A 95,975-nucleotide genomic window follows, 5' to 3' on the forward strand; every position below is an offset into this window, starting at 1 on the left:
CTCGTACTGGACGTACTCGCACTTTCGCCCGGTGCGGCGAGAGTGCGTGCCAGGCGTCGCGGGGCAGACGGGAATGTGACGACAGACCCTAGGACGGTGGGTCCGTCTTTCTCCCGTCGTCGTCACGTGCGCGGGCGCCGCGGAGGGGCCGTAGGAGCGCGGTGAGGAGCACGGCCGTCAGCGTGCCGGCGACGACGCCACTGCCCAGGATCGTGCGGGCCCAGGCGGGGAACCCGGCGTACAGGTCCGGGCTGAGCAGCGGCAGCAGTCCCGCGGTGAGGGCGAGCGCGGCCGTCAGGCTGCCCGTGCCCGTGCCGGACAGGTCGGCCCGGCGGAGCATCTCGACACCCATCACGGCGATGACGGCGTAGACGACGAGGGACGAGCCGCCGACGACGGCCTCCGGTATGCCGGCCAGGGCGCGCGACACCGGCGTGGCCAGACCGAGACCGACCAGGAGGACTCCCGCCCCGGCCGTCACGAACCGGCTGCGGACTCCGGTGAGCCGGCCGATCCCGATGTTCTCCGCGCTGGTGACCATGAGCGACGTGCCGAACAGTCCGCCCACCATCGAGACGAGGGCGTCGGCGCGGGCGACCCGTGGAACGTCCCGCTCGGGGGCGGGAGTCCGGCCCACGGTCTCGCTGTTGAGCACCGTCTGCCCGGTGATCTCGGCCAGGGTCGTGAGGCTGAACACCAACAGGGGCAGCGCGGCCAGTAGATCGAACCGCGGCGACCCGAACGGCAGGAGGTCCGGCAGGGCGAAGCCGCTGCCGCCCGCCGGGGCGAAGGCCCCGAGGCCGGTCGTCACCGCCACGACCGTGCCGGTCGCCATCCCGATGAGGACGGAGGTCTGGCGCCAGACGCCGCGCAGGAACACGTACGCGGCGACGGTCGCCACCACCGTGAGCGCGGCGAGGAGCACCGCGCGCGGTTCACCGGTGCCGTCCGGACCGGTGATGAGCCGGGCGGCGACCCGGATCATCGCGATCCCGATGAGCAGCACGGTCACGCCCATGACCAGCGGCGGAAAGAGTCGTACGACCCGGGCGTACAGGGGCAGTACGGAAAGCAGCAGGGCGGCTGCCAGGAGGACGGCGCCGGTGGCGGTCGGCGCGCCGTGCTCCTGGGCGATCTGGAGGAACAGCGCGGTCGCGGCGCCGCCGGGCAGCATGACGAACGGCAGGCGGCCGCCGATCCGCCAGACGCCGAGGGACTGGAGCAGGGCGCCCGCGCCGCACAGCAGCAGGACGGCGCTGAGCAGCGAGGCCGTGGCCCCCGGCGGCATCTTCAGGGTTCCCGCGACGAGGAAGACGGTGGAGACCGGCGCGGCGATCATCGCCAGGACGTGCTGGGCCGCCAGCGGCGCGAGTCGCCGGAACGGAACCCGCGCCTCGACCGGCTCGGTGGCCTTGACCGGCTCAGTGGCCGCGGCGGAGGCGTCGGAGCCGGGGACGGTGCCGGAAGCCGGTCCGGTGCCGGAGTCGGTGCCTCGGGTCGGCGTCATGCCGTCGCCTCCAGCCACGGGATCTCGGCCGCGGAGTAACGGTAGGCGCGGAAGACGGCGTTGGGTTCGGACGGGAACAGGCCCCGGACCTCGCTCTCGCCGTATCCGCCGAAGTGGGGGACGACGTACTCCCAGCACAGATAGCCGTCCCTCGTCACCTCGAAGAGCCGCCCGGACGGGGAGTCGGTGACGAGGGTGTTGCCGTTGGGCAGGCGCTGCGCGGAGCCCATGAAGGGCGCGAAGAAGAACTCGCGGGACGGGTCGTGGTACTCCCACGCGATGTCGCCGCCGGCCCGGTCGATCTCGATGACGCGGGAGTAGGGCACGTCGTGTCCGGGCCGGAAGACGCCGTTGTCGAAGACGAGCAGCCGCCCGTCGTCGAGTTCGGTGGGCGCGTGCTGCTGACTGACCGTGCCGGGTCGGCTGCGCCAGAGGATCTCGCCGGTGTCGCGGCTGATGACGACCACGGCCGACACGCTGCGCAGACTGGCGAGGACATTGCCGTCACGGAGGGGCGTGACGCTGTTGATCAGGGGCCAGTGCTCGCGGGCGTACGCCTCGTGGAGCGGGAAGGACTCACGGTCGAGGTGCTCCACGGCGCGCCAGGACCACAGGAGTTCGCCGTCCGGGCCGACCTCCCTGATCGTGCCGGCCCAGACGACACCGTCCGCGGCCTCGGAACCGGGCACCCCGCCTCGTACCGTCGCGGCCTCGGAACCGGTCAGGGGCTCCAGGGCGGTGTAGAGGACGCGGCCGTCGTCGAGATGGTGGGCGTCGTGGTGCTGGAGGGGATCCCGGTGTTCCCGGAGGACGGATCCGTCGGGTGCCGCCCAGAGCATGACGCCACCCCGGTACTTGTGCCACATGGGGAAGAGGGCCTTCTCGCCCGGGAGTACGCCGTTGTAGGCGAGGGTTCCGTCGGCGAGCAGCCGGGCGTGGCGGCCCGGCCGGTAGGGAAGGTCCCAGCGGTGGACGGTACGGCCGTGGATGTCGACGAGGTAGACCTCGCCCGTGCCGGTGAGCGGCGCGTAGAGGGTGTAGCCGTCGTACACGGCCGTGTCGTCGCAGGCGATGAGGCCGGTGGGGCGCCGGCGGCGTGAGTTCTGGTCGATCAGGGGCATGGCGAACTCCAGTGGTCAGGGGCAGGTCGTCGGTGATCAGCCGTCGGTCGTCAGCCGTCGGTCGTCACGTGCCGCTCATCAATCGTCAAAGTTTCTTTGATGAGAGCAATCGACTTTGACGTTAGGGTCGTTGTGTGACGGGCGTGTGTCGGCAGTACGAAACCGTCTCCGAGTTCCCGGCACGGGCCGCGTAAGGTGCCGTCAGGCGCGGTCGACCTGGGAGAACGGCGCCGCCGGGTGGAGAAGGACGGAACATCCATGGAGGCCGTGAACACACCGCGGGTGGGTGCCGCCGTCCGCCGACGGCGACGGGCGCTCGATCTGACGCTCGCCGACATGGCCGAACGCAGCGGGCTCTCCTCCCCGTTCCTCAGCCAGATCGAGAACGACCGGGCGCGCCCCAGCATGCGGTCCCTGCAACGCATCGCGGACGCGCTCGGCACGACCGCGGTTTCGCTGCTCGCGGCCTCGGACGAGACCCGCACGGTCGACGTGGTGCGCGCCGGTGACGACAGCGGCCTCGACCAGGAGGGGGCACGCGTCCGGCCGGTGGTGCGCGGCCGCCATCAGCTGCACGCCCTGGAGTTCGTCGGCGAGCACGAGGCGGACCGCGAGTTCCGGCACCGCAACGACGAGTTGATGTACGTGGCGGACGGCGCGGCCGAGGTGGAGGCCGACGGCCGGATCCACCGGCTGGCGCGCGGGGACACCCTGCTGCTCTCCGGAGGCGTCCGGCACCGCTGGCGCACCACCGAGCCGGGCTCGCGGGTCCTGGTGGTCGCGATCGGCGACCACGTGGAGGTGCTGGGGTCCTGACGGGGAGGGGCGGGGCCCTGGGGTGGAACGGGGACGGCCGGGCTCTCGTGCGTCCTCGCACGGGAGCCCGGCCGACAGTGACCGTACCGGCGGTCAGGACACGCGGTCGGCGGCGAGCCGGGCCGCCAGGGCGGGAATGCCGAGGGCCTGCTCCTGGGCGGGAGTGGCCTGGTACAGCTTGTTGGTCAGCTGGTGCGGGTCGTTCGCCAGGTCGTAGTACTCGCGGAACTTCACCTGGCCGGTGCCGGAGACCGTTCCGTTCCCGTCGGTCGTCAGGTCGTAGTACTCCGTGTACTGCTTGTCCTTGGCGACGTACGAGGACCAGGTCGGCGCCCCGCCGGCGCCGGTGCCCTGCTTCCACCACTCCACCAGCAGGTGGTCACGGCTGTGGGAGGAGAGCAGGGACGTACCGTCCTGCGGAGCGCTCGGTGTGATGCCCGCCGCGTCGAGGATGGTCGGCGCGATGTCGATGTTCGCGACGATGCGGTCGTCGACGGTCCCCGCACCCAGCCCGGCCGCCGGCCAGGACAGGAGGAACGGCACCTCGTGCGCCTGCCGGTAGGGCACCGACTTGGCGGTCCAGCCGTGGTCGCCCCAGCCGAAGCCGTTGTCGCCGATGTAGATGACCAGGGTGTTGTCGAGCTGGCCCAGGTCCTGGAGCCTGTCCTTGAAGGCCTGGACCGCGTCGTCGACGGAGAGCAGCGTGCGCAGCTGCTCGGCGCGGATCCGCCGGCCGTCGGCGAGGGTGCCGGTGGCGTTCTTGATGTAGGCCGGCTTGTCGCTGCGGTCGTCCTCGGGGACGGAGGGCCGGCCGTTCCACACGGGCACGGCGGTGTCGGCGTACTTCGGCTCGGGGGTGCGGGGGCCGTGGGAGGCGTACGGGGTGACGTACGCGAACCAGGGGCGGGGGTCGTCGGCGGCCTTGTCGATGAACTTCAGGGTGCGGTTCTTGATGATGGTGGTGGTGGTGTAGCCGTTGATCGTCTGGACCGTGCCGTCGACGTTCCGCTGCCGGTCGACGAATCCCGGCTGGAGGAGGGCGAACTCCTCGAAGTGCGGCGGGTCGTCCGCCAGCGTCCAGGAGTTGAGGTACTTGCCGAACAGACCGGTGCGATAGCCCGCCCGCTTGAGGTACCGCTGGACGGTGGTGCTCTGATCGAGCTCGTACGAGGCCTTGTTGTTGCGCACGCCGTGGTTGTGGGCGTGCCGGCCGGAGAACACGCTGGAGCGCGAGGGCGAGCACAGCGGGGTGGTGACGTGGCCGTTGGTGAACCGTACGCCCTGCTCGGCGAGCCAGTCGACGGTCTTGGGCAGGGCCCACTCGGTCTGCTTGGGCTGGTCGTCGGTGACGATCAGCAGGATGTTCGGGCGGGCGGCGGCAGCGGCGGGGCCGGCCCCGGCGATCTGGGCGAGGCCGGGTACCGCGGTGGCGGCGGCGACGGCGGCGGCTCCGCCGAGGAATCCGCGGCGGCTCACCGGTGGGCGTCGGTTCTCACTCATGGTGTGCGTTCCTCCTGGGTGCGTCGGCGTACGGAGGCATGCCGGGCGGGCGGCTTCGAGCCGCCGGCCGGGCTGCGGGAGAAAGAAGGCGTGCGGCGGGACCCGGGCGATGCCACCGGGCCGACTCCGGGTCGGCCGTGGGCTCGTGATGTGTCCGCGCGAGCAGCACCTCGCCCAGGGGCTTCACCCAGTGCGGTGCGTAGTGGCAGCGGCGGGTTGTCCGTGGGTCAGGCGGGACCCTTGCCGTTCAGCGCTTCGTCGCGGATCCATCGAAGCAGGGTGGGGTTCTCGGCGGTGGTGACCACGCTGACGGTGGAACGGACGTGGCGGGAGTCGTCCAGCAATCCGAGCAGGGCGGCGGCCAAGTCCACGCGGGCGGTGAACCTGCCGTCGGCATGGCCCTCGACGACGGTGTGGTCGGTGACCGACGGCAGGTGGTAGAGACCGCTCGGGCGCACGATCGTCCAGGCCAGGCCACTGGCCCTCACCAGCGCCTCCATCCGCCGCATGTCGTCGTACAGCGTTCTGCCGAGCACCCGCGTCACGTAGGGCAGGAGGACTCGGTTGAACAGGAAGCCGCCATCGGAGTAGGTGTGCGGCTCGACCCCGCTCGAACTGACCACTGCGAGTCGGTGGACGCCATGCCTGTTCATCGCCTCGACGATGGCGGAGGTTCCGCGGGAGGACGTGCTGATCGCCTCCTTCCCTGCGGGCACCCCGAGCGTCGACAGCACCGCATCCCTCCCCGCCACGGCGGCGTCGACAGCCGCGGCGTCGAGGACGTCGGCACCGACCACCTCGAGCCGCTCATGGCGCAGCGGGAAGGTGGCGGGCCGCCGGGTGACCGCCGAGACGTGATGCCCGGCGGAGAGTGCCTGGCCGGTGAGGAGACGGCCGGTCTGACCGTTGGCCCCGAAGACGGTGATGTGCATGAGGGTTGATGTTTCCTTCCGTTACGGCGTTGAGTGAACGGCGGGAAAGCGACGCGGAGCGGGCGGAGCGCGCTCGGCGCGCTTTCGATCAGCCGGTGTTCGGCATGGCCTGCTCCACTGCGCGCAGGACCGCCCAGGCATCCGCCACGGGGCCCAGGTGTCCGAGCTTGTCGGGGTTGCTCACCGTGCGGATCGTCTGGATCCGTCCGTCGCGGAAGTCGAGCGTCCAGGTGTTGACGACCTTCCCGTCCCGGTCGCGGAAGATCGCGCCGGGCTGGCCGTTCACCTGGCGGGGTTCCACGACGCCACCGATCCGGACGAACGGCGGGACGGAGGTGGCGAGCACCTGGACCACGCGCTCGGCGCCGTAGAACCCGCCGGCCCACTGCGGGGCTCTGCCACCGCTGTCCGCGACCAACTGCACATCACTGGCGAGCAGTTCCCGCAGCGCGTCGACGTCACCTTGGGCGAAGGCGTCGAAGAACCGCGTCGCGAGTCTCCGGCGTTCGCGGCGGTCGGCCTCGAACCGCGGTCGGCCCTCGGTCATGTGGCGACGCGCTCTGACCGCCAGCTGGCGGCATGCCGCCTCCGAGCGTCCGACCGCGATGGCGATCTCCGGAAAGCCGAAGTCGAAGACCTCGCGGAGCACGAACACCGCGCGTTCGAGCGGGGTGAGCCGTTCCAGCAGCAACAGCGCTGCCGTCGACGCCGAGTCGGCCAGCTCGGCCGCGCGCTCGGGGTCCTGGTAGGGGTCCGTCAGCAGCGGCTCGGGAAACCACGGTCCGACGTACTCCTCGCGCCGGACGCGGGCGGAATTCAGCACGTTGACCGAGATCCGGGTGACCACGGTCGCCAGATAGGCCTTGACGGAGTCGGGTGAGGTCGCCGAGGCCTCGTATCAGTGCCTGTCTTCACCTTCTGGACAAGACAGCTCGGCGTTCTGTGACATGCGCCCGAGATCTGCGTGCGGGCATGTCCCCGAGGCCGGCTCGCGGGCATGTCCCGAGGTCTGCTCGTGGGGCCTGTGGATCAGACAGATCTCGGCCGTCCGGCTGACGTCGATTCCGGGGGCCGCTTCGGCAGACCACGCATGGCCACCGTTGCCGCACGGGGAGGCACACGCCGCAACGAGGCCGAGCGAACGCCCCACCCGCTCTTGCCGTTGACTAGAGGCGTGTCGCGGTGCGGACGAGGTCGGCGACGGCTTTGGACCGGCTGTGTGGTGGCCAGGCGATGACGGTCGTGACAGCCGGTGCGTCCGGCACCGGCACCGTCGCATGATCGTCGCGCAGGTGGGCTCGGAGGGACTCGGGCACGACCGCGCAGGCCCGCCCGAGCGCGATCAGCTGGAACAGCTGGGTGTGGTCGCGTACCTGCGGGCCGGGTCCGTCCTGACAGCCCCCGCCCCGCCGGGGCCAGCGCGGCAGGGGCAGGTCCGTCAGGGTGGTGACCTCGGCCATCGACATATGGGGGCGATGGGCCGAAGGGTGCCCCGCGGGCAGGACCAGGACCTGCTGTTCGGTGTGCAGGTCCTCGGTGTCGAGTCCGGCCGTCGTGTCGAAGGGCCGCTGGAGCAGAGCGACGTCGGCACGCCCGTCGCGCAGCAGCCATTCCTGCTCGCCGGGCCCGCACAGCATCACCTCGACGGCGACCGCGCCGGGCTCGGCGGCATAGGCGTCCAGCAGCTTCGACAACAGTTCGCTGGAGGCACCGGCTTTCGTGGCCAGCACCACACCGGGCGATTCTGCAGCCGCACGGCGGGTGCGGCGCTCGGCGGCCTCGACCGCGTCGAGTGCGGCCCGGGCCTCCCGCAGAAGCACCGACCCGGCCTCGGTCAGGGCGACCGCGCGAGCGGTGCGGTGCAACAACACGACTCCGAGCCGCCGCTCGAGCTGCTGGATCGCCCGCGACAGCGGTGGTTGCGCCATGACGAGCCGCTGGGCCGCCCGCCCGAAGTGCAACTCCTCCGCGACGGCGACGAAGTACCGTAGCTCCCGCGTCTCCACCGCGTCATCGTATCCGGCGCTCACCACGACCGATATCCGTGCGGTATCGCCACCCACCCAGTCGGTCTTGGACGTACCACCCGAGTCCGCACCACGCTTGCCGACATGAGTGAACAGACGATCGCGCTGGTGACCGGTGCGAACAAAGGAATCGGATACGAGATCGCGGCGGGCCTGGGCGCCCTCGGCTGGCGAATCGGCGTGGGCGCGCGGGACCGACAGCGCCGCGACGCGGCGGTGGAGAAACTGCGCGCAGCGGGGACCGACGCGTTCGGCGTTCCGCTCGACGTGGCGGACGACGCGAGTGTGGCCGCCGCGGCCGAGCGGATCGCCGAACGCGCCGGAGGGCTCGACGTCCTGGTCAACAACGCCGCGATCACCGGCGGTATGCCGCAGACGCCCACCACGGTCGATCCCGCGACCGTACGACTCGTCGTGGAAACCAACGTGATCGGGGTCATCCGCGTCACCAACGCGATGCTGCCCATGCTGCGCGGCTCGGCATCGCCGCGGATCGTGAACATGTCCAGCAGCGTCGGCTCGCTCACCCTGCAGACCACTCCCGGCATCGACATGGGCCCGGTTCCCGCCGCGTACTTGGCGTCCAAGACCTTCCTCAACGCCGTCACCGTCCAGTACGCCAAGGAACTGAGCGACACCGACATCCTGATCAACTCGGGCTGTCCCGGCTTCACCGCCACCGACCTCAACGGCTTCCAGGGCGTCCGGACTCCCCACCAGGGCGCGGCGATCGCGATTCACCTCGCGACCCTGCCCGCCGACGGACCGACCGGCGGATTCTTCGACGACAGTGGAGCAGTGTCCTGGTGACGGGCTCACCCGTCCCTGGGGCGACGCGTTTCAGAAGTTGATCAGGAAGCTCGGCGATCGTCCTTGCTCACAAAGCGGATGAAGTCCAGCTCAATCCGAAGGTGAGATCGAACCGGCGGCGCAGCGTTACGACCCGCCAAGGAGCACCTGTTCACGTTCGCCACCCGCCGACTTCTCGAACGTCAGGTCGTTCAAGCTGTCCACCGAAGTCCGGGACCGGTCCCAGCCGGTGCTGCCGGTGCTGCCGGGCGTCCCGGAACGGACGAGCCACGACTACGCGCGTGCGGGCACCAGCACGCTGTTCGCTGCCCTGGACGCGGCCACCGGCAGGGTCATCGGGTCGCTCCACCGGCGCCACCGCACGGCAGAGCGCCCCTGCATCTGGACCAAGACCGCCGACCAGATCCTTGATCCCTCGCCGCATACTGCCGACGGATCAAGGACTCAGGACATCAGCCCCAGTTCTGCAGCCGCTGGAGCAGCCCGGCGTCGCCCTCCATCCGCACCGCGTCGGCCGGGACGCGCATGTACATCAGCAGGGCCAGCTCGCTCGCCGTGCCGTGGAGAGCTGCGGTGGGCTTGCTGTCGGCGGCCTCCGCCGGGGTGAGGCGGGTGAAGCGGGAGCCGGCGGCGTCCACCGTCTGGCGCCAGGAGCGGCCCTCGGCCGTGTGGTAGTCCATGGTGGCGGGCTCCCCCGGCCACGGAGTCGTGACGGTGCAGACGGTGGCGAGGAACTCCTCGGCGGCGTCGAGCGCCTCGGTCGTCGGCAACTCCTGCGGGGCGCCGGAGGCCAGCTGGGCGTCGTAGGTGTGAATCATCGACTCCGGGACGCGGCGGCGGGCCCCGGCGGCCACCGTGTGCGGCGAGGCCAGCGGCTCCCACCAGGCCCAGCAGGCCCGGTCCGGGCCGGCCTCGCGCAGGGCGGCCAGCAGCTGCTCCGTCGAGTCGGCCAGCCAGGCCACCAGGGCCTCGCGCTCCCTGGGCGCCGCCAGCCCGTCCTTGGTGGGCCGCTCGTCGCCCGGCGCGGTGTTCAGCGCGATCTGGGCCCAGAAGCGGTCCCCCTCGCTGAGGTGGTTCGCCAGGTCGTACAGCTTCCACCCCGGGCAGGACGGGACGTCGGCGTCGAGGCTCGGGGCGGCGGTGATCGCGGCGCGGAACGCGGCGGACCGCTCGTCGATCATCTGCAGCAGGGTGCGGAAGTCGAGATTCTCAGTCACTCGGGATCTTGTATCACCCGGCCGGATGCTCACGCACCCGATTAAGTCACGCCCCTGGTGTCCCGAGTCCTTGATCCGACAGCACCAGCTCGGCCGGCTTCGACCAGACGTCCCGTGCATTGATCGACGACGGATCAAGGGCTCAGGACACTAGGGGGTGAGCCAGGCTCGCAGGAGTCGGCTCACCGCCGGCATCGCCACGTATGTCATCAGCACGTTGAAGACACCGGCCACGACCGCGCTGCTGAGCGGGAGGGGGAGCGTGGTCAGGTGCGGGACGAGGAAGAGGCTGCCGAGCACGGAGATCGGATAGATCGCCAGGGTCGCGCTGATCGCCATCTTCCATCGGGGCGGCGCGGGCCGCGTCGAGCCCGGCTTGGCGAACCACGTCTCCATGCCCGTGAGTTCACGCCGGGCGACCTCGGTGTGGTGGTGGCCCCGGCAGTCGGCGAACCACGCCGCCCGCTCGGGCGACTCCTGCCACGCCCGGCATGCCTCCGCGTCCCGGAAACGGTGGACGAGGAACCACGGAGCGTCTCCGCCCGACGAGCGGAAGAGGCCGTAGCCCAGGTGGCCGGGGAAGGCGGCCGCGCTGTCGAGGATGCCCTTCGCCCACCGTTCGAACGCGGCCTCGTGGCCGGGCTCCACCCGGCGGGCTATCAGCAGGGTCACCTCGCCGGCGTCGGCGGGGACGGTGGCATGTTCAAGGCTGACCGCGGTCACAGGTACTCCTCGTGATCACGCCGCGCCCGCGCACACTCTACGCGCCACTCGGCACTCCGCCCGAAGGGCCGTTCGAAGGCCGGCCGCTCGAAAGGCCGCTCGCCACGTCGCCCAAAAGTCGGCAGGGACCTCCGTCCAACCTCTTGCCGGGGTGTCCTCCTCTCTCTAATGTGAACCTTCAAATCCCACTGACAGCACATAGTTGGCCTCTTTGAGGGACTGAATTTGAACGCTCAAACTACCGGCCCACCCGAGACGGCCGCCCCCTCGGCTCCCGGGCCGGGCTATCTCGACCACGCCAGGATCGGACCGCTCTCCCGGCCCGCCGCCGACGCGCTGGCCGCCGCGACCGCGCTGGCCGGCCGGGCCGATCCCGCCGACATCGACCGGCTCTTCGCCCTCGGCGACGCCGCCCGGAGCTCCGCGGCGCGGCTCCTCGACGCCCGGCCCCACGAGATCGCCCTCGCCCCGTCCACCAGCAACGGCCTGTTCACCGTGGCCGCGGCGCTCCAGGGTCCCGGCACCGTCCTCGTGCCGCGCGGGGAGTTCCCCGCCAACGTCTATCCCTGGCTCCGCTTCGCCGGCCGCGGCGGCCCGGACGTCCGCCTCGTCGCCCCCGACGGGCAGCGCCACATCACCCCCGACCTGCTGCGCCGCCATCTCACTCCCGACGTCACCGCCCTCACCGTCAGCGCCGTCGACTCGATCACCGGCCACCTGGCCCCGCTCGCCGCCCTCAAGGAGGTCCTCGGGTCCGACCGGCTGCTGATCGTCGACGCCATCCAGGGGCTCGGAGCCGTACCGCTCGAAGCCGACGCCGCCGACGTCCTCGTCAGCGGCGGCCAGAAGTGGCTACGGGCAGGCTGGGGCGCCGCCTTGATGCTGATCCGCGACCGGTGCGGCGAGCGGCTGGTTCCCGGGCTCGGCGGCTGGGCAGGCGTCACGGAGCCCTTCGCCGTACGGCATCCGGCGCCGTCGCTGCCCGGGGCGGCCGCCCACCTCGCCACCAACCCGGACTTCCCGGCCGCCGCGGCCCTCGGCGCGGCCGTCGACGACCTGCTCGCCCGGGGCGGCCCGGCCGCCGTCGGGGCCCGGATCCGGGCCACACTCGCCGAACTCCTCGACCGGGCGCGGCAGTCGGGCGCCGAGATCCTCTCGGACGGTCTCGGCCCCCAGGAGCGCGCCGGAATCGGCACCCTCCGCCTGCCGGGTCACGACCCCGGCGTCGTTCACCGCGCCCTTGCAACAGCCGGGGTGATCACCACTCGTCGGGACGAGTGGATCCGGCTCTCCCCTCACGCCTCCACGCCCGCCGCCGCCGCGGACCTCTTCACGGAGGCCCTGCGCACGCTCACCCACCGCACGGCACGCACCCGCAGCGGCACCCCCACCCGTACCACCCTCCAGGAGCCGACATGTCCCACCAGCTGACCCGCCGCCAGATGCTGCACCTCGCCACCGCCTCCGCCGCCGGGCTCGGCCTCGCCGCCTGCGGCGCCGGCGGATCGGGTGGCGACGACGCCGGCGCCGACGGCGACAGCGGCAAGATCACGGTCTGGAGCTGGACCACCGCGGCCGAGGCCCTGCGCGGGGTCGTCCCCTCCTTCGAGCGGGACAACCCCGGGATCGAGGTCGACGTCCAGGACGTGGGGAACCCCGCCATCTGGGACAAGATCACCGTCGGTCTCGCCTCGGGCGGCAAGGGCATCGCCGATGTCCTGCACATCGGCGTCGACTATCTGCCCGGCTACCTGGAGAAGTTCCCCGAGGGCTTCGCCGACCTGTCCGGACTCGGCGCCGACGAACACAAGGACGCCTTCGTCGAGGGCCTGTGGCCGACCGTCATGGGCAAGGACAGAGCCGCCCACGCCCTTCCATGGGAGGTCAACCCGCTCGGGCTGTTCTACCGGCACGACTACTTCGAGAAGGCCGGTGTCGACCCCGCCTCCGTCACCAGCTGGGACGACCTCATCGCCGCGGGGCCGAAGATCCGTGCCGCCACCGGCGCCCAGCTGCTCGGGCTGGACAAGCCGGGCACCACACAGGACATGGACTTCTTCCAGAACCTGATGCAGCTCCAGGGGGCCTTCTACTTCGACGCCGAGGGCAGGGTCACGCTCGCCTCCCCGCAGGCCGTGCGGGCCCTCACCGTCATCAAGCGGCTCAACGACGGCGGTCTGCTCGCCGACACCGCCGGCCAGGGCACCTGGAAGCGTCTCGTCGGCCAGGGCAAGCTCGCCACGGCCCCGTATCCCGCCTGGGCCATCGAGTACCTGGCCACCAAGTTCCCCGCGCAGAGCGGCAAGTGGCGCGTCATGCAGCCGCCCGCCGCCGTCCCCGGCGGAGGACGCAGTGCCGTCGTCAACTCCACCTATCTGACCGTCTCGGCCACCAGCAAGCGCCGCAAGGCCGCCTGGCGCTTCATCGAGTACGCACTGACCAGGCCCGCCGAGATCAACCGGATGTTCGCGTCCGGCGGCGTCTTCCCCGCCCTCAAGAAGGCGTACGCCGACCCGAAGTTCAGCGCGCCCCACCCCTTCTACGGGGGCCAGCAGGTCCTGCGGTCGTTCGTGGCCTCGCTCGACTCCGGATCGGGCGCGACCAATTTCACCGGTGACTACAGCCGCGCCCTGAAGCTCGCCAGTGACGCCCAGAGCCAGGTGCTGCTCAAGGGCACCGACCCGGCCGAGGCCCTGAAGGCCGCGGCCGAGCAGCTCGCCCGGCAGACCGGTCGGCAGCAGGCGGCCTGACCATGTCCCTCGCCCCGTCCGAACGCGTCCCCGCCACGGCGACCGGTGCCCGCACCGGCGCGCCGGCCGGTCGCGGCGGCCGCCGCCGCCCCGGAAGTGCCCGCCCCGGCCGCACCCGCCCGGGCCGACGCCGGCTCCTGACCCGCGGCTCCGTCCCGTACCTGCTGATCATGCCCGCCGTCCTGGGCTTCGCGGTCTTCAAGGCGTACCCCGTCGCCGCCTCGTTCTGGATCAGCCTCACCACCGGAAACGGCGATGCCCGGACGTTCTCCGGACTCGCCAACTACCGCCGCCTCCTGGACGATCCGCTGTTCTGGACCGCGTTGGAGAACACCGCGCTCATCCTGGTCGTCCAGGTGCCGCTGATGCTCGGCCTCGCCCTGCTCGTCGCCCTCGGGCTCAACTCCACCAAGGTCCGGCTGCGCCCGCTGTGGCGGCTCGGCGTCTTCATCCCCTCGCTGACCGGCCTGGTCGCCGCGGGCGTCATGTTCTCCGTCATCCTCAACCACGACGCGGGACTGCTGAACTGGGTCCTCTCCCTGTTCGGCATCGACCGGGTGAACTGGCTCGGCAGCCCCTTCTGGGCCCGCGTCGGCGTCGTCCTCGTCATCACCTGGCACTACACCGGCTACAACGCCGTGATGTACCTCGCCGGCCTCCAGGGCATCCCCAAGGAGCTGTACGAGGCCGCGATGGTCGACGGCGCCGGTCCCGTCCGCCGCTTCCTCTCCATCACCCTCCCCCAGCTCCGGCCGATCCTCCTGCTCACGGTGGTGCTCTCGACCATCGGCACGCTGCAGCTCTTCGACGAGCCGTACGTCCTCACCGGCGGCGGCCCCGACAACTCCACCCTCACGGTCACCATGTACCTCTACGACAACGGCTTCAAGTACTTCGACTTCGGCTACGCCTCGGCCCTCGCCTACGCGCTCGCGCTGATCGTGTCGGTCCTCGGCATCCTGCAGGTCCGCCTGATGGGAGAGCGCCGATGAAGTTCCGCGGCCCCCTGCTGACCCTGCTGCTCGCGGGCGCCTTCGGGCTCTGCGTCGGACCGTTCTGGTGGCTCGCCATGGCCGCCACCCAGGACGACAAGGACGTGTTCTCCTGGCCTCCGAAGCTGCTGCCCGGCGGCCATCTCATGGAGAACCTCCAAGGACTCCAGGAGTCCGTCGGCCTGACCCGCGTCCTCTTCAACACCCTCGTGGTGGCGGGCCTCCAGACCGTCGGCGCGGTCGTCGTCTCGGTCCTCGCCGGCTACGCCTTCGCCAAGTTCGACTTCCGGGGGCGCGATCTCTTCTTCGTCCTGCTCCTCAGCACCCTGGTCGTCCCCGACGCGGTGATGCTGATCCCGATCTTCCAGATGATGATGGACCTGGGTCTGATCGACTCGTACGAGTCCGTCGTCCTGCCCGGCCTGGTCACCCCCTTCGGCATCTTCCTCATGCGGCAGGCGCTGCGGTCGATGCCCGACGAACTCCTCGACGCGGCCCGCGTCGACGGCGCCGGCGAACTGCGCGTGCTGTGGCGGATCGTGATCCCGGTCAACCGGCCGATCATCGCGGCGCTCGCGCTGTTCGTCTTCCTCGGCGGCTGGAACCAGTTCGTCTGGCCACTGATCGCGATGCGCAGCCCGGAGATGTACACGCTGCCCGTGGCCACCGCCACCCTCCAGGGTCTGTCGACCACCAACTACGCGCAGGTCCTGCTCGCCGGCGCGATCGCCGCCATCCCCGTGATGGCCCTCTTCCTCGTCCTGCAACGCCAGTTCATCTCCGGTCTGCTGGCCGGGGCCACCAAGGAGTGACCACCGTGACCACCGCACCGCGGAGCACCGCCCCACAGAGCGCCGCTCAGCAGGATGCCGACCCGCGGCAGCCCGTCCCGGCCTGGCGGCCAAGCGCGCCGGCCGGGGACACCTCCGGCACCGTCGTCCACCGGCGGCTCGCCACGGGCCTGTGCCACTCCACCGGAGAACCGCTCACCGTCCACCTCACCGGGCTCGGCGGCGACCGGTGGGAGACCGGCGTCGCCCGGGTCGAGGACGGCGTGGTCCTGATCGAGACCGCGGCGGCGGAGGCCGTCACCCTCCGCGCCGAATGGCGCGTCCCCTGCGCCGGGGCCACCGCCTACTGGACCCCGGACACCAACGCCTCCCGCTGGCTGCCACCGTCCTGGATCGCCCCCCGTACGGTCTCGCTCGCTCTGGGAGCCCCCGTCGCCAGCCTGGTCGGCGCCCACGACCGTGCCCTGTGCACCGCCGCCGCCGGAGAGACCGCCGCGCCCGTGCGGGTGGGCGCCGGTGTCGTGGAGGAGAGCGGGGAGTTCGCGTTCACCGTCGAGCAGGACCTCACCCCGGACGGGCCGCCGATGCGGCTGCGGATCGACCTGAGCGGGCGTCACTTCGCGACCACGCTGCGGGCCGTCACCGCCTGGTGGTCCGAGGGCGTCGACCACCCCGGTGTCGCCCCGGCCGCGCGGATGCCCGCCTACTCCACCTGGTACAGCCTCCATCAGAACGTCGACGCCGACGCCGTCGAGCGGCAGGCCGCCGCGGCCGCCGCCCTCGGCTGCGGGAGCGTCATCGTCGACGACGGCTGGCAGACCGCCGACCGCACCCGCGGCTACGGCCACTGCGGCGACTGGGAGCCCAACCCGACGGCCTTCCCCGACCTCGGGTCCCATGTCGCCGAGGTCCATCGGCTGGGCCTCTCCTACCTCCTCTGGTACGCGCTGCCGTTCATCGGCCGGTCCAACGACGCCTGGGACCGCTTCAAGGGCATGGTCCTGCGCGAGGAGCCCCATCTGGAGGCGGCCGTCCTCGACCCCCGCCACCCCGAGGTCCGCGCCTATCTGATCGACAAGGTCTCCCGCGCCGTCGAGGAGTGGGGCATGGACGGGGTGAAGCTCGACTTCATCGACCGTTTCGCCGTCGCCGATCCGCCGCCCGCGCCGGCCGGCGCCGACCGCGCCACCGTCCACGAGGGCCTGCTCCAGCTCCTCTCCGAACTCGACGCCCGCCTCCGCCGCAGCCGGCCGGACGTGATCGTCGAACACCGTCAGCCGTACGTCGGCCCGGGCCTCTGGCCGTACGCCACGATGGTCCGCGCCACGGACTGCCCGCTCAGCCCCGCCGAGAACCGCCAGCGCATCGTCGACTGCCGGCTCACCGCGGGACCGCTCGCCGTCCACGCCGACATGATCATGTGGAACTCCGCGGAGACCCCCGAGTCCGTGGCCGTCCACCTCGTCAACGCCCTGTTCTCGGTGCCGCAGATCTCCGTCGACCTCACCACGCAGACCCCCGACCAGCTCGCCACCCTCCGCTTCTGGCTCGATGTCTTCCGCCGTCACGCCGACGTGCTCCAGTGCGGCGACCTGGAGCCCGCCCGCCCCGAACTCGGCTACCCCCTGGTCAGCGCGAGCGACGACCGCACCACCGTGGTGGCGCGCTACGCGCCGCTGCCGGTCGCCCTTCCGGAGCGGGACGGCACGGACGGCACGGACGGGAGGGACGGCACGGACGGCCCCTGGACCCTGCTCGTCGCCAACGCGGACCGCGACCCCGCGGTGCTCCTGATGGCCGCCCGGCGGGAACGGGCCCTCGCCCGCGTCCAGGACTGCCGTGGTGAGATCCTGTCCGAGACCGTGCTCGACCTCGTCCCGGGGGTGAACCCGGTGACGGTGCCGACCGGCGGGCTGCTCACCCTGACCCGAGGCCACTGAACGACGAGGGGGCCGGGGACGGCCGTCCGCCGTCCCCAGCCCCTCCGACCACCGCCCCCAGAGGAACGATGACCGCTCGACAGGTGACCATCGAGGACGTCGCACGAGCGGCGGGCGTCTCCCGCCAGACCGTCTCGAACGCCCTCAACGCCCCCCACCGGCTGCGCGCCACCACCCTCGCCCGGGTCACCGCCGCCATCGACGAACTCGGCTACCAGCCCGACCAGTCCGCCCGCAGTCTGCGCACCGGCACCCGCAAGGTCATCGGCTATCCCGCCCCCGTCGACAACCCCGCCGACCCCAACCCGCTGATGGGCGGTTTCCTCCAGGCACTGGTGAGCGCAGCCGACGCCGTCGGCCACCGCGTCCTGCTGTTCCGCTGCGACCCCCAGCAGGGTGCGGCGGCGGTCGCCAAGTCCTTCCAGGGGCTGATCGCGGCCCGCCAGGTCGACGGGTTCGTCCTCTCCGACGTGGTGCACGACGACCCCCGTGTCGACGTGCTCGCCGAGGCCGGCTTCCCGTTCGCCGCCTTCGGCCGCACCGCCTCCGGCCGGCCGCAGAACTGGGTGGACATCGACTCGGCCGCCGCCACCGCCGCCGTGGTCGGCCTCCTGCTGGAGCAGGGCCATCGCCGGATCTGTTACGTGAACTCCGCGGCCTCGCTGCCCTGGCTCGCCGACCGCCGGGCCGGCCTGCTGCAGTCCGCGTCCGCGGCACCCGACGGCGCCTTCGAGGTCGGCGTCCCCGACGACGACCCGGCCGCGCTCTCCGAGGCCGTACGGCGTCTGCTCGTCGGACCGGACCGGCCGACGGCCCTGGTCTGCGCGAACGACTGGCTCGCGCTGACCGCCTACCAGGCGGTCCGCGCGGCGGGCCTCACCGTCGGTGCCGACGTCGCGATCGCCGGCTTTAACGACATGCCGCTCTGCACCCTGCTCCAGCCGGCTCTCACCAGCGTCCGGCTGCCTCTGTCCGGCATCGCCCACGCCCTCGTCACCCGGCTGATCACCGCCGTCGAGAACCCCGCGGCGACCCCCACGAGCGGGCTGCTGCTCCCGGCGGAGCCGGTCGTACGAGGGAGCACACCGGGTCGGTAGTCGTGCTCCGCACGGACACCGGCTCGGTAGCCGTGCTCAGCACGGGCACCGGCTCGGTAGCCGTACTCAGCGCGGACAGGAACTACCTGCCCTCGGCGGGGCCGTCGCTCCTGGCCCACAGGGAGCGGACGTGGCCCAGGTGCCGGGTCATACAGGCCTCCGCGCCCTCGGCGTCCCCGGCGAGCATCAGGTCGAGGAGCTCCAGGTGCTCCTCGGCCGACGGGATGAGGTCGCCCTTCTCGTCGAGGGCGGTGAGACCGTACAGGCGCGAGCGCTTGCGCAGATCGCCGACGGTCTCGACCAGGCGGTCGTTCCCCGCCAGGCCGAGGAGGGTGAGGTGGAAGAGCCGGTCGGCCTCCAGATAGCCGATGAGGTCGTGCTCGCGGGCGGCGCGAACGATCTCCAGCGCCACCGGCCGCAACGCCTCCAGGTCCTCGTGGGAGGCGGTCCGGGTGACGCGGCCGACCGTCGGGATCTCGATGAGCGCGCGGATCTCGGTGAACTGGTCGAGGTCGCGTTCGTCGACCTCGGTGACCCGGAACCCCTTGTTGCGGACGGGCTCGACCAGCCCCTCACGGGCCAGGTCGAGCATCGCCTCGCGCACGGGGGTGGCGGAGATCCCGAAGTCCTCGGCCAGGGTGGGGGCCGAGTACACCACGCCGGGCCGCAGCTCGCCGGAGATCAGGGCGGCGCGCAGGGCATGGGCGACCTGGTCGCGCAGCCGCTCGCGGGAAGCGTTGAGGTCGCGTCGGGTCAGGTGCCCCATGGCGGTGGTGATCCCTTCGGTTCGTTCTGCGTCACCACCGTACGATGTCACGTCGCGGCGCCCGAGGGCGCCAGTGTGTACGTCCGGGAGGACGTGTAGAACTCCAGGGCCGCCCTGCCCTGCTCGCGCGGGCCGTGGCCGGACTGCTTGGCCCCGCCGAACGGCAGGTGGAAGTCGACGCCGGTGGACGGGGCGTTGATCCGGATCATCCCGGTGTCGACGAGGTCGAGTCCGTACAGGGCAGAGTCGAGGTCGGCCGTGTGGACCGAGGTGACGAGGCCGTACGGCACGGAGTTGGTGATCCGTACCGCGTGGGCGAGGTCGTCGGCGGGGAGCAGGGCGGCGACGGGGCCGAAGACCTCCTCGTTGAGCAGCCGGTGCCCCGGCGGGACCTTCTCCACCAGGGTCGGGGCCGCGTACCAGCCGGGTGCCGCCGGTACGGTGGCGCCGGCGAGGGCGGAGAGCCCCTGCCAGGACTCGGCGACCCGCTCACGCGCGCTCTCGTGGACGAGCGGCCCGCACACCGTGTCCGGATCGGCCGGGTCACCGACCCGGACCGCCCGGAAGGCCTCGGAGAGGGCTTCGCGCAGGGGGTCGAGTGCGGCGCCGACCGCGACGATCCTGCTGGTGGCGGTGCACTTCTGGCCCGCGAACCCGGCCACGGCGGCGGCGATGTCGGCGGCCGCCCGCCCGATGTTCGCGTCGGGCAGGACGACGGCCGCGTTCAGGCCGCCCATCTCGGCCTGTGCGGGGACGCCCCGGGCCGTCGCCGCGCGGACGACGGCCCGGCCCACGGGGGTGGAGCCGGTGAAGGAGACGACATCGGCGGCGGAGACGAGGGCGTTGCCCTCGGTGGGGCCGCCCGGCAGGACGGCGAACACCTTCTCCGGCAGGGCCGCTCGGACGATCTCGGCGAGCCGCAGGGCGCACGCGGTGGCTTCGGGGGCGGGCTTGAGGACGACCGCGTTGCCGGCCGCGAGTGCCGGGGCGGCCTTCCAGCTCGGGATGGCGAAGGGGAAGTTCCAGGGTGTGACGAGCCCGGCCACGCCGTGGGGGCGGCGCCGGGTCAGGAGCAGGCCCGGACCCGCGGCGGTCTCGTGGACGGCGCCGGTGGGTTCGAAGGGCGCCTGGGCGTAGTAGCGCCAGATGGCGACGGTGCGCGCGACCTCGGCCCTGGCCTCGGCGAGGGGCTTGCCGACCTCGCGTACGGCGAGGGCGGCGAGCTCGTCGGCCGCGGTCTCCAGTGCGGTGGCGACGGTGCCGAGTGCGGCTGAGCGGGCGGCGGCCCCGGCGCGCAGCCAGCCGGGCTGGGCGGCCCGGGCCCGTTCGACGGCGTCGGCGGCCGCGAAGGCGCCCGGGGTGCGGAAACGTACGAGCACGTCGGCCGGGTCGGCCGGGTTGCGCGAGACGAGGGTGGAGACGTCGGTGGTCACAGGAGGAGGCCTCCGGGGAAGGGGTGGTCCGGGTCGGGGAAGTACGGGGCGGTGCCGGTGATCCGGGCACGGCCGGTGACGCTCGGGACGGCGGCGGGCACTCCGCCGGCCTCGGTCCCGGCGGTGGCCGGCCGGTGAACCGGGCGCCGATGAGGGGGTCGTGTGTCGCGGGTGCGCGGCATGGGAGCCGGAGCCGGGTGCGGTGGCGGGGTGTGCGGCGTGTGCGGCGTGGGAGCCGTGCAGGGCGGGCAGGTGGCCGGGTCCGCGGCGTCGGAGGAGCCGGGAGCCGGTCGCCGGGCCGCGGCGTCGGAGCCGGGGTGCGGGCCGGTGGCCGGGTGCGACCCGGCGACCGGCGGTGGCCCCGGCGGTGGCCCCGGCGGTGGTCCCGGCGCGCTGGTCCCGTCAGTGGTGGCCGTCGGCGAGGGACTTCTCCGTGGCGGTCCGTACGGCCGTCTCGGTCGCACCGGTGAGCGGGAGGCGCGGGGGCCGGGTGGGGCCGCCGCGGCGGCCGGCGATGTCCATGGACAGCTTGATGCACTGGACGAACTCGACCTTGGAGTCCCAGCGCAGCAGCGAGTGCAGCGAGGAGTAGAGCGGCCGGGCGGCGGCCAGGTCGCCGGCCACGGCGGACCGGTACAGCTCGGCGCAGCTCGTGGGGAGGGCGTTGGGGTAGCCGGCGATCCAGCCGACCGCGCCGGCCGTGGCCAGTTCCAGGAGGACGTCGTCGGCGCCGATCAACAGGTCGAGCTCCGGGGCGAGTTCGGCGATCTCGTAGGCCCTGCGGACGTCGCCGCTGAACTCCTTCACCGCGACGACGGAGCCGTCGGCGTGCAGCTTCGCCAGCAGGCTCGGGACGAGGTCGACCTTGGTGTCGATGGGGTTGTTGTACGCGACGACGGGGATGCCGACCCCGGCCACCTCCGCGTAGTGGGCGAGGACGGAGCGCTCGTCCGCGCGGTAGGCGTTGGGCGGCAGGAGCAGGACGGAGCCGCAGCCGGCCTCGGCGGCCTGCTCGGCCCAGCGGCGGGACTCGGCGCTGCCGTAGGCGGCGACGCCCGGCATGACCCGCGCGCCGTCGCCCGCGGCCGCGACGGCGGTACGGACGACCCGGGCGCGCTCGTCGGCGGTGAGGGTCTGGTATTCGCCGAGGGAGCCGTTCGGGACGACGCCGTCGCAGCCGTTGGCGATCAGCCAGGCGACGTGCTCGGCGTAGGCGTCGTAGTCGACGGAGAGGTCTTCGCGGAAGGGCAGGGTGGTGGCGACCATGATGCCGCGCCAGGGACGGTCGGTGGTCCAGGAGGTGGCGTTCATCGCGACAGCCTTTCTGTAATGTGTGACATTTTATTGGGGTTCGAGGGAGGGCCCGCGAGGCACTCCTCCGGGCTTCTACGCCGGCGGCCCGGCGGACGGGTCCGCGGGACCGTCGAGCGCCGCCAGTGTCGACAGCGGGACGGGGACGGCGAGCGGGCGGCGCTCGGGGGTCGGTTCGGGGGTGCCTCCACCGGCGGCGAGACACGCGACGGCCGTCCCGCACATCCGCCCCTGGCACCACCCCATGCCGGCCCGGGTGAGGAGTTTGACGGTCCGGGCGTCGCGCGCGCCGAACTCGGCGGCCGCCTCGCGGACCCGGCCCGCCGGGACCTCCTCGCAGCGGCACACGTCCGTGTCGTCGGTCAGCCAGGCGGACCAGCCGGGGCCGGGGGCGTGCGCGGCGGACATCACGTCGGCGAAGGCGCGCATACGGTCCCGGCGCCGCCGGAGCGCGGCCGTCACACCGGCTCCCGCGGGGCGGCCGAGGAGCCGTGCGGCGACGGCCCGGCCCGCCAGCTCCCCCTCGGTGCGGGCGAGTTCGGCGCCGCCGACGCCTCCGGTCTCGCCCGCGGCCCACAGGCCGGGCACCGAGCTCTCCTGGAGGTCGTCGAGGGCCAGCCCCAGGGTGCCGTCGGGCAGCGCGCGGGTGGCGCAGCCGACCGCCGTGGCCAGTTCGATCTGGGGGACGAGGCCGTGGCCCACGGCGAGGGCGTCGCACGCGATCCGGCGGCCCGTCCCCGGCACGGATCGCCACGCGCGGTCCAGGCGGGTGACCGTGACGGCCTCAACCCGGTCGGTGCCGTGCACCTCGGTCACCGCGCTGCGGGGCCGAACGGGCACCCGGTGACGAGCCAGCGCGGCCGCGTGGACGAGGGCCTCGACCGCCTTGTGCGGGTTGCTGACGAGCGCCCGGGGGCTGCGGGCGTACCGCAGGTATCCGGCCGCCTCGACCACCGCGGGCACCTGTGCGCCGGCCGAGGCGAGCGACGAGGCGACGGCGAGCAGCAGCGGCCCGCTGCCGGCCACGACGACCCGCCGGCCGGGCAGGACGAGTCCGGACTTGAGCATGGCCTGGGCTCCCCCGGCGCCCACGACGCCCGGCAGGGTCCAGCCGGGAAAGGGCAGTTGGCGCTCGTAGGCACCGGTGGCGAGGAGCAGGGCCCGGGCCCGGATCCGGACGGGCGCGTCGGCGTTGCCGTCGGGGCCGGTGAGGGCGTGCGCCGCCCAGATGTCGTCGGGCTCCTTGACGAGGGACCACACGTGGTGCCCGGCCAGGTGGTCGACGCGGCTCTCCGCCAGACGCCGGCGCAGGTCGGTGAAGGCGGACCAGTCGTGGTGGAGGGCCTCGGGCCGCACGGCGCCCAGGGCGGTGGCGGGATGCCGGTAGAACTGTCCACCGGACTGCGGCGACGAGTCCAGCAGGGCTACGGAGAGGCCGAGTTCGGAGGCGGTGACGGCGCCGGCGAGCCCGGCGGAGCCGGCTCCGACGACCATGAGGTCGTACGGCGGGGCGGAGCGTCCACCGGCGTCCGCCCCGGGGGGCGCGACGGTCCCGTCCGTGTCCTGTGGTTCAGACGCCGAGGCGGTCATGGCCGTGCCCTTCCTGGGTGGTGATCGTGTCGCCGGGGCGGGCCGGGACGAGACAGGCCCTGCGGTTGGGCTCTCCGTTGACGGTGGCGAGGCAGTCGTAGCACTGGCCGATCCCGCAGAACGCGCCGCGCGGCCGGCCTCCGTCCCGGGTGGTGCGCCAGGCCAGGATGCCCGCACCCCACAGGGCGGCGGCGAGGGTCTGGCCGGGCAGGGCGGAGACGCGCCGACCGTCGAAGGTGATGTCGAACGGCGGATCGGGCTCTGCCCCGACCAGGTCGATGGGGGTGCGGGCCACGGGCCCTCCTCTCGTGACGATGGACGCGCGTCTCAGGATGCGGTGGAGTCGAAGCGCTCGGGTCGGAACGGGTGGAGGTCGAGCGGGGGTTCGCCGCCGGTCATACAGGCCGCGAGGATCTGTCCGGTCACCGGCGCGAGCCCGATTCCGGCGCCCTCGTGTCCGCAGGCGTGCAGCAGTCCGGGGACGCGCGGGTCGGGCCCGACGGCCGGCAGATGGTCGGGCAGATAGGGGCGGAAGCCGAGGTAGGTGCGGATCGCCCGCACGGTGCCGAGGACGGGGAACAGGGAGGTGGCCCCGGCCGCGAGGCGGCGCAGGACCTCCGTGGAGAGCGTCCGGTCGAAGCCGACGCGCTCGCGGCTGGCGCCGACGAGGACGGGTCCGGCGGGGGTGCCCTCGACGACGGCGGAGGTCTGGAGCGCGGCGGAGCCGCTGGCCACGTCGGCCACGTAGTCGGCGGCGTACACCTTGTGGCGGACGACGCGCGGCAGGGGTTCGGTGACGAGGACGAAGCCGCGGCGGGGCAGGACGGGGAGGTGGACCCCGGCGAGGCCGGCGACGGCGCCGCCCCAGGTGCCTGCGGCGTTGACCACGTACGGGGCGTGGAATTCGCGGGTGGCTGTCCGCACGCCGCGGACGGCTCCGCCCGCGCCGGTGAGGAGGCCGATGACCTCCTCGCCCGGCGCGAGTCGGACCCGGTCGCCGGCGGCGTGGAGCAGCCGCGCGGCGGCGTGGGCGGGCATCACCTGGGCGTCCTGGGGGTAGTGGAATCCGCCGGTGAGGCCCGGTGCGAGGTGGGGCTCCAGGTCGTGGAGCCGGTCACCGGGCACCTCGTGTGCGACGACGCCCTCCTTCTCCTGTCCGGCGGCGAACTCGCGCAGGGCGTGGAGCCCCGTCTCGCCGGAGGCGACGACGAGGCCACCCTTGGCCTCGTACTCGACGGCGGGCGGGAGCCTGTCGGCGAGTTCGGTCCACAGCGTGGTGGAGAGGAGGGCGAGCCGGAGTTCGGGGCCGGGCTCCTTGTCGGAGACCAGGAGGTTGCCCTCGCCCGCTCCGGTCGTGCCGCCCGCGACGTACCCGCGGTCGACGACGGTGACGGAGAGGCCGGCGAGGGCCGCGTAGTAGGCGCAGGCGGCGCCGACGACGCCGGCGCCGATGACGATGACGTCCGAGGTTTCTCTCGTGGGCACGGCAGTAATATTTCACATTGCACCACCTCTGCCAAGGTCCCCACCGAAGCCGTCCGGACACGGATGGATAACGGCGGCCTCGACACCTTGTCAGTGCAATTTCACATTACTATGTTACCGGTCACATTCCAGCTGCCCACGGCTGTCCGACTGCTCCCCCGGAGTGACCCGCATGAACAAGCGCACGCGCACCCTGGCCACGGCCCTGGTGACGACCCTGACCCTCGCCGCGACCGGCTGCTCCGGCGGAGGCACGTCCGGGGGCGCCCGGAACGGCGCGAACCCCGCGACCTCCCACACCGGGGCGGTCCTCGGCGGCACCCCGCAGAAGGGCGGCACCCTCACCGTCCTCTCCAACCAGGACTTCACCCATCTCGACCCGGCCCGCAACTGGGTGATGGGCGACATGGACTTCGGCACCCGCCTGCTCTACCGCACCCTCGTCACCTACAGGGCGGCACCCGGCACCAAGGGCGGCGAACTCGTCCCCGACCTCGCGGAGAACCTGGGTGTCCCCTCCGACGGCGCCAGGACCTGGACCTTCACGCTCAAGCCGGGGCTGAAGTACGAGGACGGCACACCGATCACCTCACACCACATCAAGCACAACGTGGAACGGTCCTTCTCCCCCGACCTGCCCGGCGGCCCCGACTACGCGGCCCGCTACCTCGCCGGCGCCGAGGGCTACCGGGGCCCGGCGGGCGGCAAGCACCTCGCCTCCGTGAAGACCCCCGACGACCGGACCATCGTGTTCGAACTCCGCACGCCCTTCGCCGAGTTCCCCTTCGCGGCCACGCTGCCCACCTTCGCGCCCGTGCCCCCGTCCCAGGACAAGGGCCCGCAGTACGACAACCGGCCCTTCTCCTCAGGGCCGTACAAGATCGACTCCTACGCCCGCGACAAGCAGCTGGTCCTCGTCCGCAACGCCCACTGGGACCCGAAGACCGACCAGGTGCGCAAGGCGTACCCCGACAAGGTCGTCGTCACCATGGGCCTGAAGGCCAACCAGATCGACGACCGGCTCATCGCCGCCACCGGCCCCGACGCCTCCGCCGTCCCCTGGGACAAGCTCCGCCCGGAGTCCACCCCCAAGGTGCTCACCGAGCCGGACGTCAAGGACCGTCTCCTCGCCGAGTCGACCAGCTGCACCGAGATGGTGCAGATGCACACCGGGCGGGCGCCCTTCGACGACCTCAAGGTCCGGCAGGCCGTGCAGTACGCCCTCGACCGCGAGGCCGTCCTCACCGCCTCCGGCGGCCCCGCCCTCAACGACCCCGCCACCGCGCTCATGCCCGGCTTCCTCTTCGGCGGCAAGCAGCCCGACACCCTCGGGATCCCGCTCACCGGCGACGTGCCCAGGGCGAAGGAGCTGCTCAAGGAGGCGGGCAGGCCGGACGGCTTCACCACCGCCATCACCGTCTCCAACGGCGACAAGGCCGTCGGCGAGGCCGTCCAGCAGTCCCTCGGCCGGGCCGGGATCAAGGTCACCGTCGAGACCGTCGACCCCTCCGCCTTCTACGACACGATCGGCGACACCAGGAACCGCACCGACCTCGTCTACACCGGCTGGTGCCCCGACTACCCCTCCGGCTCGACGTTCCTGCCGTTCGTCTTCGACGGCCGCTTCATCAAGGAGAAGGGCAACTCCGGCAACCACTCGCTCTTCCGCGACGACGCCACGATGAAGCGCATGGACGAGATCGCGGCGATGACCGACGCCGCCGCGGCCACCAAGGCCTGGCGGGAGCTGGACGGACAGATCCTCGCCAAGGCGCCCACGGCGCCCGTCGTCGTGGAGCGCAAGCCCCTCCTCATCGGCACCAACATCGCCGGAGCCTTCGGCCACACCTCCTTCGGCGGCCAGCTCGACTACGCCACGGTCGGCCTCAAGGACCCCTCGAAGAGCGCGAACTGAGGCCGCCCGTGACCACCACCACGCCACCCCCCGCGACCACCGGCGCCCCACCAGCCCCTGTGCACCAGGCCCACGGCCCCTGGCGGCAGGTCCGCACCGCACTGCGCCGCCGCCCCGCCGCCCTCCTCTCCCTCGGCGTGGTCGCCTTCTTCGCGCTCCTCGCCGCGGCCGCCCCGCTGATCGGCGCGCTCGGCGGCTGGGGCCCGGAGGAGTTCGACAAGAGCGCCGTCGACCCGTACCTGGGCGGTCTGCCCATCGGGCCGCTCGGCGGTGCCTCGGCGGAACACTGGCTCGGCGTCGAACCCGTCACCGGCCGCGACCTGTTCGCCCGGGTCGTGCACGGCGCCCAGGTCTCCCTGCTCATCGCCTTCTCCGCGACGGCGATCGTCGTCGTCGCGGGAACGGCGGCCGGCATCGCCGCCGGCTACTTCGGCGGCCGCACCGACACCGTGCTCTCCCGGCTCATGGACCTCACGATGTCCTTCCCCTCCCTCATCTTCATGATCGCGATGATGTCGGTGGCCCGGGACGTCAACCGCATCGTCCTCATGACCGCCGTCATCGGTCTCTTCGGCTGGCCGGGCATCGCCCGGATCGTGCGCGGCCAGACCCTCTCCCTCAGACACCGCGAATACGTCGACGCCGCCCGCGTCGGCGGCTCCGGCCCCCTGCGCATCCTCGTCCGCGACATCCTGCCGGGCGTCGCCGGACCCGTCATCGCGTACACGACGCTGGTCGTCCCCGGGATGATCGCCACCGAGGCCGCCCTCAGCTACCTCGGCGTGGGCGTCCGCCCGCCGACGCCCTCCTGGGGCCAGATGATCGCCGAGAGCGTCGCCTACTACGAGACGGACCCCATGTACTTCGCCGTCCCCAGCGTCTGCCTCTTCCTCACCGTGCTCGCCTTCACCCTGCTCGGCGACACCCTGCGCGACGTCCTCGACCCGCGAGGAGGCGGCGCGTGATCCTCTACCTCGGCCGCCGCCTCCTCGGCGTGCTCGGCGTCCTCGTCGCCGTCGCCGCCGTCACCTTCGCCGTCTTCCACGTCCTGCCCTCCGACCCCGCCGCCGCGGCCTGCGGCAAGTCGTGCAGCGCCGAACGCCTGGAGGTCATCCGCGCCACCATGGGCCTGGACGCCCCGCTGTGGCGGCAGTTCGCCGACTTCGTCACCGGCATCTTCACCGGCCGTACGCTGGGCACCGGTCAGTACGCCCTGCACTGCGACTTCCCCTGCCTCGGCTACTCCTACGAGAACAGCCAGGGCGTGTGGGACCTCCTCGTCGACCGGCTGCCGGTCTCCGCGTCCCTGGCCCTCGGCGCCGCCGCGATCTGGCTGCTCCTCGGCCTCTCCGCGGGCGTCACCGCCGCCCTCCGCAAGGACACACTCACCGACCGCGTCCTGATGGTCGGCGCGGTCGCCGCCGCCTCGCTCCCCGTCTACTTCACCTCGGTGATGCTGATCTACGGGCTGATCCGGGTCACGGGCCTGCTGCCCTACCCGCAGTACGTGCCCTTCGGCGCCGACCCCCTCTCCTGGGCCTCCAACCTGCTGCTCCCCTGGCTGGCGCTCGCCCTCCTCTACGCCGCCATGTACGCGCGGCAGAGCCGGAACTCGATGATCGAGTCCATGGCGGAGCCGTACATCCGCACCGCCCGCGCCAAGGGGCTGCCGCGCCGCACCGTGGTCGTCAAGCACGGTCTGCGCGCCGGGATGACACCGCTCCTGACGATCTTCGGGATGGACCTCGGCGGTCTGCTCGCGGGCGCCGTCATCACCGAGTCCATCTTCGGACTGCCCGGCGTCGGACGGCTCTTCTACGGCGCCCTGTCGACCGGGGACCAGCCGGTCGTCCTCGGGGTGACCCTGCTCGCCGCCACCTTCATCGTCGTCGCCAACCTGGCCGTCGACCTGCTGTACGCCGTCGTCGACCCGCGAGTGAGGTACTGATGGGCGACTCCCCACCCCTCCTGTCGGTACGGGACCTCACCGTCACCTTCCCGACGAGACGCGGCCCCGTCCGGGCCGTGGACTCCCTCGCCTTCGACGTGCCGACCGGCCGGACCCTCGGCATCGTCGGCGAGTCCGGCTCCGGCAAGTCGGTCACCTCGCTCGCCGTCATGGGCCTCCACACGGGCGCCGAGGTCACCGGCTCCGTCACCCTGGCGGGGCGGGAGCTGATCGGGCTGTCCGACCGGGAGCTGAACGGGCTCCGCGGCCGGCGGATGGCCATGATCTTCCAGGACCCGCTGTCCAGCCTGCACCCCTACTACACCGTCGGCGAGCAGGTCGCCGAGCACCACCGGGTCCACTTCGGCTCGCGCCGGGCCGCCGCCCGTGAACGGGCCGTGGCGGCGCTCGCGGAGGTCGGCATCCCCGAACCCCGTCGCCGGGCCGGCGAGTACCCCCACCAGTTCTCCGGCGGCATGCGCCAGCGGGTGATGATCGCGATGGCCCTCGTCTGCGAACCCGATCTCCTCATCGCCGACGAGCCCACCACCGCGCTCGACGTCACCGTCCAGGCCCAGATCCTGGAGCTGATCGCCCGCGTCCAGCAGGAGCGGGGCCTCTCCGTCGTCATGATCACGCACGACCTGGGGGTGGTGGCCCGGGTGGCACACGACGTGCTCGTCATGTACGGCGGGCGGTCCGCCGAACACGCCCCGGTGGACGAGCTCTTCGCCTCCCCCGCCCATCCGTACACCCGTGGCCTGCTCGACTCGCTGCCGCGGCTCGACGACCCCGACGACGCCCCGCTGCGGGCGATCCCGGGCAGCCCGCCGTCCCTGCTCGAACCGGCGGCCGGCTGCGCGTTCGCACCCCGCTGTCCCCGGGCCGCCGCCGGCTCCGCCGGGGAGCGGGCCCGCTGCGCGACCGAACGCCCGCCCCTCGGCGGCCCGGACGGACACCCGGCCGCCTGCCACTTCCCCGCACACGAAGGCGTCGCCCCATGACCACGACCGCACCGCCCCTCCTCCGCGTTCGGGACCTCACGGTGACGTTCCCGGGCCGCCGCAGGGGCTCGGCCCCGATCCGGGCCGTCGACGGCGTCGGATTCGACGTGGCCGCGGGAGAGACCCTGGGTCTCGTCGGGGAGTCCGGCTGCGGCAAGTCGACCACGGGCCGCACGATCGTGCGGCTCCTGGAACCCACCGCCGGCTCCGTCTCGTACGAGGGACGGGAGATCGGCCGGCTGTCGCAGCGGGCCCTCAAGCCCTTGCGCCGCGACCTCCAGATGGTCTTCCAGGACCCGCACTCCTCGCTCAACCCCCGGCAGACCGTGGCCCGGATCATCTCCGACCCGCTGCTCGTGCAGGGCGGATCGGCGGCCGACGCGCGCAAGCGGGCCGTGGAGCTGATGGAGCTGGTCGGCCTCATCCCGGAGCACGTCGACCGCTACCCCCACGAGTTCTCCGGCGGCCAGGCACAGCGCATCGGCATCGCCCGCGCCCTGGCCACCGGACCGCGGCTCGTGGTGGCCGACGAGCCGGTCTCCGCCCTCGACGTCTCCGTCCAGGCGCAGATCGTCAATCTGATGGAGCGTCTCCAGCGCGAACTCGGGCTCGCCTACCTCTTCATCGCCCACGACCTCTCCGTCGTGAAGCGGGTCTGCGACCGGGTGGCGGTGATGTACCTGGGCCGGATCGTGGAGATCGGCACGAAGGAACGGGTGTACGCGGCCCCGGCCCATCCCTATACGAGGGCGCTGCTGTCCGCCGTACCGCTGCCGGACCCCGCAGCCGAGCGGAGCCGGGAGCGGATCATGCTGCTCGGCGACCCTCCGAGTCCCGCCGCTCCCCCGCCCGGCTGCACCTTCCACCCGCGCTGCCCCAAGGCGCGGGAGATCTGCCGGAGCGAGGCTCCCCCGCTGCGGACGGCCGTTCCGGGCGAGGCGCGCGAGGTCGCCTGTCACTTCCCCGAGCTCGCCTGAGCACGCCGGTGCCCCGGTCCCGCGGGTGCGCGGGACCGGGGCACCGGCGTGTTCAGGCCCGGTCGGCCGCCCGGTAGAGGGCGGTGGCGACGGCGAGGTCCTCCCAGGCCATGCCCACGCTCTTGAAGAGGCGCGGACGTCCCGCCGACGGTTCCCGGCATCCGGTCACCAGATCGGCGAGATCGCCCGCGATGTGGTCGGCCCCGATCGCCCCCTCGGACAGGGGGACGAGCAGATCGCCCGCCTCCCGCAGCGCTGCCGAACGCGCCTCGACATAGATCTCGGAGCGGGCCACGAGCGCGGTGTCGGTCTCACGGGCGCCCGGCTCGTGCGAGCCGACGGCGACGACGGTGGCGCCGGGCGCCACCAGGGTTCCGTCGAAGAGCGGTTCCCGGGCGGTGGTGCAGCAGACGACGAGGTCGGCCCCCGCCACCTCGGCGGGAGCGCCGGTGCGGGCGAGGACGCCGAGGGTTCGCGCGTAGCCGGCGAGGGCGCGCCCGCCGGCCGGGTGGCGCGCGACGACGACGGCCTCGGCGACCTCCCGGACGGCGAGGACGGCCTCCAGATGACCGTACGCCTGGGGGCCAGACCCGAAGAGGACGAGGCGCAGGGGCCGGTCGGCCGGTGTGAGACGGCGTACGGCGAGGGCGGAGACGGCCGGCGTGCGCAGCTCGGTGAGCGCGGCTCCGTCGAGCAGGGCGAGCGGCTGGAGGTCGGCTCCGTCGAGCAGGAGGTAGGAGCCGGTGATCCGGGGCAGCCCGCGCGCGGGGTTGGCGGGGGCGACTCCGGCGACCTTGACGCCGGCGAAGGAGCCGAAGGCCGCGGGCATCAGCAGGAGTTCACCGGCGGGGACCGGCACGGCCGTGCGGGCGGGACCGGCGTCGGGGTCGAGTCCGGCCCGCAGGGCGTCGGCGAGGACGTCGGCCACCGCCGCCGGGCCCATCAGGCGGGTCATGGTCGCCGCGTCGAGGAGGAGGGGCCCGCTCACAGGAGGAACCCCGCTCCCAGCTCGTCGTGCGGGTCGAGGACGAAGGCGTGGGTGCCGGTGCGGAAGGTGGTTCCGCCGACCTCGGTGATCCCCTCCGCCAGGAGGCGCCCGGTGAAGACGGTGCCGACGACGGACTCGTGCCGCAGGGTGTCCCCCGGGGCGAGGCGGCCGTCGTCGCCGAGCAGCACGAGGCGGGTGGAGGTGCCCGAGCCGCAGGGGGAACGGTCGATCTGGCCGTCGGCGAAGACGGTGACGTTGCGCTGGTGGAGTCCTTCTGGGGTGTCGGGGAGCTCCTCGTACAGGATGACGCCGTACACGTCGTGCGCGGGGAGTGCGGCGCGGATCTCCCGTCCGGCGCGGACGAGTTCGGGCAGGGACCGCACGGAGACGTCGAGGCCGAGCTCCCGGGCGGCGACGGAGACGTAGAGGGCGCCGGAGTGGGCGAGGTCGACGTCGACGGTGCCGAGTGTGGTGGTCACCTTGACGTCGCGGGCGACGACGCGGGTCGGGACGTTGCGGAAGGTGACGCCGATGGTGCGGCCGTCGGCACGGTGCACGGCGGCGGTGACCCGTCCGGAGGGCACGTCGATCCGTACGGAGACGTCGCCGTCGTCCGGGGCGGGCACGCGTCCTGTGTCGACGGCCCAGGCGCCGAGGGCCATCGTGCCGTGGCCGCAGGCGGTGGAGTAGCCGTCCTTGTGCCAGAAGAGGACACCGAAGTGGGCGCCGTCGTCGTCGGGGGGCACGACGAAGCCCCCGTACATGCCGGCGTGCCCGCGTGGCTCCCTGGACAGGAGGCGGCGCAGGTCGTCGAGGGGTCCCGGGCGGGGGTCCGTGCCCGATCCGCCGGGTCCGAGGGCGGTGGCGCGACGCTCGGCGACGGTGTCGCCGGGGATCGGGGGCAGGTCTTCGTCGACGATCCGGAACGGTTCGCCTGCGGTGTGGTAGTCGGTGGTGCGGACCGTGTGCGGGGTGGTGCTCACGAAGTACGGCCTCCGGGAAGGTGGTTCGGGGTATGCGCCGGGCGCCGCCGCTGGACGGCGGTGGTGCGCCGGGCCGGGTCCCTCCCCGAGGAGGGACCCGGCCCGGACAGGACGGGTCAGCTGCGGAGGGGGCCCTCGCAGGTGAAGCTCGACGTGCCGGCGACCCTGGTGGTCCAGATGTCGATCGGCCCGAAGGAGCAGTTCATGTCGGCCAGGTTGTTGGAGGCGGCGCCCGCACGGTCGAGGATGAAGTAGTCGACCGTCTCGGACATGTCCTTGAAGTTCTGGTCCGCGCTGCCCCAGTTGGACAGGTTGGCGGTGATCCGGCCGGTGCAGACGAACCGGCGCTTGCCCGGTTCGCCGTTCTCGACGCAGTCCGGGGTGTTGTAGGTGGCGGTGGCGAAGGTGGACTTCACCGTGTCCAGGGCCGCGTCGCGCAGCTGGGCGTTGGGCGTGAAGGTGGTGCTGGGGACGTAGAGCGTCTCGACCTGGGCGATCTGGGTGTCGAGGAAGCGGTTGTAGTCGCTCTGGAGGCCCGGGTCGTTGCCGAGGCGGACGCGCCAGGCGTCGTACGCCGCGACGTCGTTGTTCCGCAGGTGGGTGTACATCTCGCGGATCAGGGACGGCCGCTCGTTCCAGAGGAACTCGAAGAACGTTCCCGCGTAGTTGTAGAAGCGGAAGCCGTCCCCGGCGTAGGTGGCGTTGAGGATCTGCCGGAGGTTCATCCGGGGGCCGCCGCCCGCCGTGTCGTTGATGACGCCGCGGACGAGGGACTTGCGGACCTTGAAGCCGTTGTCGCGGGTGGCGCCGTCGAAGAACTCGGCCGTGCCCTCGTCCATGAAGGTGGTGCGGTCGCCCTGGTACCAGGGGCCCTCGCCGAAGAAGCCGGGGACCGCGTAACGGCCGTTGAGGTAGTGGGTGTACTCGTGACGGAAGAGCTCTTCGAGCGTCAGGGACGAGTCCTGCGGGACCCGGCGCTGGTAGGTGTAGAAGGTGGCGCCGCGCTCGATGTAGATGCCGCCGTTGTTGGTGTCCATCCCGGTCAGGATGGGGTGGTAGTTCTCGTAGTCGGCCCGGGAGCCGTACAGGACGATGGTGAGGGTGGTGTTGGGGTCGCCGGCGAGCGGTTGCTCGGTGCCGAGTACGCGGTGGAACTGCGCCTTGACCTGCTTGCTCGCGTAGTAGAGCTGGTCGACGGTGGCCCGGTCGAGCCCGGTGCGGACCTTGATCGCCCCGTTGTCGTAGGTGTACGTGTAGGGGAAGATCTGTGCCTCGATGTCCGCCTTGCACACGCCGTACGGCTGGCACGCCTCGAAGTAGTTGAGCCAGGAGACGACCTTGGCCCACTGCTGGCTGCCGCGGCCGAAGGTGGACACGGTCGTGCCGAGCGCTCCGCCGAGTCCGGCGGTGATCTCGGTCCTGAGGCTGCCGATCTCGCCGAAGCGGCCGTACTCGCTCACGGCGTCGCGGGCGACCCAGTCGTTCGCGGTGCCCTTCAGGTGGCCGTATCCGGCGAAGGCCTTGAACACGGCGCGGTACGCGGGGTCGGCGGCGGCCGCCGCCTGGAAGGCGGCGTCCTGGTTGCCCGGGTAGACGCCCAGGTAGTTGACGGAGAGCGCGGCGAGCGCGGCCCCCGCCCAGGACGGGTCGAGGTGGGTGGCGGTGTGCGACGGGTCCATGGTGGCGAGGACCCGCTTGATCAGGCCGAGCTGATGCTGCCGCAGTCCGGGCGCGCTGGCCGCGTAGAGGGCTTCGCGCAGGGTGACGGCGTTGCTCTTCGTGACGTCGAAGGTGCGGGCCGCGTTGCCGAAGTCGGCGACGGCCTGGCGGATCGCGTTCACGGTGGGCGCGTCGGTGGTGTCGATCTCGCCGCGGGAGTAGTCGTGGTACACGACGGCGTGCAGGTAGGTGAACATCTCCTCCAGGTGCGAGGAGTTGCGGCCGTCGTGGGAGGCGGCCAGGCCGGATATGCGGCGGGAGACGGCCTGGACGTGGGCGTCGGACATGACGGGAACGAGCCGGGCGTCCCAGGTCCAGATGAGGCCGCGCAGACAGTCGTCGGCGAGCACCGCGGGATCGGCGAGGAAGTCGGCGAACTGCTCGGGGCCGAGGCCGGTGATCCCGTCGAGCGTGCAGGGAACGCCGGCTGCGGTCGTCGGGGTGACGGCGACGAGGGCGCGCGCGGCGGGGGTCTTGGCCGGGGCCCGGCCGGGGACGCGCCCGGTGGCGAGGCCCCCGGGAGCGGGCGCGGGCCCGAAGGTCTTGCGGGGAGCGGTGGCGAGGCGCTCCACCTCGTCGAAGGGGTTGGTTCCGTGCCCGGCCTCGGCCCGGGGGGCGGGAGCGCCGGTGAACGCGCCGGTCGACGAGGCGGGGGCGGCGGTGGCGCGGGCGTCCGTGTCGGCCGCGAAGGCCCCGGTCTGGCCGGTGGAGGCCAGGAGGGTCACCGCGACGGCGGAGGTGAGCAGGGACGAACGCACACGTCTGTGGATGGACAACAGAACTCCATGAGTGGTGGGGAACGTCAGTGGGGTGTGACGAGAACTGTTGTGGTGCGCACGGTGTTTGACGAAGGCTCATCGAACCGTGTGCGGTGTAACATAGTAATGTGAAATTGCACTGACAACCCCTGTGCGGCCCCCAGTTACCGGAGGTTCACCCGAGTCCCCCGGCATCACGCCCCGGACGGGCCGGCTGGCAGGATGCGCCGGTGATACTCCTTCTGAAGCTCGTACTCGCTCCGGCGCTGGTCGTCGCCTCGACGCTGGCCGGCCGGCGGTGGGGGCCCTCCGTGACGGGCACCCTGGTGGTGCTGCCGATCGTCGCCGGCCCCATCCTCTTCATCGCCTGTCTCGAGCACGGGCGGGAGTTCGCGGCCGACGCCGCCTCGGCGTCCCTGCTGGGCATGGTGTCACTGGCCCTGTTCCTCGTGGTCTTCCAGGCATCGGCGCGCCGTTTCGCCGGAAGCCGAGTCGCGCCGCCGTGGGCCTGTGCCCTTCTGACCGGCTGGGCCTCGTGCCTCGCGGACGAGGCCCCGTTCCGGCCTCGCCGCCCGCCATCACCCCTCCCTGGTGGGACCTGCCGGCCCGAGGCGTGGTGACCGGTGTGCTGGTGCTCGCCGTGACCAGTGGAGCCGCACGGCTCGGACCCGAACTGACCGGCGTACTGGCCCCGTTCCCGATCGCGACCAGTGTGGTCGCCGTGTTCGCGCCGGCGCAGGGCGGAAGCGCGGCGGCCGAGGCGACCATGGCCGGCGTGCTGCGGGGGCTCTGGGGTTTCATCGCGTTCTGCTTCCTGGTCGCGGTCCTCGTCGCCCCGCTCGGAGCCGCGGCGGCGTTCGGCATCGCGGCGATCGCCTCCCTGGCGACCCCACCCCTCGCCCGCCTGATCTCCGCACCCGGACACCGGTCGGCAGGAGTGACAGGATGGCGGGGCGCTCCCGGAGACAACCGGGGCGAAGACATGGGCAGTTACGAACGGGCGGAGTCGGTATGGCCAAGGAATTCCAAGTGACGTACGACTGCGCCGATCCGCGCGCGCAGGCCGAGTTCTGGGCTCAGGCGCTGGGCTATCACCTCCCGCCGCTGCCCGAGGGCTCGTCCGGGCGGTCCGACACCCGGGCGGCCATCACCGATCCGGACGGCAAGGGGCCTCGTCTCTTCTTCCAGAAGATCCCGGAGGGAAAGACGGTGAAGAACCGCCTGCACCTGGATCTACGCGCCGCACCCGGCCAGACCGGGGACGAGCGGATGGCCACGCTGGAGGTGGAGGCCACCAGGCTGGAGGCCCTGGGCGCGAAGCGGCAGTACCGGCTCGAGTCCGACGGCGTGGACGAGGGGCTCATCATGATGACCGACCCGGAGGGAAACGAGTTCTGCCTGGACTGAGGGCAGCGCGCCGGCCGCGGGACGGAGCCCGCGTCGGGCCGGGGACGACGTGCGACGGTGCGGTGCGCGGCCAGACGGTCCCGTCCCGCGCATACGGTCCCAGGAGTGAGCGACGAGTTCGGGCGGCGGAACGAGTCTGCCCTGGTATGACACGCGTCATGGCTGACATCTCGGGCTCCCTCGACGGCTTCGTCACCGGCCCCGGCCCCGGCCCGGACAACGGTCTGCCTCGCAGCCGTCGCCCTGGCGTCGTGCCTCACCGCGTGCGGCTCCACGGCCGACGAGGGCCGCACGACCGCGGGCCCGTCCGCCGGTGCCCAGGGCGGCGCCGGCGACGCGGGCGACCCGGGCGGCTCCGGCGACGCGGGCTCGAAGGACTGCGGCGGCAAGATCGAGGAAGGAGGAGTCGAGGACGAGGGGTTCGGCGGAACCGTGTCCCTCGACCCCTGCGCGACGCCCAGCACGCAGAAGACGACCCTCACCGCCGCCTGGGTGACCGTCTCCGACGCCCCCCGGGACACCGCCCACCCGCTGAACATCTACCCGATGTCCTGCCCCGGGGACTCCGCCACCGGGTGCGAGCAGGTCAAGGTGAAGGACGACTTCGACCTGTGCAACCAGGCCGAGCCCCACTGCCACCCCGCGCGGGGCGAGGAGCTGTCCGTGGTGTGCGAGGGCGACGACGTCGACAAGGGACAGGGAGACACCACCCGCTGGTACGGAGTCCTGCTCGACAGCAGGACCCTGGCCATGGGAACGGATCACGACGGCAGCTTCGTCCGGCACCTCACGGACAAGGGTGACAAGCCCGTCGGCTACATCCCCGTCAAGAGCGCCGCCAAGGTGACGGGCGACCTGCCGGAGTACGACGGCAAGGTGCTCAACTCCAAGGGGTCGCTGGACATCGCCAAGGCCGGCGGCGGGGCGATCCGCTAGATCCTGTCCGGAACGGGCGCCGTCGCCCCGGAGCGTGAACGAGACCCTCCTCCCGGACGTGCCCCGCCCCTGCGGTCGCCAAGACCGCCGGGCCGGGGCATCCTGCACGACCACTTCCCCTCCCCCGCACCACGGTGTCCCACCCCCCTGCGCCCCTGACCCGCGCGCCCGGGCGGACGGGCAGGACCGCGCATTCACTCGCATGGCCGTCCCATGGTGCGCCGTGTGCGATGTGCCCGAACGCTGGCCACATCGCCGTCGCCCGTCGAGGGAGGGTCCCCGCATGAGCTCCATGGACGTACCAGCAGAGCTTCCGAAACAACAGTCCGCCACATCGCGGACCGGAGTGGCAGCCACTCCCACCCTGACGTGGGTCACGCTGGCACTGATGACGACGGCATCGGTCGCCAGCCTCCGCGCCGCGCCCACCATGGCCGTCTACGGCCTCGCCTGCGTCTTCCTCTACCTCGTTCCGGCGATCGTGTTCCTGCTGCCGACCGCGCTGGTGTCGGCGGAGCTCGCCTCGGGCTGGTCGGGCGGCGTCTACCGCTGGGTGGCCGAAGGGCTCTCCAAGCCGCTGGGATTCCTCGCGGTCTGGTGCCAGTTCGCCATGACGATCTTCTACTACCCGAGCCTGCTGGCGTTCGTGGCCTCCACCATCGCCTACATCATCGACCCGGCCCTCGCCTCGAACGGCGTCTACACCGCCATCGTCATCATGGTCCTGTACTGGACGGGCGTCTGGGTCTCCTCCCGGGGCACGAAGGCGCTCGCCGGGCTCGCCAGTTGGGGCCTGATCATCGGAACCCTCATCCCCGGCACGATTCTCGTCGTGCTCGGCATGGTCTTCCTGGGCCAGGGCAACGCCTCGGCCGCCCCCATGAACAGCAGCCACCTGCTGCCCCAGTGGACGGGCCTCGCCAGCCTCGTCCTGATCGTCAACAACTTCCTCTCGTACTCCGGGATGGAGATGAACGCGGTCCATGTCTCCTCGCTGAAGAATCCGGCGAAGGAGTACCCGAAGTCGATGTTCCTGGCCATGGGCCTGGTGCTGCTGATCTTCATCCTGCCCGCGCTCGCGATCAGCTGGGTGGTCCCGGCGGACCAGCTGAGCCTCACGGCCGGTGTGATGCAGGCCTTCGACGCGTTCTTCGCGTACTTCGACATCGGCTGGATGACCCCCATCGCCGCCGTCATGCTGATCTCCGCCTCCCTCGCCGGCATGCTGACCTGGCTGGCCGGGCCGTCCAAGGGTCTCCTGGAGATCTCCCGCAGCGAGGGCTACCTGCCGCCCTTCCTGCAGAAGCTCAACAAGTTCGGGATCCAGCAGAACATCCTGGTCACGCAGGGTGTCGTCACCTCGATCATCGCCCTGATGTACGCGTTCATCCCCAATGTGTCGAGCGTCTACTGGATCTTCTCGACGATCACCACCCAGGTGTATCTGATCGTCTACCTGCTGATGTTCGCCGCGGCGATGCGGCTGCGGAAGCGCCAGCCGGACCACCCCCGCGGCTACCGGGTGCCCGCCATCGGGCTGGTCTGCACGGTCGGACTGCTGTCCTCGCTCGCGGCCCTGGCGATCGGCTTCATCCCGCCGTCCCAGTTCGGGAGCGGCAGCACCTTGTCGTACGTCATCATGATCGGCAGCGGTCTGCTGGTCCTCGGCCTGCTCATCCCGTGGGCCTTCCTCAAGTTCCGCAAGCCCTCCTGGCGCACCGAGGCCGCCGAGCCGAACGGAGGCCGGTCATGAGCCCCACCCGCTTCGCGTCCGAACACAAATGGGTCTACATCGGCGCGATCGTGATCCTGGTCGCCCTGGTGGTCATCGGTCTCGTCCAGTACAGCGCCGTGCGGCGGACCAGCCAGACGGCCGCCAAGGCCAACCAGCTCAACGAGGAGCTGGCGAAGGCCGGCTATCCGACCCCGGAGACCGACACCACCGAACGTCTGCTCGGCACGGACGGCGGAGCCGTCTGCGAGGACCCCGGCAGCGCCCTGACGACGGCGCTGCAGCGGATCCAGCAGCTTTCGAACGGCGCCACCGGCCCGGGCATGCGCCCCGTCATCGCCGACACCAAGGCGGTCGAGGTCGAGCGGATCGTGCTCCAGGTCTACTGCCCCGACAAGGTCGACGACTTCGACGAGTCGATCGACGACCTGAAGACCGACGACACCGTCAGGCGCTGACCACGGCGCTGCCGCCCCCCGCCGGGGGCGGCAGCCGGCTCATGCCTCTTCGCGCAGCCCCCACGGGGAGCCGTACTCGTTCAGCAGATCGAGGAAGGGGCGCGGCGGCAGGGCCTCCGGGCCGAGGACTCCCTGCCCCGTCCACGCGCCGGTGGCCAGGAGTTCCAGGGCCACGACGGGGTTGAGGGCCGTCTGCCAGACGACGGCCTGGGAGCCGTACTCGCGCATGGACCACTGGTTGTCGACCACGTGGTAGAGGTACGCCTCGCGCGGCGCGCCGTCCTTGGTCCCCTTCACCCAGGTGCCGGCGCACGTCTTGCCGGTCATGCGGTCGCCGAGTGTCGCCGGGTCGGGGAGGCAGGCCGCGACGACGTCGCGCGGGGAGACGCGTACCGGCCCGTCCGGGCCGGGCACGGTCACTTCGGCGGTGGAGTCGAGGCCCAGGTCGTGGAGCGTCTTGAGCTTGGCGATGAAGTCGTCGCCGAGGCCGTACTTGAAGGTGACGCGGCGCGCGTCCACCCAGCGCGGGACCAGCAGCACCTCCTCGTGCTCGACGTTCACGCACTCCACCGGTCCGATGCCCTCGGGAAAGTCGAAGACCTCGGGCTCGCTGAACGGGGCGGTGGTGAACCAGCCCCGGTCCCTCTCGTAGACCACGGGCGGGTTGAGGCATTCCTCGATGGTCGTCCAGATGCTGAAGGACGGGGCGAAGTCGTAGCCCTCGACGGTCAGGTTCGCGCCGTCGCGGATGCCGATCTCCTCGATCTCGTCGAAGAGCTCGTCGGCGGCGTAGCGGGCGAACACATCGGACAGACCGGGTTCGACGCCCATGCCGACCAGGGCCAGCCCGCCGTTCTTCTCCCAGCGCTCCGCCAGCGCGAACTGCTCGTCACCGAGCTTCACGCCGCATTCCTCGTACGGGCGCTCGGGGTGGGGCGCCGACAGGGACATGGCCATGTCCAGGTAGTGGGTGCCCGCGTCCAGGGCGGCCCGGAAGAGGGGCATCACGAACCGGGGATCGGTGGCGTTGAGCAGCACGTCGCAGTTCTGCTCGGTGAGCACCCGCCGCACCGCCTCCTCGTCGGACGCGTCCAGCCGCAGGGCGCTGAAGCGTCCGCCCCGCTCCCCCAGTGCCGCGACGGCGGCCTCGGCCCGGGCGCGGTCGTAGTCGGCGACCACCATGTGGCCGAGGAAGTCCCTGCGGGCCGCGATACGGGTGACAGCGGTTCCGACGCCGCCTGCGCCCACGAGAAGTACTCGCACGTCATTCACCTTCCTTGCGGGAGGCGAACGCCTCCGGGCAGGGCTGATGCAACGGGATGGCGGGCGTTAAGGTCAATGTCGTTGGCATAAGGCGTGTCGCGGCGACGAACCGGCGCACAGCCGGGCTTCTACCGGTCTTTTCCCGCCGATTTCAACCGGATTGCGACCGCAGTACGGCCGTACGAAGAGGGGTGACATGGCGAAGCAGGTGGTCCCGGAGGGGGCGCGCCGTCGGCGTCGTCCCACGCAGGGCGGCACCGTGCTGTCCGAGGAGCATTTCGTGCGGGCCGCGCTGCGGGTGCTGCGGGAGCACGGCAGCACCGGGTTGACCGCCCGCCGTCTGGGCACGGCGCTGGGCGCCGACCCCAGCACCCTCTACCGCTACTTCGGCGGCATGGACGATCTGACGCGTGCCATCGGCGACGAGCTGATGGGGCGGGCGCTCGACGGCTGGGAGGCGACCGGGAACTGGCGGACGGACCTGCGGGCCCTCGGCCTCGCCGTCCACGCCTCGTACCTCGCCCACCCGCAGGCGGCCGTGCTCACCGCCAGTCGGGTGAGCGGCCGGCCGCGCGAGATCGCGGTGGACGAGACGGTCCTCGGCATCCTGCGGGGCACCGGCCTGCCCGATCCGGAGGCGGTCCGCACGTACCACGCGTTCATCGACCAGAGCCTCGCCTTCGCCGCCCTGGACGCGGGCCCGCTCGCCCTGACGGACCGGGCCCGCGCCGAGGACGAGGCGATGTGGCAGTCGACGTACGCGCGCCTGCCCGCCTCGACGCATCCCCATATCGCCGCCACGGCCGGCCATCTGGCGCGACGGATGCCGCACAGCGCCTATCCGGCGGTTCTGGAGATGCTGCTGGACCACACGGCGGCCCGACTGGCACGACTCCGGGAGTAGCCGCCGGGCAGGCCGGGCTCGCTGCCCGTCGGCGAGGGATCCGGCCGGCTACGGCTCAAGGATCGGGGACCAGGGGTTCGGCGAGGGCGGCTCAGCGGGGTCGTCGGCCTTGCGGCAGTCGTTCACCCACCGGCGGTGAGCCGGAGCAGCATCGTGTCCGACCGCCCCTCGCGTCCGACGGTGACGAAGCCCCGGGAGGCGTACAGGCCGGCGGCCCGGTTGCCGTCCTCGACGCTGAGGCTCAGCCGGGCCACGCCCGAGCGCGCCGCCAGGTCCACCACCGCGTCCAGCAGGGCGCTCCCGATGCCCCGCCCCCGGTGGCCGGGCAGAACGCCGAGGGTCAGCTCCGGCACCGTCGGGTCGACGTGGCCGTAGCCCGGGTCGGTCGCCGGGAACCTTCTCGCCCAGACGGCGCCGACGGGCCCGCCGGTGCCGTCCTCGGCCACCACGCCGAAGTCACCGGGAAGGGGCCAGCCGGTGACGTAGTGCGCGATGTCCGGGGTCCGCAGGAGCTCGTCCAGGGTGCTGCGCGGCCCGTCCCAGTTGAACGCCTCGAGCAGCATCGCCGTCAGGAAGTCGGCGTCCTCGGCGGTGGCGGGGCGCAGTCGCGTGCCGGCATCCGGCAGGTCCGTCCCGGTCGCGGCGCTCGTGTGCATGCGGTGTCCCATGTTCTCGCTGTCGTCGGCGGAGCGGTCGAGATGCTCTGCGGAGATCCTGCCGTGGTCACGGCAGGAGGAGGCTGAGATTGAGACAGATGATGGCGGCTCCCGCCGCCGCTCCGCACACCGTGGTGAGGCGCCGGTTCACCAGGGAACCCATCAGTTCCCGGTCCCGGGTGAACAGGAGCAGCGGAACGAGGGCGAAGGGAAGCCCGAACGACAGCACCACCTGGGACCACACCAGGGCGGCCGTGGGGTCGGCGCCGGCCGCCAGGATGAGCAGGGCGGGGAGCACGGTCAGGACCCTGCGCACCATCAGGGGCGGGTGGCGGCGCAGGAACCCGGTCATGATGACCTGTCCCGCGTAGGTGCCGACCGAGGACGAGGCGAGTCCCGAGATCAGCAGCGCCCCGCAGAAGGCCAGGGCGACACCGCCGCCCAACGAGGTGCGCAGCCCGTCCCGTACGTCCTCCAGCGTCTCGACCAGCGGTGCCGCGCCGCCGGCCAGGTGCGCGCCGCCCACGAGCATCGCCGCGTTGACCACCCCGGCGAGCACCATGGCGACGGTCACGTCGAAGCGGACACCGCGGAGCACCACGCGCTCGTCACGGCCGGCACGGAGGATTCCGGCCCGCCGCAGCGTCCCCACCCGCTCGGCGGACCGGGCCGAGTGCAGGAAGATCGCGTGCGGCATGACCGTGGCGCCGATGATGCCGGTGGCCAGCATCAGGCTCTCGCGGCCCTCGAATCCGGGGACGAGGCCGGACGACAGCTCGGAGAAGCCGGGGCGGGCCGCGGTGGCGAGCCAGAGCATCGCGCCCGCGATGCCGAGCAGCGATCCGGCCACGATCCAGTCGAACCGGCGCCGCCCCCGCCGGTCGTGGTGGAGCAGCGCGAACGAGACGAGCGCCGTGATGACACCGCCGAGCAGCATCGGCGTGCCCAGGAGCATGTGCAGGGCGAGCGCGCCGCCGATGATCTCCGCCAGGTCGGTGGCGACGGCGACGGCCTCCGCCTGCGCCCAGAGGCCGAAGGCCACCGGCCGCGGGTACCTGTCGCGGCACAGGCGCATCAGGTCCCGGCCGGTGGCGACGCCCAGTTTGGCGGCCAGGACCTGGAAGAACAGGCCGGCCACGTTGGCCACCAGGACCACCCACAGCAGGCGGTGGCCGTAGTGCGCCCCCGCGGTGAAGTTGGTGGCGAAGTTGCCGGGGTCCACATAGGCGACGGCGGCGACGAAGGCCGGTCCGAGCATGACGGCGCGCGTGACGGCGGAGCGCCCGACGCGCCCTTCGGCGGAACGGCGGGCCTTGCCGTCCAGCACGGTGCCGGCCGGCCGGTGGTCAGACGCCGGCATGACCGTCCTTCTCCTCCCACATCCGGGTGATCAGTCGGAACAGGTCCGTCTGGTCGCCGAGTCCGAGGACAGCGACGGCCGACGGGCCGTGGGCGGCGACCCGTACCTGCGCGCCGGTGTGCACCAGGATCTCGCCGGGGAGATTGGTGGCGTAGTTGATCAGCATGGGTTCGCCGTCGTGGGCGAGGAGCATCGTGGTGGCCCCCGGGCTCTCGACGTCGACGGGGACGATCTGGGCCGAGTGGCCGTGGTCGGCGGTGACCAGGACCAGGGTCTCTCCGTGTTCCTCCGCCCAGTTCAGTCCCACCGCGAGGGCCTCGTCGAAGGCGGCCACCTCGCTGATCATTCCGCACGGGTCGCCGTCGTGGCCGGCCGTGTCGATCAGCCCGGCCTCGACCTGAAGCAGGAATCCGCGGCCCGCCGCACGCTCGTCCAGGAGGTCCAGCGCCTTCGCCGTCATCCGGGCCAGCGTCGGCTGGTCGGCCGGGAGGTCGGGGTTGACCCGGCACACGGCCGCGGGTCCCCGGTCGGTACGCGCCTTCGGCCCCACCCACGCGCGGGCCAGCGCACCGTCGCCGAAGAGTCCGAGCAGTGGCTCGCCGGCATCAGCGGCGGCCAGCCCCGCCGCGGTCGTCACCAGCCGGTAGCCGGCGGCGGCGGCCTCGTCGAGGACCGTACGGCCGTGGAACTCGCCGGCCCGGACGGTCTGGCGGAAGTACTGCTCGCCGCCTCCGAGGAGGACGTCGGGGCGGGTGCGTACCAGTTGCTCGGCGATGGAGCCGGGCCCGCCGTTCTCGGTCGCCTGCCCCTGGCAGCGTTCCATGGTGTCCGGCCCGCGGCCGCTGCGGTCGGCGACGTGCGCCGCCATCGCGGCGGGGGTGGGGTCGCAGAGTTCCTCGGTGGTCACGAGGCCCGTGGCCATGCCCCGTTCCCGGGCCAGTTCCACCAGGGTGGGGACCGGGGCTCCGAAGGCGTCGACGCCGATGGCGCCGTTGTAGGTCTTCACCCCGGTCGCCCAGGCGGTGGCCGCGGCGGCGGAGTCGGTGACGTAGTTGTGCCGGGTGGGGTCGCCGGGAACCACCGAGTAGTTGGTCACGGTGCCGGTGAAGAGGAACCTGTCCAGAACCAGCCGTCCGTCGGCGCCCCTGAGGTAGTTGCGGGCGATGGTGACCTCGTCCTCGCCCAGTCCGTCCCCGACGAAGAGGATCACGTTCCGGGGCCGGCCGGTGGAGGCCAGGGCGAGCACCTCCTCGGCCCGCCTGCTGTCTCCCCAGACGCTCGCGCCCGCCGTCGGCGGCGCGCCGAGGCCGTCCTGTGGCGTCGTACGACCGCTCATTCCGTTCCACCCCGCTGTCCCGGACGTGACCATGCCGTTCCGTTCTGTCGTCCCGGACGTGATGCCGTTCCGTTCTGTCGTCCCGGGCGCGTTTCCGTACCGTCCTGTCGTCCCGGTCGCCGGTCCGTGCCGTGTCTCGTCCGCTCGTACAGGCCGAGCGCGGCGACGGTCACCGCGTCGGTGAGGTCGCCCGCGTCGTGCATCCGCCAGATCTCCTCGGTGTCGAACACCCCGAGCCGGATGTCTCCCTCGCCGGGTTCCGGCCGTTGTCCGACCGTCGTCAGCGAGCGCGCGAGGAAGACGTGGCACGCGCCGGTCGCGTAGCCGTACGCCTCGTGCAGCACGCCGAGCGGCTGCCACGCTTCCGCCGCGCAGCCGGCCTCCTCCCGGAGTTCCTCGGCGGCCGTCCGCTGCGGGGAGACGCCGGGGCTCGCCGCCGAGCCCTGGGGGAACTCCCAGAACCGCCGGCCGACCGGATGCCGGTAGAGGTTGACCATCACCAGCCGCCCTGGCGCCACCTCGGGCACGGCCAGCGCGAAATCGGACCGTTCCAGTACGGTCCAGACGCCGAGGGAGCCGTCGGGGAAGCGCACGTCGTCCTCGCGCAGCCGCATGTACGGCGAGGTGTACGCCTGCCGGCTGGCCAGGACGTCGAAGGCGCCGTCGATGAACTCCCCCATCAGACCGTCACCGTCTCCAGCAGCCCGGCGTGCTTGCCGCCCCGGGAGGCCTCGGCCCACAGCTCCCCGAGCTGATCGAGCAGCGGCGCGGGCGCGGCGTACTCCCGGTGGTCGAGCCTGCTCACCGGCACCACGTCGGCGAGGGTTCCGGCCAGCGCCAGACCGTCCGCGCCGAGCACGGTGGTGCGCAGCAGCGGCTCGCGCGCCCACTCGATGCCCTCGGCGCGGGCGATCTCGGCGAGCAGCGCCACGGTCACCGAGTCCAGGCAGCCCTCCCAGGCGGGCGGTGTGCTCAGTCGTCCGCCGCGTTCCTGTACGACGGCGGCGCCCGCCGACTCGGCGACCCGGCCCGCGGTGTTGAGGATCAGCGCGTCGTCGTACCCGGCCGTCGTCGCCTCCAGCCGTGCGAGGCGGGTGAGTTGGTAGTTGCCGACCACCTTCAGGGCCGGGGGCAGCGTGTCGTCGGCGGGGCGCCGCCACGCGCTGGTCTGCAGGGCGACGGGGGTGGGAGCGGCGGGCTGCCGGCGGAAGGCGGCGACGGTCACCGAGGCGGCGCGGGCTCGCGGGGTGAGGATGGCCCCGACCACCATGGGCCGGACGTACACCTCGCAGTCCGGGTCGTCGCCGGCCTCACGCTCGGCGGCGGCGCGGCAGCCGTCGAGCAGTGCGGGGGGCCCGCCTTCCAGCGGCAGGCCGAGGACCTCGCAGGAGCGTGCCAGCCGGTCGAGGTGGCGTTCCGCGCCGATCAGCGCCAGTGTTCCGTCGGTCTGCCGTCGGGCGACCAGCCCGTCGAAGACGCTCAGCCCGCGCAGCAGCGCGTCGGACATCAGGGGAATCCTCGCCCGGTCCCATGCGGCGATCTCTCCGTCGAGCCAGATGGTGCCGTTCTGTACGTGCATCGTGGGTGTCCTTCCGGGGAGGCTGAGGGGGCGTCGAAAGGGCGGGCCGGGGAGCCGGGGGCGGCCGCCGGCCGGGGAGCGGCTGCGGCCGCCGGCTCTGGTCACCCGAGGGGGCGAACCGGCCGGGTCACCCGACGGGGTCGCTGCCGTCCGGGCTCCACGACGCGCGCACGCCTTCCAGGAGCCGTTCCGTCTGGTCGAGCATGCGGCGCACGTTGAACTCCCTGCGCACGGTGGAGAGGGCGTTCGCGACCAGCCGCGCGCGGAGCTGTTCGTCGGCCGCGAGCCGTGTCAGCGCCTCGGCCCAGACGCCTTCGGCGTGGGGGGACAGCCGCAGTCCGACATGGGGGTCGCCGATGACCTCACGCAGACCGCTCACATCGCTGACGACCGTGGGGCGGCCCGCGGCCATCGCCTCCAGGACGGCCAGCCCGAGCCCCTCGGCGAGACTGGGCTGCACCACGACATCGCACTCCCGGTACACGGCGGGCATGTCGTCGAGGGCCAGGTCCTGGCGGAGCGTGACCCGGTCCTCCAGGTCGAGCTCCTTGACGAGTGCGAGGAGCCGCTCGTAGAAGCCTAGGTCGGAGGAGTGGGCGCGGCCCGCGATGACGAGGTGGGCGTCGAGGCCTCCGGAGATCAGCCGGGCCAGCACGCGGACCATGAAGTCCTGCTGCTTGCGGGGGGCGATCCGGCCGCTGAGGACGATGACGAACCGTCCGTCGGGCCGCCTCGGCCCCTCGGTCGCGAACCGTTCGCACTCGATGCCGTGCGGGATGTGGTGGGTGGTCTCCAGCGGACTGCCGTACGCGAGTGCCTTGTCGTGGTAGAACCGGCTGCCCGCCACCAGCGCGTTGACCGGCAGGGCCGCGTAGACCAGCCGGGCCCGGCCCCGGCCGAGGGGTCCGCGTTCGGGCTCCTGCTCGTGGAAGTTGGCCACGAGGGGGCGGCCGTGGGTCAGGGCGACCATGCTGCCGAGGACGGCCGTCTCGTGGCTGTTGGCGAAGACGACGTCCGGGGTGCCCCAGGTGTCGACGAGGGAGGAGAGTTCCCCCGCCGTGCTGAACTGCATCTGCTCCCAGCGGAGTTTGGTGGGGTCGTCCAGAAGGTCCCGGTAGGCCAGCAGCCGCCGGACGCGGGCCTGGCCGTCGGTGTCGTCGGCGGGAGCGGTGACACGATCGCCGTCGGTGGCGACCATCACGTCGTGGCCGCGGGCCGCCAGCCCGGTGGCGACCGTGCGGATGTAGGACTCCGCGCCGCCGATCAGGGGGTGGTAGGCCGGGGCGAGGACAAGGATGCGCATGCGGTCTCCGAGATTGATCCGGCTTTCGGGGTCAGGCGACGCAGCCGTCGGCCACGATGGTGTGTGCGGGGACGGTCGCTCCGGGGAGGACGACCGTGTCGTGCAGCCAGGCGCCGGCTTCCACGACGGCCCGGTCCGCGACGTGGACACGGCCGGTGAGCCGCGCCGACGGGTGGACGCGGGCGGTGGAGGCGACGTGGCGGGCGTCACCGCCTCCCGGCTGCCGGGACGCGAGGTCGTCGAGGACGGCCCGCCGATAGGAGTCGATGGTCCCCAGGTCGTCCCATCTCCCCAGCCAGGGGGCGAGGGTCACCTCGGCCCGTTCGGCCAGCAGTTCGGGGATGAGGTCGGCGCCGAAGTCGTAGATACGGTCGTTCGGAACGCGTTTCAGCAGTTCGGGGCGGAGACAGTAGGCTCCGCCGCTGATCCAGCTCCGGCGGCCCGCGGCCCAGGACGGCTTCTCCTCCAGCGCCGTGGGGCGCCCGCCGGCGTCGAGCCGGAAGACGCCGAACCGCGATCCGTCGTCCACCTCGACGGCGAGCACGGTCAGCTCGCTCCCGGACTCCTCGTGTCGCCGTACCAGCTCCCCGAGGGCACCGTTGCCCAGGTAGAGGTCTCCGGAGACCACGAGAACGGTGTCGGCGGCGGCGAGTTCGTCCTGGAAGGTGAGCATCGAACCGGCCGGTCCGCGCAGCCGTTCCTCCCGGCGGGTGATCACCGGCAGGGCCGGCTCGGCGGAGGCGAGGTACGCCTCGGCCGCCGCCGCGTGATGGTGCAGGTTGCACAGGACCCGGTCGGGCCCGAGGGAGGCCACCTGGTCGACCAGACGCCCCAGGATGGTGGTCGGACCGAGAGGGAGCAGGGGTTTGGGCAGCCGGCCCGTGAGGGGCATCAGCCTGCTGCCGGCACCGGCACCGAGTATCAGGCACTCCACCGGTCGTTCTCCTTCCGTTGCGAGGGTGCGGGGACGAGACGGGCCGGTCCCGGGCCGTCGAAGAGTGCGGCGCGGCTGAACAGCGGTGTCATCTCCCAGTCCTCGGCGGCCCAGGACGACTCGCCGGGGCCGTACGGCCCGAGCGGGGACCCCGCGGCCGCCGGGGAGGGATCGCGCAGGCGGTCGAGGTCGGTGAGACGGGCGAGCCGGTCCAGACAGCGGTCCGCGTACAGAGGGGCGAGGACGAACTTGCCCGGCAGGACGGCCACCGCGTTGTCCCAGCCGACATCGAGGACACCGCCTTCCGGCAGGCCGCCGTCATCGGGCACGTCCACCTCGATCTTTCCGGCGGGATAGAGCCCCCACCGGGCGTCGGGGTCGTCCCACAGGCCGGGGACGTGGGTGGCCAGTACCCGGGAGACGGCGCCGAGCCAGGAGCGGCGGGCGTCCTCGTCCTCGGCGCTCGGCCAGAAGTTGACGAAGGTCGACATGAGGTACACGCGGTCCCGGCCGGCCGGCCGGGAGGCCACGAACAGCCCCTGTGCGCTGTCCTCGGGCAGGCAGAACGCGCCGGGCAGGTCACGGCCGCTGCGGCAGACCAGCATGTAGGACAGCCGGGTCCGCATGCCGAGGGCGCGCGCCCAGGGTCCCAGCAGGCCGGGTGTACCGAGCCCGGCGGCCAGCACGTAGGCGGGGGCCGACACCGTCAGGGTCCCCTCGTCGGTGAGGATCTCCAGGGCCGACACCGCCCGGCCGGAGAGCCGGGGCAGCACGGCACGGCCGCGCACCCCGGGGGTGGACGCCGCGATACCCGCCACGGCACGCACGGCGGCACGGGGGGACACGGTCGCCTCCGGTACCGCGAACGTCCCGACCGTACCGGCGAGGCCCGGTGCGCCGACCTCCTTCCAGGGCATGCCGAGCGAGGTCCAGGCGGCCAGGGTCTCCTCCCTCTCCCCCGCTCCGGTGAACCCGATGACGCTCTCCTCGCCGACGAAGGCGTCCCCGCCCGCCCCGGCGAGGCGGCGGCTCCACCACTCCGCGCAGCCGTCCAGGACGCTCTGCTGGGGCGCGCCGAGCCGGCGGTAGATGTAGCCGCGGTGCAGATAGCCGTGGCAGTGACCGGTCTGGCCCGCGCCGAGACCACGCTGCTCCACGAGGAGGACCGGTACGCCGCGCTGTCGGAGCCGCTCGGTGACCAGCAGTCCGGTGACGCCGGCGCCCACCACGACGACACCCGGCCAGCGGATCGACCCGCCCGGTCCGCCGGCCGCCGGGGTCACCACGGTCCCGTCCCGGACGTGAAGCCGGTGATGTGCTCGGTGATCAGGCACCGCCCCTCACCTGCCGGTTCCAGCACCAGCGTCCGCACCGGCCAGACGACACCCGGCGCCCCGGGGCGGAGGAGGCGGCGTCCGACGGCCCCCGCGGTGGCGGGTACGGAGAGCTCCGCACGGAACCTCGCGCTCTCGAACCGGATCTGGCGGTGCTCCCGCTCCACCGCGCCGGAGGGCGATGCCAGGTGCGCCAGCTCCCGGAGGCCGGGCGGGAGGACCAGCGGGGCGGGGCAGGTGGGGATGCCGTCACGGACGCGGAACACGACTCCCCCGAAACCGCCGGGCACGGGGTGGGCGACGCCCAGGTCCTCGCCGACCGCGCAGAGGACGGCGTCGGGGGGCACGCTCGGCATCACCACACGGGTCCGCCCTCCGGCGACGGCGGCCACATGTCCGTGACGTACGTCGATGTGGAAGAGGACTCCTTCGCGGACGAGCGGTCCGCGCACCGCGGCGGCCGGGACTCCCAGCCGGTGCACGGTCACGGTGTCGTCCGCGGGTCGGTCCGGGGCAGCCGGGCCCTCCGACCGCGCCACTGTGCAGTCCGGCTCCCCCGCCGGCGGCCCGGCTCCGTGCCGAAGCCGGTTCACTCCGCCCCTGCCCGGCTTTCGGGCGCCCGGGAGCCGGGGGCCACCGGGCCTGGCCCGTCCCCTTCGGACGGTACGGCCCCGCCCGCCGCGCGGAGCTCCGGGAAGCGCACCGCCTGCGGCAGCCCGGACGAGGCTGCCGCGAAGCACAGTCCGCCCACCGCGATGACGAGGGCGAGCAGGATCCAGGTCAGCGCCGCGGAGTACTGGAAGACGACACCGAAGCAGATCGGGAAGAGCGCCATGCCCACCGCGCCCGAGGTCTGGAACACGGCGACGGTCCGGCCGCGCACGGCGTCCGGAGCCGATTCGGTCATCAGGGCGTTGGACGCGGGCATGTACAGCGCGTCGACCACCGCGAGGACCACGCCGACGAACACCACCACCGTCCACGCCAGCGGCGACTGCCGCTCCGGGAGGAGCGCCATCAGGAGCAGCGAGGCGGACAGCAGTCCGGCGGAGAAGCAGATGACCCCGGCGCGGGAACGGAAGCGCACCGCGTGGCTGAGCGGCGTCTGGATCAGCGCCGCGATCCCGGTGTTCAGCGCGAAGAGCAGCGTGGACACGTAGACCGGCATGTCCCACCGCTCCACGAAGAGCACCGGCAGCGCCACGGAGGGCAGCAGCATGACAGGGCTGAACAGCACCTGCCCGAGGCTGAACAGGAGGTTGGTGCGGCCGGAGAGGACGGTGCGCCAGCCCCGTACGGCCTGGAGGAGTTCGGGGTCCTCGTCGTCCCCGTCCGCCGGGTCCGTCCCGCTGTCGGCGGTCCTGGCCATGGGCTGGAGGACGAACAGCAGCGCGGCCGCCAGACACGTGAGGATGTTGATGACGACCAGCCAGCGTGCCCCGCTGACGGCGCTGACGGCCAGCACCGCGGTCGCGAGGAACGCACCGAGGCCCATGGCCCCCGCCTTGACGGACTCCAGGAAGGCGAACCAGCGCTCGAACGGGCGGCCGTTGCTGAGGGCGTGGACGTACGAGGACCAGCAGGCCCAGTACATCCGGTCCGCCACGGCGACCAGCAGCATGGCCAGGAAGATCCCCACCAGACCGTCCGCCAGCAGGTACAGCACGTAACCCGCCGCCGAGATGACGTTGTTGGAGACCATGGCGGCCCTGGGGCCGAGGCGGTCCGTCATCGCCCCGCCCGCCAGGCCGGCGGGCAGCGACAGCAGGGTGGCCGCCGTGAGGGCGGCGCCGAGCTGTGCGACCGGGACGTCCGTGGTGAGGGTGAAGTACAGCAGGGAGATGGGGATCATCAGTCCCACGCCCACGGTGTCCACCAGGACCGCGGCCGTCGTCCGGCGCACCTCGGTCAGCGGCGGTACGCCGAACCGGGCCGCGAACCCCTTGCTCTGCGCGCTCACGTCGTATCCGTCCTTGTGTCGTGCGGCATCTCGCGCGCGTACTTCCCGGGGTCGCCCAGCGGCCCCGGGTCGGCGGGCCGCGGTGTTCTGGCGATGTGCTGGTTGGCCCGGCGGCCGTCGGCGTCGACCATGACCGGCCGGCGGTGCCACAGATGGGCGAGGGGCCTGTCCCAGCGGGGCACGGAGGTGTGCCGCAGCACCTGCCGGTAGAACTCGTTGTCCTCGTCGCCCCAGCCGCGGAACCGCTCGTCGTAGCCGCCCACGGTCTCGAAGAGGTCCCGGGTGACGCTGACGTATCCGCCCCACACGTCGCGGAGCGCGAAGCCCCTCAGCCGGCCCGCGTCGGCGCTCGCCGGGCCGCCGGGCGCCAGCCGCGAGCGGATGGCCCGGCCGCTGCTGACCTGGTCGAGGAAGAGCAGGTCGCCGTAGGGCAGCAGGGCCGGAGGCCCGTCGTCGAGGCAGGCCACCACGCGGCTCAGATGGTCGCGCTCCACCACCATGTCCGCGTCGTGGAAGCACAGATGGCGCGTCCCGGGGAAGGCCGCCGCTCCGGCGTTCAGCGCCCAGCTCTTGTTGAAGGCGCCGGGGTTGGGGAGGAACAGGTACGCGTCGACGAGGTCGGCGAGGTAGCGGTCCATCCGGGGCCGTACGTCCTGCTCCACGACGACGACGCGGTACGCGGACCGGTCGAGGTCCTGCCGTACGGCGGAGGCGACGGCGGCCACGGCGTTGCGGGCCCGGCCGGTGTCGGAGGGGTGTGCCCGGACGGGGATGACGACCGTGACGGCCGGGTCGCCCGCGCCCGGCCGGTCCGGGGCGGGGGCGATCCGGTCGGTGAGGAGCGCGCGGACGTCCTCGGGGGTGTCGGGGACGGCGGGTTCGTCGCCGGCGGGCCGCCGGTACTCCGCGCCGAGGTGGTACCGGACGACGCTGGTACGCGCCACCTCGGCGAGCAACGGCGCGAGCCGGGCGTCGAGCGCGCGGTCACGGGCCAGTTCGGCCGCCACGGCCGCTTCGACATGGCGGTGCGCGGCGGCGTCGGCAGGGTCGACGGCGAGCCGGTGGAGGGCGTGCGAGACCGAGGTCTCGGGCCAGGAGTGCGACAGGAGCGCCGCTCTGACCGCGGAGTGGGCGCTCTCCGTCTCCTTCCAGGTGCTGGCGTTGACGGCGGCTTCCGGATCGCATGCGCTCACGTACGCGCCCGTCGCGTCACGTGCGGTCGACTCACGGGCCGCCGAGTCGCGGGCCGCCGTGTCGCGGGCCGTTGTCTCGCGGGCCGTCGTCCCGGGGGCTGCGGTGTCGTCGGTTCCGGCCGGCAGGCGGTTCAGGGTGGAGTCAGACACGGCCGAGCCCTTCGCCGGAGAGTGCCGTACCTGTCGGGACGGTCGCCGTGGCGGCCGGTACGAGTTCCCGTACCGGCGTCAGCGCACGACGCGGGTTGTGGTGGAAGAGCTGCCCGAAGGCCCGGGCATCGGCGATGTCGGAGACGTTGCGCCGCTGGACGGCGAGACCACCGGAGCCGGCCGCCACGATGCCGTCGGTGCGGTACCAGAGGCCGCTGCCCTCCCGGTGGTGCAGCTCCTCACCGGCGAGGAACGGCACGCTGGTGTCGTCCGTGATCCCGATCAGGCGCTCCGGACCGAGGTACTCCAGGGTGCGGCGGCAGACGGCCAGGTCGACGTGGTCGCCGTCGAAGTTGAGGAACGGCAGCAGGCTTCCCTCCCGGGCGGCCCGCAGCAGGGTCGCGGGCACCGGCCCGAGCAGCCGGTCGAGGTCCGCCGACTCCCAGTCGGCGGCGAGCACCGGCTTCAACTGCTCCGCGCGGCCGGCTCGTTCCTCCGCGGTACGCCAGACGTGCCGGAAGGCGCGCGGCATGTCGTTGTAGAGGTGGTCGGTGAGGAGGACGTCCGGGCCGGGGCCGTAACGATCCTGCACGTGTGCGATGAGCGCGCGGGTGCGTTCGGCGCTCCGTTCGGGTGCGTCGTGCTGGAAGTGACCGAGGGCGATCTTGACCCCGTTGGCGTAGCAGAGGTCGATCACGTCCCGGTAGGTGAGGCCGTCGTCCAGCTCGTCGTCCAGGTCTCCCATGTCCGGGCCCATGACGATGTACCGGAGTCCGTAGCGGCCCAGCGCGGCGATGCGCTCCCACTCCCGGGCGGTGGGCGACCAGATGCCGCGCGGGGGCACCCCGCCCGTCCGTCCCAGGAGGGGGCCCTCCACGGAGAATCCGAGAATGGCCGGGAAGGAGGCCCGGTTCTCGTGCCAGGCGCACATCACGTCCGTCAGTCCGGGAATGTGATCGCGCCCGAGAAAAACGCCGGGGACGACATCGAACCCGTTCTCCGTGGCGAGATCGTCGACCCTGCGCAGTTCACCGGGGAGCATCGAACTGTAGTCGATCGCGCCGATTCCATGTGTGTGAATGAGAATGGGCCGCTCGTTCAATTCATTTTCTCCGAAACCTTGTTGGGTGTCCGTACCCGGAACGGCTTCATACTTCCGAATCACCGCAGATCTCGTCTACGTGTTCAATTCCCAAGTCGGACAGGTTGATCGGGGGCGGGGACGGGTGTTCAACCGCATGACGAAGCGGTTGAACACCGTCCGGATTCCGCGCCGGCGCGGCCGGTCAGTCCTTGATCGCCCTCGCCACCCTCGCCTGTGCCTCTTCGAGGACACGCGCGAGATGGTCGGGGCCGAGGAAGGACTCGGCGTAGACCTTGTGGACGTGCTCCGTGCCGGACGGGCGGGCCGCGAACCAGGCGTTGCGGGTCGACACCTTGATGCCGCCCAGCGGTGTGCCGCTGCCCGGGGCGCGCGTGAGCACCGAGACGACGTCCTCGCCCGCGAGCGCGCCTCCCGGCAGCCGGTCGGCGGTCAGTCCGGCCAGCGCGGTCCGCTGCCGGGGAGTGGCGGGCGCGTCGGTCCGCACGGAGTACGGGCGGCCGAGCCGGGCGGTGAGCCTCTCCCAGTGCTCCGACGGAGAGGCGCCGGTGACGGCGATGATCTCGGCGGCCAGCAGGGCCGGGACGATGCCGTCCTTGTCGGTGGTCCACACCGAGCCGTCCCGGCGCAGGAACGACGCCCCGGCCGATTCCTCGCCGCCCCAGCAGAGCCGGCCGGTCCGCAGCCCCTCGGTGAACCACTTGAAGCCGACCGGCACTTCGACCAGCGGCCGCCCCAGATCGGCGGCGACCCGGTCCATCAACGCCGTGGTCACGACGCTCTTCCCGATCCCGGCGGCCGCGGGCCAGCGGTCGCGGTGCGCGTGCAGATGGGCGGCGGCCGCCGCCATGTAGTGGTTGGCGGGGAGCAGTCCGCCGTCCGGGGTGACGATGCCGTGCCGGTCGGCGTCCGCGTCATTGGCGACGATCACGTCGAAGCGGTGGCGCTGCCCGGTCAGCGGCGCCATGGTGTGCGGCGACGAGCAGTCGGTGCGGAGCCTGCCGTCCCCGTCCGGGGCGAGGAACCACCATGTCGGGTCGGTGCGGTCGTCGAGTACGGCCAGGTCGAGACCGTACTGCTCGGCGATCCGCCCCCAATAGGCGACCGAGGCGCCGCCCAGCGGATCCGCGCCGATCCGTACGCCGCTCGCGCGTACGGCCTGCAGGTCGAGCACGGTCCCCAGGTCGTCGACATAGCCGCCGAGGAAGTCGTGCCGCCCGGTCGTGTCCAGGGCCTCGGCACGGGTGAAGGGCACCCGGCGCACCTCGGTCAGCCCGCCGGCGACGAGCGCGTTGGCACGCTGCTCGATCCACGAGGTGGTCGTCGCGGACGCGGGTCCGCCGTGCGGTTCGTTGTACTTGTAGCCCCCGTCGCCCGGCGGGTTGTGCGACGGGGTGATCACGACGCCGTCCGCCGGGGCCACCGCGCCGTACCGCCGGTTGTGCGCGAGGATCGCGTGGGAGACGGCCGGAGTCGGGGTGTGGCCCCCGGAGGCGTCCCGCAGGACGGTGACGCCGTTGCCGGCGAACACCTCCAGGGCGGTGATCCAGGCCGGTTCCGACAGCGCGTGCGGATCCTTCCCGAGGAACAGCGGGCCCGTGATGCCCCGGGCGGCGCGCTGCTCGGCGATCGCCTGGCTGATGGCGGCGATGTGATCGTCGTTGAACGCCGTGTCGAGGGAGGCGCCGCGATGTCCGTTGGTCCCGAACACGACCCGTTGGCCGGGTTCCCCCGGATCGGGACGAAGGGTGTAGTACGCGTCGACCACCCGGTCGACGTCTATCAGGTCCTTCTCGCTCCGTACATCGGCTTCCGCCCGGTTCTCGGGCACGATTCCCCTCCCTGTCCGTCGGCCGCCGCGGCGGCCCTGACGTCCCATGACGTGGTTCCCTGACGTTCTTCGCCGGTCCGCGCCCCGCCGGCGCGGGTCATGCCACGGGGTCCCGTGTGCGCGCGTGGTGGGCCTGTTCGAACTCGGCGGCGAAGGACTGCCAGATCTCGGAGTAGCCGCGCATCAGCTTGGCCAGGGGGTCGAGACAGTGCGGTGGCACGGCGGACGTACCGTTCCGCCGCCGCTCGCGCACCGCGGCGGTGCAGACCCCGAGCAGGCGCAGGATCTCGCGGCCGCTCTCCGTGAGCCGCAGCGACGGGTCCCGGCGCAGGCTCTCGGCGATCTGGGTGAGTGCTTCGGCCGAGGGCATGCCGGCGGCCCCGCCGGCCCCCGTCGCGGACCGGTGGGTCTCCCGGCGCTCGGCCGACTCCACCGCGCGCCGCAGACGGTCGGGCAGCGGGTCGGCGCCGCGCAGCAGCCTGTCCCGTACGTCGGCCGCCGTGGCGGGCGATATCCCGGCCGTCCGGGCGACCTGCCGAAGCGAGGCGGTCGGGTCGCGCCTCAGCAGCTCACTCGCCCGGGCCCGGCCCTCGGTGGAGTTGACGGGCCTGGCGCGCCCGTCGTGCCCGATCCGGGTGCCGGTGGTGGCGCCGGCGACGTGCTTGCGGAGCCGTGCCACCGTCGCCGCGGAGACCCCGGCGACGGTGGCGACGCTCCGGTCCGACCAGAACGGGTGGGAGGTCAGGATGCGCCGGGCGGCGCTGGTCCGGTCGGTCCTGGAGAGCGGGAGTCCGTGCCCCGCGTTGAGGGAGACGGACAGGACGAACACCTCGTGCTCCTCGCCCTCGAAGAACTGCGCACCGATCTGTGACAGCCCCCGCAGCAACGCGGCGCGCACCCGGTGCGCCCCGTCGACGACCCGCAGGGTGGCCCGGTGCACCACGATCGGCGGGAGCGCGGTCTCCTGTTCGCCGAGCAGCCGCACATGGCCGGGATCCTCGCCGCGTACCCGCGGCGACCCGGCGATCAGGAGCGAGGCCACGGGGACCTGCACCACGGGCGACCTGTGTATCTCCCCGATGCTCCGGGCGACCTGGCGGGCGGCCGTTCCGTGGTCGTCGAGGTACGCTCCGCTGCTGTCGATCATCACATTCCTCTCGTGCGTCCGTTCCGGTCGGATGGCCTCCACCCTCGGAGCGGGCGTCTCGCGGTCGTCACGCGATGAGGCTCTGTGCCTGGTGCGGGGAGCTGGGGTGCGACAGGAGGTGATCTTCGGGGAGCGGGTCAGGCCGTCCGGCCGGGCACCCACGCGCTCAGCGGGACGAAGGTGCCGAGGTCGGCGACCCCGGCGCCCGCGGCGACGCCGTACGGGCCGCCCAGGCAGTCGTCGCCCGGGAAGAGGACCGCGCTGGTGGAGTGGGTGTTGACCGCGGACTTCACTCGCCCTGCCCAGCCGTGGTCGACGAGGCTGACGCAGGTACCGCCGCCGGTGAGCGAGGAGAGGGGAAGACGGTCACCGGCGAAGTCGCCCTCGGAGAACAGGCACAGCGCGCCGGTCGGGCAGTCGGCAGGCTGAGCGGCGTGGACGGTGGCGGGTGTCAGAGCGGCGAGGGCGAGCGCGGCCGCCGACGCGGCGGCCGCGAGCGGCGCCCACGCGCGGGACGGCCGCGCCGGCGTACGGATCGTCGCGCCGGGCCTGTTCATGTGAGGCGCTCCTTCGTGGGTGCGGGCGGGGTTCACTGCTCGTCCTCGCTGACGATGACGACCTTGGCTCCCCGGTAGCCGTCGCCGTTGACACCGATGACCTCGAGCGCACGCTCGTACTCGTCGAGCGGAATGCGGTGGGTGACCACACGCTCCAGCGGCAGGTGCTCGGCCAGGGCGAGGGCACGGGGGAAGGACGGGGCGTTGTAGTCGCCGGCGCCGACGATGCGCAGGCCGCGGCGGAGGATGTCCAGCGGCTGGACGGTCACCCGGGAGCGGTCGTCGAAGCCCATGATCACGACCGTTCCGGCGGTGTCCACCAGGTCGAGCGCCGTGTCGAGCAGGCTTCCGACGGTGTCGACGACCGTGCGGGACCTGGGGGCGAGCGCGGCGCCCTCCGGGTCGGTGACGGTGAGCGGGGCGGACACCGGAAGGTCGTGCAGGATCTTGCCCGCGAGCTCACGCCGGAACGGGTCGGTCTCGACGAGCACGACTCCGCTGCCGAGGTGGAGGGCCGCCATCGCGGTGACCAGTCCGATGGGGCCCGCGCCCAGGACCGTCACGGCCTCGCCGGGGACGACGGACGCCGCGTCGAGGTTGTTGAGCACGCACGCCAGCGGTTCCACGACCACGGCGCGGTTCCAGCTCAGCCCTTCGGGCAGCGGGTGGAGGAACCGGGCGGGGAGGACGATGTAGTCGGCGAAGGATCCGTCTCGGTCGAGACCGACCTCGGTGCCGGCCTTGTTGACGCAGTGCTGGAACCGCGCCGCGGCGCACTGGTGGCAGTCCGAGCAGTAGAGCGTGGGGTTGATCACGACCCGGTCGCCGGGCGCGAACCGGCTGCCCGGCCCCGCGCTTTCGACCCGGCCGACGGCTTCGTGGCCCATGACCACGCCGGTCTCCGCCGGGAACTTGCCTGTCAGTACGCCGCGGTCGGTGCCGCAGATGCCGGTCTGCACCACGCGGACCCGTACGTCGTCGGGCCGGGTCAGCGGCGGATCCGGGCGGGTGCTGCGGACGAGGGTGCCGTCGTGGGCGAGAGTGAGCGCGCGCATGGAACCTCCGTGTGCGGGGTGGGATGTCACCAGCGGATCGTGTCGATCAGACGTGCGTGCAGCTCCCCGTTGGAGGCGGCGACGCATGAACGCTGGTTGTGGGGCGACAGATCGAGCAGTGCCGTGTCCTCGAGGCCGGCTCCGTAGGCGTCCGTGATGATCACGCCGGCCTTGCGGGCCAGGAGCACGGCGGCCGCGATGTCGTACGGGAAGAGGTGCAGGACGTCGCCACCGCCGACCCTGCGGAACTCGGACTCCGTCTCGGGCCGGTCCTTCAGGATGCGGTTGCCGATGTCGACGTAGGCGTCGAGCTGACCGGTCACGATGCGGCTGATCGAGTAGCAGGCGCTGTTGAAGACGAAGACGCCGCCGGTGTTGGCGGAGGCGTCGACCAGGTGGGCGTAGGCCTCCGTCATCAGGTGCATGGGATGTCCGTTGAACTCCAGCGACCAGAACATGTGCCGGGGATCGACGGTGCCGCTCAGCGAGGGCACGGGCGCGTCGTGATGTCCGGCCTCGACACCGTCGGTCTCCGGGCCGGTGTACATCCAGGCGCCCGACTTGAGCTCCATCAGGAGGGCGTGGGTGACGTCCCCGATGGTGGGGTCCGGTGTGTCGAACGGGGCGACGGCGATGGAGATCATCGCCATCTCCAGGCCGGCCGACGCCGGCCGGGTGCCGTCGATGGGATCGATGACGAGGAGGTGGCGCGGGTCGTCGCCGGTGTCCCGGCGGTGGTGGTCCTCCGTCAGCACCGCGAGCGGGACTGGTGCGTTGGCCAGCAGGTACTTCCATACGGCCTCTTCCGCGACCGCGTCGATGTCGAACTGGGCGTCACCGCCCGGGGAGACGCCCAGCACCCGGCGGGAGAGCTGGGCCGGGCCGGCGGCCCGAAGGGCGTCGCGGATCTCCTGCGCCGCGCCGATCAGCAGCTCCTTCACGACAGGACCTCCGTCAGCAGCGCGTCGAGGCGGTCGCACATCAGGCCGGCCTCCTGGAGCGTCATGGTGAGCGGAGGCCTGATCTTGAAGACGTTGCCGAAGCCGTACCGCGAGGTCCGGATGATCAGACCGTGGTCCATTCCCCGCTTCGCCACGGCGTTGGCGAGGTCCACGGCGGGTTCTCCGGTGCTGCCCACCATCTCGACCCCGATCATGAGACCGACTCCGCGTATGTCGCCGAGCTGGGGGAAGCGGTCCTGCAGCGCGTGCAGCCGCTGGGTGACGAACCGGCCGACGGCGGTGACGTTGTCGAGGAAGCCGGGGCGTCCGATGACGTCCAGGGTCACGTTCGCGGCGGCGGCGGCCATGACGTTCGCCCCGTAGGTGAACGAGTGGTGGTGCGCCTCCAGGCCGGCCAGTCGGTCGTTGGTGAGGATCGCCGCCACCTGGGCGCCGGACCCGCCCAGTCCCTTGGCCACGGTGATCGCGTCCGGTTCGACGCCGAAGTGGTCGGCGGCGAACATGTGGCCGGTGCGGCCGATGCCGGTCTGGATCTCGTCGAAGATCAGCACGATTCCGCGTGCGTCGCAGAATTCACGGAGCCGCTGGAAGTAGCCGGGCGGAGGCACGATGTTGCCGCCGTTTCCGGAGATGGGCTCGACCATCACCGCGGCGACCTGACCGGTGCTGGCGAACTCGATGAAGTCGTCGATCCGGTCGACGCACATCATTCCGCAGGTCGCGGGGGTCTGCCCGTAGAAGCAGCGGAAGCAGTACGGGTCGGGAACGTGCAGGCCACCGGGGAGGAGGGAGGGGAAGGGTGCCTTGCGGAAGGCGTTCCCGGAGAGCGACGCCATCATCATCGACTGGCCCAGGTGGCTGCGGAACAGCGTGATGACGTCCCGCTTCCCCGTCGCCGCCTGTGCCATCTTGATCGCGCCCTCGTTGGCGGCCGAGCCGCTGGAGACCTTGAGGTGCACCTTGGTCAGGTTCTTCGGCGAGACGGAGACCAGCCGGTCGACGAGCTCGTTGACCGGTCCGCTCTGGAAGCTCGATGTGACGTGGATCAGCTGCTCGGCCTGCTTCTGGATCGCCGCCACGACCTCGGGATGGCCGTAACCGAGGCTCAGGTTGAAGGTGGCGGCCGCGCAGTCGATGTAGTCGCGGCCCTCGGCGTCGTACAGGTAGACACCCTGCCCACCCGTCATCTTGTGGTCGGAGACCGGGTAGTACATGCCGTCCGGCGGCCGGTTGTCGGTCGTGGTCATTTCTCCCCCGGGGGTTCGGTCGTGTGGTGTCCCGCGGCTGACAGCCCACCGGTGTCCGCCGCCGCGACGGGCGGCGCCTGGAGGGGCCCGGCCGCGGTGGCGCGGCGGATCAGGGGGCCGCTCAGGGCCACCGTGACGGCGAGCAGGAGCGGGATCAGCAGAGCGGTGGAAAGGTCCGTCAGATCGGCCAGCCAGCCGACGAGCGGCGGGCCGGCGAGGAAGCCGAAGTAGCCCAGGGTCGCGGCGCGGGCGAGCGCGGCCCCCGCCTGGTCGGCGTTGAGGTTGCCGGCGGCGGTGAAGATCTGCGGCACGACGGTCGACACTCCCGCGCCGGCCAACAGCCAGCCCAGCAGGATCGGCACCAGGCTCCCGGACCAGACGACGAGGGCGAGGCCCGCGACGGCCGTCGCACCGCCCCAGCGGACGACCGAGACCGAGCCGTACCGGGCGACGACGCGGTCGCCCAGCGCCCGGCCGGTGGTCATGGCCCCGGCGAACGCGGCATAGGCGAGGGCCGACACACCGGTGTCCGCGTCCACCGTCTCCTGGAGGTGTACGCCGCCCCAGTCCGCCGCGGCCCCCTCGACCACCATGCTGCTGAAGGCGACGCAGCCCAGGAGCGTGGCGAGCAACGGCAGTCGGCCGGTACCGCCTGTCTCCGTGACGTCCTCGGCTTCCGCGGACTCCGCCTTCCCCAGGAGCCTGCCGCCCGTCGCCACGGCCGCCGCCGCGAGCAGTACGGCCGCCACCGGCAGGGAGGTCTCGCGGGAGACGTCGAGACTCAGCAGGAGGGCGCCGAGGCCCGCACCGACCACTCCTCCGACGCTGAAGACGGCATGGAAGGCGGACATGATGGGCCGTTCGTAGAGCCGCTCGACCTCCACGGCCTGCGCGTTCATGGAGACGTCCATCAGGCCGTTGGCGGCGCCGAGCAGGGCGAGCGCGACGGCCAGCCACATCAGGGAGGGGGCGAAGGCCGGCCCGACCAGGGTCAGCGGAAGCAGGACGCCGCTGATCCTGGTCACGGCGGCCGAGCCCACCCGGTCGATCAGCCGGCCGGCGACCTGCATGGCGACGAGCGCCCCACCGGCCACGACGAGCAGTGCCGCGCCGAGTTGCAGGGGGCTGAGGCCCAGGTCCCGCTTGATGTCGGGGACATGGGCCACCCACAGGGCCAGGGCCGTGCCGTTGATGCCGAAGTATCCGAAGACCGCGGCGCGGGCCGCCGCGGATCTGGGCTCCATTCAGGTGCCTCCTGTGTCGTGGGTGCCGACTGCACGCGGCGCGCTGTCGGAGGGCGCTCGACGGCCGCCGCGTTTCCGGGAAGGCGCGCGGGGGCGCATTCCATGAACCGGCTCGAAGGACATCGCTGCGGAAAAGCGGCGCACGACTCCACGTCGACGGCGAGGCCCCACCGGGCGTGTGCGCAACCGCTTTCTCGATCGCCGCGCCGAGGCCGGGATGTTTTTCGGCAGGGCGGACGGAAGGCGCCGTAGAACTGTACGAGGGGGGTGACAGCGGATCTCCCGGTCCACTGCGTTCACGGCTGCGTGGTCATTCAACGGAGGCGATCAGGTGCGTGATCTCCCGCCACGACCGCAAACGTATGTGCCCGCGCCGCGGAATTGCACCAACTTTCCCGCCGCCTTGAGCGCGGGGCGATTATCCCGCTTTTTCGGTCAAGTGACGATCACGGGCGCCGCGCGGGTTCCGGCCCCGGTCCGGCCGCCCGGCGCGGGAAGGGCGTGTTGTCGCAGATCGGCGCGGAGCGGACGGCGCGTGGACGGCGGGCCACTTAGGCCACGTCTTAAGGAAAGTCGTGACATGGTTCTCTGGCCGATTCTCGCTCTTGTACGTACCGGGCTTCGGGGCGGTGCCCTCGTCGGTGCGGCGGCGCCGGGGTGCGAGGTGTGTGCGCGCTCCCACGCCCGCCGGCAGGCCCCCGGGCTGCGATCGCGGCCACCTCGCCGAACGGACAGCGGACGACGTTCACGAAGGTCCGGAGGCGTCGAGGGAGAGGATCAGCAGGGTGACATCGTCCTGGATCGTGGAGGTGAAGCCGTTCAGGTCGGCCCAGATCTCGTCGGGCAGCTCGTCCGGGCCCGCACCGGTCATCCCTGCCAGACGCTGGACGAAGGGGTAGAACGCGCCGGTCGCGTCCCGTGCCTCCAGGACCCCGTCCGAGGCCAGGAGCAGCCGGTCCCCGGCCAGCAGCGACACCGTACGGGCGCTGCCGGGCAGGGCGTCGGCGAGGCCGAGCCCCAGGGGCGGTCCGGGGTCGAGCTCCAGGATGTGGACGGCCCCGCCGCGCAGCAGCACCGGGGGCGGATGGCCGCAGGCCAGCACGCGGACCTCCCGCCCGTGGGGTGCGAAATCCAGGACGACGGCCGTCGCGAAGAGCTCCGCGTGCTCCGTGCGCGCCGAGTCGACCACGAGCCTGCGGTCGAGCCGCGCCGCGATCGACTCGGCGTCCGCGTCGTCCAGCACGGCCTCGCGGAACGCCCCCAGCACGGAGGCGACCGTCGCGACGGCCGACAGGCCGTGCCCTTGTACGTCCCCCAGGACCGCCCGCACACCGTGAGGACCGGGCCGGACGTCGAAGAAGTCGCCTCCCACCAGCGTGCCGCGTTCGGCGGCACGGTACAGACTCGCGCAGCGCACGGGCCCGACCTGCGGCTGCACGTCCGGGACGAGGGCGCGCTGCGCCGTCTCGGCGATGGTGCGCTCCAGGTCGAGCTGTGCGTCCCGGCGCCCGCGGACGAAGGAGACGAAGATGCTCAGGGTGGCGACGAAACCGAGAGTGAAGAGGTCCGTGTCGCCGGGCTGATTGAGGTGGAAGGCGGGAACGGTCAGCATCACGATGGTCGCGGCGCCGAGCACGGCCGTGGCCCACGGCCCGTAGGCCAGCACGGCCAGCGGGGGCACCGCGCCGAGCAGGAACCCGATGTCCAGCGGAGAGTCGCTGGTCAGGGTGGCCACTCCCACACCCACGAGCAGCAGCACGGGCAGGATCCGCACCCAGCGGGGCGGCGGGGCACCGTGCAACCAGCTGCGCCGGTACGGGCCCGCTGCCGCCTTCCTTGGCTTCACCACACCACTACGCTCCTACGTCCGCGCGCGATGCGCACGCCTGACGGCCCCGGCCCGTGCCGGATCCGGCGCGGGCGGCGACGCGGGGTCACGCAGCGGGTCAGCGGTACTCGCAGAGGTAGGCGGTCTCGACCGCGACCTTGAGCTGGAACCGGCTCTCGCCCGGGACCTTGAAGTGGCTGCCGGCCGCGAAGGTCTCCCAGTCCGCGGCGTCGGGCAGCCTGACGGCCAGGGCGCCACTGACCACGTGCATGATCTCCGGGGCGGCGGTACCGAACTCGTACTCGCCGGGAGCCATGACACCGATGGTCGCCGGGCCCTGCTCCTGGGTGAAGGCGATCGACGTGACCGTGCCGTCGAAGTACTCGTTGACCTTGAACATGGGCATCCTCCTGGGAGACGAGTGAAGAGGGGGTCGACACGTCGCCGTGCCGGTGACCGACACGGGGAGTGTATGGGGCCATGATCGTCGGCCCGGGCCCGGCCGCTCCGTGACGTCCGCGAGCGCGTTCACACGTCCCGGTCGAGGTGGGGGAACTCTCGCTACGGTCCGCTGTCGGCCCGTGGCAGCAGCGGCCCGAGGGGACCGAGGTCCAGGTTGAGGTCCTGGAGCGTGTAGCCGTGCTCGGCGCAGAGGTCGGCCAGCGCGTCGTGCAGGGCCATCAGGGTGGCTCCCAGCTCCTCCTCCTGGTCGTCGGTGAGGTCGCCGGCGTCGACGCGCCGAAGCGCCTGTCTCTCGATGAGCTGGCGCAGGAGTTCCACGACGGTGAGGACGAGTCTGAGGAGGTCCTCCTCGACCGACTCCCGGTCGGTCCGGATGCTGTGCGCGGGACGGTGGGCCTCGCCGACGGGGGCGGGAGGCGCCTTCACGAGGCGGAACGCGTCGGCCAGGGCCGCACCGACGCCGTCCGGGGGCGAGGACGCGGCCGTGGCGTCGTCCCGCCCGCCGGGTGCCCGGCTCTCCCCGTTCACGCCTGCCCCCGGGCGGACGGTCCGAGCGGATCCGCCTCGGAGCGCTGCCCCTGGGCGGACGGTCCGAGCGGATCCGCCTCGGAGCCGACGGACACGATCAGCGCGCGGAGAGAGACGCGGACGAGGTCGATGTCGGCGATCGAGAGCACGATGTCGCCGGAGAGGACCACGCCGCCGCTCAGCAGCCTGTCGAGCAGGTCGACGAGGGCGACCTGGCGGCCGGGGAGCTGTTCCGTGGACCGGGCGACGCTCATCACGCGGGGCCGTCCCGTGCGGCGTCCTCCTGGGGAGGATCAGGTGGTGGAGGCGGCATGGCGAAGGAGTACGGGGCCCACGGGCCGGTCACCTCGATGCGTACGCCGTCGATGTCCGCCGCCACCGCGACGAGAGCGGCGCGGAAGCTCTCGGCCCGGTCGTCCGGGACGAGATAGGCGTCGTTGAGGACATTCTCCTCGGGCCCCGCCAGGGCACCGCGCTGGGCGGGATGGCGCACGCGGTGCGTGCCGAACCGGGAGACGAGCGCCTCGATGCCCCGGGCCGCCTCCTGGGCGTTGCGGTAGTGGTTCTCCTGGGTACTGTGCTGGGCTCGGCGGCGTCGCAGATAGGCCTTGCCCGGGCTGAGCGTCGTGGTCCCCGCGGGCCCCGCGTCACTCTCACGGCCGTCCGGGGGCCCGGTGGAGCTGATGTACAGCTTGACGCCCCACTCGCTCCGGTCCCGGAGCAGGGCGAGTCGCTCGGCGAAGACGTGCCGCTGGGCGGCGAGTGCCTCGCGGGCGCGGTCGTCGTCCTGGTACAGGGTCGCCAGCCGCAGCGGGAGGACGGTGTCGGTGCCCGCGATCGTCTGCACCACGTCGTGGTGCGCGCGGGCGACGGTCTCCAGCCACTCCAGGTCCTCGAAGCGGGCCTTCAGCGTCCGCTCGTCGAACTCGTCCGGCGCGACCCTGCTGATGACGAACGCGGGGGCCGGGGGCTCCTCGCCCGCGGCCGGAGCGTCTGCCTCACCGAGAAGGGACACGTGAGCTCCCGACACCCCGGGGACGCCCGAAAGAGCCGTCCGCAGTCTCCGGGTGTCGCGGACGACGGCGTAGACGTAGGTGAGGTTCTCCCGGTCGATCATGAGCTGCGCCCTCGTCGTGCTGTTCCTCGACGCGGCGTCGTCCTGCCGTCCGGGCCCTGGTCCGGCTCGTTCGGCTCAGGGCCGTCGCCCGGCCGCGGCTCCTCGTCCGGCTCGGAACCGGCGACCACCGCGTCGCGCCGCAGCGCCTCAAGCTCCGCGCGAAGCCGGCGGTTCTCCTCCGCCAGAGGTTCTCCGCTGTGCCTGGAGGAGAGCGAGGGATCGTGTTCCCACCAGTCGATCCCCATCTCCTTGGCCTTGTCCACGGAGGCGACCAGGATCCGCAACTTGATCGTCAGCAGTTCGATGTCGAGCAGGTTGATGCGGATGTCTCCCGCGATGACGATGCCCTTGTCCAGGACACGTTCGAGGATGTCCGCGAGGTTCGCGGAGGAACTCGGCCCGTACGGGACCGGCGACGCCCTGGAAGGTACCGCCCCGAAGCGGTCGGGCAGGGGATCAGACACGGCTGCGTCCTCGATTCCCGGTCATGGTGCGCGCGTGCGGAAGGCGGTGATCTCCGCGAGCCGGTCGAGCAGCTCGTCCTCGCGCCGGTCGAAGGTCTCCTCGTCGATCTCCCCGCGTACCAGGCGGTCCTCCAGCTCTGCGAGCTCCCGCCAGACGGGAGCCGGGTCGTAGTACTCCTCCTCGGCCTGGTCCAGCACCCTCTGAGCGACCCAGGTCACGCCGCGCACCGGGGCGATGGGAAGTGTGAGCAGGGTGGTCAGCAGTCCCATGGTCGCCCTCCTTCCGGGCAGCCGTCATTCCACGAAGCTGTAGGGCGGTAGCGGGCCGCTCAGCCGGAACTCGATCCCGTCCCCGATCTGGCGGGCGAGGCTCGCTTCCGCCGTGCGGAACTCTTCCTGCCGGTCGTCGGCGACGAGGAGTGAGAAGTTGAGGAAATCGGCTCCGGACGCCTGCCGGACGGTGTGCTCCCGGGCGAACGGCACAAGCGCTTCGACCAGCCCGGACGCGAGCGCCTGCTGCCGTTCCTGTACCTGTGCGGCGATCAACTGGCCGAGGGCGAGCGGGAGCTGGGGATCCTGGTCCCCGGCGCGAATCCGCTCGTTGAGTTCACGGGCGTCCGGCGCTTCCCGCAGGATCTGCCGCAGGAGTTCCTCCTCGTCCTGGGACGCCCTCACGTGGTACTCGGCACACCCACCCAGCCGTTCCAGGTTGGCGAGGTAGCCGTCGGCGTCCTTCAGGAGCGCCTGCTCGACCGCCGGCTCGTCGACGGCGATGTAGCCGAACTGCAGCGGCAGGGCGGCGCCGCCGCGCATGAGGCGTTCCTGCACCTCCTGGTGGATCAGCAGATCCCGGCGCTTGGGCCGGATCTTCTCGGAGATGTCGCTGACCACCGCGCAGAGCGGTCCTGAGACGACACCGCGCACGGGAGCCGGCTCGGAGCCGACACCCGACAGATCATCGACGTCGAGGGGGTGGTTCTCCGCGGTGATCGCGTAGACGTAGAGGGCCATCGGTCACTCCTTCTCCCGTCGCGTCGCACGGCGGGCGGCGGGCCGGCGACGACGGGGTGCGGGCTCCGCCTCTTCCTCTTCCGGCTCCTCCTGCTCCTCTTCGTCACCCCCGGACTTCCCGGTCAGAGACTCGGTCACGGCCTCGACGGCCCCGGTCAGGGCGCCCTTGGACTTGCCGTGGGCCCCGCCCTCCATCATGCCGCCGACGACCTCGGGCAGCTGCGCCGGAGCCTTGCGGCCCGCTTCGAGGTCGAGTCTGTTGCACGCTTCGGCGAAACGGAGGTAGGTGTCGACGCTGGCCACCACGATCCGGGCGTCGATCTTGAGGATCTCGATCCCGACCAGTGACACACGGATGAAGACGTCGATCACCAGACCACGGTCCAGAATGAGTTCCAGGACGTCGTAGAGGCTGCCTGTGGAGCCACCACCGCCCCTGCTGACGGCGCTGCCGCTCTGCGGCACCATGGTCATGGCGCCTCCTTCCGCGGCCGAACCGGACTCAGAACGGCCGATCGATCATTCCTCGGCTGTAGCGGCGGGTCCGCTCGAAGGAGATCAACGTGCCTTCCCCGTCGAGGGAGACCCTGTAACTGGCCAGCACGCTCGTCGTGTCGGGGATCCGCTCCAGTTCCACCACTTCCACCTGCGCCTCCCACCCTTCCTCGGTGGGCTTGAGCGAGGAGACGGATTCGGGAACTCTCCCGAGCAGCCGTGCCAGTTGGTCAGTGGCCGAACTCATGGCGGAGCCCGCGTCCACGGCCTTCGAGCGGCTCGGAGCCGGCTTCCGCCGGGCGGGCGACCGCTTCTCGCCGGCGGCACGTGAGGCGCTGCGCCGAGGGCGATCGGGATCCGCTGTGGCCATAGGACACTTCCACAAGACGTACGGCAACTAAAGGCTAGACTTTCATGTTATAGGGATATACGCCATGCCCGGGAGAGCAGGCCTGTTTCCCACCGCCCCAGCGGGGCGTCCTCACGCGTTGTCCAGCAGATGCGTAACCCGATCCAGGGCGTTCCGCACGAGCGGCGAGACGGCCTCGGACACCCGGTGAAGGGACAGGGGTCATGGAGGACACGACCAAGGTCGCCCTGGCAGCCGCCGTGGCAGGCGGCTACCTTCTGGGACGGACGAAGAAGGCTCGCTTCGCGTTCACCGTGGCGACCTACCTCGCGGGCCGCCGCTTCGGCCTCGAGCCGGGACAGCTCGTGACGCAGGGGCTGACGAAACTCAAGGACGTACCCCAAATCGCCGAGATGGGCGAGCAGTTGAGAGGCGAGGCGCTGGAAGCAGGCCGCCAGGCGTTCACCGCGGCGGCCAACCGGAAGCTGGCCGACCTCGCCGACTCCCTCCACGAGCGGACACTCGCCATCGGCAGCGGCAGTGACCAGGAGGACGAAGAGGAGGGTGAGGAAGCGGAGGGGCAGTACGACGAGGACGAGGGCGAGGAGTGGGAGGAGGAAGAGGAACCCGAGGCCGAGCAAGAGCCCGAGGACGAGTACAGCGAGGCCGGAGAAGACGAGGACGCGTGGGAGGAGGAAGAGGAGGAGGCAGAGGAACCGGACGAAGAGGAGCCCGAAGCCGAGGAGCCGGAGAAGCCACGACCGCGCAGGTCCTCCGGTTCGGCCCCCCGGAAGCGGTCGGAAGGAAGCACCTCATCCCGTTCTCGTTCGGGAACCACTGGATCCCGTACGCGCGAGTCCTCCCAGGGACGCGCTGCGACACCGCCCGCCAAGAAGACCGCCCCGGCCAAGAAGACGTCGTCGGGAACGACGACGAAGGGCACACCCGCGAAGCGGTCGACGTCGAGCCGGAGCGCAGCGAAGAAGACCACCCCTGAGAAGAAGGCCGCTCCCGCGAAGAAGGCCGCTCCCGCCAAGAAGGCCCCTGCCGCTAAGAAGACCGCCGCCAAGAAGTCAGCCGCCGAGCCGGCCAAGAAGGCGACGGCCAAGAAGACCACGGCACGCAAGCCGGCCGCGAAGAAGGCGGCGGCACGCAAGCCCGCGGCGAAGAAGACGACGGCACGCAAGCCCGCGGCCAAGAAGACGACGGCGCGCAAGCCGTCGACGCGGAGGTAGGTCATGGCACGCGAAGACCGAGACCGCGACCGCTCCGAGCCGTCCGAATCGGGCCTGGACCGGCTGCTCGGCGAACTGGGCGACTTCCTCACCGCGCAGACCGGGAATCTGGCCGAGAAAGCCACGGACAAACTCGGGGACGTTACCGATCAGCTGTACGACGTGGCGGACAACGGTGGCAAAATCGCGGATATCGGGGGGCGATTGCTGAAGGGCGACTCCCCGGTCAAGGCGATGGTGGGCCAGTCGCTGAGTGGACTGAAGGACAAGGTCACCGACACGGCGTCGAATCTTTTCGGCTCGGGCAAAGGCAAACGCAGGAGCGGCACCCAGAAGATCACCAGCATCGTCGAGACCGTCGACGTGGGCGCGCCGATCCGCAGGGTCTACAACCACTGGACCCAGTACGAGGATTTCAGCGGATTCACCAAGGGTGTCCGCAACGTCTCGCAGGGCGACGAGACAACCAGTGACTGGAAGGTCAAGGTGGGCCCTTCGACGCGCAGTTGGAAGGCCACGGTCCAGGAACAGGTCCCGGACGACCGCATCGTCTGGACCTCCGACGGAGCCAAGGGTTCCGTCCGGGGCTGCGTGAGCTTCCACGAACTGGGCCCGTCGCTCACCAGGATCCTGCTCACCGTCGAGTACTACCCCTCCGGCCTCTTCGAGAAGACGGGCAACCTCTGGCGCGCGCAAGGACGCCGCCTCCGGTTGGACCTGAAGCACTTCCGCCGGCACGTCACCCTCACCGATGACGAACCCGAGGGCTGGCGCGGCGAGATTCGTGACGGCGAGGTCGTCCGCTCGCACGAGGAGGCGCTCGAAGAGGAGGAGGAGTACGACGAGGAGGAGGAAGGCGAGGAAGGCGAGGAAGGGGAGGAAGAGGAGGAAGAGGGAAACCGCCCTGAGGAGGAGTACGAGGGTGAGCCGGACGAGGAAGACGAGCCGGAGGAAGGAAGCGAGGAGGAGTACGACGAGGGCGAGCCGGACGAGGAGTACGAAGAGGATGACGAGGAGGCATCGGCCGACGGCGTGGACGAGGAGGCATCCGCCGACGACCTGGACGACGAGGCGGAGGAGGACGAGTACGAGACCGCGGGTCGCGGTCGGCGCCGACGCGGGCGCTGACCCACGGGCGGAGCCCGAAGGGATCCGGCCCCCCACCGTGTGGGGCAGAAGGGAGGAGCGACCCCTCGGGTCGCTCCTCCCTTCTGCCCCACACGACGGCGTGGGCCGACAGGTCAGCGCTTGAACGCGTCCTTGACCTTCTCCCCCGCCTGCTTCACGTCGCCTTCGGCCTGCTCGGCACGGCCCTTCAGTTCCAGGCTCTCATTGCCGACGGCCTTTCCGGTCGTCTCCTTCACCTTGCCCTTGGCGGTCTTCGCCACGTTCTTGGCTTTCTTGCCTCCGGCCATGATGGTCACCTTTCCGCCCGCCCGGTCCACACGTCTCGAAGCGAGACATGTCCTTGCGACTGCCCTCGATGCCGACATCTATGCGCGGCAGTCGATGATCAACGTTTGAAGAAGTCCTTTCCCTTCTCCTTCCGCTCCCGGGCCTTTCCACGGAGCCCCAGAGCAGCCCCCTTCGCCTCCGTGGTCTTCTTGCCCCGCATATGCGCCGTCTTCTGAACGGCCTTGCCGATGACCTGCTCGGCCTTGGCCTTGGCTTTCTCCTTGGCGCTCATTTCAGTCCCTCCTCCAACCCTCCGACGCTCACACGTACCGCCTACCCCTGGTGGCCGGGAGAAACCGGAATAACAGCCGGGAGGCGACGGGACGAGGCGGCCACGGGCCGTACGAAGGAGTGCCGTGCTCTCAGAGGGCATGCAGCGGGCATTCAGAGGCCCTGTCCGGGTAGGGGAGTCCAGGGGCGACGTGAAAGGGAAAGCGCAAATGACGTCCTTCGGCTACTTCCTGTCCTGCGAAGAGTTCACCCCGGACCAGTTGCTGCGCCAGGCGCGCCTGGCGGCGGACGCGGGATTCACCCATCTGGCCATCTCCGACCACTTCCACCCGTGGACCAACGCCCAGGGCAGCAGTCCGTTCGTGTGGTCGATGATCGGGGCGTTGTCCCGGACGGTGGAACTGCCCGTCACCACGCTGGTCACCTGCCCCACCGTGCGGATGCATCCGGCGGTGACCGCTCAGGCGGCGGCGACCTCCAGTGTGCTGCTGGGCGGCCGGTTCACTCTGGGCGTGGGCACCGGTGAGGCTCTCAACGAGCACGTTCTCGGCGACCGATGGCCCAGCTTCGACGAACGGGCGGACAGGCTGGAAGAGGCGGTCGAGGTGATGCGGAAGCTGTTCACCGGCCGCGAGATCAGCCATCGGGGCCGGCACTACACGGTCGAGAACGCCCGCCTCTACACCGTGCCGGAGGCACCGCCGGGGATCCTGGTCTCAGGCTTCGGCCCCAAGGCCGCCGCACTCGCGGGGCGCATCGGGGACGGCTTCGTCACCATGGGCCCCGACGACGACGCCATCGCGTCGTTCCGCGAGGCGGGTGGGGCCGGCAAACCCGTCGTCGGCGGCCTGAAGGTCTGCTGGGACCAGGACCGGGACGCGGCCGTCGACACGGCACACCGCGTGTGGCCGACCGAGCACCTGCCCGGTGAGCTGAATCAGATCCTCCCCACACCGGCCCACTTCGAGCAGGCCACCGAACTCGTCACGCGACAGCAGGTGGCCGACTCCGTACCGTGCGGGTCGGAAGTCGAGGAGCATGTCGACGCCGTCCGCGCGTACGTGGACGCCGGGTTCGACGAGGTGTACATCGGCCAGATCGGGCAGAGGCAGGAGGATTTCTTCACCGCCTACCGCGAGAAGGTTCTCCCCGCGCTGCGGGGCTGACCCCATGCGGATCCCCTGCGCGATCGCCCGGACCGTCGAGGAAGGGATCACCGAGCGAGCGCACAGGTGGGGCCGACCTCCCGACGCCATCCATGGGCAAGCCGGGCGATCCGCCGGATAATGAGCATGCCGCCCTCCGCCCCACTGTCACCCAGGACCCGTGTGGAGGACGGCCCCACCATGAGGACAGGAGGATCATGCTCGTCGGACACGCGGTTGAGGACGGGACCCTGCACATCAGGCTCTTGCGCGATCTCGACGTGGCCGGCCGCGCCGCGGCCGCCCTTCAGGTCGAAATGCTCCTGTACGCCCATCGGCCCCGGCACGTCCGGCTGCGGCTGCCCACCTCGGCCCCGTCACCGGCATCGCTCAGTGTGATCGCCCGCGCCCGGCGGCTGTGCGAGGGCCTGGGCATTCCCCTGACGGTGGTCGGCGCCGCCGAGAGCGCGCCGCCGACCAGGCCCGCAGCCGCGTAGGCCCCCACAAGGCCGGGTCGGCAAGGCCCGGTCATCCGGGCCAGGTGCCCGTCAGGCGCCTGGTGGCAGCGGCTCCCGCTCGCTCGACGGACGCCCTGACGACGGCGAAGATCGCCCCCTGGAGGGCGGCGGACAGGAGGATCTCCCGCCACCCACGGTCTTCGTCCGTGGCATCAGGGGCGTCCTCGTCGTGACCGAGCCTCCTCCACGCCTGCTTGAACGCCACGCCGGCGAGCAGCCCGCCCGCCGCGCCCAGGGCCGGACCGACCGGCTTGTAGGCGACCGCGGAGGCCTTCATCGAGCCCTCCGCCCACGCCCGACGAGCAGGAGGACGACGAGCGCGGCGGCAAGGATCAGCGGGGTGCGGTTGGCCCGTGCCGTGGCCACGAGTCGGCCGGTCCTCTCCCTGACGGGTTCCGGGGCCCGCTCCGCGGCGAACTGCCCGGCGCGGGAAGCGGCGTCATGTACCTGCGTGGCGGTATGGGTGGCCTTGTCGAGGACAGGGTCGGGTGTCTTCTCCTTCAGCAGCTGCTTGGCCTGCCCCGCCCTGTCGCGGATCTGGCCGGTGACGTGTGTGGCCTTCCCGATCGCTTGCTCCTTCACGGCGGCCGCCTGTCCTCGCGCCCTGATCCGCATGTCGGCTTTCGTCACCGGCGCCTCGGCGGTCTCGCCGAGTTCCTCGCCGGCGGGCTGAGTCTCTTCGCGAGCCTCCCGCGGGGTTGCCGGGGGCTCTTCGTCGGGGGGTCGGCTGGTCATGGGAGTGCGCTCCTTGATCTCGGCCGTGTGTCTTGACGCTGTCGATGGTGCGCTCCTGCGCGGCCGGGAACCCGACCGACGGGCACCGCCGCACAGGCGTGACATGCATGGTGCTGTCTGATGCGCGCCTACCCCGGAACCGGCCGGGCACCCGCGCCGGGCCCGGGGAAACCGATCAGTCCGGGGCCTCCGGCGCTGCCTCGCCCCGCAGCCCGGGGGCCTCCCCCCGGGAGGGCGTCCGCAGCGCGCTCCGGCCCTGTGACCAGGCGCCGACCAGGTGGCTGCCGAGGCGGTCCTCCAGGAGGCGGGTCGCGGCGATGCCGAAGGCGATCTCCGGGGCGATCCCCGGTTCGTCTTCGAGGAGCCCGCTCACGACGTCCCGGCGGACCACCTGCTCGTGAACGGCGTCCGCCTCCACGTGCTCGTCGTAGTACCGCTGCGCGGCAGGTCCTGCCCCGGTCTTCTCCAGGGCGGCGGCGAGGCGTGAGGCGGCGGGCGACGAGGTGATCTCCAGGACGGCGAAGTGCCCCACCAGGGCGCCGCGCAGTCTCCGGTGCAGGCCGAAGAACGACATCAGGTTGGAGGCCGCCAGCATCTCGGCCCCGGCCGTGTCCACGTAGCGCCCGTAGGTCGGATCGAGCCCCAGGTCGGCCATGAGGTCCGCGTAGAGCCGGGCGTGCATCCGCTCCGCCCGTCCGCAGCCGTACTCGTCGTAGGAGATCGCCATCATGGCCGCCTTGGCGCGCCCTCGCAGCCGGGGCACCACCCAGAGGTGCGGATCGGCCTCCCGGAGCTGGGACACGGAGCGCAGCGCCGCGTGCTCGCGCAGGTGACAGATGTCTCCCTCGGACAGGAGGTACGCGCTGACGCCGGTGCCGTCGGCCGGTTCGACGAGCAGGTCGGCCAGCGCTTCCTCCACATCCGGACGGTCACGGCAGTCGTCCCTGAGGGCGCTCTCGAACCGATGCTCCATGAGAGCTCTGATACCGAGCAGCCCGGCATCCCATTCGAGGGTGTCGGGGACGCCCTCGAAGCCCTGGTAGTGCTGCTCGTAGCAGAGGTGCAGGGCGAACTGCAGATCCTCACCGTACGGGGCGCAGCGCGCGACATCCGCCTCGCCGGGCAGCTGCCCCGCGCCCCCTCCGAGCAGCCACTGTCGTACGGCGTACGACACCTCTCCCCGGGCCTCGGGTACCGGGGGCGCCGTGGTCGGGGGCAGGCCGAGGGCGGTCATGACGCGGGGACCCCCTCGTTCGGCTCGGCGTCCGTGGCACCCTCCGTGGAGTCGGTCGTCGCCGACGGGCCGGCGGCTTCCGAGGTGCCTGCCGAGCGTGCGGTCGCGGCACGGGGGCGGCGCCTGAGGCGTGTGCGGTGACTCGTGTCGCAGAACGGTGTACGCAGGCTCCGTCGGCAGGTGCACAGGGCCATCACGGGACGCTCACAGTGCAGCACCGACCCGTCCGGCATCACGATGTCCGCGGGACCGTCCACGAGCAGTGGCCCGTCGGGCAGGGGCCGGATGCGGGGGCGAGCCGTGCGGGGCCCGACGGGCTCACGGCCGGGGACGTCGTCCGCCCCGCCCTGTTGCGGATCCTCCGGGAAAGGCACCATCGCCCACACCACCGATCGGCTGCGACTGAGCTGACACCCGCGCGACTGCCCGGATCACGGTCGTCCAATCACTCCGGCCCCGGGCCTTCCGCTCACGCCGGGCGCGCGCGGATCACCGCGAGCCGGTCGTCGCGCGTGCCCGGAGCGATGAGCCCCCGTGCCGCGAACCACGCGGAACGGGCCGACATCACCGGTCCGAAGGGCTGTGTACGCCACTCCACGACATGCGCTGTCAGCCCGCCCCGCCGGAGCGCGTGCAGGGTCGTGTCCACGCCGGAGAGCGAGGACTGGACGAGCAACAGGACCCCGGACGGGGTGAGGAGCCGCGGTGCGCTCGCGCAGACCCGGTCGAGGAGCAGACGGCCGTCGGTTCCGGCGTCCCAGCTCCTCCGCGCGCCACGGGACGGCGCTGCCTCGTCCTGACACGGCACGTACGGCGGGTTCACGGTGACCAGGTCGAACCGTTCGTGCGGCACCGGCGCGTCCAGGTCGCCGCGCAGCACCCTGATCCGGCAGTGGTGCAGCCGTGCGTTGATCCGCGCGACGGTGATCGCGGCGCGTGAGATGTCGACGGCGGTCGCGCGTGCGCCCCGCCGGGCGGCGACGACCGCGAGGACGCCGGTGCCCGTACAGAGGTCGAGCGAGCGAGCTCCCGGCCGGAGTTCTTCGCGCCGCACGTGCGACGCCAGGAGGCCGGTGTCCCCCTGGGGCGCGTACACCCCGGGAAGCCGGCACACGCGGGGTGCTCGCCCCTCGCGGTCCGCCGGCCCGAACCGTTCCCCGGTACTCGTCGTGAGGACCTTCATCGTCCGACTCCTCGCCTCGGGTCGCGACTACCCGCCACCTGCTCCGGTATGCCGGCGGGCAGGACGGCCGAGGCGCTCCGGCCTGCCGGTTCGCGTCCCCCGTGGCACGAGCACCGGCTCCACGTCCGGGGTGGTCACGACACGCATGAGGTCTGGTGCGCCGGGTACCCGCGGGGAGACAGGGCGGTGTCCGTGACCACAGCATGGCGGAGGCGTGACATGAGCAGGGTGGAGCAGACGATCGACGTGGATGTACCCCTGCGGACCGCTTACCACCAGTGGACGCGCTCGGACGCCGCCCCGATGACGTCCCCCACCCCGTCGGACAGCCGGGTGGGGCCGGCCCCCGGTGACCACTCGCCCGGTGAGGCTGCCCCGGAGGAGACGCCGGGGCCGACGCCCCCGGCCGCGCCGAGGGGCATGTCGGGCGACGTGACGGAGCCCCGGCCGCTGCCGCCCGAACCCGACGACCGTCTGTGACGGGCACCATCCGGTGACGAACTCCGGCCTTCGCGACGCCGGCCTTCACAAGGAGCCGAGGACATGGACCGTGCCGCGCTCTTCGACGTCGACGGAACCCTCGTCGACTCCAACGCCCTGCATGTCGTCGCCTGGTGGGAGGCCCTGCGTCAGGGCGGGCACCACGTCCCGACGCACGCCGTCCACCGCGCGATCGGCCTGCCGGGGGAGAAACTCCTGGAGCATCTGCTCGGCCCCGACCGCGACCGGTCGCGGGACGACCGCCTCAGCACGGCCCACGACACCCTGTACGGAAGCTGGTTCGAGCGGCTCCACGCCTTCGACGGCGCGGCGGAGTTGCTGAGTACCCTCGCGGGGAACGGCTGGGAGGTCGTCCTGGTCACGTCGGCCAAGGGCCGGGAGCTGGAGGCGCTGCGCCGGGCCGTGGACGCGGACGCGGCGATCGCGGCCACGGCCACGGCCGACGACGTGGCGGAGGGCAAGCCCGCGCCGGACCCGATCGAGCACGCGCTTTCGCTGGTGGGAGTGTCCGCGGAGCGGGCCGTACTCGTCGGGGACAGCGTGTGGGACATGGAGGCCGCGCGGCACGCCGGAGTGGTCTGCGTCGGCCTGCTGTGCGGCGGCACTCCGCGTTCGGACCTGAGGGACGCGGGTGCCGTCGCCGTGTACGAGGACGCGACCGATCTCCTCGCCCACCTCGGTACGACACCCTTCGCGACCGTTCGGGCCGACCGCGCGGCAGCCGCGGAGTAGGCGGACTCCTCCTGTCCGGTGGTCGACACCGCCGAGGAAAAGTTCTCTGTCGACCGAAAGAAAGACCAGATCAAGGAAGCCCGCGAATTCGACGAGGCCAAGCACGCCGGCAAGCCGACTTATCTTGAGCAGTTCGCCCGCTCTTACGGTCGTCCGCGTATGTGCCGTCCCTCCCGTCTTTCCTCGACGGCAAGGCGATGGCCCGCCCCATCCGGGGGCGGGCCATCGCCTTCGACGCGCTGAACGGATGAAGCGTCACCAGCGGTACCAGCGTGCGCTGCCGCCCCTGGGCCGGGCCACGAAGCCGATCAGCCACAGGACCAGCACGATGATCGCGACCCACCACAGTATCTTCAGTGCGAATCCCGCACCGAAGAGAAGCAGGACGAGAAGGAGAACGAGAAGCAGGGGAACCATAAGTATCAACCTCCGAAAGTCCGCATGCCCCGACTTCCTCCCCGCACACTCACGGATTCGGAAAACCGTTCTTCTGTTCTCTGCGCCCTCACCCCACCACGACCGTCCGGGCCGGAGAAAAGCGAAGGTGAAATGGGGAGGGGATACGGGGGTAGGAGCCCGTCATGAACGACGCCATCGCCAGTAGCGGCGACCACGGACGTCGAGCGAGGAGGACGACAGTGAGTACCGGAAACAAGGAAGACCAGGACGTCGTGGCGGTCATCCTCAAGGATCACCGCACCATGGAGGACCTGTTCCGCCGGATGCGGAGCGTCGAGTCCGACCGCGCGGCGGCGCTGAAGGAGTTCTCGGCGCTGCTCGTGGCGCACGGCGAGGCGGAGGAGGCGGAGGTCTACGGGGCTCTCAAGCGCTTCCGCGACATCGACAACGAGGAAGTCGAACACGGCACGGAGGAGCACGCCGAGGGGAACGAGGCGCTCCTCGCATTGCTCGAGGTCGAGGATGTCGGCTCCGACGCGTGGGACTCGCGACTGGAGGACTTGGTGAAGGCGGTCGCCCACCATGTCGACGAGGAGGAACGTACGATCCTCAACGGAGCCAGGGAGAACGTTCCCGACGAGCGCCGGGCCGAGTTGGCCGTCGCGTTCCTGGAGGAGCGCGCGAAGCGACTGGCGTCGGGGTGCGGCAGCGTGGAGAACGTCCGCAAGATCGTCAACCGGTGACCGGTGAGGTGACCACGATGCGCGACCCACAGACCCCGGAGCGGTCGGAAGAGCCGCTCCCCCACGACCGTGAGGACCAGCAGGCCACCGACGGCGAGGATCCCCTGGCCATTCCTGTTCCCGACGAGGACCTCGACGACTCCGACGGCCCGGACGACGCCGGCCGCGGCACCCGCCTCCCGGACACCGACGAAGCGGGTACAGGTCCCCGAGGCCGTCCCGGTGACGCCACGGTCCATCCCGAGCACCCCCTCCCCCACGAACCGACCGGCTGACTCCTCGGCCTGCCGCGTCCGGCCCCGTGGCGCACCGCATCCGGGACGGAGCACTCCACCGGGGCCGGGCAGCGCGCGGGCGGCGCGCTTCCCGCCGGGTGACCCCCGGCTCGGCTCAGTTGCGGCGATGCTTCAGGCTGATGACGAGGACGAGCAGGGCCACCCCCATCACCAGGAGGTGGAACCAGGCGGGGGCGGCTGCGGGGTCGGTGGCCATGGTGATCATGGGGGACATCACTCACTCCTGAATCGGTTCGTGGGGAATGGCGGTGCGCACAGCACCGCGTCGACCCGTGCCCGCCCGCTTCCCGAGGTTCGGAGCGAGTGCTCGCTCCCTGACGGGCGGCTACTGATCGGGTTCCCGCGAATCACGGCATCAGTCCCCGACGTCTCCGTCCCAGGGGCCCGGGATCGGCCACCGGCAGCGGGATTACGCCTGTCGTGTGGACGTCATGCGTGGCGCGGAAGCGGCACCGGCGGGGCGCCGGTGAGGACCGTAGTCTCGGGCCGCCCCGGCGGCGCACCCCGCCCCGGGGCTCGCCCGCCACGGGGTACGCCCGCCTGGGAATGGACGGCCCCACCCATCCGCCGGAGGACCGCCATGACCGCACAGGACACCACCGCGCCCCTGCTCACGCCCGACCGGCTCGACGAGGTCGAGGGGTGGTTCTTCGACGCCGACCGGTTCCTCTTCGACTGGCTCCTGACCCACCAGCGCGACCACGGTGTCCGCGGGGACCTGCTGGAACTCGGGGTCTACAAGGGCAAGAGCGCCATCCTCATCGGCTACCACGCCTCCGAAGGCGAGCGGTTCACCGTGTGCGACCTGTTCGACGCGGGCGAGGCTCCCGACGACTCCACGGCCACCGAGCTGCGGGTGTACTACCCGACTCTGAGCCGGCAGGTGTTCGAGACCAACTATCTGCGCTTCCACCGCCGACTGCCCACCGTGATCCAGGGGTCCTCGTCCGAGATCACCGGCCATGTGCCCGCGGGCAGCTGCCGCTTCGTGCACATCGACGCCTCGCACCTGTACCACCACGTCCGCGCCGACATCGCCTCCGCCCGCGAGCTGCTGACCGAGGAGGGGGTGGTCTCCCTCGACGACTTCCGCAGCCCCCACACCCCCGGGGTCGCGGCGGCCACCTGGGAGGCGGTCCTCACCGCCGGCCTCAAGCCGGTGGTGCTCACCGAGAGCAAGCTGTACGGAACGTGGGGCTCCGCGGATGTCCTGCGCGACACCCTCGCCGAGCACCTGAGCACCCACCCCACCCTCTGGGGCGTGACCGAGGAAGTGGCCGGCCATACCCTGCTGCGGATTCACCGCCGCTGACCCGCCGCCACCACCGGACCCCGGCGTTCGCGTCCGCCCCGGGGCACCTCATCCGCCGGCGGCGTCCTCGCCCTCGTCCTCCCAGCGCAGCAGGTCGCCCGGCTGGCAGTCGAGGACCTCGCAGAGCGCGGCGAGCGTCGCGAAGCGGACCGCCTTGGCGCGGCCGTTCTTGAGTACCGCCAGGTTGGCGGGCGTGATCCCGACGCGGTCCGCGAGCTCGCCCACGGACATCTTGCGCCTGGCCAGCATCACGTCGATGTCGACGGCGATCGGCATCAGATGACCTCGTCCAGCTCGGCCTGCATCTTCGCGGCTTCGACGTCGCGCGCGACGGCCTGGGCGAGCAGCATCCGCAGGACGAGCACGATGAGCGCGACCCCCAGGATGGCCAGGCCGATCCCGCCCATGATGACGGTGACGCCCGGGTCCTCCCGCTGGCCCGGCGCGTTGATGCCCGTGACCGCGAACCACAGGAGGGCGGCCGCCACGATCGCTCCGATCACGCCGTCCACGTACCGGAAGGCGGTGAGGGAGAACACGGTGCCTCGCCGCACCATCGCCACCAGTCGCCATACGCAGACCAGGGCGACCTGGGCCGACACCATCCCCAGGATCGTGATCACGCGCAGCGGGGTCAGGGGGATCGACCCGTCCTCCGGGTCGTTCCCGCTGACCAGCACCCACAGCATCGACGCCTGTACGAACACGGTGCCGAGGAGCACCACCGCGAGCACGGCGCGCAACGCTCTCACTGCCAACTGCCCCATGACCCATCTTTCCATCGACTCACGATGGGAATCTATCGAATCTCGATAGGTAGGGCAAGAGTGGGCAGCGGCCGGGCAACGGCGGCGCACCGCGACGCACCGCGGCGGGCCGGGTCACCGACCCGGCCCGCCGCACCCCGGTCAGGACGGGAGCCACGTCCGCCAGGTCGCCTCGTTCTCCTTCACCCAGCGGCCCGCGGCCTCCTGCGGCGACAGCTTCTGGTCCGCGATCATGAGGGCGACGTCGTTCTGCATGCCGGTCGTCCACCGGAACTTCTTCAGGAAGGCCGCCGCGTCACCTCCGCCGCCGGCGAAGCGGGCGTTGAGGAACTTCTGCAGCGGTGTGTGCGGGTAGGCGCAGGCCACCTTCTCCGGGTCGGCGTCGCAGCCCTCCTTGTAGGCGGGCAGCTTCACCTCCGTCATCGGGACCTTCTCGAACAGCCACTGGGGCTTGTACCAGTAGCTCAGGAAGGGCTTCTTCTCCTTGGCGAACTGCTTGATCTGGGTGATCTGCGCCGCCTCCGAGCCCGCGAACACGACCTGGTAGTCGAGGTCCAGGCTGTTCACCAGCGCCTTGTCGTTCGTCACGTACGACGGGGAGCCGTCGAGGAGCTGGCCCTTGCCGCCGCTCTCCGCGGTGCGGAACTCGTCGGCGTACTTGTTCAGGTTCCTCCAGTCGGTGACGTCCGGGTGCTTCTCCGCGAAGTACGTCGGCACGAACCAGCCGATGTGGCCGGTCACCCCGAGATCGCCACCGCGCTCGATCGTCCCCTTGTCGTCGATGTACCGCTTCTCCTGCTCCGGGTGTCCCCAGTCCTCCAGGATGGCGTCCACCCTGCCCTGGCTGAGGGCGTCCCAGGCGGGTACCTCGTCGATCTGCACGGTGTCCACCCGATAGCCGAGCTCGTGTTCGAGCAGGTACTGGGCGACGGCGACGTTGGCCTGCGCCCCCACCCACGACTGCACGGAGAGCGTCACCGTACGGGAGCCCTTCGCGTCGGCGTACGGGGAGGCCTGGCGGGTCATGTCGGCGGCGCCGCAGCCGGTGACGGCCGTCAGGGCGACGGCGGCCGCGAGCGCGGAGCCACCGAGTACGAAGCGTGGGCGAGCCATCTCAGGCCCCCTTTCCTGCGAGGTCACGGCGGCCGGTCGGCTGGGTGACGCGGTCGAGCATCAGGCCGAGGCAGACGATCGCCGCGCCGGCGACCAGTCCGGTCGCCAGGTCGCCCTGGGCGAGGCCGAAGACCGCGTCGTAACCGAGCGCACCGCCGCCCACGAGGCCGCCGATGACGACGACGGCGAGGACCAGCACCACGCCCTGGTTGACGGCGAGCAGCAGCGCCGGGCGTGCCAGCGGGAGTTGCACCTGGAACAGCTGCTGCCGCCCGGTCGCGCCGAGCGAGCGCGAGGACTCCATGGCGGCCGGGTCCACCCCGCGTACGCCCTGGGCCGTGATCCGTACGACCGCCGGCAGCGCGTAGACCACGGCTGCGGCGACGGCCGGGGCTCGGCCCACGCCGAACAGGGCGACCACGGGGATCAGGTACACGAACTGCGGCATCGTCTGGAAGACGTCGAGCACCGGACGCAGCGCGCGTCCCAGGCGGGTGCCGCGGGCCGCGGCGACGCCGAGTGCGACGCCGAGCAGCAGCGTCACGGCGACGGCGGCCAGGACCTGCGACAGGGTGTCGAGCGCCGGGTCCCAGACGCCGAGCACGCCGATCGCGGCCATCGCGAGGACGGCGGTCGCGGCGGTGCGCCAGGTGCCGATGAGCAGGGCGAGGGCGCCGACGGTCACCAGGACCGCCCACCAGGGCAGCCACTGCAGGCCGTCGCGCAGGGGGTTGAGGACCCACGTGGTGAACCGCCCCGCCCAGTCGGCGGTGCCGCCGACGACGGGCACGCCGGAGTAGAGGTGGGCGGTCATCCAGTCGACCGCGCCGTTGACGGGCTCGGCGATGTCGACCGTCCACGCGGCGGGCCAGGAGAGCCGGTCGGACAGACGGCCGGCGACGGCGACGACGGCGGTCGCCACGAGGGCGACGGCCCAGCCGAGCCGGGACCCGGGGGCCGGAGCCGTACCGATCCGCTCCCCCGCCGCGGCGGTGACCCGGTCCAGGACGACGGCGAGCAGCACGATCGGCACGCCGGCGCCGAGTGCGGCACCCACGTCGACGGAGGCCAGCGCCTGGTAGACGCGGTCGCCGAGGCCGCCCGCGCCGATGACGGACGCGATGACGGCCATACCGAGCGCCATCATGATCGACTGGTTGACGCCGAGCAGGAGCTCCTTGCGGGCCAGGGGCAGCCGGGCCGTCAGCAGCCGCTGCCTGCCGGTGGCGCCGAGGGACGCGGCGGCCTCCATCACGCCGGCGTCCGCGCCGCGCAGCCCGAGCGCGGTGAGCCGGGCCATGGGCGGGGCGGCGTAGACGACGGTCGCGAGGACGGCCGCGGGCACGCCGATGCCGAAGACGAGGACGACGGGCAGGAGGTACGCGAAGGCCGGCAGCACCTGCATGGTGTCGAGGACCGGCCGCAGGATCCGGTCCATCCGGTCCGACAGTCCGGCGGCCAGGCCGAGGAGGCCTCCGAGCAGCACCGACGCGGCGACGGCGACGGCCATCAGGGCCAGCGTCTGCATGGTGGGCACCCACATGCCGAGCAGACCGCAGACGCCGAAGGCGGCGACGGACGTCAGCGCGAGCCGGACGCCCGCGACCCGCCAGGCCAGCAGCCCGGCGGCGGCGGTGACGCCGGCCCAGCCGAGGGCGAGCAGCAGGAGGTACACGGCCCGGACGGACACGACCACGACGTTGCTGACGTGCCCGAGGAAGTAGAGGAACAGCGGGTGGCCGTCACGGTTGTCGATGATCCAGTCGCTGGTGCGCCGGAGCGGCCCGGACAGATCGACGGCGAGTGACGCGGGCCAGCTGCCGCCGCCCAGAAGCACGGCGCCGAGAACGAGTACGACGGCCGCACCCGCGCCGATCAGCCGGCCGCGGTGACGCACGAGCGCACGCAGCGCACCGGGCCCGGTGGCGGTCGTGGGACGGGGAGGGGCGGGGGTGACGGTGGCGGTCATCGGCCCCACCGCCCCATGGCCTCGGGTCGGGCGGTGCCGTACCGCGACGATCGGGTCACGGCGTCCGTCGTGCCGCCCGGCGGCGGCCAGGTCGTATGGGAGTACATCAGGCCACCGCCTTCCCCGTCGCGGCCGGGACCCCGGCGACGACACCGAGGAGTCCCGCGTGGTCGACCACACCGAGGCAGCGGCCGTTCTCGACGACCCGCGCGTTCACGCCCGTACGGGCGACGGCCTCGATGGCCTCGTGGACGGTGGCGCTCGGGGCGAGCGCGGGGCCGGCCTCGCGCTCACCGGCGAGCGCGGGGCGCATCGCCGAGCGGACGGTCAGCACCTGCTCGCGCGGCACGTCCCGTACGAAGTCCCTGACGTAGTCGTCGGCGGGGGCGCCCACGATCTCCTCCGGCGTGCCGAGCTGAACGATCCGGCCGTCGCGCATCAGCGCGATGCGGTCGCCGAGCTTCAGTGCCTCGCTCAGGTCGTGCGTGATGAAGACCATCGTGCGTCCCTCCTCCCGGTGCAGGCGGACGACCTCCTCCTGCATGTCGCGGCGGATCAGCGGGTCGAGTGCGCTGAACGGCTCGTCGAACAGCAGGACTTCGGGGTCCACGGCGAGCGCGCGGGCCAGTCCGACCCGCTGCTGCTGACCGCCGGACAACTGGCTCGGCCTGCGGTGCTCCATGCCCTCCAGGCCGACCTTGCTGACGAACTCGGCCGCCCGCTCGCGCCGTTCGCCGCGTCCCACGCCCTGGATCTCCAGCCCGTACGCGATGTTGTCGAGCACGGTCCGGTGCGGCAGCAGCCCGAAGTGCTGGAAGACCATGGCCGCCCGGTGCCGGCGCAGCTCGCGGAGCCGGCCGGTGTCCATGGACAGCACGTCCTCGCCGTCGATGGAGATCGTGCCCGAGGTCGGCTCGATGAGCCGGGTCAGACAGCGTACGAGCGTCGACTTGCCCGAGCCCGACAGGCCCATGACGACGAAGACCTCGCCCTTGCGGACGTCGAAGGAGACGTCGCGGACGGCGGCGGTACAGCCGGTGCGCTCGCGCAGTCCGGCGGCGTCGAGGGAGGCGAGCTCCCGGTCGGCGGGCACGCGGTCGGCCTTCGGACCGAAGACCTTCCACAGCTCCCGTACGGAGAAGACGGACTCAGCGGTGTCCTGCGTCGAACTGTTCATCGTCAGGTGCCTCCCAGCAGGTCGACGCATTTCTCGCCGACCATGAGGACGCCGATCATGGGGTTGACGGCGGTCATGGTCGGGAAGACGGACGCGTCGGCGATCCGGATGTTGTCGAGCCCCCGGATCCTCAGATCGGGTGCGACGACGGCGAGTTCGTCGTCGGCGGAGCCCATCCGGCAGGTGCCGGCCGGGTGGTAGACGGTGTGCGCGACATGACGGGCGTACGCGCTGAGCTCCTCGTCGGAGGTCACCTCGGGCCCCGGGCACACCTCGCGCTTCAGCCAGCCGGCCAGTGGTTCGCTCGCCGCGATCTGCCGGGCGATGCGGATCCCGTCGACGAGGGTCCGGCCGTCGTAGTCGTCCTCGTCGGTGAAGTACCGGAAGTCCAGCGCGGGCTTCACCTCGGGATCGGCGCTCGTCAGGTAGAGCCGGCCCCGGCTGCGCGGCTTGGGGATGTTCGGGGTCATCGACACCCCGTGCGCGGGCCGTTCGTAGCCGATCCGCTCCGGGTTGTCGGTGAAGGGGATCTGGTAGAAGTGGAACATCAGGTCCGGCCCCTCGGCCGCCGGGTCCCGGCGGACGAAGAGACCGGCGTCGGAGTCCATCGCGGAGTTCTCGGGGATCGGTCCGTGCGTCTCCCACACGATGACCGACTCGGGGTGGTCGAGGAGGTTCTCGCCGACGCCCGGCAGGTCGTGCACGACGGGGATGCCGAGCTTCTCCAGGTCCGCGCGCGGCCCGATGCCGGAGTGCAGCAGCAGCCGCGGGGTGTCCACCGCGCCCGCGCACACCAGGACCTCCCGCCGGGCGCGTACGACGTGTTCCTCGCCGTCCTTGGTGCGGATGTGCACGCCGGTGGCGCGGGTGCCTTCGAGCTCCAGCCGGTACGCCCAGGTCTCCAGGGCGATGTGCAGGTTCGGCCGGTCGAGGAACGGGTGCAGGTAGGCGACCGAGGCGGACGACCGCTTGTTGTTCTCCGGGTGGTAGGCGAGGTCGAAGAAGCCGACGCCCTCGTGGAAGGGCTGTCGGTTGAATCCCTCGACGCGGGGGACACCGAGCGCGGTCCGCGCCGCGTCGACGAAGTCGCGGGCTATCGCGTTCCGGTCGGCCTCGTCGACGGGGACGATGTTGTTGCGCAGCCGGGCGAAGTAGGGATCCATGGCCGCCGCGTCCCACCCCTCGGCGCCTGCCTCGGCCCACTCGTCCCAGTCGGAGGGCAGCGGTTTGAAGGCGATGAGGGTGTTGTGCGACGAGCAGCCGCCGAGCACCCGCGCACGGCTGTGGCGGATGTACGAGTTGCCCCGGGGCTGCTCGGTGGTGGGGTAGTCGTAGTCCAGTTCGCCGCCGAGCAGGCCCATCCAGCGGCGCAGGGTGAGGACGTCGTCGCGGCCGACGTCACTGGGGCCGCCCTCGATGACGGCGACGGTGACGTCCGGGTCCTCGGTCAGCCGGGAGGCGATCACCGATCCGGCGGTGCCGCCGCCGACGACGACGTAGTCGTACACATGGTGGTCGTTCATGCCCGGTCCTTCGCCTTCGTGCCCGCGAACCAGCGCACGGGGCGCGGGGCGAGGTTCTGGTAGATGTGCTTGGCCTCGCGGTATTCGGCGAGACCGCTGGGGCCGAGTTCCCGGCCGATGCCGGACTTGCCGAAGCCGCCCCACTCCGCCTGCGGCAGGTAGGGGTGGAAGTCGTTGATCCAGACGGTGCCGTGGCGCAGCCGGGCGGCGACGCGCCGGGCGCGGTCCGCGTCGGAGGTCCACACCGCTCCGGCGAGGCCGTACTCGGTGTCGTTGGCGAGAGCGACGGCCTCGTCCTCCGTGCGGAAGGTCTCCACGGTGAGGACGGGCCCGAAGATCTCCTCGCGGACGACCCGCATTCCGCGGTGGCACCGGTCGAGGACGGTGGGCCGGTAGAAGTAGCCGGGGCCGGGGGGCCGCTCGCCGCCCGCGCGCAGGACCGCGCCCTCGCCGAGGGCGGAGGCCACGTACTCCTCGGTCCTCGCGACCTGCGCCGCGGAGACCAGCGGACCGCATTCGACGCCCTCGTCGGTGCCGCGTCCGAGCCGGATCAGTTCGGCGCGGCGGGCGAGCTCGGCGACGAACCGGTTCCGCAGGGAGTCCTCGATGATGAGGCGGGAGCCGGCGGAGCAGACCTGGCCGCTGTGGATGAAGGCGGCGTTGAGCGCCTGGTCGACGGCGGTGTCGAACGCCTCGGGCGTCGCACAGGCGTCGGCGAAGACGACGTTGGGGTTCTTGCCGCCCAGTTCGAGGGCGACCTTCTTCACGCTGTCGGCAGCCGCCCTGGCGACCTTGGTGCCGCTGACGAGACCGCCCGTGAACGAGACGAGGTCGACGCCGGGGTGCTCGGCGAGCCGGGCGCCGACGGTGTGGCCCGGGCCGGTGACGATGTTGGCCGCGCCGAGCGGCAGTCCGGCCTCCAGGAGCAGTTCGACCAGCACGACGGTGCTCAGCGGGGTGATCTCGCTGGGCTTGATCACGAACGTGTTGCCGGCGGCGAGGGCGGGCGCGATCTTCCAGCTGGCCTGGAGCAGCGGGTAGTTCCACGGTGTGATCAGGGCGCACACCCCGACGGGCTCGTGCACGACGACACTGTGGATGTCGGCCGAACCGGCGTCGACGACCCGCCCGCCGTCCTCCTTCTCCACGAGGTCGGCGAAGTAGAGGAAGGCGTCGCGGACGCAGTCGACGTCGACGCGGCCCTCCTCCAGCGTCTTGCCCGCGTCCTGGCTCTCCAGGGCGCCGATCCGCTCGCGGTCGCGTTCCAGCAGGGCGGCGACCCGCCGCAGCAGGGCGGCCCGGTCGGCGACCGGCGTACGAGGCCAGGAACCGTCGTCGAAAGCGGCTCGTGCCGCGGCCACGGCGTCGTCGGTGTCCTGGACACCGCCCTCCGCCACGACCGCGAAGGCGGTCTCGTCGACGGGGTCGATGATCTCGCGCGTGGTGCCGGACAGGGCTGCGCGCCACTCTCCGCCCACATGGATGGTCTGTTGTGCTGCCGTCACGTCGCGTATGGCCTTTCGTTCCTCTGAATCCCCCTGCCGGTAGCACCGGCGGTTCGGCCGCCTGCCCTGGCTTCTCAGATCCATGCGCGATGCATTGCGGAGAGTGTGCTGACTCACGCTTGAATTCAGCACAAACAAAGACATATGCGCCGATTACGCAAATGGCGTCGACGCGTCCGAGCACGGACCGCCCGGTCCGGTCCGTGCTCGGACGCATGAACGGCCGGATGTCACTTCCAGATCTCGGCGACCCATTCGGGGTGGTCTATGAAGGGGTTCCGGTTCTTCTGGATCGTGAAGATCTTGTCGTTGCGGGACTTCTCGAACGCGTCCGGCGGATCCTGGTCGTTCCACTGCTTGAGCACCGAGAGACGGCCCATCGCCGGCGCCGAACCGTTGTCGACCTGATCGTTGGGTTCGAGGTCGGGGAAGCCGTCGCCGCCGCCGTAGCGGACGGCCATGTAGAGGATCATGCGGGCGACATCGCCCTTGACCGCGTCCCGCGGCTCGAAGGAGTCACCGTCGGAGCGACTGCCGGGAGCCTCGTCGACCGGGTCTCCCCCGTTGTCGAAGTCCAGGTTCCCCCTGGTCGAGTTGACGGTGACGTCCTCGGGGCGCAGGTGGTGGATGTCGGTGCCGGGGCCCGTGGCGGTGCCGAAGTCGCCGTGGGACTTGGCCCAGACGTGCTCGCGGTTCCAGTCGTTCGCTCCGCCGCCGTTGGAGCTCTTGGCCTGAGAGCGCCCGGAGTAGAGCAGGACGACGTTGTCCGGGTTCTCCGGGTCCTCGTCGGTGGTCTTCAGCGCGTCCCAGACCTCGTCGTACGAGAGCGCCGTCTGCTCGCCGATGATCCCGTGGAGAGCGTTCTTCAGCTCGGCGCCGGTCTTGCCGATCGCGCCGTCGTAGTACGTGTCGTCGTACGCGGTGTCGCCGTACGTGCCGCCGTGGCGCGTGTCGCCGTCGCGTGTCTCGCTGTAGTGCGTCTTGCCGTAGTGCGCGTCGTCGTGCGCGCCGGCGCCGGCCGACGGAGGCTCGGCGCCGGAGGCGTACGCCGCGGTGGACGCGGCGACCGCGGCGATGACGACGGCGCTCAGGACGGGGCGCCGCCAGGGACGCTTCCTGTGGTGAGCGGACATGTGTGGGGGGTGTCCTCTCGCTGGGCGGGCACGTCGTCTCGGTCCGGCGATCGACAGGCCCGGACGGTGCCCGACAGACGGATCACAATGGGTGGTTCCGGCCGAGCTTGGCATGTCCCGACCATGAAGGCGTGGACACCGCGCACCCGTCCTGTGACGACACCGTGGAGAGGACAGGTCTCGTACGACGGCGGCGTGCCCACGGTGAATCCCGATCGGCCACCCGCCCGCGGTGCCCTCGACCAGGGCATTTCCACGAGGAGATACGACGAAGTGGCCCACGGAGGTGGCGCCCGCACCGCTACCGTCCTGACATGGGGCGAGAGTCGATACGGGTCGAGGCGTCCGGCGAACGCGCGGTCGGCGCCGGAGGCGAGGTGTACGCCGCCGCGACCGGGGACCACAGCAGCGCCACGTACATCCACAGCCAGGTGAACCACTACGGCCCAGGCGTGACCGCGGTACCGATCGACGAGGCCGCCCGTGACCCGAGGGCGGTGTTCGACGACGTACTGGGCGGCGGATTCACCGGCCGCCGGTGGGCGATCGACCGGGTGGACGAGTTCCTCGCCGGCCGCCGGTCCGGCTATCTGTGGATCGAGGCGGACGCCGGCATGGGGAAGTCCGCGCTGGCGGCGCACCTGGTGCGCGAGCGCGGCTGGTTCGGCCATTTCGTCCGCTGCACCAGGGGAGAGACCGTCCGGGTCGCCCTGCAGAACCTGGCCGCGCAGCTCGTCGAGCACTACGAACTGCGGGACATCGCGCCCGCGGGTCAGCTGTCGGAACGCACCTTCACCCCCGAGGGATTCGTGGCCGTACTCGACCGCGCGGCCGACGCCCAGCGCGCTCGCGACGTGAACGGCCGGATCGTCCTGGTCGTGGACGGGGCGGACGAGGCGGAGCGCCAACCGGGCTGCCTGCCCTGGGGGTTGCCCCGGCTGCTGCCGCCCGGCGTGTTCGTGATCGGCACCTACCGGACCGGCAGCCCCCCGGAGAACACCGAGCCGTCCTCCGGCCTGTTGCGGATCGACGCGGAGGACGAGCGCAACCGGAGCGACCTGATCGCGTACCTGGGCGCCCGGGTCCAGGAGGACGGGACGAAGGCCTGGCTGGCCGAGGCGGGCGTCACCGCGGAGGAGTTCACCTCCCGGGTCGCCGCGCGCAGCGGAGGCGTGTGGATCTACGTGCGGTACGTCCTCGAAGCGATGCGGCTCGACCGCCCGTCGTCCGGCGCGCTGGACGCCCTCCCCCACGGCCTGTGGTCGTACTACGCCGCCCGTCTACGGGACTGGCGCGGCGACGAGCACTGGCGGGACGGCCTGCTGCCGGTGCTGGCGACCCTGGCCGCGGCCGGTGAACCGTTGTCCGCGGCGACGCTGGCCGCGCTGGCCGGGGCGCCCGAGGAGCTGACCCGGGAATGGTGCCAGTACCTGTTGCGGCCCTTTCTGACCGCCACGTCGCACTCGCCCCGCCGGTTCGGGATCCACCACGCCAGCCTCCGCGAGATCCTCACCGGCACCGTCCCCGCCTCCGCCGCGGACCTGACGGACGAGCAACTGTCGTGGGCCGAGGTGCTCGCGCCCGCGACCCGCGCGGCACACGCCCGGGTGGCCGATCGGTACCTGGAGCGATTCGGCGGACTCGACGGTGGCCTGAGCGCCCTGGGCGACGATCCGGCGCTGGCGGAGACCGACGACGGCTACCCGCTGCGGCATCTGGCCGGGCACCTCGCCCGGGCGGGGCGATGGGCGGACCTGCACCGGTTGCTGCGCGCGGGACGGCCCGTCGGGCAGCGCCAGGAGGTGAACGTGTGGTTCACCGCACACGACCGCGCCGACACCTTGGACGCCTACCTGGACGACATCGCCCGCGCCCGCGACGAATGCCGGCAGCGCACCGACCGCGCCGTGGCCGAGTGCAGGCCCGCCACGGCTCTGGCCGAGGAGATCCACTACACGCTCGTCGCCTCTTCCCTCACGAGCCTCACCGAGAACGTGCCCCCCGCGGTTCTCCACCACCTGGTCGCCCAGCACATCTGGAGACCTCCACGGGCCCTGACCTTCGCCCGCGGGCTGACGAGCCACGCGTCGCGGGCACGAGCGCTCGGGTCGCTGGTGCCCCTCATGCCCGCCGAAGGGCAGAGGGAGGTGCTCGACGAGGCGCTGCACGCCGTCGCCGGGATCACCATCGACCACTTCCGCGGCCGGGAACTGGTCAGGACGATCGCGTACATGCCCGCCGGGCACTGGCCCGCGGTGGCGGGAGACGTCCTGGACATCGCGGCCGGCCTGGAGAATCCGGAGGCCCGCGCCCGGACGTTCGCCGGCCTGGTCCGGCATGTGCCGCCCGCGGACCAGGCGGCGACGGCCCGCTCGGCGCAGCTGGCCGGGGAGCGGATCGGTCACCCGGCGGCCCGAGCGCAGGTGCTGACCGATGTGATTCGGTGCATGCCACCGCACCTCCGGCCGCAGGCCGTCGAGGCGGCGGCGAGGGCCGTCTCGACCGTCCCGGACGACCCGTACGGCAGCCGGGCTCGGGCGATCGCCGAGGTACTCGAGCACCTTCCCGACAGCAGTCGGTCGTTCTTGGCGGAGACCGTGCTGTGGACCGCGCACGGCCTGAGGAGTCTCTCCCGCGTCCGGGTCCTGAGACTCGCCGCTCGCCACCTTCCCGCCGAGCGGAGACAGGAGGTGCTGACACAGGTGCTGAACGAGACGACCGCCCTCGTGCACAAGAACGCCCGGGTGCGAGAGCTCGCCGACCTGGCCCCGATGCTGCCCCACGGGCAGCGGGAGAAGGCGATGGACCTCGTCCTGCGGGAGGCCGCGGGAGCCGTCACCGACCCGGACACCCCGCACGATCGCACACGGGTGCTCAAGCATCTGCCCGCCGAGCACCTGCCGGCCGTGCTGGAACAGCTGGTGGAGAGCCTCGACAAGCCGGGCTCGGCCTTCAGCCGTGCCGAGCTGCTGCCCGAGCTCCTCGACGTCATGTCCCCGGACCTCCGCCGTGCGACGACGCAACGGCTCCTGGCCGACGCCGGCGCCGTCGACCGGGGAGACCTCGGCGTGGGGACGGTGACCGTCCTCGTCGAGCACACGACGCCGTCGCATCAACTGGACCTGGCCAGGCGGGTTCTGTCATGGGTGGCCACCACCGACTCCGGGTACTTCCAGGTCCGCACGCTGAAAGAGCTCGTCGAGAACGTGGCACCCGAAAACCGGCGGACGGTGGCCGAGCTGTGCCTGGACACCACGGAGGCGATCTCCCATCCTCCCTACCGCGTCACGGCGGTGGTCGACGCCGCGCGCCACCTGCCCCCGGAGCGGCACGGCGCGCTGCTGGACCGGGCCCTCGACACGGTCGCCGCCGTCACCGACGTACCCCTCAGGGCCCGTGCGCTGGGACAACTCCTTTCCCATCTTCATCTGTTCGGGGACAACCTCCCCGGCGGGCGCGCCCAGGCCCTGCTCGAAGGGACGCTTGCGGACGCCCTCGCCCTCACCGACGGGTACGAGCACGCCCAGGCGCTCGCTCCCCTGCTCGCGAGCGTCCCGCGGGAACGCCGGAACGCGCTGGCCGAACAGGCGCTGGAGGCCATCACCGACGAGCGCACCCCTGCCCTGCCCCTGATCGACCCCTCGCTGCTCGACAGGGTGCTCCTGACGAAGCCCGTGGACCCGGGCCTGCGGGAGGCGACACCGGAAGGAAGTCCCTCCGGCCGCCGGATCACCATGCGTCGACGCGCTGGGTACCGGGCCGATCTGGTGCCGCACCTCTCCGCGGAGCGGCGCCTGGCCATCCTGGAGCGGGCGTGGCACGAAGCCGACGCGATCCACCTGCAGAAGGACCTCGCCAAGGTCCTGAACATGCTGAGCGCCGAGATGCACCGGGCGTCGACGGAGGCCCCGCACACTCGCCCTCGCCCTCGCCATCACGCGACGGAGCCCCCGCACGAGCCGGAGGATTCCGAGCGGCGGCTGGCAAGGGCGCTCGCGGACACCACTCCGCAGCGGCGTGCCGAGGCACTGCTCGAACTGATCGGCCGGCTCCCCCCGGAGCGTCGGCCGGCGGTGGCCGAGCAGGCGTGGACGGCGAGCGCCGCCATGACCGACGCGTACAAACGGGCCGAGGCGGTCACCCGGCTGATCCCTCATCTGCCGGAGCATCTCCTGACTCCCGTACGGGCCTTCCTCGCCGTCCAGCACCGCCCCTCCGGGGCGCCCGCGCTCGTACGCCGGGCCGGGGAGACGATCGCGCACAGTTCGCCGGCGGCCTATGTGGCGTTCCTGCGCGCGGCCACCCAGCGGCTCTCCCGCGGCGACCATCTCTTCGCCCTGCGGTGCGCCGCCCCCGCGCTCGGCCGGCTCGGCGGCCCGGACGCGATCCGGCGCATCGGTGATTCGGTCCTCGTCGTCGGCCGCTGGTGGCCATGACCGAGGCACCCGCGGGGCGCTCGGGGTGGCCCGGTCCGGCCGGGCCGGCCGTCCGGAGTGTTCAGCTGAACCGTGCTCGAATTCGCTGAACACACCAGGCGCGCGCGTGAACCTGACAGTCGGTACACCGCATCGTGCGGCACGGTTTCAGTGAACCGGCTCCATCCACGCATGACCTCGCAGCCACCTGCGTTCCGAGCCTTGACACCGAACCGGCCGACAAGGCCTCATGGTGGGCAATCCCGATGTGCAGACCAGCGGCTCGGTCGCCGAATTCTGACAACGTTGTCTGATGCGTTCGGCCAGAAACCTCGGCACAGACGGGAGACCCCTTCCCATTCCATGAAGGAGAGGCATGAACAAGCCGAGAAGCAGGCGGATCACCGCCGCCGGCAGCGTCCTCGCGGGTGTCGCGGGTCTGCTGCTGCCCGTCTTCGGTCCCACCGGAGCCGCCCAAGCCGCCGACACCGGCATCCACGTCAGCGACGGCCGCGTCTACGAGGCCGACGGCAACGAGTTCGTGATGCGCGGGGTCAACCACGCCCGCGCCTGGTACCCCGAGGAGACCGACGCCATCGCCGACATCTCGGCCAAGGGCGCCAACACCGTCCGTGTCGTCCTCGGCAGCGGCGACCGGTGGACCAGGACCGACACGCCCGAGGTGGCGTCGATCATCGAGGACTGCAAGACCCACAAGGTCATCTGCGTGCTGGAGGTGCACGACACCACCGGTTATGGCGAGGACGGCGCGGCCGCCTCCCTCGACAAGGCCGCCGACTACTGGATCGGCGTCAAGAGCGCTCTGCGGGGCCAGGAGGACTACGTCGTCGTCAACATCGGCAACGAGCCCTTCGGGAACAGCGGTTACACCGCCTGGACCGACGCCACCAAGAACGCCGTCGGGAAGCTGCGCAACGCCGGCATCTCGAACGCCCTCATGGTCGACGCCCCCAACTGGGGCCAGGACTGGTCGAACACCATGCGGAACAACGCCGCCTCGGTCTTCGCCTCCGACCCTCAGCGCAACACGATCTTCTCCATCCACATGTACGGCGTGTACGACACGGCCGCCGAGGTGCAGAGCTACCTCAACCACTTCGTGAGCAACGGACTCCCCATCGTGGTCGGGGAGTTCGGCGACAACCACAGCGACGGAAACCCCGACGAGAACGCCATCATGGCCACCGCCCGCTCGCTGCGCGTCGGCTACCTCGGCTGGTCGTGGAGCGGCAACGGCAGCGGCGTCGAGTACCTCGACATGGTCAACGGCTTCGACCCGGGCTCGCTCACGCCCTGGGGCAACCGATTCCTCAACGGAGCCGACGGAATCTCCACGACCTCGACGCGGGCCACGGTCTACGGCGGCGGGGGCGGCGGTGACACCGGCGGTACGGCCCCCAACGGCTACCCGTACTGCCTGGGCGGCAGCTCCTCCGACCCCGACGGGGACGGCTGGGGCTGGGAGAACCAGCACTCCTGCGTCGTCCGCGGAAGCGCCGCCGACACCGGCGGCGACACCGGCGGAACCGCCCCGAACGGCTACCCGTACTGCCTGGGCGGCAGCTCCTCCGACCCCGACGGGGACGGCTGGGGCTGGGAGAACCAGCACTCCTGCGTCGTCCGCGGAAG

General features: G+C 72.0%; 93 protein-coding genes and 2 pseudogenes. 32 read left to right on the forward strand and 63 right to left on the reverse strand.

Annotated features, from left to right (window positions below; genetic code table 11):
- Positions 1-88 precede the first annotated feature (88 nt).
- Both ACH4MY_RS17530 and ACH4MY_RS17535 read right to left on the reverse strand, forming a co-directional pair.
- Positions 89-1,507, reverse strand: coding sequence for a uracil-xanthine permease family protein (locus tag ACH4MY_RS17530; RefSeq protein WP_398003894.1), 1,419 nt, complete (start codon positions 1,505-1,507; stop codon positions 89-91).
- Positions 1,504-2,628, reverse strand: coding sequence for an arylsulfotransferase family protein (locus ACH4MY_RS17535; protein WP_398003896.1), 1,125 nt, complete (start codon positions 2,626-2,628; stop codon positions 1,504-1,506). The genes ACH4MY_RS17530 and ACH4MY_RS17535 overlap by 4 nt, the downstream gene beginning before the upstream one ends.
- Positions 2,629-2,886: 258 nt before the next feature.
- Between ACH4MY_RS17535 and ACH4MY_RS17540 the strand changes: the two genes are divergently transcribed.
- Complete coding sequence (locus ACH4MY_RS17540; protein WP_398003899.1) at positions 2,887-3,444, forward strand: helix-turn-helix domain-containing protein; 558 nt, start codon at positions 2,887-2,889, stop codon at positions 3,442-3,444.
- 93 nt (positions 3,445-3,537) lie between these two features.
- Here the strand turns inward: ACH4MY_RS17540 and ACH4MY_RS17545 are convergent, their stop codons facing one another.
- The 4 genes and pseudogenes from ACH4MY_RS17545 to ACH4MY_RS17560 all read right to left on the reverse strand — a co-directional run bounded on the left by ACH4MY_RS17545 (position 3,538) and on the right by ACH4MY_RS17560 (position 7,882).
- On the reverse strand, positions 3,538-4,944 hold the full coding sequence (locus ACH4MY_RS17545; RefSeq protein ID WP_398003902.1) for a sulfatase: 1,407 nt from the start codon (positions 4,942-4,944) through the stop codon (positions 3,538-3,540).
- A 227-nt stretch (positions 4,945-5,171) separates the two neighbouring features.
- Positions 5,172-5,876 carry an NAD(P)-dependent oxidoreductase gene (locus tag ACH4MY_RS17550; RefSeq protein WP_398003905.1) on the reverse strand — a complete coding sequence of 235 codons (705 nt, stop codon included), beginning with the start codon at positions 5,874-5,876 and terminating at the stop codon, positions 5,172-5,174.
- A gap of 88 nt (positions 5,877-5,964) precedes the next feature.
- A pseudogene (locus tag ACH4MY_RS17555) lies at positions 5,965-6,774 on the reverse strand (sigma factor-like helix-turn-helix DNA-binding protein); the annotation flags it as partial.
- 268 nt (positions 6,775-7,042) lie between these two features.
- Complete coding sequence (locus ACH4MY_RS17560) at positions 7,043-7,882, reverse strand: LysR family transcriptional regulator (protein ID WP_398003908.1); 840 nt, start codon at positions 7,880-7,882, stop codon at positions 7,043-7,045.
- A 105-nt stretch (positions 7,883-7,987) separates the two neighbouring features.
- Between ACH4MY_RS17560 and ACH4MY_RS17565 the strand changes: the two genes are divergently transcribed.
- Both ACH4MY_RS17565 and ACH4MY_RS17570 read left to right on the forward strand, forming a co-directional pair.
- Positions 7,988-8,713, forward strand: coding sequence for an SDR family NAD(P)-dependent oxidoreductase (locus ACH4MY_RS17565; protein WP_398003911.1), 726 nt, complete (start codon positions 7,988-7,990; stop codon positions 8,711-8,713).
- 217 nt (positions 8,714-8,930) lie between these two features.
- A pseudogene (locus ACH4MY_RS17570) lies at positions 8,931-9,083 on the forward strand (IS630 family transposase); the annotation flags it as partial.
- Positions 9,084-9,165: 82 nt separating this feature from the next.
- Here ACH4MY_RS17570 and ACH4MY_RS17575 read toward each other — a convergent pair.
- Both ACH4MY_RS17575 and ACH4MY_RS17580 read right to left on the reverse strand, forming a co-directional pair.
- Positions 9,166-9,930, reverse strand: coding sequence for a maleylpyruvate isomerase family mycothiol-dependent enzyme (locus ACH4MY_RS17575; protein ID WP_398003914.1), 765 nt, complete (start codon positions 9,928-9,930; stop codon positions 9,166-9,168).
- 150 nt (positions 9,931-10,080) lie between these two features.
- A complete protein-coding gene (locus ACH4MY_RS17580; protein WP_398003917.1) occupies positions 10,081-10,653 on the reverse strand; it encodes an antibiotic biosynthesis monooxygenase in 573 nt (190 codons plus the stop codon).
- 225 nt (positions 10,654-10,878) lie between these two features.
- Here ACH4MY_RS17580 and ACH4MY_RS17585 point away from each other — a divergent pair, with 225 nt between their 5' ends.
- The 6 genes from ACH4MY_RS17585 to ACH4MY_RS17610 all read left to right on the forward strand — a co-directional run bounded on the left by ACH4MY_RS17585 (position 10,879) and on the right by ACH4MY_RS17610 (position 18,223).
- The gene (locus ACH4MY_RS17585) at positions 10,879-12,084 is read left to right on the forward strand and encodes an aminotransferase class V-fold PLP-dependent enzyme (protein ID WP_398003919.1); all 1,206 of its coding nucleotides are present in this window, start codon (positions 10,879-10,881) and stop codon (positions 12,082-12,084) included.
- Positions 12,069-13,403, forward strand: coding sequence for an extracellular solute-binding protein (locus ACH4MY_RS17590; protein WP_398003921.1), 1,335 nt, complete (start codon positions 12,069-12,071; stop codon positions 13,401-13,403). The genes ACH4MY_RS17585 and ACH4MY_RS17590 overlap by 16 nt, the downstream gene beginning before the upstream one ends.
- 2 nt (positions 13,404-13,405) lie before the next feature.
- The gene (locus tag ACH4MY_RS17595; RefSeq protein ID WP_398003924.1) at positions 13,406-14,395 is read left to right on the forward strand and encodes a carbohydrate ABC transporter permease; all 990 of its coding nucleotides are present in this window, start codon (positions 13,406-13,408) and stop codon (positions 14,393-14,395) included.
- Positions 14,392-15,207: a carbohydrate ABC transporter permease gene (locus ACH4MY_RS17600; RefSeq protein ID WP_398003927.1), complete on the forward strand. Its 816-nt coding sequence runs from the start codon at positions 14,392-14,394 to the stop codon at positions 15,205-15,207. Before ACH4MY_RS17595 ends, ACH4MY_RS17600 begins: the two co-directional genes overlap by 4 nt.
- 5 nt (positions 15,208-15,212) lie before the next feature.
- On the forward strand, positions 15,213-17,126 hold the full coding sequence (locus ACH4MY_RS17605) for a glycoside hydrolase family 36 protein (protein ID WP_398003929.1): 1,914 nt from the start codon (positions 15,213-15,215) through the stop codon (positions 17,124-17,126).
- A gap of 68 nt (positions 17,127-17,194) precedes the next feature.
- Complete coding sequence (locus tag ACH4MY_RS17610; RefSeq protein ID WP_398003931.1) at positions 17,195-18,223, forward strand: LacI family DNA-binding transcriptional regulator; 1,029 nt, start codon at positions 17,195-17,197, stop codon at positions 18,221-18,223.
- Positions 18,224-18,305: 82 nt separating this feature from the next.
- Here ACH4MY_RS17610 and ACH4MY_RS17615 read toward each other — a convergent pair whose 3' ends face one another.
- From ACH4MY_RS17615 to ACH4MY_RS17640, 6 genes are all read right to left on the reverse strand, one after another.
- The gene (locus ACH4MY_RS17615; RefSeq protein ID WP_398003933.1) at positions 18,306-18,989 is read right to left on the reverse strand and encodes a GntR family transcriptional regulator; all 684 of its coding nucleotides are present in this window, start codon (positions 18,987-18,989) and stop codon (positions 18,306-18,308) included.
- A 47-nt stretch (positions 18,990-19,036) separates the two neighbouring features.
- Positions 19,037-20,422, reverse strand: a complete 1,386-nt coding sequence (locus tag ACH4MY_RS17620; RefSeq protein ID WP_398003935.1) for an aldehyde dehydrogenase family protein — start codon at positions 20,420-20,422, stop codon at positions 19,037-19,039.
- 402 nt (positions 20,423-20,824) lie between these two features.
- Positions 20,825-21,733, reverse strand: a complete 909-nt coding sequence (locus ACH4MY_RS17625; protein ID WP_398003937.1) for a dihydrodipicolinate synthase family protein — start codon at positions 21,731-21,733, stop codon at positions 20,825-20,827.
- Positions 21,734-21,808: 75 nt separating this feature from the next.
- A complete protein-coding gene (locus ACH4MY_RS17630) occupies positions 21,809-23,227 on the reverse strand; it encodes an NAD(P)/FAD-dependent oxidoreductase (protein WP_398004618.1) in 1,419 nt (472 codons plus the stop codon).
- Positions 23,228-23,303: 76 nt separating this feature from the next.
- On the reverse strand, positions 23,304-23,618 hold the full coding sequence (locus ACH4MY_RS17635; RefSeq protein WP_398003939.1) for a (2Fe-2S)-binding protein: 315 nt from the start codon (positions 23,616-23,618) through the stop codon (positions 23,304-23,306).
- 32 nt (positions 23,619-23,650) lie between these two features.
- Positions 23,651-24,808, reverse strand: coding sequence for an NAD(P)/FAD-dependent oxidoreductase (locus ACH4MY_RS17640; protein ID WP_398003940.1), 1,158 nt, complete (start codon positions 24,806-24,808; stop codon positions 23,651-23,653).
- 172 nt (positions 24,809-24,980) lie between these two features.
- On the opposite strand from ACH4MY_RS17640, the gene ACH4MY_RS17645 reads away from it, so the two are divergent.
- The 5 genes from ACH4MY_RS17645 to ACH4MY_RS17665 are packed head-to-tail and all read left to right on the forward strand — an operon-like array spanning position 24,981 to position 30,652.
- Positions 24,981-26,723, forward strand: a complete 1,743-nt coding sequence (locus ACH4MY_RS17645) for an ABC transporter substrate-binding protein (protein WP_398003942.1) — start codon at positions 24,981-24,983, stop codon at positions 26,721-26,723.
- A 59-nt stretch (positions 26,724-26,782) separates the two neighbouring features.
- On the forward strand, positions 26,783-27,688 hold the full coding sequence (locus tag ACH4MY_RS17650; protein WP_398004620.1) for an ABC transporter permease: 906 nt from the start codon (positions 26,783-26,785) through the stop codon (positions 27,686-27,688).
- Positions 27,685-28,671, forward strand: a complete 987-nt coding sequence (locus ACH4MY_RS17655) for an ABC transporter permease (protein ID WP_398003944.1) — start codon at positions 27,685-27,687, stop codon at positions 28,669-28,671. The genes ACH4MY_RS17650 and ACH4MY_RS17655 overlap by 4 nt, the downstream gene beginning before the upstream one ends.
- The gene (locus tag ACH4MY_RS17660) at positions 28,671-29,675 is read left to right on the forward strand and encodes an ABC transporter ATP-binding protein (protein WP_398003946.1); all 1,005 of its coding nucleotides are present in this window, start codon (positions 28,671-28,673) and stop codon (positions 29,673-29,675) included. Before ACH4MY_RS17655 ends, ACH4MY_RS17660 begins: the two co-directional genes overlap by 1 nt.
- Complete coding sequence (locus tag ACH4MY_RS17665; RefSeq protein ID WP_398003948.1) at positions 29,672-30,652, forward strand: ABC transporter ATP-binding protein; 981 nt, start codon at positions 29,672-29,674, stop codon at positions 30,650-30,652. The genes ACH4MY_RS17660 and ACH4MY_RS17665 overlap by 4 nt, the downstream gene beginning before the upstream one ends.
- Before the next feature lie 52 nt (positions 30,653-30,704).
- On the opposite strand, the gene ACH4MY_RS17670 is transcribed toward ACH4MY_RS17665, so the two are convergent.
- From ACH4MY_RS17670 to ACH4MY_RS17680, 3 genes are all read right to left on the reverse strand, one after another.
- The gene (locus ACH4MY_RS17670) at positions 30,705-31,640 is read right to left on the reverse strand and encodes an ornithine cyclodeaminase family protein (protein WP_398003950.1); all 936 of its coding nucleotides are present in this window, start codon (positions 31,638-31,640) and stop codon (positions 30,705-30,707) included.
- The gene (locus tag ACH4MY_RS17675) at positions 31,637-32,623 is read right to left on the reverse strand and encodes a proline racemase family protein (protein ID WP_398003952.1); all 987 of its coding nucleotides are present in this window, start codon (positions 32,621-32,623) and stop codon (positions 31,637-31,639) included. Before ACH4MY_RS17675 ends, ACH4MY_RS17670 begins: the two co-directional genes overlap by 4 nt.
- A gap of 116 nt (positions 32,624-32,739) precedes the next feature.
- Positions 32,740-35,118, reverse strand: a complete 2,379-nt coding sequence (locus tag ACH4MY_RS17680; RefSeq protein ID WP_398003954.1) for a collagenase — start codon at positions 35,116-35,118, stop codon at positions 32,740-32,742.
- Between the two features lie 212 nt (positions 35,119-35,330).
- On the opposite strand from ACH4MY_RS17680, the gene ACH4MY_RS17685 reads away from it, so the two are divergent.
- From ACH4MY_RS17685 to ACH4MY_RS17710, 6 genes are all read left to right on the forward strand, one after another.
- Complete coding sequence (locus ACH4MY_RS17685; protein WP_398003956.1) at positions 35,331-35,720, forward strand: hypothetical protein; 390 nt, start codon at positions 35,331-35,333, stop codon at positions 35,718-35,720.
- Positions 35,717-36,133 (forward strand): hypothetical protein, encoded by a 417-nt coding sequence (locus ACH4MY_RS17690; protein ID WP_398003958.1) that lies wholly within the window; start codon positions 35,717-35,719, stop codon positions 36,131-36,133. Before ACH4MY_RS17685 ends, ACH4MY_RS17690 begins: the two co-directional genes overlap by 4 nt.
- Entirely contained in the window at positions 36,112-36,507 is a 396-nt protein-coding gene (locus ACH4MY_RS17695) for a VOC family protein (RefSeq protein ID WP_398003960.1), read from the forward strand. Before ACH4MY_RS17690 ends, ACH4MY_RS17695 begins: the two co-directional genes overlap by 22 nt.
- A gap of 432 nt (positions 36,508-36,939) precedes the next feature.
- Positions 36,940-37,443, forward strand: coding sequence for a hypothetical protein (locus ACH4MY_RS17700; RefSeq protein WP_398003962.1), 504 nt, complete (start codon positions 36,940-36,942; stop codon positions 37,441-37,443).
- Positions 37,444-37,726: 283 nt separating this feature from the next.
- On the forward strand, positions 37,727-39,196 hold the full coding sequence (locus tag ACH4MY_RS17705) for an APC family permease (RefSeq protein WP_398003964.1): 1,470 nt from the start codon (positions 37,727-37,729) through the stop codon (positions 39,194-39,196).
- The gene (locus tag ACH4MY_RS17710) at positions 39,193-39,633 is read left to right on the forward strand and encodes a hypothetical protein (RefSeq protein ID WP_398003966.1); all 441 of its coding nucleotides are present in this window, start codon (positions 39,193-39,195) and stop codon (positions 39,631-39,633) included. Before ACH4MY_RS17705 ends, ACH4MY_RS17710 begins: the two co-directional genes overlap by 4 nt.
- Before the next feature lie 39 nt (positions 39,634-39,672).
- Here the strand turns inward: ACH4MY_RS17710 and ACH4MY_RS17715 are convergent, their stop codons facing one another.
- Positions 39,673-40,896, reverse strand: coding sequence for a saccharopine dehydrogenase family protein (locus ACH4MY_RS17715; protein WP_398003967.1), 1,224 nt, complete (start codon positions 40,894-40,896; stop codon positions 39,673-39,675).
- Positions 40,897-41,092: 196 nt separating this feature from the next.
- Here ACH4MY_RS17715 and ACH4MY_RS17720 point away from each other — a divergent pair, with 196 nt between their 5' ends.
- Entirely contained in the window at positions 41,093-41,800 is a 708-nt protein-coding gene (locus tag ACH4MY_RS17720) for a TetR/AcrR family transcriptional regulator (RefSeq protein WP_398003969.1), read from the forward strand.
- Between the two features lie 122 nt (positions 41,801-41,922).
- Here the strand turns inward: ACH4MY_RS17720 and ACH4MY_RS17725 are convergent, their stop codons facing one another.
- The 29 genes from ACH4MY_RS17725 to ACH4MY_RS17865 all read right to left on the reverse strand — a co-directional run bounded on the left by ACH4MY_RS17725 (position 41,923) and on the right by ACH4MY_RS17865 (position 69,025).
- Positions 41,923-42,456: a GNAT family N-acetyltransferase gene (locus ACH4MY_RS17725; protein ID WP_398003971.1), complete on the reverse strand. Its 534-nt coding sequence runs from the start codon at positions 42,454-42,456 to the stop codon at positions 41,923-41,925.
- Between the two features lie 67 nt (positions 42,457-42,523).
- Positions 42,524-43,816, reverse strand: a complete 1,293-nt coding sequence (locus ACH4MY_RS17730; protein ID WP_398003973.1) for an Nramp family divalent metal transporter — start codon at positions 43,814-43,816, stop codon at positions 42,524-42,526.
- Positions 43,803-45,152 (reverse strand): alkaline phosphatase, encoded by a 1,350-nt coding sequence (locus ACH4MY_RS17735; RefSeq protein WP_398003975.1) that lies wholly within the window; start codon positions 45,150-45,152, stop codon positions 43,803-43,805. The genes ACH4MY_RS17730 and ACH4MY_RS17735 overlap by 14 nt, the downstream gene beginning before the upstream one ends.
- A complete protein-coding gene (locus ACH4MY_RS17740) occupies positions 45,149-45,832 on the reverse strand; it encodes an NUDIX domain-containing protein (RefSeq protein WP_398003976.1) in 684 nt (227 codons plus the stop codon). Before ACH4MY_RS17740 ends, ACH4MY_RS17735 begins: the two co-directional genes overlap by 4 nt.
- Positions 45,832-46,731, reverse strand: coding sequence for an aminotransferase class IV (locus ACH4MY_RS17745; protein WP_398003978.1), 900 nt, complete (start codon positions 46,729-46,731; stop codon positions 45,832-45,834). The genes ACH4MY_RS17740 and ACH4MY_RS17745 overlap by 1 nt, the downstream gene beginning before the upstream one ends.
- A 127-nt stretch (positions 46,732-46,858) precedes the next feature.
- Positions 46,859-48,034, reverse strand: a complete 1,176-nt coding sequence (locus ACH4MY_RS17750) for a glycosyltransferase family 4 protein (RefSeq protein WP_398003980.1) — start codon at positions 48,032-48,034, stop codon at positions 46,859-46,861.
- 31 nt (positions 48,035-48,065) lie between these two features.
- Positions 48,066-48,968 (reverse strand): sugar phosphate nucleotidyltransferase, encoded by a 903-nt coding sequence (locus ACH4MY_RS17755; protein ID WP_398003982.1) that lies wholly within the window; start codon positions 48,966-48,968, stop codon positions 48,066-48,068.
- Entirely contained in the window at positions 48,956-50,254 is a 1,299-nt protein-coding gene (locus ACH4MY_RS17760) for an FAD-dependent oxidoreductase (RefSeq protein WP_398003984.1), read from the reverse strand. The genes ACH4MY_RS17755 and ACH4MY_RS17760 overlap by 13 nt, the downstream gene beginning before the upstream one ends.
- Positions 50,248-50,790 carry a hypothetical protein gene (locus ACH4MY_RS17765; RefSeq protein WP_398003985.1) on the reverse strand — a complete coding sequence of 181 codons (543 nt, stop codon included), beginning with the start codon at positions 50,788-50,790 and terminating at the stop codon, positions 50,248-50,250. Before ACH4MY_RS17765 ends, ACH4MY_RS17760 begins: the two co-directional genes overlap by 7 nt.
- Positions 50,791-50,891: 101 nt before the next feature.
- Positions 50,892-52,262 carry an MFS transporter gene (locus ACH4MY_RS17770; protein ID WP_398003987.1) on the reverse strand — a complete coding sequence of 457 codons (1,371 nt, stop codon included), beginning with the start codon at positions 52,260-52,262 and terminating at the stop codon, positions 50,892-50,894.
- Positions 52,259-53,605, reverse strand: coding sequence for a galactosyltransferase-related protein (locus ACH4MY_RS17775; RefSeq protein ID WP_398003989.1), 1,347 nt, complete (start codon positions 53,603-53,605; stop codon positions 52,259-52,261). The genes ACH4MY_RS17770 and ACH4MY_RS17775 overlap by 4 nt, the downstream gene beginning before the upstream one ends.
- Positions 53,598-54,647 (reverse strand): hypothetical protein, encoded by a 1,050-nt coding sequence (locus ACH4MY_RS17780; RefSeq protein ID WP_398003991.1) that lies wholly within the window; start codon positions 54,645-54,647, stop codon positions 53,598-53,600. Before ACH4MY_RS17780 ends, ACH4MY_RS17775 begins: the two co-directional genes overlap by 8 nt.
- A gap of 244 nt (positions 54,648-54,891) precedes the next feature.
- A complete protein-coding gene (locus ACH4MY_RS17785) occupies positions 54,892-56,538 on the reverse strand; it encodes a phosphoglucomutase, alpha-D-glucose phosphate-specific (RefSeq protein WP_398003992.1) in 1,647 nt (548 codons plus the stop codon).
- 97 nt (positions 56,539-56,635) lie between these two features.
- Positions 56,636-57,685 (reverse strand): hypothetical protein, encoded by a 1,050-nt coding sequence (locus ACH4MY_RS17790; RefSeq protein ID WP_398003994.1) that lies wholly within the window; start codon positions 57,683-57,685, stop codon positions 56,636-56,638.
- 137 nt (positions 57,686-57,822) lie between these two features.
- Complete coding sequence (locus tag ACH4MY_RS17795) at positions 57,823-58,242, reverse strand: peptidase inhibitor family I36 protein (protein ID WP_398003996.1); 420 nt, start codon at positions 58,240-58,242, stop codon at positions 57,823-57,825.
- Positions 58,243-58,274: 32 nt separating this feature from the next.
- Positions 58,275-59,297, reverse strand: a complete 1,023-nt coding sequence (locus tag ACH4MY_RS17800) for a zinc-binding dehydrogenase (protein WP_398003998.1) — start codon at positions 59,295-59,297, stop codon at positions 58,275-58,277.
- Between the two features lie 26 nt (positions 59,298-59,323).
- Positions 59,324-60,238 (reverse strand): inositol monophosphatase family protein, encoded by a 915-nt coding sequence (locus tag ACH4MY_RS17805; protein WP_398004000.1) that lies wholly within the window; start codon positions 60,236-60,238, stop codon positions 59,324-59,326.
- Positions 60,235-61,506, reverse strand: a complete 1,272-nt coding sequence (locus ACH4MY_RS17810; protein WP_398004002.1) for an aspartate aminotransferase family protein — start codon at positions 61,504-61,506, stop codon at positions 60,235-60,237. The genes ACH4MY_RS17805 and ACH4MY_RS17810 overlap by 4 nt, the downstream gene beginning before the upstream one ends.
- Entirely contained in the window at positions 61,503-62,750 is a 1,248-nt protein-coding gene (locus ACH4MY_RS17815) for an MFS transporter (RefSeq protein WP_398004003.1), read from the reverse strand. Before ACH4MY_RS17815 ends, ACH4MY_RS17810 begins: the two co-directional genes overlap by 4 nt.
- A gap of 745 nt (positions 62,751-63,495) precedes the next feature.
- The gene (locus ACH4MY_RS17820; protein WP_398004005.1) at positions 63,496-64,599 is read right to left on the reverse strand and encodes a PP2C family protein-serine/threonine phosphatase; all 1,104 of its coding nucleotides are present in this window, start codon (positions 64,597-64,599) and stop codon (positions 63,496-63,498) included.
- A gap of 97 nt (positions 64,600-64,696) precedes the next feature.
- Positions 64,697-64,978, reverse strand: coding sequence for a pyrimidine/purine nucleoside phosphorylase (locus ACH4MY_RS17825; protein WP_398004006.1), 282 nt, complete (start codon positions 64,976-64,978; stop codon positions 64,697-64,699).
- Positions 64,979-65,139: 161 nt separating this feature from the next.
- Positions 65,140-65,568, reverse strand: a complete 429-nt coding sequence (locus ACH4MY_RS17830) for a gas vesicle protein K (protein ID WP_398004008.1) — start codon at positions 65,566-65,568, stop codon at positions 65,140-65,142.
- The gene (locus ACH4MY_RS17835; RefSeq protein ID WP_398004010.1) at positions 65,565-65,822 is read right to left on the reverse strand and encodes a gas vesicle protein; all 258 of its coding nucleotides are present in this window, start codon (positions 65,820-65,822) and stop codon (positions 65,565-65,567) included. Before ACH4MY_RS17835 ends, ACH4MY_RS17830 begins: the two co-directional genes overlap by 4 nt.
- Complete coding sequence (locus tag ACH4MY_RS17840; RefSeq protein ID WP_398004012.1) at positions 65,822-66,685, reverse strand: GvpL/GvpF family gas vesicle protein; 864 nt, start codon at positions 66,683-66,685, stop codon at positions 65,822-65,824. The genes ACH4MY_RS17835 and ACH4MY_RS17840 overlap by 1 nt, the downstream gene beginning before the upstream one ends.
- On the reverse strand, positions 66,682-67,149 hold the full coding sequence (locus tag ACH4MY_RS17845; RefSeq protein WP_398004014.1) for a gas vesicle protein: 468 nt from the start codon (positions 67,147-67,149) through the stop codon (positions 66,682-66,684). The genes ACH4MY_RS17840 and ACH4MY_RS17845 overlap by 4 nt, the downstream gene beginning before the upstream one ends.
- A gap of 21 nt (positions 67,150-67,170) precedes the next feature.
- Positions 67,171-67,419, reverse strand: coding sequence for a gas vesicle protein GvpG (locus ACH4MY_RS17850; protein ID WP_398004016.1), 249 nt, complete (start codon positions 67,417-67,419; stop codon positions 67,171-67,173).
- A gap of 24 nt (positions 67,420-67,443) precedes the next feature.
- Entirely contained in the window at positions 67,444-68,160 is a 717-nt protein-coding gene (locus ACH4MY_RS17855) for a GvpL/GvpF family gas vesicle protein (protein ID WP_398004018.1), read from the reverse strand.
- Positions 68,161-68,163: 3 nt separating this feature from the next.
- Positions 68,164-68,634 carry a gas vesicle structural protein GvpA gene (locus ACH4MY_RS17860; protein WP_398004020.1) on the reverse strand — a complete coding sequence of 157 codons (471 nt, stop codon included), beginning with the start codon at positions 68,632-68,634 and terminating at the stop codon, positions 68,164-68,166.
- A 28-nt stretch (positions 68,635-68,662) separates the two neighbouring features.
- Positions 68,663-69,025, reverse strand: a complete 363-nt coding sequence (locus ACH4MY_RS17865; RefSeq protein WP_398004022.1) for a gas vesicle protein — start codon at positions 69,023-69,025, stop codon at positions 68,663-68,665.
- A gap of 203 nt (positions 69,026-69,228) precedes the next feature.
- Here ACH4MY_RS17865 and ACH4MY_RS17870 point away from each other — a divergent pair, with 203 nt between their 5' ends.
- Entirely contained in the window at positions 69,229-70,239 is a 1,011-nt protein-coding gene (locus ACH4MY_RS17870) for a histone protein (protein ID WP_398004024.1), read from the forward strand.
- A gap of 3 nt (positions 70,240-70,242) precedes the next feature.
- On the forward strand, positions 70,243-71,367 hold the full coding sequence (locus tag ACH4MY_RS17875) for an SRPBCC family protein (protein WP_398004026.1): 1,125 nt from the start codon (positions 70,243-70,245) through the stop codon (positions 71,365-71,367).
- A gap of 113 nt (positions 71,368-71,480) precedes the next feature.
- On the opposite strand, the gene ACH4MY_RS17880 is transcribed toward ACH4MY_RS17875, so the two are convergent.
- Positions 71,481-71,654: a CsbD family protein gene (locus tag ACH4MY_RS17880; protein ID WP_398004028.1), complete on the reverse strand. Its 174-nt coding sequence runs from the start codon at positions 71,652-71,654 to the stop codon at positions 71,481-71,483.
- Between the two features lie 98 nt (positions 71,655-71,752).
- Entirely contained in the window at positions 71,753-71,926 is a 174-nt protein-coding gene (locus tag ACH4MY_RS17885; RefSeq protein ID WP_398004030.1) for a hypothetical protein, read from the reverse strand.
- Positions 71,927-72,134: 208 nt separating this feature from the next.
- On the opposite strand from ACH4MY_RS17885, the gene ACH4MY_RS17890 reads away from it, so the two are divergent.
- Both ACH4MY_RS17890 and ACH4MY_RS17895 read left to right on the forward strand, forming a co-directional pair.
- Positions 72,135-73,091 (forward strand): TIGR03557 family F420-dependent LLM class oxidoreductase, encoded by a 957-nt coding sequence (locus ACH4MY_RS17890; protein ID WP_398004032.1) that lies wholly within the window; start codon positions 72,135-72,137, stop codon positions 73,089-73,091.
- A 197-nt stretch (positions 73,092-73,288) separates the two neighbouring features.
- A complete protein-coding gene (locus tag ACH4MY_RS17895; RefSeq protein ID WP_398004034.1) occupies positions 73,289-73,567 on the forward strand; it encodes a hypothetical protein in 279 nt (92 codons plus the stop codon).
- 31 nt (positions 73,568-73,598) lie between these two features.
- On the opposite strand, the gene ACH4MY_RS17900 is transcribed toward ACH4MY_RS17895, so the two are convergent.
- From ACH4MY_RS17900 to ACH4MY_RS17920, 5 genes are all read right to left on the reverse strand, one after another.
- Positions 73,599-73,865 (reverse strand): DUF4235 domain-containing protein, encoded by a 267-nt coding sequence (locus ACH4MY_RS17900; protein WP_398004036.1) that lies wholly within the window; start codon positions 73,863-73,865, stop codon positions 73,599-73,601.
- A complete protein-coding gene (locus tag ACH4MY_RS17905) occupies positions 73,862-74,323 on the reverse strand; it encodes a hypothetical protein (RefSeq protein ID WP_398004038.1) in 462 nt (153 codons plus the stop codon). The genes ACH4MY_RS17900 and ACH4MY_RS17905 overlap by 4 nt, the downstream gene beginning before the upstream one ends.
- Positions 74,324-74,498: 175 nt before the next feature.
- Positions 74,499-75,557, reverse strand: coding sequence for an iron-containing redox enzyme family protein (locus ACH4MY_RS17910; protein ID WP_398004040.1), 1,059 nt, complete (start codon positions 75,555-75,557; stop codon positions 74,499-74,501).
- Positions 75,554-75,934, reverse strand: coding sequence for a CDGSH iron-sulfur domain-containing protein (locus ACH4MY_RS17915; RefSeq protein WP_398004041.1), 381 nt, complete (start codon positions 75,932-75,934; stop codon positions 75,554-75,556). The genes ACH4MY_RS17910 and ACH4MY_RS17915 overlap by 4 nt, the downstream gene beginning before the upstream one ends.
- Before the next feature lie 92 nt (positions 75,935-76,026).
- On the reverse strand, positions 76,027-76,740 hold the full coding sequence (locus ACH4MY_RS17920; protein ID WP_398004043.1) for a HemK2/MTQ2 family protein methyltransferase: 714 nt from the start codon (positions 76,738-76,740) through the stop codon (positions 76,027-76,029).
- 219 nt (positions 76,741-76,959) lie between these two features.
- Between ACH4MY_RS17920 and ACH4MY_RS17925 the strand changes: the two genes are divergently transcribed.
- Positions 76,960-77,220, forward strand: coding sequence for a hypothetical protein (locus ACH4MY_RS17925; protein WP_398004045.1), 261 nt, complete (start codon positions 76,960-76,962; stop codon positions 77,218-77,220).
- Between the two features lie 63 nt (positions 77,221-77,283).
- On the forward strand, positions 77,284-77,973 hold the full coding sequence (locus tag ACH4MY_RS17930; protein WP_398004047.1) for an HAD family hydrolase: 690 nt from the start codon (positions 77,284-77,286) through the stop codon (positions 77,971-77,973).
- A gap of 255 nt (positions 77,974-78,228) precedes the next feature.
- Here ACH4MY_RS17930 and ACH4MY_RS17935 read toward each other — a convergent pair whose 3' ends face one another.
- Positions 78,229-78,390 (reverse strand): hydrophobic protein, encoded by a 162-nt coding sequence (locus ACH4MY_RS17935; protein WP_398004049.1) that lies wholly within the window; start codon positions 78,388-78,390, stop codon positions 78,229-78,231.
- A gap of 164 nt (positions 78,391-78,554) precedes the next feature.
- Between ACH4MY_RS17935 and ACH4MY_RS17940 the strand changes: the two genes are divergently transcribed.
- The 3 genes from ACH4MY_RS17940 (at position 78,555) to ACH4MY_RS17950 (ending at position 80,723) form a co-directional block, all read left to right on the forward strand.
- Positions 78,555-79,115 (forward strand): hemerythrin domain-containing protein, encoded by a 561-nt coding sequence (locus ACH4MY_RS17940; RefSeq protein WP_398004051.1) that lies wholly within the window; start codon positions 78,555-78,557, stop codon positions 79,113-79,115.
- Positions 79,116-79,132: 17 nt separating this feature from the next.
- Complete coding sequence (locus ACH4MY_RS17945) at positions 79,133-79,390, forward strand: hypothetical protein (RefSeq protein WP_398004053.1); 258 nt, start codon at positions 79,133-79,135, stop codon at positions 79,388-79,390.
- A 601-nt stretch (positions 79,391-79,991) separates the two neighbouring features.
- Positions 79,992-80,723, forward strand: a complete 732-nt coding sequence (locus tag ACH4MY_RS17950) for a class I SAM-dependent methyltransferase (protein WP_398004055.1) — start codon at positions 79,992-79,994, stop codon at positions 80,721-80,723.
- A 48-nt stretch (positions 80,724-80,771) separates the two neighbouring features.
- Here the strand turns inward: ACH4MY_RS17950 and ACH4MY_RS17955 are convergent, their stop codons facing one another.
- The 8 genes from ACH4MY_RS17955 to ACH4MY_RS17990 form a co-directional block, all read right to left on the reverse strand.
- Positions 80,772-80,999 carry a helix-turn-helix domain-containing protein gene (locus ACH4MY_RS17955; protein ID WP_398004057.1) on the reverse strand — a complete coding sequence of 76 codons (228 nt, stop codon included), beginning with the start codon at positions 80,997-80,999 and terminating at the stop codon, positions 80,772-80,774.
- Positions 80,999-81,490, reverse strand: a complete 492-nt coding sequence (locus ACH4MY_RS17960; RefSeq protein WP_398004059.1) for a DUF2975 domain-containing protein — start codon at positions 81,488-81,490, stop codon at positions 80,999-81,001. Before ACH4MY_RS17960 ends, ACH4MY_RS17955 begins: the two co-directional genes overlap by 1 nt.
- A 141-nt stretch (positions 81,491-81,631) precedes the next feature.
- Positions 81,632-82,603, reverse strand: a complete 972-nt coding sequence (locus ACH4MY_RS17965; protein ID WP_398004061.1) for an ABC transporter substrate-binding protein — start codon at positions 82,601-82,603, stop codon at positions 81,632-81,634.
- A 1-nt stretch (position 82,604) separates the two neighbouring features.
- Positions 82,605-84,572 carry an ABC transporter permease gene (locus ACH4MY_RS17970; RefSeq protein WP_398004063.1) on the reverse strand — a complete coding sequence of 656 codons (1,968 nt, stop codon included), beginning with the start codon at positions 84,570-84,572 and terminating at the stop codon, positions 82,605-82,607.
- A gap of 106 nt (positions 84,573-84,678) precedes the next feature.
- Positions 84,679-85,749, reverse strand: a complete 1,071-nt coding sequence (locus ACH4MY_RS17975; protein WP_398004065.1) for a glycine betaine/L-proline ABC transporter ATP-binding protein — start codon at positions 85,747-85,749, stop codon at positions 84,679-84,681.
- 2 nt (positions 85,750-85,751) lie between these two features.
- Positions 85,752-87,272 carry a GMC family oxidoreductase gene (locus ACH4MY_RS17980; protein ID WP_398004067.1) on the reverse strand — a complete coding sequence of 507 codons (1,521 nt, stop codon included), beginning with the start codon at positions 87,270-87,272 and terminating at the stop codon, positions 85,752-85,754.
- Positions 87,269-88,777 (reverse strand): aldehyde dehydrogenase family protein, encoded by a 1,509-nt coding sequence (locus tag ACH4MY_RS17985; protein ID WP_398004069.1) that lies wholly within the window; start codon positions 88,775-88,777, stop codon positions 87,269-87,271. The genes ACH4MY_RS17980 and ACH4MY_RS17985 overlap by 4 nt, the downstream gene beginning before the upstream one ends.
- A 230-nt stretch (positions 88,778-89,007) precedes the next feature.
- The gene (locus tag ACH4MY_RS17990) at positions 89,008-89,910 is read right to left on the reverse strand and encodes an endonuclease I family protein (RefSeq protein WP_398004070.1); all 903 of its coding nucleotides are present in this window, start codon (positions 89,908-89,910) and stop codon (positions 89,008-89,010) included.
- A gap of 314 nt (positions 89,911-90,224) precedes the next feature.
- On the opposite strand from ACH4MY_RS17990, the gene ACH4MY_RS17995 reads away from it, so the two are divergent.
- Together ACH4MY_RS17995 and ACH4MY_RS18000 are read left to right on the forward strand one after the other, a co-directional pair.
- Positions 90,225-94,346, forward strand: a complete 4,122-nt coding sequence (locus ACH4MY_RS17995; RefSeq protein ID WP_398004072.1) for a hypothetical protein — start codon at positions 90,225-90,227, stop codon at positions 94,344-94,346.
- 355 nt (positions 94,347-94,701) lie between these two features.
- On the forward strand, positions 94,702-95,975 hold a 1,274-nt coding region (locus ACH4MY_RS18000; RefSeq protein WP_398004074.1), incomplete at its 3' end, for a cellulase family glycosylhydrolase.

The sequence above is a fragment of the Streptomyces sp. NPDC017246 genome, from assembly GCF_044331325.1.
In the GTDB taxonomy this organism is placed as follows: domain Bacteria; phylum Actinomycetota; class Actinomycetes; order Streptomycetales; family Streptomycetaceae; genus Streptomyces.

Bases quoted from the DNA above. Each gene is read 5' to 3' on its own strand.
- ACH4MY_RS17630 (WP_398004618.1), bottom strand. From the start codon at position 23,227: ATGGTCGTCGGAGCCGGCTCCGCCGGGCTCGCCGGCGCCGTCACCGCC.
- ACH4MY_RS17930 (WP_398004047.1), top strand. From the start codon at position 77,284: ATGGACCGTGCCGCGCTCTTCGACGTCGACGGAACCCTCGTCGACTCC.
- ACH4MY_RS17940 (WP_398004051.1), top strand. From the start codon at position 78,555: ATGAACGACGCCATCGCCAGTAGCGGCGACCACGGACGTCGAGCGAGG.
- ACH4MY_RS17980 (WP_398004067.1), bottom strand. From the start codon at position 87,272: ATGAACGACCACCATGTGTACGACTACGTCGTCGTCGGCGGCGGCACC.
- ACH4MY_RS17835 (WP_398004010.1), bottom strand. From the start codon at position 65,822: ATGAGCGTCGCCCGGTCCACGGAACAGCTCCCCGGCCGCCAGGTCGCC.
- ACH4MY_RS17965 (WP_398004061.1), bottom strand. From the start codon at position 82,603: ATGGCTCGCCCACGCTTCGTACTCGGTGGCTCCGCGCTCGCGGCCGCC.
- ACH4MY_RS17955 (WP_398004057.1), bottom strand. From the start codon at position 80,999: ATGCCGATCGCCGTCGACATCGACGTGATGCTGGCCAGGCGCAAGATG.
- ACH4MY_RS17730 (WP_398003973.1), bottom strand. From the start codon at position 43,816: ATGCCGGCGTCTGACCACCGGCCGGCCGGCACCGTGCTGGACGGCAAG.
- ACH4MY_RS17595 (WP_398003924.1), top strand. From the start codon at position 13,406: ATGTCCCTCGCCCCGTCCGAACGCGTCCCCGCCACGGCGACCGGTGCC.
- ACH4MY_RS17900 (WP_398004036.1), bottom strand. From the start codon at position 73,865: ATGAAGGCCTCCGCGGTCGCCTACAAGCCGGTCGGTCCGGCCCTGGGC.
- ACH4MY_RS17550 (WP_398003905.1), bottom strand. From the start codon at position 5,876: ATGCACATCACCGTCTTCGGGGCCAACGGTCAGACCGGCCGTCTCCTC.
- ACH4MY_RS17995 (WP_398004072.1), top strand. From the start codon at position 90,225: ATGGGGCGAGAGTCGATACGGGTCGAGGCGTCCGGCGAACGCGCGGTC.
- ACH4MY_RS17860 (WP_398004020.1), bottom strand. From the start codon at position 68,634: ATGACCATGGTGCCGCAGAGCGGCAGCGCCGTCAGCAGGGGCGGTGGT.
- ACH4MY_RS17950 (WP_398004055.1), top strand. From the start codon at position 79,992: ATGACCGCACAGGACACCACCGCGCCCCTGCTCACGCCCGACCGGCTC.
- ACH4MY_RS17905 (WP_398004038.1), bottom strand. From the start codon at position 74,323: ATGACCAGCCGACCCCCCGACGAAGAGCCCCCGGCAACCCCGCGGGAG.
- ACH4MY_RS17880 (WP_398004028.1), bottom strand. From the start codon at position 71,654: ATGGCCGGAGGCAAGAAAGCCAAGAACGTGGCGAAGACCGCCAAGGGC.
- ACH4MY_RS17815 (WP_398004003.1), bottom strand. From the start codon at position 62,750: ATGGAGCCCAGATCCGCGGCGGCCCGCGCCGCGGTCTTCGGATACTTC.
- ACH4MY_RS17535 (WP_398003896.1), bottom strand. From the start codon at position 2,628: ATGCCCCTGATCGACCAGAACTCACGCCGCCGGCGCCCCACCGGCCTC.
- ACH4MY_RS17695 (WP_398003960.1), top strand. From the start codon at position 36,112: ATGGCCAAGGAATTCCAAGTGACGTACGACTGCGCCGATCCGCGCGCG.
- ACH4MY_RS17840 (WP_398004012.1), bottom strand. From the start codon at position 66,685: ATGATCGACCGGGAGAACCTCACCTACGTCTACGCCGTCGTCCGCGAC.
- ACH4MY_RS17895 (WP_398004034.1), top strand. From the start codon at position 73,289: ATGCTCGTCGGACACGCGGTTGAGGACGGGACCCTGCACATCAGGCTC.
- ACH4MY_RS17710 (WP_398003966.1), top strand. From the start codon at position 39,193: ATGAGCCCCACCCGCTTCGCGTCCGAACACAAATGGGTCTACATCGGC.
- ACH4MY_RS17790 (WP_398003994.1), bottom strand. From the start codon at position 57,685: ATGATCGACAGCAGCGGAGCGTACCTCGACGACCACGGAACGGCCGCC.
- ACH4MY_RS17545 (WP_398003902.1), bottom strand. From the start codon at position 4,944: ATGAGTGAGAACCGACGCCCACCGGTGAGCCGCCGCGGATTCCTCGGC.
- ACH4MY_RS17540 (WP_398003899.1), top strand. From the start codon at position 2,887: ATGGAGGCCGTGAACACACCGCGGGTGGGTGCCGCCGTCCGCCGACGG.
- ACH4MY_RS17875 (WP_398004026.1), top strand. From the start codon at position 70,243: ATGGCACGCGAAGACCGAGACCGCGACCGCTCCGAGCCGTCCGAATCG.
- ACH4MY_RS17960 (WP_398004059.1), bottom strand. From the start codon at position 81,490: ATGGGGCAGTTGGCAGTGAGAGCGTTGCGCGCCGTGCTCGCGGTGGTG.
- ACH4MY_RS17865 (WP_398004022.1), bottom strand. From the start codon at position 69,025: ATGGCCACAGCGGATCCCGATCGCCCTCGGCGCAGCGCCTCACGTGCC.
- ACH4MY_RS17745 (WP_398003978.1), bottom strand. From the start codon at position 46,731: ATGCACGTACAGAACGGCACCATCTGGCTCGACGGAGAGATCGCCGCA.
- ACH4MY_RS17855 (WP_398004018.1), bottom strand. From the start codon at position 68,160: ATGGCCCTCTACGTCTACGCGATCACCGCGGAGAACCACCCCCTCGAC.
- ACH4MY_RS17610 (WP_398003931.1), top strand. From the start codon at position 17,195: ATGACCGCTCGACAGGTGACCATCGAGGACGTCGCACGAGCGGCGGGC.
- ACH4MY_RS17780 (WP_398003991.1), bottom strand. From the start codon at position 54,647: ATGCTCCCCGGTGAACTGCGCAGGGTCGACGATCTCGCCACGGAGAAC.
- ACH4MY_RS17910 (WP_398004040.1), bottom strand. From the start codon at position 75,557: ATGACCGCCCTCGGCCTGCCCCCGACCACGGCGCCCCCGGTACCCGAG.
- ACH4MY_RS17920 (WP_398004043.1), bottom strand. From the start codon at position 76,740: ATGAAGGTCCTCACGACGAGTACCGGGGAACGGTTCGGGCCGGCGGAC.
- ACH4MY_RS17890 (WP_398004032.1), top strand. From the start codon at position 72,135: ATGACGTCCTTCGGCTACTTCCTGTCCTGCGAAGAGTTCACCCCGGAC.
- ACH4MY_RS17660 (WP_398003946.1), top strand. From the start codon at position 28,671: ATGGGCGACTCCCCACCCCTCCTGTCGGTACGGGACCTCACCGTCACC.
- ACH4MY_RS17625 (WP_398003937.1), bottom strand. From the start codon at position 21,733: ATGAACGCCACCTCCTGGACCACCGACCGTCCCTGGCGCGGCATCATG.
- ACH4MY_RS17530 (WP_398003894.1), bottom strand. From the start codon at position 1,507: ATGACGCCGACCCGAGGCACCGACTCCGGCACCGGACCGGCTTCCGGC.
- ACH4MY_RS17975 (WP_398004065.1), bottom strand. From the start codon at position 85,749: ATGAACAGTTCGACGCAGGACACCGCTGAGTCCGTCTTCTCCGTACGG.
- ACH4MY_RS17925 (WP_398004045.1), top strand. From the start codon at position 76,960: ATGAGCAGGGTGGAGCAGACGATCGACGTGGATGTACCCCTGCGGACC.
- ACH4MY_RS17615 (WP_398003933.1), bottom strand. From the start codon at position 18,989: ATGGGGCACCTGACCCGACGCGACCTCAACGCTTCCCGCGAGCGGCTG.
- ACH4MY_RS17735 (WP_398003975.1), bottom strand. From the start codon at position 45,152: ATGAGCGGTCGTACGACGCCACAGGACGGCCTCGGCGCGCCGCCGACG.
- ACH4MY_RS17945 (WP_398004053.1), top strand. From the start codon at position 79,133: ATGCGCGACCCACAGACCCCGGAGCGGTCGGAAGAGCCGCTCCCCCAC.
- ACH4MY_RS17665 (WP_398003948.1), top strand. From the start codon at position 29,672: ATGACCACGACCGCACCGCCCCTCCTCCGCGTTCGGGACCTCACGGTG.
- ACH4MY_RS17810 (WP_398004002.1), bottom strand. From the start codon at position 61,506: ATGACCACGACCGACAACCGGCCGCCGGACGGCATGTACTACCCGGTC.
- ACH4MY_RS17720 (WP_398003969.1), top strand. From the start codon at position 41,093: ATGGCGAAGCAGGTGGTCCCGGAGGGGGCGCGCCGTCGGCGTCGTCCC.
- ACH4MY_RS17750 (WP_398003980.1), bottom strand. From the start codon at position 48,034: ATGCGCATCCTTGTCCTCGCCCCGGCCTACCACCCCCTGATCGGCGGC.
- ACH4MY_RS17850 (WP_398004016.1), bottom strand. From the start codon at position 67,419: ATGGGACTGCTGACCACCCTGCTCACACTTCCCATCGCCCCGGTGCGC.
- ACH4MY_RS17725 (WP_398003971.1), bottom strand. From the start codon at position 42,456: ATGCACACGAGCGCCGCGACCGGGACGGACCTGCCGGATGCCGGCACG.
- ACH4MY_RS17600 (WP_398003927.1), top strand. From the start codon at position 14,392: ATGAAGTTCCGCGGCCCCCTGCTGACCCTGCTGCTCGCGGGCGCCTTC.
- ACH4MY_RS17590 (WP_398003921.1), top strand. From the start codon at position 12,069: ATGTCCCACCAGCTGACCCGCCGCCAGATGCTGCACCTCGCCACCGCC.
- ACH4MY_RS17645 (WP_398003942.1), top strand. From the start codon at position 24,981: ATGAACAAGCGCACGCGCACCCTGGCCACGGCCCTGGTGACGACCCTG.
- ACH4MY_RS17935 (WP_398004049.1), bottom strand. From the start codon at position 78,390: ATGGTTCCCCTGCTTCTCGTTCTCCTTCTCGTCCTGCTTCTCTTCGGT.
- ACH4MY_RS17705 (WP_398003964.1), top strand. From the start codon at position 37,727: ATGAGCTCCATGGACGTACCAGCAGAGCTTCCGAAACAACAGTCCGCC.
- ACH4MY_RS17885 (WP_398004030.1), bottom strand. From the start codon at position 71,926: ATGAGCGCCAAGGAGAAAGCCAAGGCCAAGGCCGAGCAGGTCATCGGC.
- ACH4MY_RS17825 (WP_398004006.1), bottom strand. From the start codon at position 64,978: ATGTTCAAGGTCAACGAGTACTTCGACGGCACGGTCACGTCGATCGCC.
- ACH4MY_RS17565 (WP_398003911.1), top strand. From the start codon at position 7,988: ATGAGTGAACAGACGATCGCGCTGGTGACCGGTGCGAACAAAGGAATC.
- ACH4MY_RS17970 (WP_398004063.1), bottom strand. From the start codon at position 84,572: ATGACCGCCACCGTCACCCCCGCCCCTCCCCGTCCCACGACCGCCACC.
- ACH4MY_RS17990 (WP_398004070.1), bottom strand. From the start codon at position 89,910: ATGTCCGCTCACCACAGGAAGCGTCCCTGGCGGCGCCCCGTCCTGAGC.
- ACH4MY_RS17915 (WP_398004041.1), bottom strand. From the start codon at position 75,934: ATGGTGCCTTTCCCGGAGGATCCGCAACAGGGCGGGGCGGACGACGTC.
- ACH4MY_RS17795 (WP_398003996.1), bottom strand. From the start codon at position 58,242: ATGAACAGGCCCGGCGCGACGATCCGTACGCCGGCGCGGCCGTCCCGC.
- ACH4MY_RS17870 (WP_398004024.1), top strand. From the start codon at position 69,229: ATGGAGGACACGACCAAGGTCGCCCTGGCAGCCGCCGTGGCAGGCGGC.
- ACH4MY_RS17800 (WP_398003998.1), bottom strand. From the start codon at position 59,297: ATGCGCGCGCTCACTCTCGCCCACGACGGCACCCTCGTCCGCAGCACC.
- ACH4MY_RS17740 (WP_398003976.1), bottom strand. From the start codon at position 45,832: ATGGGGGAGTTCATCGACGGCGCCTTCGACGTCCTGGCCAGCCGGCAG.